The organism is Paenibacillus daejeonensis DSM 15491, from assembly GCF_000378385.1.
GTDB lineage: Bacteria > Bacillota > Bacilli > Paenibacillales > Paenibacillaceae > Paenibacillus_D > Paenibacillus_D daejeonensis.
Genome location: NZ_KB899679.1, coordinates 1 through 81,615, shown reverse-complemented (window position 1 = coordinate 81,615; position 81,615 = coordinate 1). Strand labels below are relative to the sequence as shown.

The following is an 81,615-nucleotide window of genomic DNA, read 5'->3' as shown; positions in this document are numbered from 1 at the left end:
TCAACTCCGCTCGACTTGCATGTATTAGGCACGCCGCCAGCGTTCGTCCTGAGCCAGGATCAAACTCTCCATGATAGAAAGCTGAATAGCTCATTTCTTGCTGGTATTGCTATCTGTAACTCCGAAGAGCTACAGGACATTTCGCTCGTTGTTCAGTTTTCAAAGAACACATTTTCTTTCGTTTGTCGCTACCGTTCAGCGGCGACTTGAATAATATAGCACGGATCGATCACCCAATGCAAGTCTTTTTTCAAAAAAGTTTTTAGCGGGCCGCTATACCCGTTTTCCGGGCTCCTGTCCGCTTAAAAAACGACGGTCCGGAACCGGCACCCCCATGCCGTTCCGGACCGTCGTGAGGCGACTAGTCCATCCTATAGAATACAGCTAGAATACCACATCTCTTCGTGTTACTCCTGCTCAGCTACAACACGCAGCTCAGCCCACAGTGCGACGCCTCTCTCCTTCTGACCAGGCAGCTCCAGATAGCGTGGACTAATAATCTGAATCAGATAATCGCCGCCCGCTTCCAGACTCACATCACCCGCGAACGAACCATCTGTCACTGGAACCACCAGATCCTGCACATGATCACTATAATCGTAGGCGTCCCGGTTGAAGCGGTAGACCGCCAACGTCACGTCACCCTCTGCCGGTTCTGTGTGTCGGATCCGACCCTCTATCGTTAGATTATCGCCTGCCTGGACCCGGCTATACCCGGTGAGCGGTGCCGTAATCTCTACGCGCTCTTCCCCTTCGGCATACAGCTTGACAGGAATGGCTGCTTCCTGGTTCGATGCTTCCCAGTAAACCTCCATCGTCTGCCCCCTTGTAGAGGCCGAGCGCAGCTCGATCGGATTGGGTCCCGGCTGGAGCTTTGTCCGAAACGCAATGCGGTTGAAAAGACGGTCACCCTGCACGATGCCGCGCTCTACGACTTGCCCCTCCAATCCACTCCATCGGCCGCCGCCGCCCGCCAGCAATAGCTGTGGTGTCATTAGCTCCTGCTGGTACAGCACCGTCAATGAATAATTCGGTCCCGACGCAACCACCGTGTCAGCAGCGAGTCTCACGCGTTTGTCACTCCAGCGCCAGGTTACTGCTCCATCTGCCCATTCTGCAGCAATGCCCTGTGCTGGCAGAACACTGACAGGGATATACATACGCCCTTGATAGAGAAAAGGAGGCGGCATCCGCAAATCTGTCAAAGCTGTACCGTCTTCACTATAGGGGTACGGCGTTCCCGCTTCATAATATAGCTGATCCAGCGCCCCGTGGATCGAATCCTTCATCTCAATGACCGCTTGGCGTCTGGTATTGTCCCAGAAGACCTGACCCGCCCCGGCACGTTCCACCATTTTAATAGCAACGTAGGATCGGCCCCGATTCACCAGCAGCGGCTCGCCTTCGATGACTGCTCCATCCAATACCGCTTTGTCTTCGCCAGGCCGCATGGTCAGCTCATGACGTTCCAGCCACATCACGGCCGCAGCGCCATTCTGTGTCTCTTCGCCAAATACTCCCGCTCCGACCCGCTCAAAAGCCGTTAATGCTATTAGAAGAACCAGCAACAGAACGACCACGATGCCGGTTTGTGCTTTGTTCATCAATCCCCCACCTCCGCCATCATAGACGCAAAAAGGGTTCGAATTGTTCCACTTGGAGGTGCTGGAATATAATCCTAAATATCACCGAAAACATATAAAATCTATAATAATATAAGGTGCTGTCCAAAAGTCAGCTCTAACGGCCATATATACGCTTATTTGTCCTGAAAAGGCAGCTAATCATTTCTAACGGCCATATATGCGCCTATTGTGGCCAAACAGACCACTGAGCCTCGAAAACCCTCCAATAAGTGCGCTGGTGGCCGTTAGAATTCAAAGTAACCCGTTTTGGGCGAAATAGCGGCTGTGGTGGCCGTTAGCACGTTTCCCCTTGGGGGCGGCTAATTAATCGACGCTCTCATGGTGTCCGTTAAAGCCCCAACAGCGCATTACGTTTCGTTGATTTTCAAACCAAAAAGGCTGGACGGCAAACCTAACGGTTTCTCGCCCAACCTTTTTGTTTGGGGGGACTTATAGGATAGCCCCTGAACGGCCCCTGAACGATCTAGTCTTGCGAACGGTCGCGCATATGCGGGAACAGCAGCACATCGCGGATGGACGGCGCATCGGTAAGCAGCATCACCAGACGGTCGATACCGATACCCAGACCGCCCGTCGGCGGCATGCCATATTCCAAGGCGCGAATGAAGTCCTCGTCCATCTCATGCGCCTCGTCATTGCCGTGCTCCTTCTCTACCAGCTGCGCCTCGAAGCGCTGGCGCTGGTCGATTGGATCGTTCAATTCCGTGAAGGCATTGGCATGCTCCCGGGCTACAATGAACAGCTCAAAACGGTCCGTAAAGCGCGGATCGCTCTCGCTCTTCTTCGCCAGAGGGGAGATGGCTACCGGATGTCCAGTAACAAACGTCGGCTGAATCAGCGTATGCTCCACAAACGTCTCAAAGAAGTTATTGAGGATGTGTCCTTGGGACATGTGTGCATCTACCGGTACTTTGTGCGTCTTGGCCAGCTCATGCGCCTCTTCGTCCGTCATCTGAGCGCCAAAGTCGACACCGGTCGCTTCTTTCACCAGCTCTACCATAGATACGCGCCGCCAAGGCTTGCCAAGCTCTACTTGTTGGCCTTGATAGTCAATGGTTGTCGTGCCCAAGACCTCTTGCGCGATATGCACAACCATCTGCTCTGTGAGCTCCATAATGTCCTGATAGTCGGCATATGCCTCATACAACTCAATCATGGTGAACTCCGGATTATGCCGGGTCGAGATCCCTTCGTTGCGATAGACGCGTCCGATCTCATAGACCTTCTCCAAACCGCCCACAATCAGACGCTTCAGATGAAGCTCAATGGCAATCCGCATATACAACTGCATGTCCAACGCATTGTGATGCGTAATGAACGGCCGGGCTGCCGCGCCACCGGCGATGGAATGCAGCGTCGGCGTCTCCACTTCCAGGTAACCGCGGGTATCGAGATAGCGGCGCATGGATTGAATGATGCGCGAGCGCGTAATGAACGTCTGCTGCACCTCAGGGTTCATGATCAAATCGACATAGCGCTGGCGGTAACGCAGCTCGACGTCCTTCAGGCCATGGTACTTCTCTGGCAGCGGCAGCAGGGACTTGGTCAGTACCTCCAGCTCCTGCACCTTGACGGAGGTCTCGCCCGTCTTAGTCTTGAAGACTACGCCGCGAACGCCCACCATATCACCGATATCAAGCAGGTCAAATGCTTTGTACACATTTTCCGGCAGGGCATCCTGACGGACGTACAGCTGGATTTTGCCGCTCAGATCCTGGATATGGGCGAAGCTGGCCTTGCCCATGCCCCGCTTTTGCATAATGCGTCCAGCCAGACTCACAGCGTTGGCTTGGGCTTCCAGGTCCTCCTTGCTAACGTCGCCGTATGCCTGCAAAATCTCATTCGCCTGATGTGTGCGCACGAACTTTTTGCCGAACGGGTCCACACCCAATCCCCGCAGCTCGTCCAGCTTGTCGCGACGGATTTGCAGCAGCTCACTTAATTCTTGTTCCTGCGTTGCCGTCTGATCTTGATTGTCTTGTGCCACTTCATTCATCTCCTTGTTCATCCTGACAGCTGCTCTGCTGCCAATACTCTGCCCTTTTTTTGCAAAAAAAAGCCTCCCTCAAGGAAGCTTTCCAGAACATGCCGCGCAAAACTTACTTTTTAATGTCCAAAATTTTATATTTAATCACGCCAGCCGGAACATTGACATCAACAATCGTGCCTTTATCTTTGCCTAGAATAGCCCGGCCTACGGGACTTTCATTGGAAATTTTGTTCTGCAGCGGATCCGCCTCTGCCGTACCAACAATGGTGTACTCCATCGTATCCTTGAACTCCAAGTCTTCTACGATGACGGTAGAACCAATGCTTACGGTATCGATATCAACCTCGTCGTTATTGATAATGCGTGCATTACGCAGCATTTTTTCCAGGGTAATAATACGGCCCTCGATAAATGCTTGCTCATTCTTCGCATCCTCATACTCGGAGTTTTCGCTAATATCACCATAGCCGATGGCTACCTTAATCCGCTCAGCGACTTCACGACGTTTGACTGACTTCAGCGTTTCCAATTCTTCTTCCAATTTCTTAAGTCCGTCTTGAGTAAGGATGATTTCTTTGTCGTTCATCTTACTGATTCTCCTGTCGTGTGACATATTTTCATACCGTGTATGAATTCACTGATATTTAATATATTACATTCAGAACCCGTAATGACACGAAACCTTGCTGTCGATCAATTCTTCCGTCCCAGACCAGCGACATCAGCCACTTGGGCCAAGGGCAGAATACTATTGGATGATTATATTGCAAGTGGGACCCAAATGTCAATCAAAGCCAGCAGGGCCAGTAACCAGGTCTAATATGCAACCTTGTGGTCCTCAATCGCGCCTGTGCTGACTGGGGTATTGGCTTCCTCCTCCAGGGAGTCGATATACCCACCCATGATAGCCACCATTTTGTCCCGCGTCGTCTCTTCCATGATCTGATCCTTGATACGTGCCGCGCCAGGCAGACCTTTGAGATACCAGGCCAGATGCTTGCGCATCTCTCGCACTGCAACCGACTCACCGCGCAAGGCGATCAGACGGTCCATATGCAGGATCGCAATATTCATCTTGTCGCTCGGCGTCGGATCCGGCGGCAGCTCTCCATTCGTCAGATACTGAATCGTGCGGTATAGCATCCACGGGTTGCCAAGTGCGCCACGGCCAATCATGACCCCATCACAGCCGGTTTGCTCCAGAATCCGCTTGGCATCCTCTGGCGAGAACACATCACCATTGCCGATGACTGGAATGGATACGGCTTCTTTGACTTGCCTGATAATGTCCCAATCCGCATGACCCGTATACTGCTGCTCGCGCGTCCGTCCGTGAACGCTGACCGCTTGGCCTCCTGCGCGTTCCACAGCCTGTGCGTTCTCCACCGCGAAGATATGCTCGCTGTCCCAGCCAATGCGCATCTTCACCGTCACCGGCTTCTCCACAACATCGACAACGGCGGATACCATCTCGTAGATTTTGGCCGGGTCCAGCAGCCAGCGTGCGCCGGCATCACACTTTGTCACTTTGGGTACCGGGCATCCCATATTGATATCAATAATATCCGCATTCGTCTGCTTGTCGACGACCTTGGCTGCCTCGACGAGCGTTTCCCGGTCGCCTCCGAAAATCTGAAGACTCAGCGGTTTTTCCCGCTCATCGACGTAGAGCATCTCAAGTGTGCGTTTGTTGCCGTGCAGGATCGCCTTGTCACTAACCATCTCCGCGCAGACCAGACCAGTACCAAATTCCTTGGCGATCAGCCGGAAAGCCGGATTGCATACCCCGGCCATTGGCGCCAATACAACGTTGTTCTTCATCTCGATATTACCAATCTTAAGCAAGTTCTCCCTCCTTCCCTCTTTGTTTGATTACGAAGATCTACTAGTTGCGCTGCTTACCGGCAGGATACGTGTCGCCAATCAGTTCGTCATAGCTGACCTCGAGTGCCGTAGCGATCTGATCAAGCAGTTTAATCTCGGGAACACGGGTTCCGCGTTCCAGCGAACCAAGTACTGCTACAGAGATCCCCAGCCGCTGGGCAAGTTCATGCTGCGTATAGCCTTTTAGTTTGCGGAAGGCTCGGAGCCGTCCGGCCAGTTGCTCGTATTCCATCGTGTCATGCCTTCCTTTCCCAGCTGGCCCAGTGTATCTAGCACTGCCTCCTGCAGCGGACCTTCGGCCAGCACCTCCGAGAGGGGCACCAGGACGAAGGCTCGTTCCATCATCCGGGGATGCGGGAGGATGAGCAGTTCAGTGTGCATCGCTGTTCCTTCATAGTGCAGCAGATCCAGGTCGATTGTGCGCGGACCCCAGCGTTCCTCGCGCACCCGGCCGAGCTGGCGCTCGATCTCCAGCATGACCTGCAGCAGCTCGGTCGGTGACAGCGTGGTCTCCAGCATAGCTGCCATATTCAGAAAAGCCGGCTGATCCGTATATCCGACCGGCTCTGTCTCATAAATCGCAGACGGCTTCAGTACCGCAATCTGCTCATGTGCGTCAAGGGCGCCAAGCGCCTGCCGCAGCAGACGTTCCCGGTCACCCAGATTGGAACCGAGGGCGATATACGCCACTCGGGAGAGTTGGTTATCTTTCATCAAGGCATCAGCTCCACGAAGCCACGATCCGTCCATCGGCATCGCGCTTTCTTGACAGTTCCACCACAACGCCGTCGAAGTGGATGTCAAACGGCGGATGCGGCTTCGTCAGGCGAACCGTCACTTCATTTATCATAGTATAAGTGTCCAGCACGCGAGATGCAATATGACCGGCCAGCGCCTCAATCAGTTTGAAGGGAGGGCCTTCCACTACGGTTTTGGTCAAAGCGTGCAGATCTGCGTAATTCACACTCGCTTCGATATCATCTGATGCTGCGGCCTCCCGCAAATCGAGCCGCAGGTCCAACTCGACCCGGAACCGCTGACCCAGCTTGTTCTCCTCGGGGAACACGCCATGATATCCAAAAAACTCCATGCCTTTCAGTGTCATTCGATCCATGCTGCTTCACCTGTCCTTTCTGTGTCTACCTCTGAACCCTGCCTCATCTATCTTGAGTGATACACAATCCGGTCCGTCATCCGCGCGGCTTGTCCTATGGCCGCTACATCATGCACTCTCACCAATTGGCAGCCTTGCATGATTCCCGCCACCACAGTAGCAGCCGTGCCCATGACCACTTCGCCCGCTGGCAGGTTCAACGTTTGCTGGATGAATCGCTTGCGGGAGGTGCCGAGCAGCACCGGATAGCCCAGAGCCGTCAACTGATCCAGAGAGCCCATCAGGTGCAGATTGTCATCCATATCCTTGGCAAATCCAATGCCCGGGTCCAGCCAGATGTTGTCTTCCGTGACTCCGGCTTCTCTGCCCAGAGCAATGCTCTCCTGCAGATCAGCGATGACATCCGGCACCAGCGACTCGTAGTCTCTCGCCTGACGATTATGGCTGATAATCACCGGACAGCCGTATTCTGCTGCTACCGCCGCCATCCCCCCATCATACTTAAGACCCCAGACATCGTTGATGATGTGAGCTCCAGCAGCCAGCGCCGCTCGGGCCGTCTCCGACTTATACGTATCGATGGATATCGGCAGCTCCGGAAGCGCCTCGCGAAGCGCAGCGATGACCGGGAGAATCCGACGCAGCTCCTCCTCCAGGGGGACGAACGTGCTCCCGGGCCGCGTCGATTCGCCGCCGATATCGATCAGATGTGCCCCTGCCTCTACCATGCTCCGTGCCTGTGCAATCGCATCCTCTATAGCTGTATACTTCCCGCCATCGGAGAAAGAGTCCGGCGTGATATTCAGGATACCCATAATCAGCGTCTCTTTGCCAATGGATAGCGTTACGCCATCCTGCCACTTGTATTGGCGGTAAACCCTATTAGTCTTCACCAGCGGTTCCTCCTGTCTCTGACCGGTAAGCCTGGAGCAGCAGCGATGTATAGGGACCGATTCCCTCGCTCACCACCCGGCGCCCGTCTGCGCTGGCCAGCGAGGTGACAGGTACCAGCTCCTGTATGGAGTTGGTCAGCCAGATCTCATCCGCCGCTGCAAGATCATCCCAGCTGTACAGCCCTTCCTCTACCGGATACCCCAGTGCTGCCGCCAGTGCCATGACCCGCTCCCGGGTAATGCCCGGCAGGATGCCGGTTGCCAGAGCAGGCGTATACAACCGTTCCCCGCGACTGAAAAACACGTTGCTGACAATGCCTTCGGCCAGATATCCCTCGCGTGTCAGCATCAGCCCCTCCGCTCCTGCCGCCGCCGGGCTTGCTGCAAGCTCACGCTTGGCCAGTATATTGTTCATATAGTGCAGCGACTTGAGACGCTGCCCACCCTCCGGGGTGTTGCGCGGCAGCGCCAGCCGCCACAGCTCCTTGCCGTGCTCATACAATGACGGCGGCATCGTCGGCAGCGGCTTGACCATCAACAGCGCGTGAGGCTCGTCATAGTCATCTGCAGGCAGACCAAGCCCGGCGTCTCCCGCGGTCACTGTCAGACGAACATAGCCCTCGGACAAGCCGTTGGCAGCCAGCACCTCCTGCAGCCACGGTTTAACGCGGTCGGCGGTCCATTCAAAACGAATACCCAGCTCGTGGCAGCCCGCCGCGAGGCGATTCAGGTGGCTTTGCAGCAGATAAGGCTGGCCGTTATAGGTCCGGAACGTCTCGAACAGCCCCATGCCGTACAAAAAACCGTGATCAAATACTGAGATCACGGCCTCTTTTGCGTCGACTACAAGACCATCGCGCCCGACTTTCATCGGGCTGCCTCAGCCTTGAGCGACAGGAAATTGCGCAGCATCACGAGACCGTGCTGCGTGATGATGGATTCCGGATGGAACTGTACACCTTCAATCGGATACGTCTTGTGGCGCAGCCCCATAATTTCACCCTGAGCCGTCTCTGCCGTAATCTCCAGACAGTCCGGCAGCGTCTCCCGCTTGACGATCAGCGAGTGATAGCGTGTGGCTGTAAACGGCGATGGCAGCCCTTCGAAGATGGACTTGCCATCATGAATAATCTCGGACGTCTTGCCGTGCATGAGCTGCTCTGCACGGATTACATCGCCGCCGAAGGCTTGGCCAATCGACTGATGACCCAGACAGACACCGAAGATCGGAATCTCGCCTTTGAAATGCTCGATCAGCGACAGGCTGATCCCCGCTTCGTTGGGCGTACAAGGGCCTGGCGAGATCAGAATATGATCGGGCGCCAATTCACGAATACCAGCCAAGTCGATCTCATCATTGCGCTTGACGACAATGTCGCCCCCCAGCTCGCCCAGATACTGCACGAGATTATAAGTAAATGAATCGTAATTGTCGATGACCAGGATCATCGTCTCCACCCCTTGTATCGTATTGGTTAGCCTCGCACGGCCTTGCCTCTTATGTGCTGATTACGTCGTTGCGCCAGCCTGCTCACGCATGATCCGTTCGCTATATTGAATCGCCTTCCACAGAGCCTTGGCCTTGTTCAGCGATTCACGGTATTCCCGCTCCGGTTCCGAATCAATAACGATACCGGCACCAGCCTGAATATGCACCTGACCATCCTTCACCACCATCGTCCGAATGATGATATTGAACTCCATATCCCCATTATAGCCGATATACCCCAGCGAACCGGTGTAGGGCCCGCGTCGTACAGGCTCCAGTTCCTCAATGATCTCCATCGTCCGAATCTTGGGAGCGCCGGTAATGGTGCCTCCAGGAAAGGTTGCGGCGATCACATCGTATGCGTCCTTGCCTTCCGCCAACTGCCCCTCCACTTGGGAGACCAGATGCATAACATGCGAGTATCGCTCAATGACCAGCAGCTCGCCCACGCGCACGGTGCCATACGCAGAGATCCGGCCCAGGTCATTACGCTCCAGATCAACCAGCATGATATGCTCTGCTCGCTCCTTCTCGCTCGTCAGCAGCTCCTCGGCCATCCGCAGATCCTCCGCCTCGTCGCGTCCGCGCCTACGCGTGCCCGCAATTGGACGTGCAGCCAGTCGCCCGGCTCTGGCCTTCACCAGCAGCTCTGGCGAAGCGCTGACGAGCTGAAAGTCCGGACATCGCAGCATCCCCATATAAGGCGAGGGATTGAACAGGCGCAGCCACTCGTACAGCTCTTCCGGTGAGGCCAGCGCCTGACGGCTCTGACGAACGGACAAGTTGACCTGGAACACATCCCCTGCGGCAATATAGGCCTGAATTCGCTGCACGGCCGCCACGAACTGCTCTCGCGAAAACGGTGTGTGAATGCCGGACATTGCTTCGACATCGACAGGATGCGGATCGCTCGCAATCAAGGCTTGCCGCCGCTCCCGCAAGCGAACATCTGCAGGCTCGATTACCGTCAGTTCTCGCCACAACTGTGCCATCCGCTCCGTCTGACGCTCTGCCTCCGAATACAGCGACGATAGCGCGGCGGCATCCATTTCTTCACGAACGGGGAGATGGACGGCACAATAGAGGGTGTCTTCCTCATGATCGATAATCCAGAGCTCGTCCAGGCGCAGCAGCAGATAATCTGGAATTTCCAGATCATCTGCGGTCTGCTGCGGCAGCGTCTCGATTGAGCGCACGATATCGTACGACCACAGCCCGGCACAACCGCCGGTAAAGGGCGGTGCCTCCTCCAGTGCAGGCGACACATACGGCGACATCCAGTTGCGGACCGCCTCTAGCGGTTCCCCGTTCCACACCTTGGGCTCCGTCAGGCCAGCCTCTTGAATCCAGGCGGTCCGGTCCTTCCCGCGAATGACCGATGCCGGACGCAGACCGAGGTACGTATACCGTCCGTCTTTGCCGCTCTCCAAGACAATTGCATACTCCGCTGCAGCTTGCCACGCCCGGGTCCAGGAATCTACCTTGGCGCCTCCTGAGCCCAGCGGGTGCTTGCTTATATAGGGAAGCATGGTATAGTGCCCGTCCTGCTGCCAGCTCTCCCACATCGAATACGGCGTGATGTTCATCCGCAAGCCCTCCAGCCTTTCTGCCGCTGCCCGCGGCTTGATTGCCGCTTCCGGTACAGTGCGTTTTATTGACACTTATAGTAGCTCATATTAAGCAAAAAGAAAAGAGCCCTCCCGGACGTAACCGGGAGGACGCTCCTCATACTAATAAATAAACTTCAAATATAAGTTCAAAAATTCCAGGTTGCTATAAAGAAGCCTACAGTCACGGATCGATCTTCCGATCGCTGTTGTCCCCAGATTTCTTGATTGTTAACCGCTCTAGCGGTTGAAATCCGGAGACAAAGGCGAACGCTACGCAGCGTATGCTTCCGAAGTCGCTTTCTTTCAGAAAGCGTTGACCAGATTCGATTCCGTGCCTCTCCGGCCGTTCTTCAACAGCCTGAAAAACTCGGTTTAGTTCTCGAAATTAAACAAAGGAGTACTGAGGTATCGCTCGCCATTACTTGGTACGATGGCGACGACGCGCTTGCCCGCGCCCAGCTCTTTGGCAACCTTGAGGGCTGCGAAGATCGCGGCACCCGAAGAGATTCCGCACAGGATACCCTCTTCTTTGGCTGCACGACGTGCATATTCAAAGGCTTCCTCGTTATCCACCGTAATCACGCCGTCATAGATCTCACGGTTCAGGATGTCTGGAACGAAGTTCGCGCCAATACCCTGGATTTTGTGAGGACCTGGCTTGCCGCCGGACAGAATCGGCGAAGCAGCTGGCTCAACCGCATAGATCTTGACGTCAGCGAAGTTCTGCTTAAGCACTTCACCTGCACCACTGATCGTACCGCCGGTACCGATACCGGCAATAAACGCATCCAGCTTGCCATCCAGCGAGTTGATCGCTTCTACGATCTCTGGTCCAGTCGTCTCACGGTGAATCTTGACGTTCGCCTGGTTCTTGAACTGTTGCGGCATGAAGTAGCCACTTTCCTGCTGAATTTCTTCAGCTTTCTTAACAGCACCGTTCATTCCCTCGGAACCCGGTGTCAGGACAATCTCTGCTCCATAAGCGCGCAACAGGTTACGACGCTCAATACTCATGGTCTCTGGCATAACCAGAATGGCTTTGTAGCCTTTGGCTGCAGCAACAAGCGCCAGACCAATACCGGTATTGCCACTGGTTGGTTCTACAATGGTGTCGCCTGGTTTAATCAGGCCTTCTTGCTCGGCAACTTCAATCATGCTGACCGCGATGCGGTCTTTTACGCTGGCACCAGGATTCTGGTACTCCAGCTTGACGTAGATCTCTGCACTGCCTTCAGGAACAAGACGGTTCAAGCGTACTAGTGGTGTATCACCGATCAGATCGGTTACATTTTGTACAATTCTCGCCATGATAAAAGAAGCCTCCCTATTTCCGACTATTTCAGTTGGTTTTTGCCTGTCTTCATATTAACAATGGCAACCAGTAGTTGTCAATAGGAACTTCACAGCGCTTACTGCCCCAGGGGTACAAATGCAGCCTCATACTTCTCCAATAACTGATCCTCCACCGCTGGCAGTGGCAAGGCATCCGACAACGCCAACTGTTTGCGCGCCATCTCGCGGATCGTGCGTTCATCCGGTTGGATATTCACACGTCGCTCTGCAAGCCGTATGATAGCAAAACCGGCATCCACTTGCAGCGGTCCTGTTATATCTCCAACCGCCAGCTCGTCCACTGCATCAAGCACAGCCTCTTCGATAAAAGGATCGTCCATTTCGATCATCCCCATATCGCCGCCCTGCGCAGATGTGAAGTCATCCGTAGAGTAATTATCTGCCAGCTTGGCAAAATCAGCGCCTTCGGCCAGCTCGTCCATGGCCTGCTCCGCAAGGCGACGCGATTCGGTGACAATCCAAGAGAGTCGAACCTGCACACGCGGCGCGTATTGGTCCTTATTCTCCTGCAAATAGGCATCGACCTCTTGATCGGAGACTTCGATATCTCGAATCGCGATCTTCTCCAGCTTGAGTCGGTACTGCAGATCGCGATGAACATCCTCTTTAGTCAGACCCAATTGATCCTCCATTGCCCGATAAAAGCTTTCCTTATCCTCATACCCCGCCGTCATCTGCTGCAGCTCCTGCTCCAGCTCGGCATCGGTAATCGTAATTCCTGACGCTTCCACCTCAAGGCGGATCGCCTGGCGGACCATCATCGTTCGCAGCAGGTCATGACCGTACTGCAGGGTCAGCTGCTGTTGCAGCTCGCCCAGTGTGATGGATTCCCCGCCGACCGTCGCGATGACTGTGCTTGGCGGCAGTTCGCCTTCCCCCGACTGTTCCGAATCGCCGCTGCCCGTCTGATTGGGGTCCGCAGCGGGATCAACCTTACCGTCCGCCGGCAGCACCTGGATGACGATTACGACTGCAAGCACGATCATGCAGATGGCCTGAAGCGCGACCAGACCTCTTACTACTTTAGGGTTAGTCATCGCTGGTTCCTCGCTTTATTGCATCGGCTTGGGCCTTGCTTGCTCAAGCAGCGCTTCCAGATGCGTGCGGTCAAACGTGTAGGTTTCATTACAAAAATGACACAGGACTTCACATTGACCGTCCTCGTCAATGACCTGCTGCAGCTCCGACTCGCCCATGCTGATCAGCGTGCGCTCGACCCGCTCCTTGGAGCAGTTACAGGAGAACGCCACAGGCAACGTCTCATGAATTTGCAGCTCATCGCCTACGGCATATTTCAATATTTCTTCCAGCGACTCCCCTTGATCCAGCAAGGCAGTGACCGGCGGCATCGTACCGATCGCACGCTCCAGCCGTTCCAGCTCGCTGTCTTCCAATCCAGGCATGACCTGGATAATAAATCCGCCCGCATGCAGGACAGAACCGTCCGTATCAACCAGGACTCCCAGTCCTACAGCAGATGGTGTCTGTTCGCTGGTAGCGAAATAGTACGTAAAATCCTCTCCCAACTCACCCGATACAATCGGAATACTCCCACGATATGGTTCTTTGAGACCCAGATCCTTAATAATGTGGATATAGCCGCTCCGTCCGACCGCTCCGGCGACATCCAGCTTGCCTTTGTCATTGCTGGCAAGGTGGACATCCGGATGATCCACATAGCCTCTTACCTTGCCGGCGGCATTGGCATCGACGACAATCTGCCCAATCGGGCCTACACCTTTGACCTGAATGGTCAGCTTCTCCTCGCCCTTGAGCATGGCACCCATCATTGCGCCGGCTGTTGCTGTTCTGCCCAATGCTGCTGTAGCTGTCGGAAGCGTATTGTGACGGCTGCGCAGCTCGTCAACCAACGCTGTCGTACGGGTAGCAAATACACGCAGCTTGCCGCCCCATGCGGTGCCTCTAAGAATTACATCTTGCAGTTGGTTCATCCTTATCCCTCCTCCACTTCGTTATCTGTATGGTGTCTTACTACGTTACTTAATCTCTATTGCGGTCATAGACCAGGCGCAGCCCTTCCAGGGTCAAGAGCGGGTCCACTTCGTGGATGGCTTCCGACTCTGCTGCGATCAGATCTGCCAGACCGCCTGTAGCGATGACCTTCGGATGGACGCCGAATTCGCTGCGAATCCGCTTCACAATACCGTCTACTTGACCGGCATAGCCAAAGATAATCCCTGCCTGCATGGACGTCACGGGATTACGTCCAATGACACTGCGCGGCTTGACAAGCTCGATGCGCGGCAGCTTGGCAGCCCGCTGATACAAGGCCTCTGTAGAGATACCAATACCAGGCACAATAGCTCCGCCCAGATAATTGCCGGCTTCATCAATGTAATCAAAGGTCGTCGCTGTACCAAAATCAACCACAATCAGAGGCGATCCATACTTTTCTATGGCTGCAACCGCATTGACGATGCGATCTGCACCCACCTCTCTTGGATTTTCATAACGGATGTTGAGCCCCGTTTTGATTCCGGGACCGACCACAAGCGGTGCTTTGCCGATGTATTGCCGGCACAGCTGCTCCAGTGTCCTCATCAGCGGTGGAACGACAGAGGAAATAATGACCCCCTCCACTTGCTGGAGGCTAATCTTCGCATATTGAAACAAATTATAAATCGACATCCCGTACTCATCGACGGTTGCCGACCGGTTGGTGCTGAGCCGCCAATGGTGCAGCAGCTCCTTGTCCCGGTAAATGCCGAGCACAATGTTGGTATTGCCTACATCCATAACCAGTATCACTTACCCGGCCGCTCCTTTCTTGCTTCCCAGGTCCAGACTGATGTCGAGCGCATGGAAGGAATAGGTCAGGGCGCCGACTGAAATAATATCGACCCCGGTTTCGGCTATCGCACGAACCGTATCCAGAGATACGCCGCCCGAGGCCTCAATTATAACATGCGGCGCTTGGCCGCGAATATGACGCACAGCATTTTCCATGTCTGCATTTACCATGTTATCCAACATGATAATATCCGCTCCTGCACCCAGCGCTTCTTCAATCTGTGCAAAGGATTCGGTCTCCACTTCGATTTTCATGGTATGCGGGATACGCTTGCGGGCTGCCGATACGGCCGCTTTAATGCCGCCTGCGCCTTTGATATGGTTGTCCTTGATCATAACCGCATCATACAGTCCGAACCGGTGGTTGGCACCGCCTCCCACCCGGACGGCATACTTCTCCAGCATCCGGTGGCCAGGTGTTGTCTTGCGGGTATCCACCAGCCGCACGGGCAGCTCGCCTACACGGTCCACGAAGCTCCGCGTTTTGGTTGCGATGCCAGAGAGACGTTGCATCAGGTTGAGCGCCAGCCGCTCACCCGTCAACAGACTGTGAGTGCTGCCCTCAACCTCTGCAATAACTGTACCGCGCGTCACCCGTTCGCCTTCCTGAATACGAGCATGGAAGGCAAGTGTCGGATCCACGACCTGGAAGACCAGCTCGGCTACCGGCAGCCCGGCAATAATGCCGTCTTCTTTGGCATGAATGACTGCTACACTGCGGCTTCCCGCAGGTATGGTTGACTCGGTGCTAATATCGCCCGACCCCACATCCTCAGCCAGCCAGGCACGGATCTGCGCGATCAGCGATTCGTTATATGTAGTACTCCACTCAGACATTAACAATACGCTCCTCTGTCAGTCCGTTTTTACGGTGCAGCACCGTATGCTTGCGCCATAACAGATCGTCCCGCTCCGGGAAATCATCGCGCGAATGTGCGCCCCGACTCTCTTCGCGTGCCAGTGCGGCTTCCGTCGTCAGCATGGCGCATGTCAGAAGATTGGCAAATTCAAATTCCTCGCGCTTGGTCAGTACCGTTTGGAAGATTGGCAGCTGCCGCTTCAGCTCTTCCAGTCCCTTCATCAGACCTTGGGCATCGCGCTTCAACCCGGCATACCGCACCATAATCTTCTGCAGCTTCAATCGTTTCTCCACAACCGCCTGAATGGGCTGGATGCTTCGCAGCTCAGCAACATATTGCTCCGGCTCAAGTGTTGGCGTCTCCAGATTCTGAATGCGCTCGACAATCCGGCGACCGAAGACGATCGCCTCGGACAATGAATTGCTGGCCAGACGATTGGCACCGTGCACACCGGTTGAAGAGCATTCACCGCATGCGAACAAGCGCTTCACGCTCGTTTCGCCATGAAGATCCGTCTTGACGCCACCCATCATGTAATGGGCAGCAGGGGCTACCGGTATCCAGTCAGTCGTCAAATCCAGGCCGTATTGCAGACAGAATTGATAAATGTTCGGGAAGCGATGCTTGACCAGATCCACCGACTCGTGTGTGATATCAATAAAGACGAAGGTCGACTTGGTCGCCTCCATCTCACTAACAATAGCGCGCGCGACTACATCCCGCGGTGCCAGCTCAAGTTGTTCATGATACTTCTCCATGAAGCGCTCGCCCCGGATATTGCGCAGAACGGCGCCTTCCCCACGCAGTGCCTCCGAGATCAGAAACCGCGGCGCACCAGGGTAACAGAGCGATGTCGGATGGAACTGGATGAATTCGACATCCTGAATATGAGCACCAGCGCGATAAGCCATGGCAATACCATCGCCGGTCGCTACATCGGGATTTGTCGTATAACGATACAATTGGCCGGCACCGCCGCTGCAGAGCACGGTTGCTTTGCCCTTGACGATCAGGCGGCTGCCGTCAGGGCGCTGGACCAGAGCCCCTAGACACTCTCCAGCTTGGGTAATCAAATCGATGACAAAACAATCGTCCCACACTTCAATATTGGGATAATCTTTGGTTTTCTCAGACAGAGCCCGGACAATTTCAAAGCCGGTCGCATCCCCATTGGCATGCAAAATACGACGCTGGCTGTGGGCGCCTTCCTTCGTGAGCGCGAACTCGCCATTCTCCTGGTCGAAGCGCGTGCCCATTTTCACAAGGTCTTCCACGCCTTTGGTGCCCTCATGAACGAGGACATCAACCGCTTCCGATTTACATAAGCCTGCACCAGCCAGCAGCGTGTCCTGCCGGTGATAAGCAGGCGAATCATCCTCCGAAATGACCGCAGCAATGCCGCCCTGGGCATAACGCGTATTGCTGTCGAGCAGCGACTTCTTGGTTAACATTAGCACCTTATCGTGCTCACTAGCCTTGATCGCGGTAAAAAGACCGGCGATGCCGGCCCCGATGACGATAACATCCTTCTCCACGACAGGCAGTTCATCTAATGTAAAATCAACGAGATATCTCGGTATCATCATCGCGTATCCTCCCCATATATTGGCGGCGCAGCGCTCTCCATCTTCAAAGAGAGCAGCGCATGCTACTTAACTTGCAGCATGCGCTCCAGGGACAAACGTGCACGATCCGCTACGTGAGGCGGAACATAAATCTGTGGCTGCATCGTCTCCAAACATTTAACCAGCTTCTTCAGGTTGTTGACCTTCATGTTCGGGCAGACGAGGTACTTGGTTGCAAAGTGGAACGACTTGTCCGGGCTGTCCAGACGCAGCTGGTAGCCGGTGCCGTCCTCTGTTCCAACGATGAACTCTTTATGCTCGGATTCCCGGCAATATTTGATAATGGCCGTCGTACTGCCGACAAAGTCGCCCAGAGCTACGACCTCAGGACGGCATTCCGGATGGACAACAAATTGCGCATTCGGATATTTCGCCCGCATCTCCTCGACATCTTTGACGGTCAGCATGTCATGCGTGTTGCAGTAGCCTTCCCAGATAATCATCTTTTTATCGGTTTTTTGCTGGACGTAGTGTCCCAGGTTCTTGTCGGGTACCCAAATAATCTCATCGGCGTCCACGGAATTAACAACCTTGACCGCATTGGCAGAAGTACAACAAATGTCGGTTTCCGCTTTTACGTCGGCAGAGGAGTTAATATAGGTGACTACCTTTGCATTGGGATGCTCTGCCTTCAGCTTGCGAAGACCGTCTACATTGACCATATCGGCCATCGGGCAGCCGGCACGCTCATCTGGAATAATGACCGTTTTGTTCGGGGCCAGAATCTTGGCGCTCTCCCCCATAAAGTGAACGCCGCAGAACACGATCGTATCTGCATCCGTCTCGGCAGCCTTCTGGGCAAGAAGAAATGAATCTCCGCGAAAATCGGCAACCTCTTGAATTTCATCCCGCTGATAATAGTGAGCCAGAATAATGGCGTTGCGTTCCTTCTTCAATTGCTCCAGACGCTCACGAAGTTCCTTGTTCTGTTGCTGCTTGCGCTCGAGAGCTAAAGCTTCCATCTCGGATCCTCTCCTCGTGTATGTCGATCGGCTGAAACCGTTGTGCAGGTGCATGTCTGCACTTCACTAGTGTTGGCTTTAGCCGGACAATTCATTAGTTAACATTTAATGTACACAACCCTGGAGGGACTGTCAATAAACGGCCGGACATTCCTCCCGGCGTGCCGTCACGCTGCAGCAAGCATACCCCGGCTCCAGAGCCGAAGGCGGTCTACTATCGGCCAAAACGGGAATTTGACTCTCCAGCACCTTCAGTGCATGCAAAAAACGCTGCCCGCGAGGGCAGCGTTGGTTGTTACTTCTTGTCAGGGTCGTCATTGCCGCCCTGTACATCATCCGGAGGTGTCGGGATGTCTTCGCCAGGCTCGCGCTTCTGAATCCGAACCTTGACATTGCCAAGGGTATCTACGGAAGGCTCGCCTTTCGTTTCTTCTCCTTCATCACCGGCAGGAGGCTCTGTGCCTGGTGGCAAGTCGAGCGTACCGGTCTCGATCAGACGCTTGATCTGATCCATCTCCAACGTCTCAACTTCCAGCAAGGTCTGTGCGATCAGATGCATTTCTTTGCTCTTCTCCGTCAGCACCTGCTTGGCACGGGCATAACATGCGCCAATGAATTGCTGCATTTCTTGGTCGATCTCATAAGCGATGGCATCGGAGTAGTTCTGTTCGTGACCAATGTCACGGCCCAGGAACACTTGCCCCTGCTGCGAACTGCCGAACTGCATCGGACCGAGCTTGTCACTCATGCCGTACTCCATAATCATGCTGCGGACAATGCCCGTCGCATGCTTGAAGTCACTATAGGCACCTGTACCGATCTCACCGATGAACAGCTCCTCCGCCACACGCCCGCCGAGCAAGCCTGTAACTTTATCCAGCAATTCGTTCTTGGTCACCAGCATCCGATCTTCCTTCGGCAGCATGATGACGTATCCGCCAGCCTTGCCCCTCGGAATAATCGTTACTTTGTGAACCGTATCCGCATGCTCCAGGAAGTAGCCAAGAATCGTGTGACCAGCTTCGTGATAAGCGACAATACGCTTCTCCCGGTCGCTGATAACACGGCTCTTCTTCTCTGTACCGACGATGACGCGGTCAATCGCGTCGTCAATTTCGAGCATGCCGATTTCTTTCTTGTTGCGCCGTGCGGCCAAGAGCGCCGCTTCGTTAAGCAAGTTCTCCAGATCTGCACCGGAGAAGCCTGTTGTCCGCTTCGCAACGACATCCATTCGGGCTTCCTTGGAAATCGGCTTATTGCGCGCATGAACCTTCAGTACCGCTTCGCGACCCTTCACGTCTGGACGATCAACCGTGATCTGACGGTCAAACCGGCCTGGACGGAGCAATGCCGGGTCAAGAATATCGGCACGGTTGGTAGCAGCAATCATGATGATGCCTTCGTTGGCGCCGAAGCCATCCATCTCGACGAGCAACTGATTGAGCGTCTGCTCGCGCTCGTCATGCCCACCGCCGAGACCGGCTCCGCGCTGACGACCGACAGCATCGATCTCATCGATAAATATGATACAAGGTGCGTTCTTCTTGGCATTTTCGAAGAGATCTCTGACGCGGGAAGCGCCGACCCCGACGAACATTTCCACGAAGTCCGAACCCGAAATGGTAAAGAACGGTACGCCTGCCTCGCCAGCAACGGCACGGGCAAGCAAGGTTTTACCGGTACCTGGAGGACCTACCAACAGGACACCTTTTGGTATACGAGCGCCGACAGCGGCGAACTTGCGTGGATCCTTCAGGAATTCCACGACCTCTACAAGCTCTTGCTTCTCTTCATCAGCACCAGCCACATCTTCAAATGTGACGCGCTTCTTCTCTTCATTGTACAGCTTGGCGCGACTCTTGCCGAAGTTCATCACTTTGCCGCCGCCGCCCTGTGCCTGATTAATCAGGAAGAAGAACAGGATGAAAATAATCACAAAAGGTATGATTGAGGTAAGGAACGTCAGCCAGAAGCTTGGCGTATCCATTGGATCGAAGGTTATCTCCAGCCCGTTGGCTTCCGCGGTTTCGGTTAGTTCCTGGACCGCATACTCTTCCACATTGATGCGCGAGTAGAACTTGTTAGACTCGGCATCATCGGCTTGGTTCTTGAATTCCCCCGTGATGTAATACGTGTAATCATCGAATTTCATGGTCAACTTGTCGACATTATCGTTTCGGAGCTCTTGACGAAGCTGGTCATATCGAAGCTCGACAGCCGAATCGCCGGAGTTGCTCAGAACTTGGACAATCCCCACTGTGACCAAAAAGATGAGCAAATAAAATCCCGTGTTGCGGATGATCCGATTCATCCCCTACCTCCTCTCAAGACGCTTTAAATATTTTACCATAGCAGGTCTTTCCACCACAATAGAACCACCCAGACGGGGAAGGACAGGTATGGGGACAACCCGATCGGGCTTATTATTCCTTGGCGTAGATCTCAGAGCGCAGCACACCGATAAAAGGAAGATTGCGGTATTTCTCGGCATAGTCCAGTCCATACCCAACGATGAATTCGTCCGGCAGCTTGAACCCCGTGTAGTCCGCTTCCAGCCCCACCGTACGGCGCGCAGGCTTGTCAAATAGCGTCACGACATGGACAGACTTGGCATTGCGGCGTTCCAGTACATCGATCAAATAGCTGAGCGTCAAGCCGCTGTCGATGATATCCTCAACGATCAATACATCACGGCCTTCAACCGGTACGTCGAGATCCTTGATGATCTTCACGACGCCCGACGACTTGGTGGACTGGCCATAGCTGGATACCGCCATGAAGTCGAGCTCCAGCGGGATATGGATATTCTTCACCAGATCCGCCATAAAGATAAACGCGCCTTTCAAAACACAGATGACGAGGGGATTGCGCCCTTCGAAATCACGGTTGACCTCTTCAGCCAGCTCTCGTACGCGCTGCTGAATCTGGTCGGCATCAAACAGAATTTCTTGAATGTCATTAAGCAAAACGGGACCTCCCACTTGTTAGCTATACTTATGATTATATAAGTGCTCCCATGCTCGATCAAGCGAACTGCACTCGGATGCGCAATTCAGCCCCTCCGGGGAGCCCGGCAAGGGCATGCGAGGATCGCCGAATTCCCGGAATCCATAGCAGCTTCCCGTCCGCATCGCAGACAATCGGCAGCGTGCCGCGCTGAGAGGGCGGGATTTTGTCATCAACGAACATATCTTGCACTTTTTTGGTCCCTTCTAGTCCCAGGACCGCCATACGATCGCCCGGACGCCTGTTACGGATCGTCAGGGGAAAGTGCAGCGCCTGCACGTCGAATACCGCTTCGTATCGGTTCGCCGGCTTGCTGCTGCCCGCATCCGCAGAATGGAACGAGAACACCATCGGCGGATCCGTCTCGCGAATGATGAGCTCGCGCGCGTGCGCGGACACTTCGTATTGGTACTTCGGTACTTCGCTTGCCATATGTAAGTTGCTGCGCAGCCAATGCAGCCGTTCATATTCGCGCGCAAAGCGAATGCCATCGCCTGCATCCGTGCGCCAGGTCGTCTGTGATTCATCGGCTACAGCCATTCGCATGGCTTCCACTCGTTCATAAGAGGTGGAATCCCGTTCGGGGGACAGATAGTATAATATTAGTTTAATCAATCTCCTTTGTAAAGCGACATGCAGACCCAGCAAGTCCTGCCTATCCATGGACAAACCGTCTTTCTCGGGACGCACGAGGCGCTTGTAACATTGCTCTGTCTGGCTCTGGAGCAGATCATCTTCCTGCGATGCCATCTCTCCCAGCCGGCATAGCGCCTCTCGCAGCTCCGGATTATAAGTCTGAAGCTGAGGCATCACATCCAGACGCAACGCATTGCGCAGATAATGCCTGTCTGTGTTGCTGGCGTCCTCGCTGTATATCAGTCCCTGAACTTCGCAATATTCGATGAGCTTGGACTTGGGCATCGCCAGCAATGGCCGGATCAACTCGACGCCATGATCACTGCGCCGCATTTTCATACCCGCCAGTCCACTAAGACCCGTTCCCCGCAGCACGCGCATCAGTACGGTCTCCGCCTGATCGTCGGCATGATGACCCAATGCGATCCGGCTGGCGCCGATTCGCTCCGCTGTTTCATGCAGGAAGCGGTACCTGAGCTCGCGGGCGGCGAGCTGTGTGCTGAGGCCGGAGCGTTGCTTGTGAGCAGGTACATCCAGGCGTTCATACTCGCAGGCTATCGAGAGCGATTGACAGAGCTGTTGAACTGCCTCCGCCTCCTGATCCGAAGCCTGTCGCAAGCCGTGATGGATGTGGGCAGCCGTCAGCAGGAACCGCTCACGCTCCGCCAACTGAGAGAGAATATGCAGCAAGGCGACCGAGTCCGGGCCGCCAGATACGGCAACCAGAATGCGCTCGCCGGCGCGCCATAGCCCCTCCCGGGCGGCGGTAGCTGAAATCTCATTGAGTAATTGGTTCATCTGCCTATCCCCCACTGCTACTTCGTAGTTAATACCCGATTACAAGCCCGTCCGAATCAGCCAAATCATCGATGCGGCAAAAAGCAACGCTGATCCCAGCAGCAACCGTCGCATCCACCGCGGCGTACGGGTACGGCGGCGTTTTCCAGGCCGGTGGGCGAGGCGCTGCCAGGCAGCGGCCGCCTCTCTACTGTCTGTATGACTGCCTTGGAGCGCCTTGCGGAGCCAACCCGCAAAGGGCTTTAGAGCAGGATTCCCTTGGATCAGCTTCATTAATTCCTCCGGCACCCGGTTCTGCGGCAGCAGCGTCCGCGTCAGCTCGGCTAGCCTTTTGCCTTCAAACAGCTGCACACACAGCACCGCATACGAGAACAGGTCGTATTGTGGATCAGCCGATCGCGACCCTGCCGACCAATAGCCACGGTCATAGATTTCGGTAAACTGCCGCACGCTTTTGCCGATTTCACTAACTCCGCCGTAGTCCACCAGTTGGGCACGCCCATAATCCCCCACCAGTACATTCTCCAGCTTGAGATCGCCGAATACCCAGCCGGACCCGTGCAAGCCGGCCAGCTTGTTCAACAAATGAAAGCCCACAAGGGGAAACCAGTCCGCCCCCTCGCGGTTCAGATAGTCCGAGAGCGAGGACCCGCGCACGTAGCGCATGACATAGAAGGGGTGCTCGCGGCCGTCTGTCCCCTTGTAGTCGTCCACATCGACGAGGAAGGCCTCCTCGCCGCGCTGCCGCTGTGCCAGAGACTTCAGGACATTCACCTCGGATTGAAGATCAACAGCATCCGCCCCTACCTTAAAGGCGTACAAGACCCGCTCCCGTTCCACCAAGTAGACCCGCCCGTTGGCCCCTTCGCCCAGCAGCCGTTCGATGCGATAGCGGTTTTGATTCCATTTGCCTGCAATGACCGTGCCCGGGGCCAGCCTCGGCTCAACCGACGTTGCCACTCCTCATCCCATCCGTTTCCTCTCTATTGTCTCTACCATACTTGTCCTGGCGGTAAAAATCAATCACATGCATAAGCGCAGGCCCTGTCGGCGTCGTCCCCTGCATGGTAATCTTGGCGAACAGGCTGGGCAAACCTGCTGCGCTGTCGGTCCACTCCAGGACCTGAGCGCACTCCGCGCCGTGGCGGGAGCCGGGGAACCGGAACACGCTAATCCGGCTCTTGCCCTGCCTGGCTTGCAAGCTGAGCATGAGATCATGGATCGCTTCCTCCACCGCTTTCATCTTTGGTTTCATGCTCGCGCTGGTGTCAATGAGCAATGCCACCTCCAGAGGCGATGTTTCACCGAGTTCATCAATGACACGCACGACTTCACCTCGCTTGTCGGGTGAGAGCTCCTCCAGGGAGGTCGCGCCGAACACCTGCTGCAGTTCTTTGTGGACCGCGCTCTGAATGGTATGCATCACCGTTTTGCGGGTCATCATCTGCACGGTTCTCGCCAGCTCACGCATCGCCACCATCCGACTTAATCCGCCACCGGCACGCGCGATCTCGTGTATCTCCGGTGCTCCGTAATCGACTGCCTCCTCCTGGTCCAGCACGCCAACCACATTGACCGTAATCCCTTCGGATTGGGCATGCGCAGCTGCCACGACCGGACTGACCCCAACATTGGAGCAGCCATCCGTTATCAACAGGATTTGTCTCATCGCTTCCGCCTCCATTGCTTGAATTCACCTTATATAACTCTATCTATCAGCATGCCCGTTTTTGAAAGGCTTTAATCGCATTTGAGAGACGGGAGGGAACGATGGCCAACGATGTTAAGTTTTGTTTAAGGTTCGTTGCCTACCATGGAGTTGAACAACAAATCACGAGGAGGCGACAACAATTATGAAGACTAGTTTGGCCAAGACATTCGCAACCGGCGCCCTCGCGGTGGTGCTGGCTGTCACACCGCTGGGAACGGTCGGCATCGCTCCACAAGCCTATGCTGCAGATGCTGGCGTCCCGCAGGCCTATGAAACGTTATTCACTGGCGACCGCATCATCGATGTGAACGTAACGATTGCGGATGAAGATTGGGAGAGCATCCTGGCCAGTCCGCTGGAGAAGGACTACAAATCCGTAACCGTCGAGGTGGACGGTCATGTGCTGGACAATGTCGGCTTCTCCACCAAGGGCAATTCTACCCTTCGTGCAGTGGCTAGCATGGACGATTCAGACCGCTACAGCTTTCGGCTAAAATTCGACAAGTTCGACAAGTCGCAAACTCTGCTAGGCTTGGACAAAATGGTGCTTAACAACAACTATTCGGACCCCTCTTACCTGCGCGAATACCTGCATTATGAAGCACTCCGCCTGCTGGGTATGGATGCGCCGCAAACCGTTTTTGCCAACCTGTACATAAACGGTGAGCTATTCGGATTCTACACCGGTGTCGAGTCGGTCGATGATAGTTACTTGCTGCGCAATTACGGTGAAGATTACAAGGAGGGTGTGCTGTACGAGGCAGAGCAGGGAACGACATTGTTATATGAAGAGGATGGCGCGTACGAGACGCTCACCGAGGACCTCGGCTCCGATCCGGACAAGGCGCTGCTCCGTCAATTCATCGAGACGTTGAATTCCATGCCGGACGGAGAACAGGGCGATATTGAATCCGTGTTACATGTAGACTCCGCACTGCAATACATTGCAGCCAACATGGTGCTCGGCAACTACGACAGCTACAACGGCTCGATGGGGCATAACTTCATGCTGTACAGTGATGCCGACGGCCTCTTCTCGGTCGTGCCCTGGGACTTTAATATGTCCTTTAACGGCTTTATGGGGGGAGGCGGCCGTGCAGGCGGCGGCACTTCACAGACGAGTGTGACAGCTGTAACTGTACCTGTCGATGAGCCCGTATTGGGTATTGATATGGCGCGGGTGCCGTTGATCAACAACCTGCTGCAGGTGCCGGAATACAAAACAAAGTACCTGTCATATGTGAGTGAGCTGGTCTCGTACCTCGCCGGTATCGAAGATCGCGTGGCGGAGCTGGCGGACTTGATTCGGCCTTCCGTGACAGCGGACCCTACAGCCTTCTATACGGTGGAGCAGTTCGAATCGAACCTTGTCTATGATCCAGATGAGCAAGTGAGCGGAATGGGAATGTTCGGCGGTGGACTCGGCATGACGCCGCCCGAAGGCATGGAAAATTGGACGCCTCCCGGTGATTTTGAGGGGATGACACCCCCTGAAGGCTGGGAAGGCGGGCTCCCGCAAGGCTTCGGTTCGGCGGAGGGCTCTGGCTCACGTCCTGGTGAACGTCCATGGGACGGGATGGCTCCAGGTGAAGGCGGCGCCGAGGACAATGGATGGCCGGGGGGCGGCATGGGTGGCGGTGGTCTGATGACAGCAGGCTCGCTGGTGACCTTTGCGCTGAATCGTCTGGCCAATCTGCAAGAACAGCTCGGACTGGAGGTCATTGACCTGCCGCAGGGCAGCGAATCCTCCGGTGCACCGGTTGAAGCGACCGAGGAATCTGGATCCGAAGGAGACTCCTCCAGTTCGGCCGGTGACGGCATTCAAGTGACACTGGATGGGCAGCGCCTGTCCTTCGCAGAGCAGCAGCCATTAATCAGGGAGGGCCAGCTCTACGTCCCATTGCGGACCGTGGTTACTGCCCTGGGTGGCAGTCTTGCCTGGGATAGCGCCTCGAGAACAACGACCGCAACATTTGACGACACGGCGGTGATTGTCGCAATTGACCAACTGTCGGCGACTGTGGCGGGGCAGGCCTTCACGCTGCAAGCAACTCCGATTATCATCAATGGGCGCACAATGGTGCCAGTCCGGTTCCTCGCTGAAGCGCTCGGTCGCACGGTTAGCTGGAATCCGACAACACAGCACCTGGTACTCAGTAAGATGGAGGAAGACGCAGCCTGAATGCTACTTGATGGATGACATGCAGCACAAAAGAGACGGTTTCCGCGTGAGGGAAACCGTCTCTTTTTACATCCTGATGAATCATCCGCTGTAGACTGCCTTCCAGACCCCATCTGCCTGTTTTAAACCACTTTGTACTTCGCCGCTGCAGACTGCTTTCCGGCCCATCTACCTGTTCTCGTGTCTTTCTTCCGCTGCGATCGCCCATTAGCGTATCGCCATTTCCCCCATCTCTCTACATCACATTTTATATTAGGCTGTCCTAAATAAGGCCGAAGAGGCACGGAATCGAATCTGGAGAAGCGGAGCGTTCGCCTTTGTCCCCGGATTTCAACCGCTAAAGCGGTTAACAAATCAAGAAATCTGGGGACAACAGCGATCGGAAGATCGATCCGTGACCGTAGGTTCCCTTTGAGTTCAGCCTCTTATAACCCCCCACCTAGCTCACTGTACGTGGGCGCTCCATGCGTGAGACGCCGGGCCAGCGGAAGGTTGCCCACTCCGGCTGATGCTTGGCGACGCGGGCCACCACAACGGTCATATCGTCGATTATATCGCCTTCGTGGTAACGGACCACGGTCTCCAGCAGACTGTCGGCAATCTCCTGCGGCTCCTCCACCTTGATCTCCTGGATGATTCGCTTCATCCACATCTCCTTATTGACCGCATGACCCGGCGCATCATAGATGCCATCCGTCATCATAATGAGCGTATCGCCCGGCTGCAGCTGAACACGAATCAGATCGACCTCAATATCCTGCAGAATGCCCACCGGCAGGTTGTTAGCCGAGACGACGATTACATCCTGTCCACGTTTAATAAAGGTTGGCGTCGAACCAATTTTCATAAAAGTGGTCCTCGCTGTATACATATCTATTAAGGCTACATCCACCGTCGCGAACACTTCATCCGATGACCTCAGCAGCAGTACGGAATTGACCGATTTGATGGCCAGCTTCTCATCCATACCCGACTGCAGCAGCTGCTGCAGAATCGTTAGCGCCGTGCTGCTCTCCATGCGCGCCCGTTCGCCGTTGCCCATCCCGTCGCTAATCGCCACGGCGAATTTGCCGTTGCCCAGCTCGACTGTGCTGAAGCTGTCACCGGAGAGCAGGTCGCCGCCCTTGGCTGCGCCTGCCACGCCCGTCTCGATCTCGAATTCCTTCGCCGAGCCGAACAGGACGGATACCGGCTTGCCAGGCTGCTCCGATGGAATCTCCGCCTTCACCGCGATGTGTTCGCCCAGAATATCGCTGAGCAGCGGGGCAATAATTTTGCGGCACTCGTCATAACCTTTACCGAAGGTGTGTCCAATTTCAATCTCCACATTGCCCTCCTCCAGACTGATAATATCTACACTATGAATAGACAAGCCTAGCCCTTCCAGCGCTTCGCGGATCTGCTCTTCCTGCAAATGTAGCTCCTGCCCTTCGCGCCGGATTTCCTTGGCCAAATCCTCCATCACCTGCGAGACACCGGAAAGCTGCTCTGCGACCAGCTGGCGGGACTCCTGAATCTGCTGCTTGTAATGCTGATCATGCTGATACAGCTCATACTGCTGGTTCATGACCGTGAGCACCTGTTGCGGACGTACACAATGCACCGACCATTCACGAGGGATATCCTTGTTGCCGGGACGTCTATTTTCCTCAATCGTCTGCATCATGTCAGTCATGACCTTATAGGTCTGATAGAACTTGCTGTCCCAGCACATGCCCCGCCGATGGCAGCTCGCACATGTTTTCTCCGCTACAGCATTCATGAAGTGTCCGACCTTCTCCTCGCGCTTGTTCTCCGTCGTCTCTGCCTGCGGACCGAATTGGCCAAAGCTGCGCGCCAGCTGCCGGAAGACATCAGAGAACTGTGTAACACGCTGGGCCGTGACCTCCCGGACACGCTTGGCATACTCATGCTGCGACTTGGCGTGCTCCTGCGTACCCGGTACATAGCGGGCGATCGTTCGCGTAATACTTTTTGGCGTAAGCATGAAGAGAATCGCCGCAGTGACGGAGGCCCAGGTGGAGGCCATCACATCGCCCTGCGTCCCGATATAGATGGAGAGAATCGAGGTGCCCAGCAGCATGCCAAAAGCCACCGCCGCCTTGCCTCCTTCTCGCAACAGACCAGCCAGCAATCCCGCAAAAGCCAGAATACTCATCTGGGCGACCGATTGCAGACTCGCCAGACTGAGGATCAGACCCACCACGACGCCCACCGAGGCCCCGAGCGGCGCACCGCCAGCCAGAGCAAACAGCAGCAGCAGATACCGTGACATCACTTGCTCAATAGACATGCCGCTAACGGACCATCCGACCAGCCCCGTCATAATGGCGGCCAGCATAATCATGAGACATATGATCTCCTCATGCTTAAGCGATGCGGTTTTCTTGGTCATGGTGAACACCGGGATGGCCTGGACGAAGACCAGTGTCAGGACAAAGCCAAGGCCTGCCTCCACACCGACCATGGTGAGCTCATACCAGCCCAGCGTCTCCGCAATGACAACATGGAAGAGCCGCACGACCAATGTCGAGACGAACACCAGTAAGGGCGCATAGGATAGCTCCGCCTTCTCATACGCTTCCAGCCCTTTGACCAAGAGGAAGAAGACAACCAGCTCCAGCGCGATCCAGACGGGGGCGGGGGTGATGGCGAAGAAGCTGCCGGCGACCAGCGATACGGCAACGGCCCGGTACATATCCCTGCGCATAAAGTAAATGACCGCGAAGTAAGCAACCGCAAAGGGAGTCAGCGTCTCCAGAATCATCGCCCGCCCGAGCAGGAAGCCGACAGCCATCAGGAGGAAGGTCCACTTCTTGGCCGCGAGCAGCTGCAGCAGGCGTCTCCCGCCAGCCCATTCCTTTGCCCGCCCCAGCATCAATTTGAGACGGCCTGTCCGCTTCATTGTTCCGGGAAACATCACCAGATTATGCTTGTCCATCATTCAGGCACCACCATTTCCGAATTTGTCGTGCCTCTTATTATAGGAGCTTGTCCGTATGAAGTTTGTCAGAACCCGCCCCGATGACCAAAGTTTTTTCCGACAAAAACAATGGCCCTGCCGCGCACGTGACGCGTCGCCGCGAGCCCTTGCGTGGTGGGCGACGCCACGGCAAGATCCGTGATGCGCGCACGGGGAGGTTCTACAAAAACTGTCCATGCCCGTGCGTACGCCGCTGTAAATGATCGTCCTAACCTGTCGGAGCAACGGAACCTACCATGAAAAATAATTCCTAAGCAACAAAAAAAGCAGAACCGTTAGGTTCTGCTTGATTAGATATACGATTAAACTCGTTTGGCACCGCGGCCTCCGCGCTTGGAGTCGGTGTTCTTCTTCAGGGACGAAATACGCTCTTCGCTGTCTTTTAGGAAGCGAGATACTTTATCCTCGAAAGTAGGTTTGCCAAAAGACGGTTTGCCGTATGGCGGCTTGCCGGAATTGGATTTGTACGGACGGCCTCCGCCTCCGCCGCCTCCACCTGGACGAGGGAAACGATCTCCGCCTCCTCCTCCGGGACGCGGTCCACGATCTCCGCTTCCGAAGCGTTCACGCTGCGGTGGCGCTTGGCCTTCTGGCCGGTCAATCGCCTGTTTAATGGAAAGTCCGATCTTTCCGTCTTTGTCCACGTTGATCACTTTGACTTTGACAACATCGTCAATCTTCAGATGATCCTTCACGTCCTTGACGTAATTATCGGCAATTTCCGAAATGTGAACTAGCCCCGTGACACCTCCCGACAAATCGACGAATGCCCCGAAATGCGTAATGCCTGTCACTTTGCCCTCTAGTTTGGCTCCCACTTCAATTGCCATAGAATAAAATGTTCCTCCCTAAAATTTTTGCGAAGCAATGCCTGCTTCGAAAGCGAGGCCTGATTCATCAAAGATGCACAGTTTGCTTAGCCTTTACCGTGATTATACCCGATGCCCGGAAGCAAGGTCAACAGACGTTCACCCGTTCTTCATTCCTCCGGTACAGTCACTTGAATCGGCGTTTCACCAGGCTTGATGAGCCCGTATTGCTTGCGTGCGATCTCTTGAATATATTCAGCGTCGTTCAGCCGTTCCATCTTCTGCTGAAGCTCGGCACTCTTCTGTTCACTAGCTTGCAACTGCTGTTCAATAGCCATAAGCTTGGATTCGGTCTCGGCTTGGCGATCCGTCTGACCTATCATGGTGTAGACAGCCCAGCCCATAAAAAGACAGACAGCCAACAGCCATAGCTTGAGCCTCCGCTTCGTGCCTGTATATGATGCGGTTTGCTTGTTACCCGCTGTTCCCATCGTCTCCCGACCTCCTCACCCATTTTTTCCATCGTGCCCCTAAAGCTGCAGTCATTCCCTTCCAACGACCCGCAAGGTTAAGTCTGCCAGCAACTGGACCCAGCTTGCGAACTACGGGGCGCCATATCGGCCCGAGTAGCCATTTGAGGACCAGCCAAAAGGGTTTTACCAATTGTATCACAATTCGAAAGAGCAGAATAGCGAAGGCCAAGATGAAGCCCGCTATCACCCGAAGCAGCTTATAAAGCAGCATCACCGGCTTCAATACTGCCCAATCCAGACAAGCAAGGAACAGTAACCAGATGCGATGCAGGGTGTCCATTAACCATACCACAAAAGCAATCACGGCTGAACTGAAGAGCCAAAAATAGCACCCGATACCTAATAGTAGGCCTACAAACACATACATTCGCAGTTCGCCCTCATTGCTCGCCGCAAGAACGCGAAAAACGATGACTGTTGCTGCCAGCCAGTAGAGAAGGTCGAACACAGGGATCCATAGCCGGCCGAGCCGAAGCCGATTCGACACGACTCGGTAGCCGTCGAACGCCGCTCCCATCCCCACGCCTGACAACAGCATCATGGCCAGTGTAAAGAACTGGATGTTCAGGCTCACTTGAACAGCTTCCCTAGCAGCCCTTTGGTTTTTGGTGTGGCTTGCCCGTCCAGATAGGCGAGAGAATGGACGAGTCCTTCGATCGCCACCAGCCCTTGCTCCAGGCTAAGGTGCTTGATATGCAAATCCTGCCCTTTGATCGCCAGAAATCCACAGTCGGTCTCCAGCAGGAATTCCTCGCTGTCGAAGCTTTCCACATTACTGACCCCCGAGATTTCGAGGACCTTGCGGTTCAACATTTTAACTTCCTGACGTTTGGTTTTCCCTGGTTCTGCCATAGCTTGGCCCCTCCCTTCACATCCATAGCTTATGAGAGGGGGACAAGAATTAGAACCGGGCGAAGGACAAGATGTTCTGCCTGTCTAACCGTTGAAATTTAATATCTTGATTCATTACCCGAACGAAATTGATTTGAAACAGCTGGGCAGAAAAACATACCGCCACGAGTACATATGAGTTGAATCGCTCCTAGGGTCTGGAAGATGCCTCAACACTATACGCCTGCAAGTGAACCTCTGCACCTCTGCACACCTGCATCTTAAAGACAAAAGTACAATTAATAGCTTGAAATTCTAGTGATATTGGGAAACTAACGTCAAAAGTACAACTAATACGCTGGTTTATAGAAATATATGGATATACTCGGCATATTAACTGCACTTTTGCTCTTACGAGACGGATAATCTATCCTAATGCGATTATTAGTTGTAGTTTTGTCCTTAGCGATAGCCTACCTCCATCCATCCGTTCCCCCGTCGCATGACCCTCCCTATCCTTTCTTGTACCGTCGCACATAGGCGTATGCATGCAAAAAGGCCAACCAGCATCATGGCTGGTTGACCTCAATCGCAGCTCCTAAAAAAGAGGCGCTCGATTATTGCTTATTAAGCCAGTCATTGGTGCTGCTGGCATTCGATTCTTCTTTCAACAAGGTATACAGCTCCCCAGCCTCATCCTTGCGTGTCGATTCGGCAATCCGCTCGACGCGCACCGTTATCGTCTTCTGACCGAATTGAATCTTAAGCTCGTCACCAGGCTTAACGGTGCTGCTTGGTTTGGCGTCCCTGCCATTGATCCAGACGCGTCCTTGATCGGACACGTCCTTGGCGACTGTACGCCGCTTGATCAATCGCGATACCTTGAGAAACTTGTCCAGTCGCATGGACTACTTTACAGCTTCTTTCAGTTTGTTGCCGGCTTTAAAAGCGGGAACCTGGGACTCGGGGATCGAGATTTCCTTGCCGGTTTGCGGGTTGCGGCCTACGCGACCGGAACGCTTGCGGGTTTCAAAGGTGCCAAAGCCGATAAGTTGAACTTTGTCGCCACCTGCCAGGGCATCAGTTACTTCACCCAGGAAACCATTCAGTACGGATTCGACGTCACGTTTAGTAAGTCCGCTTTTGGCGGCGATGTTGTTGATCAGGTCTGTTTTGTTCATTATTGCATCCTCCTGCTTCTAAACTGGATTGGCCGGTTCTGCTACCGGCGATAAGGTGTTGCTGTGGGCGTACCACGAAGAATAGTATTCTGCCCGTTCCCTTATAAATCCTGCTTGCGGCGGGCATTTTTTTAAAACTGGCTGGTGGCGAGGTCCGGATGTCGAGTCGATAACGATTACGAATGCTGCTTGGCTTCTTCCCACCAACGATCCATTTCTGTTAAATCAGTCTGGTCAAAAGTTCGGCCAGCTATACGCAGTTTCTCCTCAATGTAGCGAAACCGCTGCAAAAATTTGCGGTTGGTCCGCGCCAGCGATTCTTCCGGATCCGCATCAATGAATCGTGAGGCGTTGACCGTTGCGAACAGCAGGTCTCCCAGCTCGGCTGCTTGCTCGTCGGCTGTCCCCTCTGCAATTGCAGCTCGCAGCTCACCGAGCTCCTCCTCGATTTTGTCGAGGACGGGTCCCAACGTGTCCCAATCGAAGCCGACCTTGGACGCCTTCTTCTGCAGCTTGTAGGCCTTCATCAGAGCCGGCAGGTCCGGCGGGATGCCATCCAGCACGGACTGCTGCTCGGGATCGATCCCCTTGCGCCGCTTCTCCTCCGCCTTCATCTGCTCCCAGCTCTCCAGCGCCTGCTGGGCATTCTCGGCCCCCAGGTCGCCGAACACGTGCGGGTGACGGAACAGCAGCTTTTCGTTGAGCGATTCAATCACATCATAGACACTGAACGTGCCGACCTCTTCCTCCATCTGACTGTGCAGCATGATCTGGAGGAGCACGTCGCCGAATTCCTCACGCATGTGCACCGGATCATCATTGTCGAGCGCCTCGATGGCCTCGTAGGTTTCCTCGATGAAGTTTTTGCGGATCGATTGGTGCGTCTGCTCGCGGTCCCATGGACAGCCCTCCGGACTGCGCAGAATGGCCACAATTTCATGCAGCCGCTCAAAGGACCGGTTGCGCAGCTGCTCCTCTTGGGCACGCGGAATCCACACCAGCGACAAATTGCCGAAGCCCGGCGTCCGGTCCAGCTCATACAATGGCACCGTGAGGATCTGCTCCTCCCCGGCCACGCCAAGCGCATGACCGATTACAACCGGATGCTCGTCAGGATAGCGCTCCATCAAGGTCAATTTGACATCGGAGGCCGTGTACTCGTCATACACCTGGCCAATGACCGTGTGCAGCTGGGGCCGCAGCAGCCCTGCCGTCAGCTCGCCGGCATCCAGCAGCTGGAATCCCTCAATTGGATCAAAACCAAGCCGCACGAACGCCTGATCCAGAAAGCTCTCGCCGCCCTTCACCGTCAGCTTCACGCCCTCCTGAGGCGCGCGCTCACGCAGGATCTGCACGGTGCGCTCCGCTACCATGGGATGGCCAGGCACCGCATACACCACAGGTTGCCCGGACGCTTGTGCCTCGGTTAGGAGACGCTCTGCAATGGCCTCATAGACCTCCGGGAAGGCGTCGAATTGTTCATACAGCTCGTCATACGACTGATAGGCCAGTCCATGCTCGGTGAACAGACGCATCATCGGATGCTGGTCTGTCCGCACACGGATGAGCTGAGCTTCCTGGAGTGTTCGCCAGACGCCCAGCGTCAATTGATCGGCATCGCCGGAGCCGAGTCCGACGACAATAATGGCAGGTTGCATGGCCTGTCCCTCCTCTTCGTTATCCATTCATCGCTGCTTAGTCAGCGCTGTACGTTGTCTCTGATGTCCTGCGCGGCAGCAGCCGCCACCGCCGAAGCTTGGCGGCGAGCTTCGTCCCGCCCGGCAGCGCCCGCAGCTCATCCGCGCCGAATGCGCCGCCGCGCAGCAGCGCCGCGCCGTAGACTGCAGCGCCGACGGCAACGCCCGTCAGCGCGAACACCGCAGCCAGCATCCGCGATGGCTGCGGACCACCCCAGCCGGGCAGCGCCGCGAAGCCGCGCCCGAGCAGCCACAGCGCCGCGGCCATGCACGCGAGCGCGAGCCCAGCGGCCGCCGCGTGCCGCCAGGCGGGCCGCCCGAGGCCCCGGCCGGGGCCGCCTGCCCGGCGGACGGCGGCCAGGCCCAGCAGTGCCGGCAGCGCAAGGGCTGCGATGCCGGACCAGGCGGCGCCCGCCAGGCCATAGGCTGGCACGAGCGCGAGGCTGAGCGCCACCTTGAGCAGGGCGGCCGCCAGCAGGAAGACCGCCGGGCCCCGCACGGAGCCGAAGCCCTGCAGGACAGCAGCTGTCACCGCCCCAAGCGTGCCGGCGGCAGCAGTACTGCCGACCAGCGCAAAGATGTCCGTCTGCGCATTGTCTGCATACAGCATAACATTAATTGGCTCGGCAAGCAGCATCAGTCCGAGTGCCGCTGGCAACCCGATATACCAGGCCAGACGCAGGGCCAGCCCGGCTTGCAGCCTCGCCTGCACCAGATCGCCGCGGGCCCGGGCAGCAGCCAACGCCGGGACAAGCGCCCCCGCGCCAGCGCCCGCCACCATCACGACCAGCTGAACGAGCGGTTGGGCCCGGCTATACTGCCCGAATCGCTCCATCGCTTGTGCTGCTTCCAGGCCGCCCTGCTGCAAGAGCCGCGGAACCGTGAAGGCATCGACAATGCCGAAGATCGGCAGAGCAATGGATCCGAGCGCAACCGGAACCGCCAGCGCTACCAAGCGGCGAATGACGGGCAAGCCAGCGGCGGTCGAACGGCCCGCAGCCTCTGCCAAGTCCCCTTTAGCAACTCCAACTTTGCGTTTCACATGCCCGCGCCCACGACGCTCCGCCTGCCACCAGAACACCAGCATCGTCACCAGCCCGGCGGCGCCACCGGCAGCGGACCCGGCTAATGCGCCGGAAGCGAGCCCTCTGTCTGACCACCCCCAGGTTAATCCCGCATACAGCAACAGCAGCATGACAACCACCCGTACCGATTGCTCGATAACCTGAGAGAACGCAGAGGGCTGCATTCGCTCCATCCCCTGAAAATAGCCTCTGAGCGCAGCCATTGCCGGGACAAACCACAACGCCAGCGAAGCCATCCGGATTGCTGCCGCTGCCTCATCATCGCCGATCCAGCCCGCCACAGTGCCTGCGCTCGCCCACATGACAGCGAACCCGATGGCCCCGCACAGTCCCAGCAGAGCAACGGCAGTGCGCAGCACCCTGTGCATTCCCTCGTCATCGCCAGACTCCCGACGTTCGGCGACCAGCAGCGACACCGCCACAGGGATACCTGCAGTTGCCAGGAATAACAACAGCTGATAGAAGGGATACACGGCGTTGTAGATGCCAAATACCCGGTCACCGGCAAGATTTTGCAGCGGTATCTTCTGCAGGGTCCCGATCACCTTGCTGATTAGTGCAGCGGCTCCCAGCCATACCGCCCCGCGCAGCCAGCTTCCCGCCCGATCTTTGCGTTTTATTGCAGGCGAGGCCGGATGCCTCGGGCGCTCTGTTCCTTCATCATTGATCCTACTCATGCCCGGTCTGTCCTCCCCATGTCTCATCTGGCGACCGGCCCGACTATCCTGCGAACCTTCTCATCGAATCATTATCCAGTCTGTTCAACTTACTATAATTAACGCATTCATTCAATATCACATTACTAGGCAACACTTTATTTTACTTAGTAATACCAGGTAATATAATTCTCAAAAAACCTTGCTGCATCAACAAAAAACCCTCGCCATTCCTTGGAATGTGGCTGAGGGTTCTTGTTCCGCTTGTGAGAAATCGCGTTTATTGCTCCATTTGTTTGGCCAAAAATCCGGCTGCCGTCTCCGTCATTTTGGTCTCCATCGTGCCCATCTTCACTTGCTCATCCTTGCTGACCAACACGACGGTTCCAATCGGGTCGCCGCTCGAAATAATCGGTGCGACCACAATTGAGCTGTATTGCTCGCTCACGTCCTTGATTAGCTCGAAGCTTCCGCCTTCGGCTTCCACAATCGTTTTACGGTTCTCCATGCAGTTCTCCAGCAATTGGCCTACCTGCTTGTCCAGATACTCTTTCTTGGATGCGCCGGCCAGCGCGATGATGGTGTCGCGGTCGGTAATCATCGTAATATGATTGGTGCTCTCATACAACGAATCGGCGTACTCCTTGGCAAAGTCGCCAAGCTCACCAATCGGTGAATACTTCTTCAAAATAACCTCGCCATCGCGGTCTACGAAAATTTCCAATGGATCGCCTTCGCGGATGCGGAGCGTGCGGCGGATTTCCTTCGGAATAACCACCCGGCCTAAATCATCAATACGGCGAACAATTCCGGTAGCTTTCATGATTCATGTTGCCCCACTTTCTGTGACAGATTAGAGTTAGCGACGAAGTCGTGGCTCATTCATTCGGCAATGCTGTATGCGGGGAATTACACTTAGATTCATATAGGGGGAAACGAGTCGTGCAACGCGGTTTGGGCTCGATTTCGTTTCACAGCGACAGCTCTTTCGAATCTGACCATAGTATTCATCCCTTCCCAATATCTTATACATGCTTGTTCCACCTGGCTTTTTGTCCTCCTTGCGCAAGGCATGCAGCACAAAGAGCCGGAGCGATCCGCTCCGGCCATGCCGATTCCCTTGGTATCCTGAGCTACACCGTCAGATACGTGCGGATGACCTCATCAGAGAGCTGCTCCAGCCCGCCTTCCCAGGCGATCGCACCTTTCTCCAAAATGTAGAAGTAATCACCAACGCTCTGCACGAATTCCAGACTCTGCTCAACCAGCAGCACTGCTGTTGTGCCTTCCGCCTTGATGGAACGGATGACATCCCGAATATCCTCCACAATAGAGGGCTGAATGCCCTCGCACGGTTCGTCTAACAGCAACACTTCCGGCTTCGACGCCAAGGCCCGGGCAAAGGCCAACTGCTGCTGCTGTCCGCCGCTGAGATCGCCGCCGCGCCGCTCATACATCGTAGGCAGCACGGGGAACTTCTCGATCGCAGAAGCAGGAATCTCCCTGGTCTTCTCCTTGCTGGCCTCGAGCCCGAGCAGGACGTTCTCATACACGGTAAGCTGGGCAAAAATTTCCCGCCCCTGCGGCACGTACCCAATGCCGCTCTTGGCCCGTACGCCCGGAGCCGCCTTGGTGAGGTTGGCCTCATTGTAGGAGACCACACCCTTGCGGGCCTTCAGCAATCCCATAATGCTCTTCATAAGCGTCGTCTTGCCGACGCCATTACGGCCTAGCAGGCATACAACCTGCCCCTTCTTCACTCTAAGCGATACATCCCGCAGGATGACGCTCTCGCCATACCCTGCCTCAAGCTGTTGAACGGCTAACATCGACATCCCGCCTCTTCTTGCCAAGATACACTTCTGCCACCCGATCATCGCCCTGCACTTCGTCCATGGTGCCTTCCTTGAGTAGCTTGCCCTCGTGCATGACCGTCACCTTGCTGGCGAAATTCCGTACGAATTCCATGTCATGCTCGACGACGACGATCGACTGCTGACGGGCAATCTCGTGGAGCAGTTCGCCGGTCTTGTCGGTTTCCTTGTCTGTCATGCCGGCTACTGGCTCGTCGAGCAGCAGAATCTCCGGTTCCTGCAACAGCATCATGCCGATCTCTAGCCACTGCTTCTCGCCATGCGAGAGGCCGCCTGCCCGCCACTGGGCCTTATCCTCCAGACCAATCATCACCAATTGGTTGTGAATGCGATCCTCATCCTCGGTCCGCATCTTGGCCCATAGTGTCGAGAACACGCTGCGGTTCTGCTTCATGGCGATCTCCAGGTTTTCGAACACCGTAAGCGTAGGGAAGATGGATGGTGTCTGGAACTTGCGTCCGATGCCCAGCTCGGCGATCTGATGCTCCTTCTTGCGGGTAATGTCGACATCCCCGGAGAACAGCACCTTCCCTGAAGATGGCTTCACCTTGCCACAGATGACATCCAGAATCGTTGTCTTCCCCGCTCCATTGGGACCGATCAGAAACCGGAGTTCACCTTTTTCCAGTGCCAGATGCATCCCCTGTACCGCCTTGAACCCATCAAACTCCACCGTCACAGCCTCACACTGTAGAATGACCGACTTGTTGCTCATGTTCGGTTCGCCTCCTCTTTGGTAGCTTCCATTTACGGAACAGACCTACTGCGCCTTTCGGCAGGAACACGACGACAATAACAAACAATGCGCCTAGGAAGAACAGCCAGGCATCGGGATACGATTCACTGAATGCGCTCTTGGCGTAGTTGAGCAATACTGCCCCAAGCGCTGCACCAATGAGCGTACCGCGGCCGCCGATGGCGACCCATAAGACCATTTCAATCGAGGGCACGATGGCCATCGTCGAAGGAGAAATAATGCCAACATGGAGCACGAACAGCATACCTGCCACACCAGCCAGACCAGCGGAGATCGCGAAGGCAATCATCTGATAGACCGCCGGGTTGTAACCAATGAACCGGGCCCGGTTCTCACCATCGCGAATGGCCCGCAACACCTTGCCGAAGCGGCTCTTCACGAGGAACCGGCAGAGGACGAAGGCCGCAATCAACACAATCGCTGTAACCCAATAGAGCATGCGCTTCGTATCTGGCGAGCCGATGGAATGCCCGAGAACTGTCGTGAAGCCGGTCAGGCCGTTGGTGCCGCCCGTGAATTTCTGTTGCCCAATAAACAAAGTCACCGTAATAATGACGAGCGCTTGCGTCAGAATGGTAAAATACACGCCGCGGATCCGGTTGCGGAAGGTGAAGAAGCCAAGAATCAGTGCCAGCAGCGCCGGAATGAGTATTCCCATGGCGATGGCAAAGGGAAAGCTCTCAAATGGCTTCCAGAACCATGGCAGTGCAGATAGGCCGCTCCAATCCATGAAATCCGGCAGCCTGCCGCCGCTCGCCTCCAGCTTCAGATACATGCCCATGGCATAGGCACCGAGACCGAAGAAGACGCCATGGCCCAGACTGAGGATGCCGGTGTACCCCCAGATCAAATCCAGTCCCAGGGCTACGATGGCGAAGGCAAGAAATTTGGCCAGCAGGTTGAGACGGAAGTCGCTCAGCACCATCGGTGCGCAGAACAGCGCGGTGGCAGCGACAGCATAGCCAATCAAGATATATATTTTTTGGGGCGTGAGTGTGCGCAATTGCATGTGGATTCACCTCCTGGGTAGCGGAATTAATCGAGCGATCGGGTCTTCATGGCAACAAGCCCTTTGGGCTTCCACTGCAGGAACGCAACAATACAGAGGAAGACGAGCACTTTGCCGAGTGAAGCGTTGGTCCAATATTCAAACATCGTACCCGTGACGCCAATGCCGACAGCTCCGACGATCGTACCGACCAGCTTGCCGACACCGCCAAGGACGACAACCATAAAGGCATCCACAATATAATACGTGCCGAGCGACGGACCAATAGGTCCCATCAGGGTAAGAGCACAACCAGCAATCCCTGCAACCCCTGATCCAATGGCGAACGTCATCGAGTCCACGCGGCGGGTCGAGATGCCCAGACAAGCGGCCATGTCCCGGTTCTGCATGACGGCACGCATCCGGCGTCCGGCATGACTACGATAAATGTAGAGGAACATCGCTACCAGAGTCACAATGACCAGCAAGATGATGAACAGCCGCTTGTATGGGAGTACGACACCGTCCATCAGGCGAAATCCGCCATCGAGCCAAGTGGGACTTTTCACCGCCACATTCGGTGCACCGAAGATCGTCCGAGCCAACTGCTGCAGCATAAGTGCGATTCCCCAAGTGGCCAGCAAGCTATCGAGCGGACGTCCGTACAGGAAGCGGATGAGGCTCACTTCCAGCAGCCAGCCGATAAGGAACGCGACCATGAAGCTCACAGGGATCGACAGGACAAAATACCAATTGAACAGAGAGGCCGGCAAATAGTCATTGAACAGGTTCTGCGTGATGTACGTAGCGTACGCCCCAATCATGATGAGCTCGCCATGCGCCATATTGATAACATTCATCAGTCCGAAAGTAACCGCCAAGCCCAGCGCAATCAGCAGCAGGATCGAGCCCATGCTCAGCCCGTTAAACAATTGAATAATCGTGATCTCCATCATTTCACCTCTCACGCGGTCACTTACGATGCAAGAAGGGAAGCATTCGATAATGAGCGCCGAATACTTCCCCTGAACTGATCTGTATCGTTTGCGTCGTCTATGTTATTTGGAAGAGCTCAGGCTGGATGCCCATTCATAGGTTTCCAGATACGGGTCTGGCTTGACAGGCTCTCCGGAGTTCCAGAGCTCTTGGAATTGCCCATCCGATTGCACTTCACCGATTCGTACAGTTTTGTAGATGTGCTGATTGTCACCGTCGATTGTAATCTTGCCGCCTGGCGCATCCCACTCGAGGCCTTTGGCTGCTTCCTTGACCGCATCGACGTCGGTGGTGCCTGCCTTCTCGACAGCGGCTGCCCACAGGTATACCGCGTCGTAGCCAGCTTCGATCGGGTCAGCAGTCACGCGGTCATCGCCGTAAGCCGCTTTGTAGTTCTCCACGAACGTTTTGTTCTCCGGTGTATCGGTCGTCTGATAGTAGTTCCAGGCTGCCAGATGACCCTCGAGCACATCCACCCCGATACCGCGGATTTCTTCTTCGGCTACCGATACGGACAGCACCGTGATATCATCTGCACTGATCCCTGCATCCTTCAACTGCTTGAAGAAGGCTACGTTACTGTCACCGTTGAGCGTATTGAAGATGACTTCCGGCTTCGCCTGCTGGATCTTGGCGATCAGCGTGCTGTAATCGGTATGGCCCAGTGGTGTGTACTCTTCGCCTACCAGCTCGCCGCCTTCTGCATTCAGCTGCTCCTTGATGATTTTATTGGCCGTCTGCGGGAAGACATAGTCCGAGCCGAGCAGGAAGAACTTCGTGCCGCGGTTCTCGAGCAGCCAGCTCACAGCCGGTACGATTTGCTGATTCGTTGTTGCACCTGTATAGAAAATATTAGGGGAGGATTCCAGGCCTTCATATTGAACCGGGTACCACAGCAGTCCATTCAGCTCTTCGAATACGGGCAGCATGGCTTTACGGCTTGATGAGGTCCAACCGCCGAACACTGTCGCTACCTGGTCCTCGGAGATCAGCTTGCGAGCTTTCTCTGCAAAGGTTGGCCAATCGGATGCGCCATCCTCGACCACCGGCACGAGCTGCTTGCCGAGCACACCACCGTTGGCATTGATCTCTTCAATGGCCATCATCTCTGCATCTTTAACGGACACCTCACTGATCGCCATCGTACCACTCAGAGAATGAAGAATACCGACCTTGATTTCATCGCCATCCGTTGCGCCTCCAGAGCCCGTCGTCGTGTTCGTTCCCGTGTTGGACGGCGCCGGTGCCGGATCCCCGCTCGTTGTGTTGTTCGCACCGCAACCTGCCAGAACTACACTCAATGCCACTGTCAAAAACGCCAGATTCTTTACGATTTTCCGCTTCATTCTCCCACTCCCCAATTTTTAAAATGTTCGCCTATATCCGAACGAACCTGATTTGTTTTGTATGTATCGTTCGTGATTTTTATTATAGTTCGCACTTTGAATCATGTCAACATAATTTACATATATATTTTTCCAAAACTATATTATGAATTGAAATTGACTATTAATGAAGTTTTAGGTCATTATATTGATTTTTAAGATCAAATTTTGGATGATTCAACAACAAAACTCACACATTAGGTAAAGTATTTACGTAGAGAATGTGACATGCTATCTTCCGATCCCCGGGAAAGCATCCTCACAGCATGGCAAGAAGGCCCGACTCATGAAAGAGTCGGGCCTTCGCGGCGAACTATGTGTTCAATATACTAATCGATCCTGCCGCTCCTACCCGTCCATCGCAGCGTAATGACTGGTCAACTGGGCAGCGGTTAGCTCATAATCGTAGACGGCAATCTTGCCGATCGCTCCTTTGAAAAATGAATTCAAATCCCGCGTTCCTACCCGCATCGGCGCCGTGCCGTTGCCGGGAACAATACTGTACCCGATCAGGCTGTCCTGGTCCCGCAACACGCCATTTTTATACAGCTTGGTATAACCTGTCGGGTAAGTGGGGCTTGTGTTCACCGTGTTGATGACCAGCGTGTAATGGATCCACTCGCCGACTGTGACCGCATCCTGCACGTACGATCCGGCGCCGAGTCCGCCGCTCAGATTGAACGCATAGCCGCTAATCCGGTTCGGCCTGTTCTCGTTGTTCGTGTAGTTGTACATCCTCGCCACCCAGGAGTGCTGACCGGCGGTCCCTTTACCCATCCAATGGACATATCCGCTGCCCTCGGCATGATCAAATTGCAGCGTATCCGGCCGCATCCACGCCTCGATTGTCAGGATGCCGGACCTAGTCACCTCCAGCAGGTTGTGATCTGGAATCGTAAAGTATTGGCTAGAACCGTTGAACACTGTGGCAGCATCACCGTTAGGCATTGTTTTTCCGCCCGGGCTGCCGTTAAAGCTGCCGTTCATGCCGCTGCCGCTCTGGTCGTCGCCGCCTCCTGGCCCCAGCTTCCAGTAACCGACCGGATTATCGGCCAAGACGGCATCATCATAGGCGGAGGCAGCAAGCACCGCAGGCAGAGATCCTGCTGTTCCCGAGACTAGCCCCAGGCACAGTGCCGCAATGAAACTTACCGTCCAAAGCTTGCGTCCTTTGATTCTCATGACCAATCGCATTCGTCATCTCTCCTTATCTATCGTTTCGTTAAACGGAGAAGCTGGAAGCGTGGTGAAGCGAGTTTGCCAGTCTCTACACAGAGCGAGATGGCGTGCTACTGCGCCCCGGCCATGCGTTCATAAGCGGCTCTATAGATATCCTTGATCTGCTCCAGCCCCAGGTCGCCCGCTTCGGTAACATAGCTGTCCCACTCGGACAATGGACGGCTGCCCATGATGAATTTGGAGATGCTCTCTTCACGGTGCTTGTCGACAGCCTCGCCTACTGTAGACAGAACATCCTGCTCCTCCTCAGTGAAGGACGGGATCGGACGGAACGGTCCGTCATACTGTCCGGCCTGCTCGTAAGCTGCTTTCATCTCGTTGGAGGACAGCGCCAGGTGGGCGTTATAGTCGATCCAAGTGTAGGTGCCGTGGGTGGCCAGACCCGTCTTTTTGCGGAATTCGGTCAGATCGGTAAAGTCGCCCGTCATCTTCTTCTCGCCGTTTTCTGTAATGTAGGTTTCGCCTTCCTTGCCCCAGCTCGCCAGCGTTCGTCCTTCCTCTGTATAAAAATAGTCGAGGTACTGGACGACTTTGTCGATCTGGTTCGATTGTGATGAGACCGCCATGCCGGACTGCAGGAAGGCAGTAAACGGGTTCTTCTGCTCCCCGCCGGGTCCTGCGGGCGGCGGCATGAACGCCAGGTTGAAGTCTGGGTTATCAGCGCGCAGCGGGATGTTGAAGAAGTCGATCCGGCCCATATAATCGAACGTCACGAACGATTTGTTGGCAGAGATCATATCCTGCCACTGCTTCGTGTCCACCGTCAGCCAATTGGGCGGGATCAGCCCTTCGGCCGTAAATTTGTGCAGATATTCCACCATTGTACGGTAACCGTCCTCGGTCGGACCGTAGCCGACTTCGCCGGTGCCTTCATCGTAATAATACATATCGCTAGTACCGAAGTTCGGACCCATAATGCGAGTCAGCTGAGAGTTGAGCGTCTTGCCCATCCGGAAGCTCAGCGGGTAGCTGTCGGGATACCGCTGTTTCAACTGTTTGAGCACTTCATACAACTCGTCGTATGTTGCCGGTACCTCCAGTCCTTCGGCCGCAAACACATCTTCGCGGTACAGCCAGCTCATCCGATTCGTCTCGCCAAAGCCTTCGTTGGGCAGCATATATAAGTTGCCGTCCGGCGCCAGATTGGAGCGCACGATGTCCGGATATTGCTCCATCCATTGGGTGAAGTTAGGCATCTGGTCGGTATAGTCAAGAATATTGACGAAAGCGCCCTGTTGGCCGAACTTGTTGGCGTCGCTCAGACTGAGCATCATCGTGATGTCAGTCAGGGAGCCAGCCGCGACATTGAGCTGCACGGTCTCATCGAGTTTGCCCGAGGGTACGGTGATGTTTAAAGAAGCGCCAGTCGCTTCATTAAGCCACTTCCAGACTGGCCATTCCTTGTCGTACGGCCAGCTTGGGTTGGACTCGACGAGCATCGTGAACGTACTGCCCTCCAGCGACGGAGGCCTATGCTCCTGCGAGTTGCCGCCCTCCTTGCCAGGTGCTCCCGGCTCCTCAGGCGTGTTGTTGCCTCCTCCAGAACAAGCGGATACCACAGCGACGAGCATCGTCAGGACGAGCCACAAGATCATTTTGTTCCTCATGATAACCATCCCTCTCTTCTATAACTGTATATTTTTATTGGCATAAATCCTTATAGGTCTCGCCCTCTATCCTTTTACCGCGCCAATCATAACGCCTTTTACAAAATACTTCTGCAGCATCGGATACAGGAGCAGAATCGGAATGGTCGACACCATGATCGTGGCATACTTGAGCGACTCCTCCACAACCATCGCATCGCTGCCTACGCCCATCGACTCACTGCCTGCATTGGATCCTGCCAGGACGATGTTGCGCAGCACCACCTGCAGCGGGAATAGCTCTGGATCGCGCAGATACAAGAGCGGGAACATGAAATTGTTCCACATCGCCACGGCGTAGAAGAGACCAATTGTAGCAAAAACAGCCTGTGACAACGGGGCAACGATGCGCGTGAAGATGCCAAAATCACTCAGTCCGTCCATCCGTCCGGCCTCCTCCAGCTCGGTCGGGAAGTTCGCGAAAAAGGTGCGCATGACCAGCAGATTCCAGGTGCTGACCGCGCCGGGCAGCACCATCGCCCATACGCTGTCCATGATGCCCATCGATTTCACTGCCAGGAAGGTGGGGATCATCCCGCCCTGGAAAAACATTGTGAAGATGATTAGCAGGGTGAAGCCCCGATGGAAGAGCATATCCCTGCGTGCCAGCGAATAGGCGCCAAATGCGGTAACGACGAGCGAGATCAGAGTCCCCAGACTTACGTAGATGATGGTGTTGAGATATGACTGGGAGATGCGTGCATCGTTCAGAACAAGCTGATAAGTGCTGAAGTCCAGCCCTTTGGGAAACCAGGTGACCTCGCCGCGCATGACATAGATGCTGTCGCTGAGCGAAACCGAGATCATGTACAGAAACGGATAGACCATGACGAGGACGAGCAAGATGAGCACGATTGTGATCAGGATCGACGGGAGCGACCATTTCTCGACTTTCATATGACGGAACGCCTCCTCACCATAAACTGTTATCGCTGACCTTGCGGCTGATAGAGTTGGCCATGACGATGAAGACCAGGCTGACAACGCCGGTAAACATATCGATAGCCGCCGCATAGCTGAAATTGCCGTTCGTCATGCCGACCCGGTACACATAAGTGCTGAAGATGTCCGCCGTCTCATATGTCGTCGGATTGGCCAGCAGATAGACCTTTTCGAAGCCGATCTCCAGGACTTTGCCGACATTGAGCAGCAGCAGGATGACGATCGCCGATGTGATGCCCGGCAGCGTCACGCTCCACACCTTCCGCAATCTCCCGGCACCATCCATCTCAGCCGCTTCATAGAGCGAAGGATCGATGGCCGAGAGCGCCGCCAGGTAGATGATTGTCTCCCAGCCGAGATGCTGCCAGATCTCCGAGAGCACGTAGATCGTTCGGAACCATTCTGGGCGGGTCAGGAAATGGACCGTCTCCAGCCCAAGCGAATTCATCAGTTGATTAATGAGGCCGCCGGTAGGCGACAGGAACATGACGACCATACTGGCAACGATGACGTTGGAGATAAAATGAGGCATATAGGTGGCTGTCTGGACGAATCGTTTGAACAGCCGGTTTCGCACTTCATGGAGCATCAGCGCCAGCAGAATCGGAGCCGGGAAACCAAAGACCAGTTTGTACAGCCCGAGCAAAAACGTATTGCGGAAAAGCAACCAGAAATCCGGGTTTTGAAAAAACATGGCATAATATTTGAAGCCGACCCAATCGCTTTCCCAGACGCCTTTGTACAGGTTGTAGTTCTTGAAAGAAATGACGATGCCGAACATCGGGTAGTACTTGAACAATACATAATAGAGGAGACAGGGGACAAACATCACCAGCAGAAGCTTGCCTCTCGACCAGCGACGCCTGAATCTGCCATAGGGCACCGACGCCGGAGCGCGGGCCTGTAATTCCGATTGTTGCATAGCCATGGGATCACCTTTCCTAAAGGTTAGTTCAACGGGAATTATGTTAGATTACCTGACCTCCCGCCACTTCACTATAGCCCAGGCTCCCTCCTCTGAGAATAGAGATTATATCAACTTATCCCTATGATTACGGTTACATCGACCAAATCGTTAATAATCAGGACTGGTGTAAAAAATGCGTATTGGCGAAAGAAGTCGTTTACGATAAAATTACTCGTGTTAAAGCGAGCCTCATCCATCTCTTTCCCACTTTGGCGTCAGGTTTTCTGACTTTTTTATCTCATCTTCGGAGGGATGCATGATGAAGAGATTTGCCACCGATTCGATGTTCTATCGCCTGTTCGGCAGCTTCCTGATCGTCATCCTGTTGCTTTGTGTCTTTATCGGGGTAGCATTCACCGTATTCCTGAATACGATCCGGGCAGAGATCACCAAGAGCAGCAGCCTCAATCTGGACACGGCGGTTCGCAATTATGAGGAGCACTTCGAACAGATCCGCAGCATTGGCCTCTCTCTTCAATTCGACGAACAGATCTCTTTACTGTCCCGGCAGCAGCAGCTCCCCAGCGAGACCGTGGCAGCGGTACGCGATCAGCTGCGCGCCAGTGTGGCAAGTCCCTATCTGTATCTGGACAATCTGCTGATCTATATGAAGCGAAGTCAATATGTCATTGAGAAGGACAGCAGCGCCGATGCGGAGCTGTTTTTTAATAAACTGTTCTACAGCGAGCAGTATCCCTTGCAATTCTGGCAAGAGCAATTGGAGCTTCCGGTCAGCTTTGCGATCTATCCTGCCTATCCTTATTGGGAGAATTCCCTGGGCACGCCTGTGAGCAAAGGACAGTCTATTCCGATTTTAATCAAGCGGGTATACGATGACCAGTCTGCCGTCCTCGCCTTTATGGATAGCAGACGGGCGTATCTTGATTTCTTCCGGCCCACGCAAGGCGACGCCTTTACAATTCTAGATAGCGGTGGCCGTACGCTCTTTGCCTCGACGGCAACCGCCCTGCCGCACAGCGTCCTGCAAGCGGGCAGCGGCACAGGGTATGTCAAGGCGGACGATCACTACTACTTCTATCAGCATGGCGGCAAGTCCGGCTTTACTTATGTCAGTGTGATTCCTTTCAAGCATATCAATGCGCAGGTCGTCCGGCTGACGCTCGTCCTGGCTGTCCTGCTGGCCGCGGCCGTGCTGATCAGCATCACAGTATCCGCCTGGATCAGCCGTAAGCTCAACGCTCCGGTGCGTCATCTCGTCGAATGGATCGGCCAGCTCCAGCCGGGCCGGCCACAGAGCAATATCCGCGAATTCCGGCTGATTGGCGACCGGATCAATCATATCGCCGAGGATATCCATCAGAAGAATTCGATGCTCAATCTGTATGGCTATGCCGATCAACTGAAACGGATCGGCCAGCTATCGGACCACTTTCAGCCGCTGGATAAACCGTTTCGGCTGCTGCTCTTCCATTTGACGCCTGAGAGGCCAGCCTTGCTGGAGAGCAGCCAGTTGCAACAGGATACGGCATTCGTCCGCGAGCATGCCCGGGATTGGTATGCGACGCATGTTGAGCATGCCATCACGCTTCAATTAGAGCCTTGCGAGATCCTGACCGTGCTGCATTTTGATGAAGGCGAGGAGCCTGAGCTGGAAGAGGTGACGAGCGGATTGATGCAACTGCTCAGTCCCGAGCTCCAGGCTTGCCTGATGACGGTAGCCATCAGCGGGTCGTACAGCCACGTCAAGGATTTTGCCCAGGCTTATGCCGATGTGTCAGCCTTGGTCAAGCAGAGGAAACTCGGCCGGGAACCCCAATTGGTAACCCGCTTCGAACCCCCGCCTACACTGCCTTTCTTTACCGGACAGGAGGAGCAGGACTTCTACGCCAATCTGACCGGGGGCAATCGCGAGGTCGTGCTGCCGCTAATCAGGCGTGTGCTGGGCCGGCTGGAGCGCAAGCAGGCATATGCCTGTCAGTATGACGAGGTAGCCAATGAAATCGTTAATCGCGTCATGAAGACGCTGTACACCCATCACATCGAGCTAAGCAAACTGCCCGGTACGGAGTCGCCCTATGAAGAGATGAAGGCTTGTCATACACAGCAAGAGTACGTGGATCGGCTCGAGTCGCTGCTGAGTGCTGTGTGCGAGCTGGTACAGGAGAAGAAATCGGCCAATGATCCCATTACGAGCTTCGTCACGACCTATATTGAGCAGCATTATGCAGAGGACATCTCGCTCGACATGCTGGCTGACCGGCTTCACATTACCCGCGGCTACCTTTCCAGCTACTTCAAGGAGAAGACCGGGATCAATTTTGTCGACTACCTCACCACATATCGGATGAATAAGGCCAAAGAAATCCTGAGCCGCACCGATCTAAAAATCCAGGAGGTTGCCCAATTGGTTGGCTATGTTAATGTAAGTACATTTATCCGAGTGTTCAAGAAACAAACCGGCACGACGCCGGGAGACTACAAGAAGCTCAAAACAGGCTGAGCTTCAAAGGAGACGGTGAATCGTGAAAGCGGACGTGGGATGGACAGGCATACGAATCATGGCAAATGCCGGGAGCTTCGGCTCGATACGGGAAGCGGCGGGAGCGGAACGCCGAATCGACTGGTGGGACGAGGCCACAAGTGCGGAGGCGGCAGCCTGTACAACCTGCTACGGTGCAGTAGAGCTGGCGGAGCATCTCCGTCTGGTATACGGAGAGACACCAATCTGGATGGACAGCAGGGATGAGAAACTAGCAGAGGATGTGCCGTTGCAGGAAAGCGGGAATCTGACGATTTGGGTGGGAACACCTGCTGCGGGTACGACGGGAGAGGAGGCTTGGCATGCTTGGTTGGCCGGGCGTGCCGACGAGTGGGAGCTGCTGCCGGACGAAGGTTATGTGGTGGTGTCTCGCTTGATGGAAGACGGTACGCACTGGATCATCACGGGCCGAGAACGGCGAGGCACACTCTACGGCGTATACGCCTTTCTGGAAAATCTTGGGTTCCGGTGGTACGGACTGGGTAATCGCGGCACGCATATTCCGCAGGATGCAAAGCGGATGGACGGACCCTTCGAGCTCATCGATTATCCGCGGTTCCTTACCCGGGGCGTGTACAGCGAGCACATCGGTGATGACAATCCCGAGCTGATCGACTGGCTCGGACGCAACCGAATCAATTTTGCTTCGCTGGACCGGGTCGCCGATCCCCATGCTCTCCAGAAACGGGGGATCCGTCTCTGTATGGGCGGCCATCACATCCTCTACCGCTTCCTCAACCCTCACGCCGTATACCCTTACCGGCCAGCAGGCTCGCCGGCGGGCGACGATCCGGAGGATCCTTACGAGCCGGGCGATGAGGAACGACCCTTCCCGTCGCGCGAAGACGGCAGGCTGACGTATGCGGAGGCTCATCCGGAGTGGTTCGGACTGGTAGACGGCAAGCGCAGCTTCGATGTCGGCGAGGGCAACCGGGAAGGGTTCGGCGACAACTTCTGCACGACTCACCCTGATGCCGTCCACGAGCTCTGTCTGCGGGTCACGGAAGATCTGATCGACGGGCAGTGGCGGTATGCGGATGACCTCAATTTCTGGATGCTGGACAACGGCACCTGGTGCCAGTGCCACAGATGCGAGCAAAGCGGCAACTATGCTTACAAAATGATTCTGCTCGTCCATGCGCTCAGCAGCTATCTAGAGCAGGCCCGGACGGTGGGCCGGCTGAAACGACGCATCCGTATCCTGTTCCCCATCTATCATGAGACGCTGCCCGCTCCGGACCGGCCGCTGCCCGCCGATTTTGATTACAACCGCTGCTTCCCGACCTACTTCCCGATTGAACGCTGCTACGTCCATACGCTGGCTGACCCGGGCTGCACCGAGTCAAATCAGGAGCTGATGGCTACCTTCGTCCCGTGGACGACCGATCCCGACCGCCATTACCTCGGCGACCTGTTTGTGGGCGAGTATTACAACGTCAGCTCTTTTGCAGCCTGCCCGGTCCCGCTGATGACGATGATGGCGGCGGATATCCCATTTTACTACCGCTCCGGCGTCCGTCACTTTCACTATATGCATTTGACCGATCGAAGCTGGGGGCCGCTTACCCTGACCAACTATCAATTGTACCGAATGCTCTGGCATCCCGAGATGGATTCGGAGGAGCTGCTGGCCGATTATTACCGTGCGTACTATGGAGAGTCGGCCTCGAAGGCTCGGCAGTTCTACGAGAAGCTGGAAGAAGCGATGCGGAACAGCAAGTATCTCAAGCATTATCAATATTCGCGGGGGATTCGTCATTCACTGACGGGCTATCTGCGGGAAGATGCGGACGAGCTGTTCCCGCTGCTGCATATGCAATACGATACGCAGGCGGACAGCCCCAATAGCGGGATCAGCCTGACGGAGACCGTGGCGCAGCTCTATGTGTGCCGTGCCCTGCTCGATGCAGCGATCGACGTGGCGCGAGATGAGAGGGTGATGGAGCGCCTGCTGGAGGATGAGCGACGGTTCCGCTACCTTGAGGATATGATTCTGACGATCTATGGCCTGGTGCGGACCCACCGCTTTACGCGCAGCGGACGTCCCGCCCTGGCCCGCCGGACCTTCCAGCGGCTCCGCAGTCATTCAGAAGCGCTGGAGCGGGAGACGGAGTTGCTCATTCCGACGACCCGTTTTCCACTCTACGACAACGGTCTGAAGGCGACATGGTGCGAGACCGCCTACGATCGCTACCTGAGCATGTACGGCGGGGATGACCGTTAATCCTCCTGCTGGGTCGCGATCCACCATTCGTTACCTGCGAAATCCCGGAAGCCGCCACGTTTGTCCAGATCTCCCTCGGAACGTTTGGGCTCCTGGAGGGGCTCGCAGCCCTGGGCCAGCGCACGCCCAAAGGTCAGATCCGCATCCTCCACATAGACATGGAGCATCTGCTGTCGAGAAGAGTAGCCTGCAGTCGCGTCAGCGAGCATAACCACCGTATCGTCGATACGTACCTCAACATGCATGATCCTGCCTTCGTCCGTCTCATAACGGCGCAGCTCCCGGGCACCGAAGATCGACTGCAGGAGCTCCACCAGCTTCCCTGCATTCTCTACCACCAGATACGGAGATAGCGCATTGTACCCTTCAGGTTTGTAGAATGACATATGTATTCCTCCTTCTTATATTCTATCCGCGGCCCCCGCAGAGACTCCAATGGCTTGCCCTCATCAAAAAAGGCAGCTCCACAGATCATCTGCGGAGGCTGCCCTCTCTACGTTGCCTTATTATTGTGCGGGTGTCTCTTCTTCTGTAGCTGGTGCCTCTTCATTAGCTGGTGTCTCGTCCGCAGGCGCATTGCCTTCGGCACCATCCTCAGTGGCTCCGTCTGTGCCAGCATCTCCGTTCTCCGTGCCTTCAGTAGCCGGAGGCTCCGTGCCCTCTGGTGCTTCAGGTTGCGGCAGATCGATGCTTTGAATCAGCTCAGGCAGTTCCGTTTGCATGAATTCATTGAGCACTTCACTAGCAGCGGTCTGACGCAGCGCGTTCTTCTGCTCGTCTGTCAGCGACTCATACGTCAGCTCATCGCGTTTCTCAACCAGAACAACATGGTAACCAAAGTCGGTCTTGACCGGGTCGCCGATAACGCCTACTTCCTGCGTCAGTGCAGCGTCCTTGAACTCAGGGACCCATTGGCTAACATTAACGTCCTCGTACAGGCCGCCGTTCTCCTTGGAGCCTGGGTCGTCGGAATACTCAGCAGCCAGTGCCTGCCAGTCTCCGCCAGCTTCAAGTTGGGCTTTTACATCTTCCGCGCGCTCCAGTGCTTCTTCTTCTGTACGGAGCTCCTCCTGGGTCTGCGAATCCGTAGTCGCCACAAGAACATGACGTACGCTCGCAGTCTGGAGTGCAGATGGATCCTCATTGAAGATAGCTTGTACATCTTCATCGGTCACTTTGGACTCGGCGTCCTTCATAACCGCCATAATCAGATGGAAGAAATCGACGGCTTCATCGACGGTCAGACCGCCTTCATCCAGCCGGGTTTGCAGCTCTTCTTGATCGTTAACCGCTGTCTCGAATTGCGTACGGAACTCTTCCGTGTCCGCATCCGCTGCAGCCTTGCTCTCGTCGGACATCCGATCAAACAAAATCTTGTATCCGATATACTCCTGCAGGAACTGTTCTTCGTACTGTGGAATGCTAAGGAACATCTCCGCCTGTGGATTCATCAGAATAAAGAACGTCTTGTATTTAGTGAACTCATCATCTGTTACCGTGCCATCTGTATACGTCGCGATCGTAGCGCCCGTATTCGGCGTCCCGCCTTCCGTGCCGCCATTACCGCCGTTGTTGTCGTTCTTCGATCCGCAAGCTGCCGCGATCGTCATGACGAGCATCGCCGCAATGATAAGCAGCAGCGGGCGGCGCCATGCCGATTTGCGTTTATTGTGCAACATCCTGAAGTTCCCCTTTCGATTTGACTGCCTCTTTACATTGTATCAGAAAACGCTCCAGCAAAGCCAATTTTTCCTCGTCCGACAGCCCTTGGCCGCGCAGCTGCACGATCAAATGGTTCTCCTGCGGGGTTGCTCGTTTGAACCGGTTTTCGAACTGCAGGCACAGCATATCGATGATTTTGCGGTCGATTCCCTTACTCGCCTGCTCATCGAAGCGCAGGGTAATTTCCTCGCCACGCTTGCTGATCAGCTCGATGCCGTACTCGCCGCCGTACACCTTGAGTCTCGCTACTGCAAGCAGGTTGTGAACCGCATCCGGAAGGTCTCCGAACCGGTCAACGAGCTCGTCACGCAGATCCTCGGTCTCCTCCACGGAGCGGGCGGTCGCTACCTTCTTGTAAATCTCGATCTTCTGAATGCTGTCGTAGATATAATCGGAAGGCAGGTACGCATCCATGCTAAGATCGATCTGTGTCGTAATCTCTTTCTCCTGCTTGGCCTCGTCACCGTACATTTCAGCCTTGCGCTTGGCGATTTCATCTGCGAGCATCTGGGAGTACAGATCAAAACCTACTGAAGCGATAAATCCGTGCTGCTCTGCGCCCAGCAAATTACCCGCTCCCCGGATGGACAAGTCCCGCATGGCAATCTTGAACCCGGAGCCGAGCTCTGTGAATTCCTTGATGGACTGCAGACGCTTCTCCGCTACCTCAGTCAGCACTTTATCCCGCTGATAGGTGAAATAAGCGTAAGCGATCCGGTTCGAGCGTCCAACACGGCCCCGCAGCTGATACAACTGGGACAGTCCCATCTTGTCGGCATCATGAACGATCAGCGTATTCACGTTTGGAATATCAACGCCCGTTTCAATAATGCTCGTACTGACGAGAACATCGGATTCACCATCCAGGAAATCCAGAATTGTCTTCTCCAGCTCCTGCTCCGACATCTGGCCATGACCCACCGCTACTCGGGCATTTGGAACTAACTCTGAGATCAGTTCCGCCATTTGGTAGATGCCCTGCACCCGATTGTACAGGTAGTAAATCTGTCCGCCGCGTGCAAGCTCACGTTCGATCGCTTCGCGGACGAGCGACATATTGTACTCAACGACATAGGTCTGCACCGGGAACCGGTTTTCCGGCGGCGTCTCGATGACAGAGAGATCCCGTACACCGAGCATCGACATATGTAACGTACGCGGGATTGGCGTTGCAGTCAGCGTCAGTACATCCACATTGGTCTTCAGACGCTTCAGTTTTTCCTTATGGGAGACGCCAAAGCGCTGCTCTTCATCGACAATCAGCAGTCCCAGGTCCTTGAAGATGATGTCCTGCGACAGTAACCGGTGCGTACCGATAACTACATCCACCGTACCGCTCTTTAGCCCTTTCATCGTCTCATTCTGCTCCTTGCGGGAGCGGAAACGGCTGAGCACCTGAATATTGAAAGGGTAGCCCGAGAAGCGCTCGCGGAACGTCTCGTAGTGCTGCTGGGCAAGAATCGTAGTGGGTACTAGAACCGCGACTTGCTTGCCTTCAATAGCTGCCTTGAACGCCGCACGGATGGCGACCTCTGTCTTGCCATAGCCAACATCGCCGCAGAGCAGACGGTCCATCGGCCGTTTGGTCTGCATGTCCTTCTTGATCTCCTCGATGGCGCGCAGCTGATCCCGCGTCTCATCGTAAGGGAACATGGCTTCGAATTCCTGCTGATACGGCGTATCGTCACCGAACCCGAATCCGTCCGCTGCCTGCCGATCGGCGTACAGCTTGACCAAGTCGTCTGCGATATCCTTCACGGACGCCTTGACCTTGTTCTTGACCCGTGTCCACTCGCTGCCGCCGAGCTTGTAGACCTTGGGCTCCTTGTCCTCCGAACCCACATACTTCTGAATCAGATCTATCTGGTCAATCGGTACCGACAGCTTGTCGCCTGCCGCATACATAATGTGCAGGTAATCCTTATGAATACCGCCAATCTCCAGCGTGCCGATACCCAGGTATTTGCCGATCCCGTGGTTTTGGTGCACGACATAGTCTCCGACCTTCAGTTCGGTGTAACTCTTGATCCGTTCGGCATTATCGATTTTCTTGTCCAGTCGGCGCACCTTGCGCTGCTTCTGCGAGAACATCTCGCCTTCCGTAATAATGACCAGATGCACCGAAGGCAGCTCAAAACCGGTCTGCAGGTTGCCCTCGACCATCACGGGTGGCTCAATACTGTAATCTTGCAGCACTCGCCGCATCCGCTCCATGCGCTCGGCGTTGCCGGCCAGCATGATAACGTTTGCACCCGCTTTCTTCCAGCGGTCCATCTCCGCCTTGAGCACGTTCATTTGCCCGTGGAAATTCTGCATGGCGCGGCAGACAAAGTTCAGGATGTTCTGCGGCTGGGTATGGGGAATCTGACGCAGGAAGAGCGACAGGAACAACGTCTGGAACGGACGGTGATACAGAATCTCGTCGCTATCTCTGGCCAGAACGAATCCAGGCAGGGATTTGCCATTCTGCAGCAGGTGCGTCGCCCATTCGGCTTCGTCTCTCTCGAGCTGCTTGGCCGTCTCGACCAGTCGGGTTGGTTCGTCCATGAGGAGTAGCGTATCCTCCGGCATATAATCGATAATCGTCTGCCGCTCCGGATACAGCAAGGAGATATATTTATAGATTTCCGAGAAATACACTTGTTCGCGCAGCTTCTCGATCTCTGAGCCGAGCTCGCTACGCAGGCGGTCCTTGGCCGTGCGGTCAGTCATCTTCTCCAACTGCCGCTCCATCAGATCATACGCGTGTTGAGCAGCTACATGCTGGCGTTTGCTGCTGGCCAGTACCTCTTTGCAGAGTGGTACGACATAGGTCTCAAGCTTGTCGATGGAACGCTGGTCGACCGGGTCAAAGGTACGAATCGAATCAATCTCATCATCAAACCATTCAATTCGATAGGCATGCGGCTCGGTCAAGGGGAAGAAATCGACGATCCCGCCGCGCACGCTCATCTCACCCTTGGACTCGACGCGATCCACCCGTTCATAACCCAGCTCCACCATCCGGGACAGGAACGTGTCCATCGGCAGGGAAGTCCCTACAGTCAGTGGAATACGCGCCTCTGCAATTGCCTCCTGAGTCGGGAGATAACGCCGAACCCCGGAAAATGGCACGACAACAATGCCCCGGAAGCCAGCGGACAGTCGGACCAGCACATCAATCCGTTGGGCCAGCGTCTCGGGACTGGAAATCGCGGCCTCCGCAGCGACCAATTCATTGGCCGGATAGAGCAGTACCTGCTCGGGCGAGAGGCACTCTTGCAAGTCCTCTGCAATCTTCTGCGCAGCAAACATATTGTGGGTCACGATGAGCATCGGACGCTGCAGCTCCTGCATCAGGGCGGCCGCCAGGATCTGTCGGGACGAGCCGGCCAGTCCAGAGATCATCTGCTCCCGCATGCCCTTGGCGATGCCGGAAAGCACCGTCTGAAAATCCTCATCCTTGGAAAAGGCTTCGATTACTGTTCTCATATGGTTGCAACACCTCATTTCTTCAGCACAAAGAAAAAGTATTCCTGACACAACAAAAAAGAAGCCTCGGCTATGCGCTAAGGCTACGCACCCGGTCTCCGATGAGCCGCACTATTGCAGCGGACTCGTCACCAGGAGCAGCTCGGGATTCGCATCGATCGCTTCACTGCAATAATCACAGACGACCGTTACTGTGACATCTCCATTAGGGTTATACGCTATTATATCGCTGCGCTCCTCGGGGGTCAAGGAATGAAAGCCAAGTCGGGCCTCTGAGATCACTTCGGTTGTTGCCAAAGAACCAATCGATGTCTTGCAATGTCGACAAATGTAATGTACCGCCATTGTATGCCTCCTGAAGAACCGTTATGTCTTCAGTATGCCCAATTAACGGCAAAGTTATCGGTTAAACTTGCCCATTGTTGATTCGAAAGGATGATCCAGCGCATGTTCGATGGCGTCGCAGGCATAGCTGATCATTTCCGATAAGAGTTCACGTTCACTCTTGGCAAAGTCGGAGAGCACATAATCTGCAATATTTCTACCCGGCTCCGGTCGCGAGATTCCCATCCGCACCCGATTGAAGATCTGTGTCCCGGTATGCGAGATGATGGATTTAATCCCATTGTGTCCACCTGCGCTGCCTTGATACCGCAGACGAATTCGTCCAATCGCGGTATCGAGGTCGTCGTAAACGACGATGCAGTCCTCGAGATCGGCTTTGTAATAATCCATGAAGGATCGCAGAGATTCGCCAGACAGATTCATATACGTCATAGGTTTGAGCAATGCTACCTTCTGCCCACCGGCATGACCGTCTCCGAGCAGCCCCCGGCACTTGCTCTGCGTAACAGGGATGCTCCAACGACGAGCCAGCTCGTCAACGACCATAAACCCGACATTATGCCGAGTATCTTCATATTTTGCGCCCGGATTGCCTAGTCCAACGATCCACTTCACTTGCTCTACCTCCTGCAAATATCATTCAATTGATACGTTTTATTTTCTATGATTGAAAATTTTATCTTTGGGTAAGTAATATTTTTGTAGGATGCAACGATTTGCGCCCGATAATTGTCTACGTATATGAGGTGATCTTTTATGAGTAATGCTCTGATCGACAAGGTTGTAGACAATGTCTACATCAACGGACAACAATTGTACGACAATCATCACTTTGAAGACCACATTCGCCATGCCGTGCCTGTCCAAATTTACCTGGACCGCGAACATAGCGACATTGGCTTCATTGAACACTACTGCCCGGATTATGTCAAGGTCAACAGCGTATTCTACAGACGCTCGCAATTTACCTTCATTTCGCGCCCTGGATACTAGAGGCTAGATGTGGCTTGGCACCGCCATGCAAAAAGAGGATTACCTCGAAGGTAGACGAATCTACAATCGAGATAATCCTCTTTGGTTGTGTGCAGCGACTATTCCTGTTCGCCCTCAGCCGCAGGAGCGTCTTCCGCCTCATCGGCCTCCGCACTCTCCTCAGCTGTCTCTTCGGCTTCCTCATCCAGCTCTTCCTTCTGAGGCGCCAGAATCGACACGATGACCATCTCTGGATCCACAGAAGTGGATACACCCTTCGGCAGCTTCACTTCACTTACCGCTAGGCTCTCTCCAATCTGCAGCTCCGACACATCGATGCTCACCGATTCCGGGATGCTGCTAGGCAGACAGGTGATCTCGAGTTCATGCAGAACTGTCTGCATCACGCCGCCTTCCTTCACGCCCGCCGCTTCGCCAGTCACCTCGATCCGAACCGAAGTCGTGACCTCACTGTTCATATCAATCTGATGCAGATCGATATGCAGCAGCTTTCTGGACAGCGAATCCCGCTGGATATCTGTTATCATAACCGGCTGCTTGCCAGCCGTCGGCACTTCAATTTCCAATACAGCATTAGGGTTGGATTTCAGTAGTGCTTGCAGCTCTCTCTCATCCACGGCAATCGGGGATGCTTGCTTGATGTTCTGGCCGTAGACGACGCCTGGCACTTTACCGTCCTGGCGCAGCTGATTCAGTTTGCCCTTGGACTGTGCTTCTCTCTTCTCTACTTTTAGGGATACACTCATCTAGGAAACCTCCTTGGTTCACACCTGATCTCCTACTATGATTACCCAGTCAAGCCCACCTTTAATCATCAGGTTCGGTTTTGATCACGAAGTAACTCTGAGAAGCTTACTCGGCGTCGAATCTTGAACGCAGTCGGATCTTCCGGTGCTCACGTAGCTTACAGCTACGCTCCGCTCCTCATATCCTCCTGCGTCCAACCTTCTCGGTGCTGAAAACCGAATTTTTTAATTTTATGAAGAGGAATCCTTTTTTTCTTTTTTGAGCTTGGCGCGGTTGCGGATTTTGGCGGCGTAGCCTGGTTTGTTGACTTGGCGCTCGCGTGCGATCGCCAGATCGTTCTCGGGAACGTCTTGGGTGATCGTCGAGCCCGCTACCACATAGGCACCGTCCCCGATACGGACCGGAGCGATAAGGTTGACATTGCTGCCGACAAACGCGCCATCCCCAATCTCGGTGACTGCCTTGTTATAGCCGTCATAATTAACCGTAATCGCGCCGCAGCCAATGTTGACATCCTTGCCGACCTTGGCGTCGCCCACATAGCTCAGGTGGGACACCTTGCTGCCGTCATCCAGCACAGCATTCTTAAGTTCCACAAAATCACCGACCTTGCACTTACGACCCAGCTTGGTGCCAGGACGCAGGTTCGCGTAAGGTCCAACGGTCGTCTCATCGCCGACCTCCGAACGGTCAGTAACAGAGTGCTTGATGCAGACGCCATTCCCAGTCACTGTATCCGTCAGATCCGACTGGGGCCCGATGATGTTATCTTCGCCAATCACGGTATTCCCGCGCAGCAGCGTGCCAGGATAGATAACCGTATCTGCACCGATGGTTACACCAGCCTCGATATAGGTGGAGGAAGGATCGATTACCGTGACGCCGTTTACCAAATGCCCGCGAATGATTCGCTCCTTCATGAAACGCTCTGCTTCCGAGAGTGCAATCCGGTCGTTGACGCCAATGGCCTCCGCCTCATCGCCTGTGCAATGTGCCAATACCCGCTCGCCGCCTCGTTGCAGTATACCGATGACGTCAGTCAGGTAGTACTCTCCCTGCGCATTCTCGTTGGTTACTTGAGCAAGCGCCTGAAACAATTTTTTATTATCAAAGCAATACGTACCCGTATTGATCTCCTTGACCGCTCCCTCAGCCGGCGTGCAATCCTTCTGTTCGACGATACGCTGTACGCCGTCATCGCTGCCGCGAATCACGCGGCCGTATCCTGTGGGATCGCCCAATTCAGCAGTCAACACCGTCGCTGCCGCTCCGCTCGTCTCGTGAATGGTCAGCATTGCCTGTACGGTCGCCGCGGTGACAAGCGGCGTGTCGCCACAGATGACAATTGTCGTGCCTTCCTCTGCACCGAGCAGCGGCTCCGCCTGCAGTACCGCGTGGCCGGTACCCTGCTGCTGTGCTTGCAAGGCATACTCCGCTCGCTCTCCGAGATAGCTCTGAACCGCCTCTGCTCCGTGACCGACGATGACGACCGTCCGCTCACAGGCGGAAGCCTCGACGACATCCATGACATGACCAACCATCGGCTTGCCACATACCGGGTGCAGTACTTTATACAGCTTGGATTTCATACGTTTGCCTTGCCCTGCAGCAAGTACGATCGCCATTTTCTTCAAAGGATAAGCCCTCCTAGTAGTCCATTATGCATAATGTATCTCAGGATGATGAATAAAGGCCGGAGAGGCACGGAATCGAATCTGGAGAAGCGTAGCGTTCGCCTTTGTCCCCGGATTTCAACCGCTAGAGCGGTTAACAATTCAAGAAATCTGGGGACAACAGCGATCGTAAGATCGATCCGTGACTGTAGGCTCTCTTTATCAATAACCTGATTATATAATCTTGATCTTGAAATCTATGAATAAAGTTAAGTATCAATATATCGTATTCCGCAACAAAAGAAAAGAGAGCCCATATCAGGCTCTCCCTCGTAACCCCTAACCCATTATGCACCTTCTTCGATCGCAACTTCTTCTTCTGTAGCCGCTCGCTCATACTCAGCAAGGACGGCTGCCTGAATCTTCTCCCGGGTGGTTGAAGAGATGGGATGGGCAATATCGCGGAACTCACCATCCGGTGTTCGCTTGCTAGGCATTGCTACGAACATGCCATTGTTGCCGTCAATGACGCGAATGTCATGAACAACAAATTCATTGTCAATGGTGATCGAAGCGATGGCCTTCATTCTCCCTTCGGAATTAACGCGGCGGAGTCTAACATCGGTAATCTGCACTTGTGTTCACCACCTTTGCCTGTTAGAAGACTTGGTGTAATATTCCACACGCCAGTGCAAAATCCTTCTTTTATTTGGGAAAATAATCCCCTATTTCACAACATTTTTTCCATTTGAGGAACTTTCGAGTTTATTCGACATTGATCGATACGATCAACTCAATTTCGACAAGCACATCCTTGGGCAACCGCGCCACTTCTACGGTGGAACGAGCTGGTTTGTGGTCGCCAAAATAGCTGGCATAGATTGCATTGATCGCTGCAAACTGTCCCATGTCCTTAATGAACACGGTTGCCTTCACCACGTCGGAAAACTCGGCACCCGCTTCGGCCAGTACCGCTTTGAGGTTGGCGAACACCTGATGGGTCTGCTCCTCTACACCGCCGGCCACGACCTCTCCATCCAGTCCCAATGGAATCTGGCCAGAGGTGAATAGCAGATTGCCCAGCTTCACCGCTTGCGCATACGGACCGATAGCGGCTGGCGCCTGATCCGTTGCAATCGGGGTAGGGATCGCTTTCTTTGTCATGATGAAACCTCCTCGGATTTGGTGAAGTAATTACCTGGAGCTACGCTGGTCTGCTTCGTCTTCAGATCGACAGCCGTTAGCTTGGCCAGGGATACATAATCTTCAAGCAATCGTTCGTCACGGTCCACTTCTCCGGATTCGACGAAGACGCCCACGCCAGCAACCGTCGCATTGAACTCATACAGCAAGTCCATCATGCCCTGCACGGTTCCGCCTGCTTTCATGAAGTCATCGATAATAAGCACACGGGATTGCTCCTTGAGCGCCCGCCGTGCCAGCGACATCGTCTGGATGCGCTTGTTGGAGCCAGATACATAGTTGATACTCACTGCTGAGCCTTCGGTCACCTTGTTGTCCCGACGAACGATAACAACCGGCAGGTTCAGAAAAGTAGCCGTGGCATACGCCAAGGGAATGCCCTTGGTCTCCACTGTCATAATGACATCCAGATCCCGATGGGCAAAAGCCGTAGCGAACATCCGGCCCACCTCGTTCATGAGGTTGGGCTGTCCCAGCATATCCGTCATGTAGAGGTAGCCGCCCGGAAGCACCCGCTCCGGCTGCTCCAGTTCCCGGCAAATATTTTTTATAATGGCCAGCGATACGTTCTTGCTCATCATAGGCATATATTTGACACCGCCCGCCGCACCGGCGAGCGTGCTCAACTGACCGAGTCCGTCTTCTTCGAATACCTCTTTAATAATAGCTAAATCTTCGCTTATCGATGATTTGGCAGACTGATAGCGGTCGGCAAATGCAGTAAGCGATATGAGCGTATGGGGGCGCGACAACAGATACTGCGTCATCTCAACCAACCTGGCACTCCGTTTCAACTTTTTCACGATGTCTCCCCCCGCTAAAATCCGAATGTTATATAGGTAATATAACATTTTTATACGGGTTTCTACAAGGAGAACGTGAATTTCATGTGAGCATTCTTACCACATAGACCTCTTTACAGAAGCCACGCAGCCCATTATAGATTCTAGCCACCTTGGACTCCCTGGAAACAAGACCAAAAACCGTGGGTCCGCTGCCTGACATCAGCACACCATCTGCACCAAGCTTGCGCATACTCTCTTTCAGTTGCTCTACCTCAGGATGCAGCTTCAATGTTACGCTTTCTAACACATTACCCAACTGTTGGCACATGCCTGTGAATGAACCGGCAGCAAGCTCGGCCGCCATCCCCTCCGTGGAAGGATGCTGCTCCACCTGGGATAAGCGGAACCGCCCATACACATCAGCCGTCGATACATTGATCGGGGGCTTGGCCAGAATGACCCAACATTGCGGCGGGCGAGCAATCTGCTCCAGCTGCTCTCCCCGGCCTCTGGCGATAGCTGTACCGCCAGTCACACAGAACGGCACGTCCGATCCCAGTTCAGCTCCTAACCGGCTTAGCTCGTCCAGCGGAATGCCCAACCCCCAGAGCCGATTGAGCCCTCGAAGCGCTGCCGCTGCATCGCTGCTGCCGCCGGCCAGGCCTGCCGCTACCGGGATTTTCTTGTCGAGATGGATGTATACGCCCTTGTCTACCTTGTACCTCTCTTTGATCAGCTTGGCAGCCTGGAACGCCAGGTTCTTCTCATCCAGAGGGATGTACCCCGCCTGACTGGAGATTACAATCGTGTTTCGGGACAGCTCTTCCATCTCCAGCCGATCGGCCAGATCCACCATGGTCATAATCATCTCAACCTCATGGAACCCATCCTCCCGCTTGCGGAGGACGTCGAGCATGAGATTAATTTTGGCTGGCGCTTTCTCGTATACTTTCATCTTGTCACCCGCTCATCGTCGTTTACAGCTTCATAGGATAGCAGAAGCCAAATGGAGATGTAAATCTTCTTCTTTCTTACTATATTAACAAATGGGCACAAGAAAAGCTAAGCTGTTCCGATCTCCCTCCGGAGAACAGTCCAGCTTAGCTTTAAAAATCTACTTATAGAGGTTGTTGAACGCACGTATACAGTTATGCGTATCAGGGCTTCTTGGCAGCCGCCTGCTCGGCGAGCTGGATCGCACGTTTGACCATGTTGCCTGCGTCCTTGGCGGTAATGCCGCCCCAGCCATCCTTCTGGACCGTATCATAGAAGCCCAGATCCTTGGCCAGCTCATTCTTGAGGCCCTCGGACATCGTACTTCGTCTTCTTCTGCTCATGGTTCGGGTCGCCTCCTCTATCCGCTGTAGGGTCACCCCGTTGTTAGTATGGGCAGGTGAGCGCCATTTATTCCATTCGTCATTCCGTACAAAAAAAATCAGCCCGGAGCAGCTCCGGACTGAGGGTGAAACCTTGTTCTATTGAATGTGGTTAATCCGAACCTCACCGTCGTCATTGCGAACAGTAACTTCCACCGATTCGGTCAATATATCTGCATAGCTGTAAGAGACGCGCTTGAACGCATGTTGATCTTGGTCCAGCTTAACAATGAAAACAGAGGGGTAGATTTCTTCCAGAACACCGGTACGTTCAATGGTCTTTCGACGACCACCGTTTGCTCGAAGACTAATCTTGGAGCCAACATGGGCTTCCAAACTACGTTTGATCTCCAACAGCGAATTTTTAGCCATTGTCCACAACCACCTCTTTCCTTATACATTATAACCAAAAAGAGGAGGCTTGTCAAACAAGGCAAAATATTATAACAGTGAAGCAAAGTTTTTGTCAATGAGGGATTTGTGTATTTGTGGAGAATTGCCGCTTACAGCAACGCTGTTGATTGCGGTTTACTCGACTTGGGCATCCCTACACGGTGACGACCCAATGTCTCAATACCACCCACGCCGTCTACCCCGCTGATAGTACCCTGAATGACCTCCGCCAGATTGATCGTCTCCCGCATTGGCGTGAAGCTCGACTTGATGGCGATATAAACGGGATCAAGCGCATGAATCAGAATACGCCCTGGCGAACTGGCAAAATTGGCCCCGGCCTGCAACAGCGCTTCAAAATGCGACTGGCAGGCACCAGCGACGACAATCAGCCCATCACGACTCTTCTCATAATCTCGGGCCACCCGTACGGCATTGACGAAGTTCTGAGAGTTCTTGTAGCTGGATAGATGATATAGCTCTTCCTTGGGCCGGTGCTTTAATACCCCGTCATGCCCAGTAATGACGACAATATCCGGTCGTACTTGAGGAAGCAGACGTTGGAGAATCTCGGCCATCTGGGCCTCGTTGGCATGTAAACCATGCGCCGGTACCCGCATTTGCTGGTACAGCTGCATGCTTTTTTTCATATAATTGCCGTCACCGTCCAGATGCAATACACGCCCGGGCATCTCAAAATAACCTTGGTCCCGTTGAAGGCCGTGCTGCTGCACTACATTGTCCCGCTGCACCTGCTGTTGGCGCAGCTGCTCCTGGACCATGCGCTGCATCGTCGCAGACACCTTGACCCTCACTTGCTGCGTCGCACGTGCGGTCTCTGGATGAGGTACGACCGCCAGGTCCCCTATTGGGGCGTCCGCAAGCAGACGATAATCCGTTCCCTTGAGGACGGCAGTTGTCTGGCGGAGATCCTCGACCCGAAACAGCACATCGCCGCCATACGAATTGCGGACCACCAGATCGCCTAACTTCATGATAGAATCACCTCTTCGTCTATCCTATGGGCGAACAGCAAGTTTGGTGAGCAATCCGTCTAACGCGATTAGCAGTCATTACAAAAAAACCGCACCTTAACGGTACGGCTTCTATACGACCCATTTTGCAGCCAGGATCGCTTCACTGACGGCTGCGAATTCAGTTAACGACAAGGTCTCTCCCCGACGTCCAGGTTCCACGCCTACACCCTCCAGCAGAGCAACCAACGCCTCGCGGTGCTCTTTGCCTACAAAGGCCGTCAGATTGTTAGCCAGCGTCTTGCGCCGCTGCGCAAAGCTCGCTTGCACCACACGGAAGAAAAACGACTCATCGCTCACCGCTACCGGAGGTTCACTTCGCAGCTTCAACTTGATAACAGCAGAATCTACATTGGGCTGTGGGATGAATACGGTATGCGGCACCGTGCAGACTAGCTCCGGCTCGCTATAGTACTGTACCGCTACGCTGAGGCTGCCATACACCTTGCCTCCCGGACTGGCTGCCATGCGTTCAGCCACTTCCTTCTGAATCATGACAACGATGTTCTCCAGCGGCAGCCGTTCCTCCAGGAGTTTCATCAGAATCGGTGTCGTCACATAATAGGGCAGATTGGCGACGACGCTCACGCCGCTGCAGCCCTCGAATTGACGCGCTAGAAGCGCAGGAAGGTCTACCTCGAGCACATCACCTTGAATAACCTCGACATTCGGCGTATCCGCCAATATATCTCTTAAGATAGGAATGAGGCGTTTGTCGATTTCAATGGCCGTCACTTTACCTGCGGATTCAGCCAATTGCTGAGTCAACGCTCCGATCCCCGGTCCAATCTCCAAGGCGCCTTTGGTTTCGTCCAGGCCCGCACTGTCTACGATGTTGCGTAGGATATTGGGGTCAATCAGGAAATTCTGCCCCAGGCTTTTCTTGAACGAAAAGCCGTAACGCTTAATAATCTCCTGCGTTCGTCTGGGCGTTCCAATCCCGGCTGTATCACTTCGCTGCTGCTTGTCCATTCTTGTCACTCCCCCTCTGGCTGCATACGCTCCAATTGCGAGAGCGCTTCGGCAAACTCTGCTCTGGAGATCCTGAACATGGTGCAGCGTTTGTAGAATTGCTTGCCGTTGGCATACCCGATACCTAGCAGGTTGCCCATGATCAGCCTGCGTGATGCAGCCTCCGGGTGGACAATCAAGCCCGCATGAATGAGATCCTCCCATTCAATTTCCGGCTCGCCTTCTGCCGTTTCGGTACGGACTTGGCTCAGCGCACGTCGGATCGCTTCCGGCTTCGCATTCTCCACACCGATGTCTCCCTTATAGAGCGCATCCTCCTGCGGCAGGAAGGCATGCTTGCAGCCCGGCACACGGGCAGCAACAATCTTGCGTATCCGCTCGCCGGCATGGTCGGGATCGGTAAAGATAATGACCCCGCGGCGGGCCTGGGCCAATTCCACCCGCTTCAGTACCGCTTCGCCAATGGCAGAGCCACCCGTTTCAATCGTTTCAGCCTCAACGGCCCGCTTGATTGCTACGGTATCGTCCTTGCCTTCGACGACAATAATTTCCTTAATCATAAGCCTATCCCTTTCAAAAAAATCTAAGTTCCCCTAACAGGGGACAAACATGCAAAAAGAAGAGGCGTCACCTCTTCTCATGATGGCATATTATCAGCTAAAAAGCGATATGATAAAATCAAATCCACGTTTTATGATGCACTGCTTTATAATTAACTGGCCTTGGGCTTGTTAGGACCGATCACATGAACGGTATATCCCTTCTTGCGGCCAAATTTCTTGGCATAGGATTCACTCTCATAATACACATCAATCTTGTTGCCCTTGATTGCGCCGCCGGTATCCTCAGCGCGTCTCAAACCGATACCCTCGATATACACCCACCAGCCAATCGGAATCACCTTGGGATCCACGGCGATCGTCCGACCTTCCTGGACCTTGGTACCCGAAGCGGTAATACCGTAAGCCGGATGGCCCTCGCTCTTGCCGGTCGATGCCACATGTGCTGTATAGGCAGTTAGCGTCACATTCTTCAGCGTCTTTTTCGCTTGGAACGAATAGTCGTTCTTGCTAATCGTCGGTTCGGCTTGTGGAGTCGGCGAAGAGAGCACACTAACTTTTGGCTCCGGCTTCTTGGTGCCTACCGCAACGATTTGTTCAACGGCCGAGGTTTCCATTGATTTCAATACCATTTCCTCGGATATGAGCTGGCCGTCTTCGTATACTTTTTTGAACTGCTTCACGAGCAACCCATCTGCCCCCGTCTGGATGACCTTTTGCTTGCCTTCGGCGAGCTCTGGATCTTCCTTCTTGACGACTTTGAAAGGCATTTTGTGCTGAGTCGTTTCGACTTCCGTGTCTACCCGTACCACCGACACCGTCACATCCGAATCAATCGGCGAGGATAGCGCGGGGTGAACTCTATCTTGTTCGCGGACGGGAATGCCTACTGCCGCCATCGCGTCTTTTACCGTTTTTTCCGTTGTGTAATACGTATTGGACTTGCCGTCTGCATGAATAGTGACCGCTCTCGCGTGGTCGATGACGACCCGGTCTCCATCTTTGATCGATGCATTCGTTGGCAACGATACCTGATCGTAAGCCCCGATCTCGATCGACTGCTCTGCCAGCAAGCGGTCCAATGTCCACTGTTTCGTGGATACGATCTGCTCCTGCCCATTCACTACTACCGATACGTTCTTCTCAGCCGTACCGTACAGCAACACCAACAACATGAAAGTCATAGCGATTGAAATGATCGCACTCAGAAGAATCAAACGCAGGTTTTCATGCTTCCATCGCAACGCGAAAGACATGCTGGATGATCGTTTACCATGGGTATCCTTGATTTGGAACATGCCCACTTCCTCGGTCCTCCTTCATAGCCACCGCCTGTGAACTTACGCATGATACTTGGCGTGACTATCTTAGAATAGCGTGCAAGCACGCACTTCCAGTATCCTCGTATACCCCACCCCCATGTAACACCCTATGTCGGGGCTTTACGCAATATTCAAATCTTAGATGACTCTAATCTTCGAAATGGGTTCTGCACGAGTGATCTCTCTTGGACGCTGACGAGGTTAGCTGACGGGTTCGGACATGAGAGATGCCCTATCAGAAGGAGCCGGGTTCGTCGATTCGGCTCTTCACGAATTCACCCCAAGGAAGAAAATCAGACAGCCGCAAGTGGGAGAGCGGACTGGTGATTTTGGTTCCCCCGTTCTTCATAGTCGAAGATTAAGCGAAACTGGAAATTGGATACAATAGTGAAGCTCTGAGAAGAATCATACCTTCTTTGCACCCTCATTGTAAAGATCGCTTAAAAGACGATTTTAACGAATTTTTAGGAAAATCGGGGTCTTATCCCGGGATTTTTCGGTCGAAAGAGAGTTTTTTCATACGATTCGTTCAAAATCCTAACGATTTTGGCGTTTTTCAACGCAATCGAAAACATTTCTCAGCGTTCTCGGTCGTAATTCTTGAAATTTCTTCCAAAGATTTTCCTTTCATTTCCGCTGCAGCCTCTGCTACATAACGTACATAAGAGGGCTCGTTCCGCTTCCCTCGGTTCGGATGAGGGGCCAAATAAGGACAGTCTGTTTCGATCAAAAGACGGTCCAGTGGGACATGCTTGAGCACCTCTTTTGGCACCCTTGCATTTTTGAATGTGACGGGTCCGCCAAGTGAAATATAGAAGCCCAAATCGAGACATTGACGTGCGGTTTCCCAGCTTCCGGAGAAGCAGTGCATGACGCCCCCGACTTCCTCTGCCCGCTCCTCTTTCAGAATGTTCACGATATCCTCATGTGCATCCCGATTATGGATGACAATCGGCTTTCCGACCTCGCGCGCGAGGCCGATTTGCTGGCGGAACACGCGCTGTTGCACGTCCTTGGGCGACGTATCCCAGTGATAATCCAGGCCGATTTCGCCGATGGCCACAACTTTCTCATGCGTGCAGAGCGAAGCGATCCACTCCAGATCCTCCGGCTTCATATGGATGCTGTCCACCGGGTGCCAGCCGACTGCAGCATAGATAAAATCATAGGTTTCTGCCAGCTCGATTGTGGTTGGAATCGTCTCCCGATTAAAGCCGATGTTGATCATCCGATCGACTCCTGCCTCTCTTGCCCGGCGGATGATTGCCTCCCGATCTTCGTCAAATGCATGCGCATCCAAATGGGTATGTGTGTCAATAATCATGTCTGTTTTGAACCCCTTTCTTCTATTATTACAGTTTTTTAATCAAGTCCGAATAACGCCCTCGTTTCATTCGATAACATCTGCGCTTTTTCGCGCAGCAGCTCCTCCGGAAAATACAGGTGATATTTGCCTTTATGAAGGCCGGTGATGGAGGTGACGATGTCGGATTTTGCCGAGATCTCTGCGATTTGCTCCTGTCCATCAAGCATCAGAATGGGTGGCCTTTCTTCCCCGTCGCCTGTCCCCGGTCGGTATACATCATAGGAAAGATCGTAAGGGAAATCAATCTCCAGATGATAGTCCGGATGGAGCCCGGCAGCTTCTAATTCTTTTCGAATTGTGGACCAGCGAGCTTCATCTGCTTCTGTCTCGGTTATATATTTGTATAAACGGCGATGTAGGAAACGATGGCACAGATCGGACAAGATCGTATCCTCCTCTGAAACCCACTCCATGAAGATCGTCTGTACCATAGCTTCATCTAACCGAAAATAATCCTCGATCTCCAGGGTCCCTCGTAGGAGGCTCTCGAAAGGCCTCATCATCGTTTGGAATGGGTACCCACCCACATAAAGCTCTTTCGCTCTGCGAAAAATCTGTCTAAGGATTATCTCCGAGCTCCGTGTCACTGGATGGAAGTAAACCTGCCAGTACATCTGATATCGGGACATCAGGTAATCCTCCACCGCATGCATTCCGCTTTCTTTGATCACGATTCGTCCGCGATAAGGCCGGAGCACTCTGAGAATCCGGTCAAGATCAAAGGTGCCATAATTCACGCCTGTGTAGTAAGCATCCCGGAGCAGATAGTCCATCCGGTCGGCATCCATCTGACTGGATACTAAACTGACCACAATGGGTTTGGCGTACGTTTTGCAGATGACTGAGGCCACTTGTTCGGGAAAATCGTCCGAAATGGTGCGCAGCACCCGGTTTACCTCGGTATCTTCCAGCAAAAAGCGGCATGTCCATTGCTCGTGGTCGGTCTCAAATACTTGTTCAATGGAATGGGAAAATGGACCATGTCCCAGATCGTGCAGCAAGGCGGCGCAGAGTGAGACAAGCTTTTCTTCCTTTGGCCAATCTGGATAGTGACTCCGTTCAAATTGAGAAATGATTTTTCGAGTAATCTCGTACACGCCTAGGGAATGTGAGAAACGGCTATGCTCGGCTCCATGGAAGGTAAGGTATGATGTGCCTAATTGTCTGATCCGACGAAGACGTTGGAATTCCTTGGTATTAATCAGATCCCAGATTAGCTTATCCTGCACATAAATGTATTTATGAACAGGATCTTTAAAGACTTTCTCTTCGTCCATTATCCTAGACATCGCAATCACCTCGGTAGATTTTGTCGATTAACGTTCATTATTTCGACACAGAATGTCGGTAGTTTGTCGAATGATGTCGAGTTGTCGTTTCCAAGCAAAGCGCCTTGTAGTATGCTTGTTAGGGTCCCACTCCCCTTACCAGGCCGACGAAGTCACATTTTAGGCGCAAAAATTTAGGTTGACTATTCTGGTAATGGTTGGTATTATAGATTACAGAAAACGTAGTATTTTGTCGAAAACTGACGAATATAACTTGAGAGGGGAAACAATAGATTATGATGAAATCCACTGGTATTGTACGTAAAGTCGACGAGCTCGGCCGTGTCGTTATTCCAATCGAGCTGCGCCGCACACTGGGTATCGGAGAGAAGGACGCCCTCGAGATTTATGTAGACGGCGAGCGCATCATGCTCAAGAAATATGAGCCTGCTTGTATCTTCTGTGGAAACGCTGAGAACGTCACGTACTTCAAAGGCAAAATTGTTTGCAACGAATGCATCTCCGAGTTGCCAGAACCTGTGACAAAATAAGCAAAATCGGTTATAATAGAACCACACTTAACTTGGTAATTCTAACCTTTTTCATACTCCTTGATGCCTCCCTGGGCGAATGGCCGGGGAGGTCTTTTTTTGTGCGATGAAGGAGCACAAAATCGTAGTCTTTGGGGGCGTCGAGTAAGATCAAACCTCCGGTCGCTGTTGTTCATGAATCTCTGGATTGTATAACCCCTTAATAGGGGGACATTCATGAACAAAGGCGAACGCTAAACGCTTTCTGCAAGAAAGCGACCTCGGAAGCATACGCTACGCTCCTGCGGTTTCGACCTTACTCTAGCCCTGAAGACAAATATTATTGATCCTCTTCATCGTGTTTCTTCATTAGAGTGTTATATACCTCGCGGCGGGGGAGGCCGCGGTCTTGGGCGGTGCGACGCATCGCTTCCTTGCGGTCGCCCGTCAGCTCCTCATAATGGCGGACATGCGCCTCCAGCGAGAGCGGGGACCACCAGGTGACATCTCCGGCACGCGGCGATTCTGCCCCATCCGGCAGCTGATGTTCGGCGCCCGCCAGGACAAGCACGTACTCGCCCTGCGGCGGATGCTCGTCCAGCCGCTCCAGACATTCCTGCACCGTGCCGCGAACGACCTCTTCATATCGCTTGGTCAGCTCCCGGACCATCGCCATTTGCCGGTTGCCCCAGGCTACAGCAATCGCTTGGAGCGTCTTTTGCAGCCGGTGAGGCGACTCATAGAGGAGGAGCGTCCCCTCTTGGACGGCTAGCTCCTCCAGCCAGGGCTGCAGACGCTTCTTCTCCCGAGGCGGGAAACCGGCAAAGGTGAAGCGCTCTGTTGGCAGGGCAGAAACGATCAGAGCCGAGAGAGCTGCATTTGCACCTGGGACGGGCACAACTGGAATCCCTGCTTCTGCTGCTGCGACTACGAGATCGGAACCAGGATCAGATATCGCAGGCAATCCTGCATCACTCACCAGAGCAATATGCTGCCCGTCCAACAGCAATCGAACCAATTCGCTGCCGCTGGCTTGCTTGTTATGCTCATGGTAGCTCACCAGACGCGTTTGAATTTCATAATGCGTCAAGAGCTTGCGGGTCTGTCGTGTGTCCTCTGCAGCAATCAGATCTACCTCCTGCAACACGCGAACGGCACGGAAGGTCATATCCTCCAAGTTGCCAATCGGCGTCCCCACCAAATACAAGGTCCCTGTTGTACCCGCGCCAAAGCTTCGTTGAACGTTCATTGTCCACCTCCAGTTCCTTCGGTCCGTTCGCTCTGCTGTCCGTAGTAGATGGCCTTCAGCTCGTCCGCATACTCCCGATTTTCATCATATACAATTAATGGAGGCAACAGCCTCAGTTCTGGCTTGGCATCGCGCATCGCTTCAATGAGTACCATATTGGCTTCTCCGCCTGCATGTGGATGCACAAACCGCAGTCGTTTGGGTTCCAGTCTCACCTCACGAAACGCTTCAATAATTTCAACTAGCCGCGATGGCCGGTGTACCATCGATACTCTTCCACCCGTCCGCACCAATTTGGCACAAGCTGCCGCTACGTCTTTCAGCGTACAGTGAATTTCGTGTCTGGCAATCGCATAATGCTCGTTCCTGTTGGACTCTCCTGACGTAGGCGGCATATAGGGCGGGTTAACTGTGATAGCGTCATACGTGCCATATCCACCGGTTTGGTGATATTCCCGCAGATCTCCTTCTATTATATGTACCCTTTCTTCGAGCCCATTGGATTGCACACTGCGGCGGGCCATATCTGCCAGGCGAGGCTGCAATTCAACGGCATCGATTTGAGCTTGGGTACGGGTGGTCAGCAGCAAAGGAATGACTCCATTGCCACTGCACAGATCAAGGATTCGGCCATGCTTCGGAACACCGGCAAACCGGGCCAGCAGCACCGCATCCATCGAGAAGCTGAATACCTCGCGACTCTGAATAATTCCTAATTCATCGGTTACCAAATAGTCATACCGTTCATTATCATATAATACGGGCTTCATCCTTGCTTCCATTTACGTACATACCCTCCTGCCGTGAGTAAAACGCAGAACAGCCCTAAATTCAAGAAAAGACCCGCACGGGGTCTTATCTGATAGGCTATTCTACTTGCTAAGAAACGACAAACAAAACAGACAGTCGCCTTCCGTACGAAGATGACCATAGTACACATTGCAAATATGAAATCCTTCATGATACAGCCGGGCCAGGTTATCATAGCCCTCGCCCACAGCGGACGCTGCAGGATCAACAGCCAGGGGCTGATCTTCCTCCTGCATGACAGCGGCAGAGCCAGTAAGCAGAGCCCCCTGCGTCACCGCCTGGGGATGCTCCGTCTTTTCTTTCAGCACTTTGCGCAGCCGCTGATTCTCCATACTGAGCCGTTGGTTTTCTTCGAGCAGCGCCTTGATGGTCTGCTTCATGTCCCCCAGCTCCGTATGGAGTCCGCCTACATGGGTTTCCAGCTGATCCATTCGTTTAAAAATCTCACTTTTTCCCATGGTCCCACCCCAGAGCACGCTATCATTCTATTTATTTGACGACGACCTCATCGAAAGGCAGTTCTTTCGACTTGCCAGAATCGAACAGCTGAACGTACACGGTCCGCTTGGACGCATTCAGCCCTGATACTTTGCCTTCACCCAGCGAAGTGACAACCAGCTTGCCGACGGCAGGCATCTCTTCCCGGGCACTTTCATAATTGTCATGCTCGTATTTCAGACAGCACATCAGACGTCCGCACAGACCTGAAATCTTGGTCGGATTGAGGGAAAGATTCTGATCCTTGGCCATCTTGATCGATACCGGTTCAAAATCGCCCAGCCACGTCGAGCAGCATAGCAATCGTCCACACGGACCGATACCTCCCAGCATCTTGGCTTCGTCACGAACCCCGATCTGACGCAGCTCGATCCGGGTACGGAAGACGCTTGCCAGATCCTTGACCAGCTCACGGAAATCCACTCGACCTTCAGCTGTAAAGTAGAAGATAATCTTGTTGCGATCGAAGGTAAACTCTACATCGACCAGCTTCATCTTCAGCTTGTGATCTCTTATCTTGTCCATACAGGTGGCGAAAGCATTCTTCGCCGCTGTCTTGTTCTCTTCCACAACCCGTGCATCGGCATCCCCGGCAATACGAATGACCTTCTTGAGGGGCAGGACTACATCCGACTCGCCAACCTGCTTCTGTCCGACCACCACTCTGCCGTACTCGATACCCCTGGCCGTCTCCACGATCACATGGTGATCTTGGGCGACCTGATGCTCGACAGGATCAAAGTAATAGATCTTGCCCGCTTTCTTGAAGCGAACACCGACTACATTATACAAGGGATTAAACCTCCTGTAGGTGTACTAAAAACTGCTCAAATGCAAGCTGCGGCGCCACGTGAGCGCGCAGGCGCCTTCCCGTCTCCAGCGCATGCTCCATACAGGCGACCCAGCCTGCGGGGGAACGCTGAAAGGCGTGCTTGCTGATCCATTCCAGCTGATCTATAAAAACGATGCTCTCTTGCCTGCCGGCCTGAAAGTGTATCATATCCTTGAACCACAGAATCATCAGTGACAACAACAACTCGGAATGCTCCGCCCGGTCCGTCTTGAAAACCTGCTGCTGCGCGGTAATCATCGCGGAGGCCAACCGGGTCGTGCTCTCCTTGCCTAATTGTATCACTACATTTCTGATTTCTGCAAACCCCTCTTGCTGGATGAGGGCCCGGCAAGCCGGCAGACCGGCAGCCAGGTGCACCGCAGCCCGGCATAAGAGTGCTGGATGGCCTTCACCAAGGAGAGCCTCGAGCATCGCTTGCGGGGACATCGGCAGAAAGGGGACGTACTGTGTACGTGAGCGGATCGTGGGCAGCACAGCTTGTCCATTGTCCGTAATAAGGAGGGCGACAATCGGAGATTGCGGCTCCTCCAGAAACTTCAGCAGGCTATTGCCCGCCTGCATCGTCATTTTCTCCGCTTGCTCGACAATATACACCTTACGCTGAGAGCCGCTATTGCGATAAGCCAGCTCCCGCTGCAACTCCCGAATCTGATCGATCTTGATTGAAGCGCCATCAGGCCCGATCTGATACAGATCGGGCTGGTTGCCATTATCGAACTTGCGGCAGGCTAGACAGGTCCCGCAAGCATCATCGCCCCCAGCCTCGCAGAACAGGGCCTTGGCAAAGGCAAGCGCCGCTTGCTTGCGGCCTGTCCCTACAGGTCCGCTGAACAGGTATGCGTGCGCTACCGCTCCACGCTGCAATGCGTGCTGCATCAGACGCACAGCCTTCGGCTGCCCGACTATGGTCTTAAACGACATGGTTTTCCCTACTCTCTGTTGCTGAGCTAAAAGAACAGGTTGATCAGCATTCCGCGAATCTCGCCGATTCGCTGCAGCAGCTGAATTCGGCCGTCCTCCGACTCAAGCAGTTCTTCGGCCATGAGAACAAGTGCCGCGTCTACCTCTTCCAATAGCTTATATCGTTTTGTGCGTCCGCGGCGGTCCCAGCCCTTTGTATCCTTGAGGCCGATGCCGCGTCGCACCGTATCTTCCAAAAACTGCTTGACCATCTGGCGATAGAGCTTCAGCTCGCGCACCGTCATCGAGCGCGCGAGCCGCTCCCCCTGGAGATGGATATCCTGCAGCCTGCGCTGCAGTTGCTCCTGCGTTCGCTGTTGATCCTGTTGGCCCATCACATCGGCGAAGCTCTTGGCTTCGACCGGGCGCGGGCCGAGATCGGCGCGGGCCCGGTCTTGACCGAGTGGACGGAAGCCTGGATTAATTTTCATCTCATTTCACATCCATTTAGAAGTGCTCGAAGCGTTCGACAGGTACGACGAACACCGCGGCCCCACCGACCTGGACCTCAACCGGGAACGGAATGTAGGAATCCGTAGTTCCGCCCATCGGTGTAACCGGGGATACCATCTGGTCCCGGATCTTACAATTGGATCGGATGACCGTCATTACGTCATGGACGCGCTCGTCCTCGATCCCGATCATAAATGTCGTATTCCCCGCTTTGAGGAAGCCGCCTGTACTGGCGAGCTTGGTCGCACGGAAGCCCTCCTTGACAAGTGCATTCGACAATCGGTTGCTATCTTTATCCTGTACGATCGCAATGACGAGTTTCATCACTAATCCCTCCCGAATGAATCCTTAGTTATAGATAAGATATGAGTACTCTTATCATTTGACACGAGGTGCCAAAAATCCTCCCAAACGCTCCTCGACAAGTGCAATAACTTGTATCATGACCTGATCTGGTGTCTGTTCGGCATCAATCTCCACCATTCGGTCAGGGTAGCGGTCCAACAGCATCCTGTACCCTTCTCTTACCCGATTGTGGAAAGCGATACTCTCCAAGTCCAGTCGGTTGATCTCCCGGCTGTCCCCGTTGTTAATCCGCTGCAATCCAATCTCGGGCCGCACATCCATGTAGATCGTCAAATCTGGCATGGTACCTTCTACGGCAAACCGGTTGATCTCGCCTACTTCGTCCATGCCAAGTCCGCGGGCGTGTCCCTGGTAAGCCAGACTGCTGTCGATGAACCGGTCGCAAATGACTACTTCGCCGCGTTCCAACGCCGGAATTACCTTCTCAACCAGATGCTGTCTACGGGCTGCTGCGTAGAGCAGCGCCTCTGTTCGGGCATCCATCGCGGTATGAGCCTGATCCAGAATCACATGACGAATGCGTTCGGCAATTGGAATGCCTCCTGGCTCCCGCGTGGTCAGAACTGTCCGGCCTGCAGCCGCCCAATGTTCTTGCAAGGCCTCAATCAGTGTTGTTTTGCCAGCGCCTTCGCCGCCCTCGATTGTAATAAACGTCCCTTGTCTCACTTGCATTGTCTCCTCAATCGAACCCTTAGTTGTCCTTTAAGTGTACCATGAAAAGCAGGGCTGCGACTAAACAGTTTTTACCCATACACGAACCGTCGTCAAAGTAGAATCGCTAGCCCCCTGACATTTGGCCCCGAGCGCTGCCAGTCGCTGCAGTCGTGTTATCGTTGCTTGCGTAAACCGTTCTCCCACATAAACGAGAGGAATTCCTGGGGGATAGGGTGTAATCATCTCTCCCGAGATGCGACCTTCCGCCTCCTGAAGCGATATGATCTCCGTAGCTTGCTCACGGACCAGGTGAATACCAAACGGTATAGGGTCGCTGATCCTGTCTGAGTGGACCTCACGATCATTCGTTACTTCAAGAGGCGTCCCCAACCCACTTTTATTAGGGCGGTCCCTGCCTGGTTCCAGCGTCTCGCTTATCTTCTTAAAAGCCCCAAGCAGCGTTTCCACATCTTTATCTCGGGTTCCAGGACCAAAGATTAACACCACATAGGCCTCATTCGCCATTTCTGCCCAGCAACCGTACGCTTCCAGTTTCGACTGAATCGCATACCCGGACAACGTGCCGGTGCGGTCTTGGACGGCAGCTCGTAGTGGATCTATATAACAAGCTTCTAGCCCCTCTTGACCTTGGACTATAGGCAGGTTGGCAGCTTCAAACTGGGTTTCATTCGCCAATCGTTTTCGAAAACTGCTCACGCATGCAAGCGCGGGCTCGAACAATATCGGTCCTGCCGAGTCAATCATTGCCCGGGCAATATCCAACGATGCCATAATAGGATACGAGGGACTGGAGCTTTGCACGAGCTGCAGCATTTGTCGAACAGCGGGTCTGTCTATACGATTGCCCTGCATGTGGAGCATGGCACCCATCGTCATCGCCGTTAACGTTTTGTGGGTGGACTGCACCACCCCATCTGCTCCTGCAGCAAGCGCACTGCCCGGCAGCTCCGGATGCAAGCCGTAATGGGCACCATGCGCTTCATCTACCAGTAAGGGGAGCCCATAGCTGTGAATGAGCTCGACATAGGGTTCCAGACCTACGCCGAAGCCATAATAATTCGGATTGCTGAGCAGCACGGCCTTGGCTTGCGGATACTGCTGCAGTGCCGTTGCGAGATCGGATAGGGATGGGATGAGGGCTAAGCCCGAAGCTTCTTCATAGCTAGGAGAGAGAAAGACAGCAGTAGCTTGTGCCAGCTGCAAACCGTGAATGACTGATTTATGGACGTTACGTTGAACCAGGAGTATATCCCCGGGGCGGCAGTGGGCCAGAATCAGTGCGAGATTGCCTGCGGTACTGCCCCCAACAAGAAAGCAGGTCTCTTCGGCTCCAAAAGTAGCTGCTGCCAAATGCTGAGCTTCCAGAATGACACCCTCGGGCTGATGCAGATCGTCCGTGTCGGACAGCTCAGTCACATCGAGCTGCAGCATGGCTGCATAGTCTGGAGCCGCCGGTGTCTCCTTCAAGGCTTGACCCAGCGCATGACCGGGGACATGAAAACTATGTGGGCGGGCGCTCCGGTGGCGCAGCAGCGCCTCATAGAGCGGGGCCCGCCATGTATCGGACAATGGCATGGATGATTTCATTCCTAACTTTCATTTAGTAGACCTCAAGGTGAAACGGCTTACGCCGTCCTTTGGCGGTGTAGCTAGTTTCATTCCGGAGAATTCTAAGCTGATCTGTGTGTGAAACATATAAATTCTTAGAATTTGAAAAAAAGAGAAGATACTCTTTGAAAAGAGCTCCTCTCTATTAGACATTATTTTGTATCCACAGCTGTTTGAGTTGATGAATATAAAAAGGGTATTTTTCATCTTTTACATCCGTGCGAACCATTTCCCGTTCGCAGGTATCGCAAATGAACTGAGTAACGATATGGATACCTTCCGTTTTGTCCAATCCACAGACGATACAGGTGTGACGATGCTCCTCATGCATGTGCATCCCGCCTTTAACCGTATGATACGTTTTCTCCCTACTAGTATGCCTCAGTCTCTACTATAATATACTTGTTTCATAGCCTTTAGGAAATCTTTTTTTATATTGTATGCATAGAGAAAGCGGTTGGTGCCCAGTTCAGCATAAACATCTGACGTCATTCTTCCGATAGTATCATTGGGAAATGGATATTACGATCGATGAAGTCGATCATAGGGGATGACTTGTCATGATTCAACGAGCATCGGTAATCCATCAAAATGCGACCATCTACCACTACCAACTAGTCCGTAAAATCCCGATACACCAGGAATCAATGCTTAGCTACGGGATCATCGCACTCTTGCTGCTCGGGTTTCAGTTCGCGTTTTATGGTCAAATGGGTGCGATACATTGGGCACTAGGTCTGCCTGCCATTGCCTTGATGCAATGGGTGATTCTGCGGCTCACGATGTACCGAGTCGATGAAGGAGATGACCGGCGCTGGGGCTGGCGGTTTCGACTGCCTTGGACAGGCTATCTGCCGACCCAAATGGTCGAACTGGCGCAGTTTCGCAGATTGCACCGTCATCTCATCTGGCTGGGCATATGCACCATCGCGCTCTTGTACCCCTGGGTGCCGGAGTCGCTACTATTAAGCTTCATCTGCTGGCATGCCTGGCTGCTGGCGCCACGCTTGCTAATCCTACGGATGCTGCGCAAAGCCAAACGCAACGGAGTGCTGCGGCTGGAAGATCACGAAGTGCTCTACTACCACCGCTAATACTCCCCGCGCCCCATCAGCGCCTGGTGGGATCTGCTGCCTCCTCTATCTGAGGCAGCAGATCCCACTCGATGCAGTCAACACTGATTGTAATGCGTTTAACCCTTATTGATAGACAACCCCCGCTAGTTGAGGAGATACTTCATTCTCGGCAGAGTGTAGCTTAACCAACACAAACATTTTACGTCTTCACACCTCTCCTACCGCCTCTCTCGCATATGCCTCTCCAACCGCCTGCCCTCATGATCTACAACCCCATGCATTGACTGCATACCGACAAAAGTACACCTAAATCCTCGTATCTGGCTCAATATGGAGTCGATACCGACAAATGTACACTTAAATCCACCACATCATCCTAGAACCTTCCAAATTCCAACGAACTAGCTGTATTTTTGTCCTTAAGGGCCTACTTCTCCAGTTTACAGGAGGCATTAGAGGTACTATTGTCGTTGTGGCTGCTGTACAGTGGCAGGCGTGCGAGGCTGCTGTCTTTGTGATGGTAAGGGGTATGGGGAACTTGAACTTGAATTTGAAGCTGCTCTGGCGGTGAGGTGCAGTTTTTTGTTGATGCGGGAGGGAGGGGAGGGGTTGCGTTGCAGTAGTTTGTTGGAGAGATTTATTGATGCTGAAAGCTGGTGAGAGGCGGTGTATTGGGATAGTTGGTGCTGGAGGAGGCTGTTTTATGGCTAAACACGATTTTTCGCATTTATTTCGGCCTTTTAGCGGATTTCCCCCGAATAGATATGATTTTTCGAGCTTATTTGAGACTTTTGGCCAAAATCGTTCCAATATGTATGAAATATCGTGTTTATTGGCTGTGGACGTAGGTGGGGTGGTCATCGTTTGATGCTCATGGCCCGGCTAAACTTCGTAACTCCTTCCTCAGCTATAAACAACCGAGGGGCCTAACCACTCCTCTAGTTAGTTAACCTCGCCACCCGCCCTATCCTTCTTCTCCAAACGTGCACCCGTCCCCTCTTCCCACCTCCAATCCACGCACTAACTGCAAAAATACCACTATTTCAAACTAATCGGCTATATTCTCTTCTCCTAGTTGCAAAAATACACTTAGCAGCACCGTTTTCTCCTAGTAATTCCCAATTTAGGATGAGTTAATTGTATTTTTGCACTTAAGGATGGATCGCTCTGCTTTGTAGACGATGCTAATTGTATTTTCGCACTTAGGGTAAAAACGCAGGTTAGTTGAGGGAATCTGGAGCGACCTGCAGCTTCAGGGCGAGTTGACTGGGGTGCAGCGGGTGTGGAAGTGGCGTGGTTTCATGGATGTTATCGAACATCCTTAACCCCAATTACAGCAACAAAAAACCCACAATCATCAGATCGTGGGTTCATCGTGCTTGGCGACGTCCTACTCTTCCAGGACCCTGCGGTCCAAGTACCATCGGCGCTGAAGGGCTTAACGGTCGTGTTCGGGATGGGAACGCGTGGTTCCCCTTCGCCATCATCACCAAACGTGGCTGTG

General features: G+C 54.1%; 77 protein-coding genes, 2 rRNA genes and 1 riboswitch. Of the genes, 6 read left to right on the top strand and 73 right to left on the bottom strand.

Translation table 11 applies throughout. The annotated features are described in order from the left end of the window. From F556_RS0130855 to F556_RS0130740, 24 genes are all read right to left on the bottom strand, one after another. A 16S ribosomal RNA gene (locus tag F556_RS0130855) occupies nucleotides 1–75 on the bottom strand; the annotation flags it as partial. Between the two features lie 332 nt (nucleotides 76–407). After that, a complete protein-coding gene (locus F556_RS0130850) occupies nucleotides 408–1,604 on the bottom strand; it encodes a stalk domain-containing protein (RefSeq protein WP_020620877.1) in 1,197 nt (398 codons plus the stop codon). A gap of 505 nt (nucleotides 1,605–2,109) precedes the next feature. Continuing rightward, complete coding sequence (lysS, locus tag F556_RS0130845; protein WP_245583168.1) at nucleotides 2,110–3,654, bottom strand: lysine--tRNA ligase; 1,545 nt, start codon at nucleotides 3,652–3,654, stop codon at nucleotides 2,110–2,112. A gap of 91 nt (nucleotides 3,655–3,745) precedes the next feature. Beyond that, nucleotides 3,746–4,222, bottom strand: a complete 477-nt coding sequence (gene greA / locus F556_RS0130840) for a transcription elongation factor GreA (RefSeq protein WP_020620875.1) — start codon at nucleotides 4,220–4,222, stop codon at nucleotides 3,746–3,748. Nucleotides 4,223–4,452: 230 nt separating this feature from the next. After that, entirely contained in the window at nucleotides 4,453–5,481 is a 1,029-nt protein-coding gene (gene dusB, locus F556_RS0130835) for a tRNA dihydrouridine synthase DusB (protein WP_020620874.1), read from the bottom strand. 40 nt (nucleotides 5,482–5,521) lie between these two features. After that, nucleotides 5,522–5,752 (bottom strand): helix-turn-helix domain-containing protein, encoded by a 231-nt coding sequence (locus F556_RS0130830; protein WP_020620873.1) that lies wholly within the window; start codon nucleotides 5,750–5,752, stop codon nucleotides 5,522–5,524. Then, on the bottom strand, nucleotides 5,704–6,234 hold the full coding sequence (gene folK, locus F556_RS0130825; protein ID WP_020620872.1) for a 2-amino-4-hydroxy-6-hydroxymethyldihydropteridine diphosphokinase: 531 nt from the start codon (nucleotides 6,232–6,234) through the stop codon (nucleotides 5,704–5,706). The genes F556_RS0130830 and folK overlap by 49 nt, the downstream gene beginning before the upstream one ends. A 7-nt stretch (nucleotides 6,235–6,241) precedes the next feature. Further along, nucleotides 6,242–6,634, bottom strand: coding sequence for a dihydroneopterin aldolase (folB, locus tag F556_RS0130820; protein WP_020620871.1), 393 nt, complete (start codon nucleotides 6,632–6,634; stop codon nucleotides 6,242–6,244). A 47-nt stretch (nucleotides 6,635–6,681) separates the two neighbouring features. Beyond that, nucleotides 6,682–7,527: a dihydropteroate synthase gene (folP, locus tag F556_RS0130815; protein ID WP_020620870.1), complete on the bottom strand. Its 846-nt coding sequence runs from the start codon at nucleotides 7,525–7,527 to the stop codon at nucleotides 6,682–6,684. After that, entirely contained in the window at nucleotides 7,517–8,398 is an 882-nt protein-coding gene (locus tag F556_RS0130810) for an aminotransferase class IV (protein WP_020620869.1), read from the bottom strand. Before F556_RS0130810 ends, folP begins: the two co-directional genes overlap by 11 nt. Then, nucleotides 8,395–8,976: an aminodeoxychorismate/anthranilate synthase component II gene (gene pabA / locus F556_RS0130805; protein WP_020620868.1), complete on the bottom strand. Its 582-nt coding sequence runs from the start codon at nucleotides 8,974–8,976 to the stop codon at nucleotides 8,395–8,397. Before pabA ends, F556_RS0130810 begins: the two co-directional genes overlap by 4 nt. Before the next feature lie 60 nt (nucleotides 8,977–9,036). Continuing rightward, on the bottom strand, nucleotides 9,037–10,602 hold the full coding sequence (locus tag F556_RS0130800; RefSeq protein WP_020620867.1) for an anthranilate synthase component I family protein: 1,566 nt from the start codon (nucleotides 10,600–10,602) through the stop codon (nucleotides 9,037–9,039). Between the two features lie 396 nt (nucleotides 10,603–10,998). Then, nucleotides 10,999–11,934 (bottom strand): cysteine synthase A, encoded by a 936-nt coding sequence (gene cysK / locus F556_RS0130795; RefSeq protein WP_020620866.1) that lies wholly within the window; start codon nucleotides 11,932–11,934, stop codon nucleotides 10,999–11,001. 101 nt (nucleotides 11,935–12,035) lie between these two features. Beyond that, the gene (locus F556_RS35745; protein ID WP_083938225.1) at nucleotides 12,036–13,016 is read right to left on the bottom strand and encodes a peptidylprolyl isomerase; all 981 of its coding nucleotides are present in this window, start codon (nucleotides 13,014–13,016) and stop codon (nucleotides 12,036–12,038) included. A gap of 15 nt (nucleotides 13,017–13,031) precedes the next feature. After that, entirely contained in the window at nucleotides 13,032–13,931 is a 900-nt protein-coding gene (gene hslO, locus F556_RS0130785; RefSeq protein ID WP_020620864.1) for an Hsp33 family molecular chaperone HslO, read from the bottom strand. A gap of 49 nt (nucleotides 13,932–13,980) precedes the next feature. Next, nucleotides 13,981–14,748, bottom strand: coding sequence for a type III pantothenate kinase (locus F556_RS0130780; RefSeq protein WP_020620863.1), 768 nt, complete (start codon nucleotides 14,746–14,748; stop codon nucleotides 13,981–13,983). Next, the gene (nadC, locus tag F556_RS0130775; RefSeq protein ID WP_020620862.1) at nucleotides 14,749–15,627 is read right to left on the bottom strand and encodes a carboxylating nicotinate-nucleotide diphosphorylase; all 879 of its coding nucleotides are present in this window, start codon (nucleotides 15,625–15,627) and stop codon (nucleotides 14,749–14,751) included. It abuts the gene before it with no gap. Then, nucleotides 15,620–17,233, bottom strand: coding sequence for an L-aspartate oxidase (nadB, locus tag F556_RS0130770; RefSeq protein ID WP_026297598.1), 1,614 nt, complete (start codon nucleotides 17,231–17,233; stop codon nucleotides 15,620–15,622). The genes nadC and nadB overlap by 8 nt, the downstream gene beginning before the upstream one ends. A 65-nt stretch (nucleotides 17,234–17,298) precedes the next feature. Beyond that, complete coding sequence (gene nadA / locus F556_RS0130765; RefSeq protein WP_020620860.1) at nucleotides 17,299–18,237, bottom strand: quinolinate synthase NadA; 939 nt, start codon at nucleotides 18,235–18,237, stop codon at nucleotides 17,299–17,301. Nucleotides 18,238–18,532: 295 nt separating this feature from the next. Beyond that, on the bottom strand, nucleotides 18,533–20,548 hold the full coding sequence (ftsH, locus tag F556_RS0130760; protein ID WP_020620859.1) for an ATP-dependent zinc metalloprotease FtsH: 2,016 nt from the start codon (nucleotides 20,546–20,548) through the stop codon (nucleotides 18,533–18,535). 112 nt (nucleotides 20,549–20,660) lie between these two features. Next, nucleotides 20,661–21,203 (bottom strand): hypoxanthine phosphoribosyltransferase, encoded by a 543-nt coding sequence (hpt, locus tag F556_RS0130755; protein ID WP_020620858.1) that lies wholly within the window; start codon nucleotides 21,201–21,203, stop codon nucleotides 20,661–20,663. Nucleotides 21,204–21,261: 58 nt separating this feature from the next. Then, nucleotides 21,262–22,677 (bottom strand): tRNA lysidine(34) synthetase TilS, encoded by a 1,416-nt coding sequence (tilS, locus tag F556_RS35740; protein ID WP_020620857.1) that lies wholly within the window; start codon nucleotides 22,675–22,677, stop codon nucleotides 21,262–21,264. Nucleotides 22,678–22,716: 39 nt separating this feature from the next. After that, nucleotides 22,717–23,637, bottom strand: a complete 921-nt coding sequence (locus F556_RS0130745) for a serine/threonine protein kinase (protein ID WP_020620856.1) — start codon at nucleotides 23,635–23,637, stop codon at nucleotides 22,717–22,719. Then, nucleotides 23,621–24,346 carry a vWA domain-containing protein gene (locus F556_RS0130740; protein ID WP_020620855.1) on the bottom strand — a complete coding sequence of 242 codons (726 nt, stop codon included), beginning with the start codon at nucleotides 24,344–24,346 and terminating at the stop codon, nucleotides 23,621–23,623. The genes F556_RS0130745 and F556_RS0130740 overlap by 17 nt, the downstream gene beginning before the upstream one ends. A 184-nt stretch (nucleotides 24,347–24,530) precedes the next feature. On the opposite strand from F556_RS0130740, the gene F556_RS0130735 reads away from it, so the two are divergent. Continuing rightward, complete coding sequence (locus F556_RS0130735; protein ID WP_020620854.1) at nucleotides 24,531–26,570, top strand: CotH kinase family protein; 2,040 nt, start codon at nucleotides 24,531–24,533, stop codon at nucleotides 26,568–26,570. A gap of 439 nt (nucleotides 26,571–27,009) precedes the next feature. Here F556_RS0130735 and spoIIE read toward each other — a convergent pair whose 3' ends face one another. The 19 genes from spoIIE to F556_RS0130640 all read right to left on the bottom strand — a co-directional run bounded on the left by spoIIE (nucleotide 27,010) and on the right by F556_RS0130640 (nucleotide 47,100). Further along, nucleotides 27,010–29,514, bottom strand: a complete 2,505-nt coding sequence (gene spoIIE, locus F556_RS0130730; protein WP_020620853.1) for a stage II sporulation protein E — start codon at nucleotides 29,512–29,514, stop codon at nucleotides 27,010–27,012. Between the two features lie 341 nt (nucleotides 29,515–29,855). After that, on the bottom strand, nucleotides 29,856–30,383 hold the full coding sequence (locus F556_RS0130725) for a S1 domain-containing RNA-binding protein (protein ID WP_020620852.1): 528 nt from the start codon (nucleotides 30,381–30,383) through the stop codon (nucleotides 29,856–29,858). 149 nt (nucleotides 30,384–30,532) lie between these two features. Further along, entirely contained in the window at nucleotides 30,533–30,853 is a 321-nt protein-coding gene (locus tag F556_RS0130720; RefSeq protein ID WP_020620851.1) for an FtsB family cell division protein, read from the bottom strand. Next, nucleotides 30,837–31,469 carry a spore cortex biosynthesis protein YabQ gene (gene yabQ / locus F556_RS35735; RefSeq protein WP_020620850.1) on the bottom strand — a complete coding sequence of 211 codons (633 nt, stop codon included), beginning with the start codon at nucleotides 31,467–31,469 and terminating at the stop codon, nucleotides 30,837–30,839. The genes F556_RS0130720 and yabQ overlap by 17 nt, the downstream gene beginning before the upstream one ends. After that, nucleotides 31,466–31,747, bottom strand: coding sequence for a sporulation protein YabP (gene yabP / locus F556_RS0130710; RefSeq protein ID WP_020620849.1), 282 nt, complete (start codon nucleotides 31,745–31,747; stop codon nucleotides 31,466–31,468). The genes yabQ and yabP overlap by 4 nt, the downstream gene beginning before the upstream one ends. Before the next feature lie 596 nt (nucleotides 31,748–32,343). Beyond that, on the bottom strand, nucleotides 32,344–32,631 hold the full coding sequence (locus F556_RS0130705) for an RNA-binding S4 domain-containing protein (RefSeq protein WP_020620848.1): 288 nt from the start codon (nucleotides 32,629–32,631) through the stop codon (nucleotides 32,344–32,346). Nucleotides 32,632–32,634: 3 nt separating this feature from the next. Then, nucleotides 32,635–32,907: an HU family DNA-binding protein gene (locus F556_RS0130700; RefSeq protein ID WP_020620847.1), complete on the bottom strand. Its 273-nt coding sequence runs from the start codon at nucleotides 32,905–32,907 to the stop codon at nucleotides 32,635–32,637. A gap of 176 nt (nucleotides 32,908–33,083) precedes the next feature. Further along, on the bottom strand, nucleotides 33,084–34,565 hold the full coding sequence (gene yabN, locus F556_RS0130695) for a bifunctional methyltransferase/pyrophosphohydrolase YabN (RefSeq protein WP_020620846.1): 1,482 nt from the start codon (nucleotides 34,563–34,565) through the stop codon (nucleotides 33,084–33,086). A 37-nt stretch (nucleotides 34,566–34,602) separates the two neighbouring features. Continuing rightward, a complete protein-coding gene (locus F556_RS35730; RefSeq protein ID WP_020620845.1) occupies nucleotides 34,603–36,366 on the bottom strand; it encodes a putative polysaccharide biosynthesis protein in 1,764 nt (587 codons plus the stop codon). Nucleotides 36,367–36,625: 259 nt separating this feature from the next. Then, on the bottom strand, nucleotides 36,626–37,168 hold the full coding sequence (spoVT, locus tag F556_RS0130685) for a stage V sporulation protein T (RefSeq protein ID WP_020620844.1): 543 nt from the start codon (nucleotides 37,166–37,168) through the stop codon (nucleotides 36,626–36,628). Between the two features lie 310 nt (nucleotides 37,169–37,478). Further along, a complete protein-coding gene (gene urtE, locus F556_RS0130680) occupies nucleotides 37,479–38,174 on the bottom strand; it encodes an urea ABC transporter ATP-binding subunit UrtE (protein ID WP_020620843.1) in 696 nt (231 codons plus the stop codon). Beyond that, a complete protein-coding gene (gene urtD / locus F556_RS0130675; RefSeq protein ID WP_020620842.1) occupies nucleotides 38,152–38,934 on the bottom strand; it encodes an urea ABC transporter ATP-binding protein UrtD in 783 nt (260 codons plus the stop codon). Before urtD ends, urtE begins: the two co-directional genes overlap by 23 nt. Then, complete coding sequence (gene urtC, locus F556_RS35725) at nucleotides 38,903–39,985, bottom strand: urea ABC transporter permease subunit UrtC (RefSeq protein ID WP_020620841.1); 1,083 nt, start codon at nucleotides 39,983–39,985, stop codon at nucleotides 38,903–38,905. The genes urtD and urtC overlap by 32 nt, the downstream gene beginning before the upstream one ends. Before the next feature lie 26 nt (nucleotides 39,986–40,011). Further along, nucleotides 40,012–40,917 carry an urea ABC transporter permease subunit UrtB gene (urtB, locus tag F556_RS0130665; RefSeq protein WP_020620840.1) on the bottom strand — a complete coding sequence of 302 codons (906 nt, stop codon included), beginning with the start codon at nucleotides 40,915–40,917 and terminating at the stop codon, nucleotides 40,012–40,014. Between the two features lie 105 nt (nucleotides 40,918–41,022). Further along, the gene (urtA, locus tag F556_RS0130660) at nucleotides 41,023–42,306 is read right to left on the bottom strand and encodes an urea ABC transporter substrate-binding protein (protein WP_020620839.1); all 1,284 of its coding nucleotides are present in this window, start codon (nucleotides 42,304–42,306) and stop codon (nucleotides 41,023–41,025) included. A 387-nt stretch (nucleotides 42,307–42,693) separates the two neighbouring features. Next, nucleotides 42,694–43,527: a LamG domain-containing protein gene (locus F556_RS0130655; protein WP_157273027.1), complete on the bottom strand. Its 834-nt coding sequence runs from the start codon at nucleotides 43,525–43,527 to the stop codon at nucleotides 42,694–42,696. 107 nt (nucleotides 43,528–43,634) lie between these two features. Beyond that, nucleotides 43,635–45,191 (bottom strand): extracellular solute-binding protein, encoded by a 1,557-nt coding sequence (locus F556_RS0130650; protein WP_026297597.1) that lies wholly within the window; start codon nucleotides 45,189–45,191, stop codon nucleotides 43,635–43,637. Nucleotides 45,192–45,257: 66 nt separating this feature from the next. Beyond that, on the bottom strand, nucleotides 45,258–46,127 hold the full coding sequence (locus F556_RS0130645) for a carbohydrate ABC transporter permease (RefSeq protein WP_020620836.1): 870 nt from the start codon (nucleotides 46,125–46,127) through the stop codon (nucleotides 45,258–45,260). A gap of 16 nt (nucleotides 46,128–46,143) precedes the next feature. Then, nucleotides 46,144–47,100, bottom strand: a complete 957-nt coding sequence (locus F556_RS0130640) for an ABC transporter permease (RefSeq protein ID WP_020620835.1) — start codon at nucleotides 47,098–47,100, stop codon at nucleotides 46,144–46,146. A 295-nt stretch (nucleotides 47,101–47,395) separates the two neighbouring features. On the opposite strand from F556_RS0130640, the gene F556_RS0130630 reads away from it, so the two are divergent. Both F556_RS0130630 and F556_RS0130625 read left to right on the top strand, forming a co-directional pair. Continuing rightward, nucleotides 47,396–49,600, top strand: coding sequence for a helix-turn-helix domain-containing protein (locus F556_RS0130630; protein ID WP_083938223.1), 2,205 nt, complete (start codon nucleotides 47,396–47,398; stop codon nucleotides 49,598–49,600). Nucleotides 49,601–49,622: 22 nt separating this feature from the next. Beyond that, nucleotides 49,623–51,863, top strand: coding sequence for a DUF4838 domain-containing protein (locus F556_RS0130625; RefSeq protein WP_020620833.1), 2,241 nt, complete (start codon nucleotides 49,623–49,625; stop codon nucleotides 51,861–51,863). Here F556_RS0130625 and F556_RS0130620 read toward each other — a convergent pair. The 5 genes from F556_RS0130620 to pth all read right to left on the bottom strand — a co-directional run bounded on the left by F556_RS0130620 (nucleotide 51,860) and on the right by pth (nucleotide 58,016). Then, complete coding sequence (locus tag F556_RS0130620) at nucleotides 51,860–52,249, bottom strand: VOC family protein (protein WP_020620832.1); 390 nt, start codon at nucleotides 52,247–52,249, stop codon at nucleotides 51,860–51,862. The genes F556_RS0130625 and F556_RS0130620 overlap by 4 nt on opposite strands. A 120-nt stretch (nucleotides 52,250–52,369) precedes the next feature. Further along, nucleotides 52,370–53,542, bottom strand: a complete 1,173-nt coding sequence (locus F556_RS35720; protein WP_020620831.1) for a peptidylprolyl isomerase — start codon at nucleotides 53,540–53,542, stop codon at nucleotides 52,370–52,372. Continuing rightward, on the bottom strand, nucleotides 53,529–57,056 hold the full coding sequence (gene mfd / locus F556_RS0130610) for a transcription-repair coupling factor (protein WP_020620830.1): 3,528 nt from the start codon (nucleotides 57,054–57,056) through the stop codon (nucleotides 53,529–53,531). The genes F556_RS35720 and mfd overlap by 14 nt, the downstream gene beginning before the upstream one ends. A gap of 111 nt (nucleotides 57,057–57,167) precedes the next feature. After that, nucleotides 57,168–57,401: an anti-sigma-F factor Fin gene (gene fin, locus F556_RS0130605; protein WP_020620829.1), complete on the bottom strand. Its 234-nt coding sequence runs from the start codon at nucleotides 57,399–57,401 to the stop codon at nucleotides 57,168–57,170. Between the two features lie 54 nt (nucleotides 57,402–57,455). Then, nucleotides 57,456–58,016 (bottom strand): aminoacyl-tRNA hydrolase, encoded by a 561-nt coding sequence (pth, locus tag F556_RS0130600; RefSeq protein ID WP_020620828.1) that lies wholly within the window; start codon nucleotides 58,014–58,016, stop codon nucleotides 57,456–57,458. 141 nt (nucleotides 58,017–58,157) lie between these two features. Here pth and F556_RS0130595 point away from each other — a divergent pair, with 141 nt between their 5' ends. Beyond that, a complete protein-coding gene (locus F556_RS0130595; protein ID WP_020620827.1) occupies nucleotides 58,158–58,394 on the top strand; it encodes a hypothetical protein in 237 nt (78 codons plus the stop codon). A 98-nt stretch (nucleotides 58,395–58,492) separates the two neighbouring features. Here the strand turns inward: F556_RS0130595 and F556_RS0130590 are convergent, their stop codons facing one another. From F556_RS0130590 to F556_RS0130525, 14 genes are all read right to left on the bottom strand, one after another. Then, the gene (locus tag F556_RS0130590) at nucleotides 58,493–59,140 is read right to left on the bottom strand and encodes a 50S ribosomal protein L25/general stress protein Ctc (protein ID WP_020620826.1); all 648 of its coding nucleotides are present in this window, start codon (nucleotides 59,138–59,140) and stop codon (nucleotides 58,493–58,495) included. Nucleotides 59,141–59,371: 231 nt separating this feature from the next. Then, nucleotides 59,372–60,775: a bifunctional UDP-N-acetylglucosamine diphosphorylase/glucosamine-1-phosphate N-acetyltransferase GlmU gene (gene glmU / locus F556_RS0130585; RefSeq protein ID WP_020620825.1), complete on the bottom strand. Its 1,404-nt coding sequence runs from the start codon at nucleotides 60,773–60,775 to the stop codon at nucleotides 59,372–59,374. 326 nt (nucleotides 60,776–61,101) lie between these two features. Continuing rightward, complete coding sequence (gene spoVG, locus F556_RS0130580) at nucleotides 61,102–61,389, bottom strand: septation regulator SpoVG (RefSeq protein ID WP_020620824.1); 288 nt, start codon at nucleotides 61,387–61,389, stop codon at nucleotides 61,102–61,104. A gap of 130 nt (nucleotides 61,390–61,519) precedes the next feature. Continuing rightward, entirely contained in the window at nucleotides 61,520–61,918 is a 399-nt protein-coding gene (locus tag F556_RS0130575) for a RidA family protein (RefSeq protein WP_020620823.1), read from the bottom strand. After that, the gene (gene purR, locus F556_RS0130570) at nucleotides 61,915–62,760 is read right to left on the bottom strand and encodes a pur operon repressor (RefSeq protein ID WP_020620822.1); all 846 of its coding nucleotides are present in this window, start codon (nucleotides 62,758–62,760) and stop codon (nucleotides 61,915–61,917) included. The genes F556_RS0130575 and purR overlap by 4 nt, the downstream gene beginning before the upstream one ends. A gap of 82 nt (nucleotides 62,761–62,842) precedes the next feature. Next, on the bottom strand, nucleotides 62,843–63,697 hold the full coding sequence (gene ispE / locus F556_RS0130565; RefSeq protein ID WP_020620821.1) for a 4-(cytidine 5'-diphospho)-2-C-methyl-D-erythritol kinase: 855 nt from the start codon (nucleotides 63,695–63,697) through the stop codon (nucleotides 62,843–62,845). 202 nt (nucleotides 63,698–63,899) lie between these two features. Continuing rightward, nucleotides 63,900–64,079 (bottom strand): small, acid-soluble spore protein, alpha/beta type, encoded by a 180-nt coding sequence (locus F556_RS0130560; protein WP_020620820.1) that lies wholly within the window; start codon nucleotides 64,077–64,079, stop codon nucleotides 63,900–63,902. Nucleotides 64,080–64,217: 138 nt separating this feature from the next. Next, a complete protein-coding gene (gene veg / locus F556_RS0130555) occupies nucleotides 64,218–64,490 on the bottom strand; it encodes a biofilm formation stimulator Veg (RefSeq protein ID WP_020620819.1) in 273 nt (90 codons plus the stop codon). Nucleotides 64,491–64,621: 131 nt separating this feature from the next. Then, complete coding sequence (yabG, locus tag F556_RS0130550; protein WP_020620818.1) at nucleotides 64,622–65,506, bottom strand: sporulation peptidase YabG; 885 nt, start codon at nucleotides 65,504–65,506, stop codon at nucleotides 64,622–64,624. Nucleotides 65,507–65,617: 111 nt separating this feature from the next. After that, complete coding sequence (gene rsmA, locus F556_RS0130545) at nucleotides 65,618–66,517, bottom strand: 16S rRNA (adenine(1518)-N(6)/adenine(1519)-N(6))-dimethyltransferase RsmA (protein WP_020620817.1); 900 nt, start codon at nucleotides 66,515–66,517, stop codon at nucleotides 65,618–65,620. 5 nt (nucleotides 66,518–66,522) lie between these two features. After that, complete coding sequence (gene rnmV / locus F556_RS0130540; protein ID WP_020620816.1) at nucleotides 66,523–67,077, bottom strand: ribonuclease M5; 555 nt, start codon at nucleotides 67,075–67,077, stop codon at nucleotides 66,523–66,525. Nucleotides 67,078–67,229: 152 nt separating this feature from the next. Further along, nucleotides 67,230–68,381 carry a resuscitation-promoting factor gene (locus F556_RS0130535; protein WP_020620815.1) on the bottom strand — a complete coding sequence of 384 codons (1,152 nt, stop codon included), beginning with the start codon at nucleotides 68,379–68,381 and terminating at the stop codon, nucleotides 67,230–67,232. Nucleotides 68,382–68,574: 193 nt separating this feature from the next. Next, nucleotides 68,575–68,774: riboswitch (cyclic di-AMP (ydaO/yuaA leader) on the bottom strand. Between the two features lie 181 nt (nucleotides 68,775–68,955). Then, nucleotides 68,956–69,723 carry a TatD family hydrolase gene (locus tag F556_RS0130530; protein WP_020620814.1) on the bottom strand — a complete coding sequence of 256 codons (768 nt, stop codon included), beginning with the start codon at nucleotides 69,721–69,723 and terminating at the stop codon, nucleotides 68,956–68,958. Nucleotides 69,724–69,761: 38 nt separating this feature from the next. Beyond that, nucleotides 69,762–71,054, bottom strand: a complete 1,293-nt coding sequence (locus F556_RS0130525) for an HD domain-containing protein (protein ID WP_040718947.1) — start codon at nucleotides 71,052–71,054, stop codon at nucleotides 69,762–69,764. Between the two features lie 275 nt (nucleotides 71,055–71,329). Here F556_RS0130525 and F556_RS0130520 point away from each other — a divergent pair, with 275 nt between their 5' ends. Beyond that, on the top strand, nucleotides 71,330–71,584 hold the full coding sequence (locus tag F556_RS0130520; protein ID WP_020620812.1) for an AbrB/MazE/SpoVT family DNA-binding domain-containing protein: 255 nt from the start codon (nucleotides 71,330–71,332) through the stop codon (nucleotides 71,582–71,584). A 319-nt stretch (nucleotides 71,585–71,903) separates the two neighbouring features. On the opposite strand, the gene rsmI is transcribed toward F556_RS0130520, so the two are convergent. The 10 genes from rsmI to F556_RS0130470 all read right to left on the bottom strand — a co-directional run bounded on the left by rsmI (nucleotide 71,904) and on the right by F556_RS0130470 (nucleotide 79,366). Continuing rightward, on the bottom strand, nucleotides 71,904–72,812 hold the full coding sequence (rsmI, locus tag F556_RS0130515; protein WP_020620811.1) for a 16S rRNA (cytidine(1402)-2'-O)-methyltransferase: 909 nt from the start codon (nucleotides 72,810–72,812) through the stop codon (nucleotides 71,904–71,906). Beyond that, nucleotides 72,809–73,594: a tRNA1(Val) (adenine(37)-N6)-methyltransferase gene (locus F556_RS0130510; protein ID WP_020620810.1), complete on the bottom strand. Its 786-nt coding sequence runs from the start codon at nucleotides 73,592–73,594 to the stop codon at nucleotides 72,809–72,811. Before F556_RS0130510 ends, rsmI begins: the two co-directional genes overlap by 4 nt. Before the next feature lie 90 nt (nucleotides 73,595–73,684). Then, nucleotides 73,685–74,080: an initiation-control protein YabA gene (locus tag F556_RS0130505; protein ID WP_020620809.1), complete on the bottom strand. Its 396-nt coding sequence runs from the start codon at nucleotides 74,078–74,080 to the stop codon at nucleotides 73,685–73,687. 31 nt (nucleotides 74,081–74,111) lie between these two features. After that, nucleotides 74,112–74,912, bottom strand: a complete 801-nt coding sequence (locus F556_RS0130500; RefSeq protein ID WP_020620808.1) for a PSP1 domain-containing protein — start codon at nucleotides 74,910–74,912, stop codon at nucleotides 74,112–74,114. Between the two features lie 4 nt (nucleotides 74,913–74,916). Beyond that, nucleotides 74,917–75,894 carry a DNA polymerase III subunit delta' gene (holB, locus tag F556_RS0130495; protein WP_020620807.1) on the bottom strand — a complete coding sequence of 326 codons (978 nt, stop codon included), beginning with the start codon at nucleotides 75,892–75,894 and terminating at the stop codon, nucleotides 74,917–74,919. Nucleotides 75,895–75,920: 26 nt separating this feature from the next. After that, nucleotides 75,921–76,364, bottom strand: coding sequence for a YaaR family protein (locus F556_RS0130490; protein WP_020620806.1), 444 nt, complete (start codon nucleotides 76,362–76,364; stop codon nucleotides 75,921–75,923). A 16-nt stretch (nucleotides 76,365–76,380) separates the two neighbouring features. Further along, nucleotides 76,381–76,710 (bottom strand): cyclic-di-AMP receptor, encoded by a 330-nt coding sequence (locus F556_RS0130485; RefSeq protein WP_020620805.1) that lies wholly within the window; start codon nucleotides 76,708–76,710, stop codon nucleotides 76,381–76,383. A 54-nt stretch (nucleotides 76,711–76,764) separates the two neighbouring features. Next, on the bottom strand, nucleotides 76,765–77,418 hold the full coding sequence (gene tmk, locus F556_RS0130480) for a dTMP kinase (RefSeq protein WP_020620804.1): 654 nt from the start codon (nucleotides 77,416–77,418) through the stop codon (nucleotides 76,765–76,767). A gap of 66 nt (nucleotides 77,419–77,484) precedes the next feature. After that, nucleotides 77,485–79,014 carry an aminotransferase class I/II-fold pyridoxal phosphate-dependent enzyme gene (locus tag F556_RS0130475; RefSeq protein ID WP_211222656.1) on the bottom strand — a complete coding sequence of 510 codons (1,530 nt, stop codon included), beginning with the start codon at nucleotides 79,012–79,014 and terminating at the stop codon, nucleotides 77,485–77,487. Nucleotides 79,015–79,180: 166 nt separating this feature from the next. Then, complete coding sequence (locus tag F556_RS0130470) at nucleotides 79,181–79,366, bottom strand: sigma factor G inhibitor Gin (protein WP_020620802.1); 186 nt, start codon at nucleotides 79,364–79,366, stop codon at nucleotides 79,181–79,183. A 229-nt stretch (nucleotides 79,367–79,595) separates the two neighbouring features. On the opposite strand from F556_RS0130470, the gene F556_RS0130465 reads away from it, so the two are divergent. Further along, nucleotides 79,596–80,129 carry a hypothetical protein gene (locus tag F556_RS0130465; RefSeq protein WP_020620801.1) on the top strand — a complete coding sequence of 178 codons (534 nt, stop codon included), beginning with the start codon at nucleotides 79,596–79,598 and terminating at the stop codon, nucleotides 80,127–80,129. 1,359 nt (nucleotides 80,130–81,488) lie between these two features. On the opposite strand, the gene rrf is transcribed toward F556_RS0130465, so the two are convergent. Then, nucleotides 81,489–81,605 (bottom strand): 5S ribosomal RNA (gene rrf, locus F556_RS0130455). Between the last annotated feature and the right edge of the window lie 10 nt (nucleotides 81,606–81,615).

Excerpts from the sequence above, each read along its gene's own strand:
- lysS (WP_245583168.1), bottom strand. The coding sequence starts at position 3,654 with ATGAACAAGGAGATGAATGAAGTGGCACAAGACAATCAAGATCAGACG.
- rsmI (WP_020620811.1), bottom strand. The coding sequence starts at position 72,812 with ATGAACGTTCAACGAAGCTTTGGCGCGGGTACAACAGGGACCTTGTAT.
- cysK (WP_020620866.1), bottom strand. The coding sequence starts at position 11,934 with ATGGCGAGAATTGTACAAAATGTAACCGATCTGATCGGTGATACACCA.
- F556_RS0130850 (WP_020620877.1), bottom strand. The coding sequence starts at position 1,604 with ATGAACAAAGCACAAACCGGCATCGTGGTCGTTCTGTTGCTGGTTCTT.
- rsmA (WP_020620817.1), bottom strand. The coding sequence starts at position 66,517 with ATGGACAAGCAGCAGCGAAGTGATACAGCCGGGATTGGAACGCCCAGA.
- fin (WP_020620829.1), bottom strand. The coding sequence starts at position 57,401 with ATGGCGGTACATTACATTTGTCGACATTGCAAGACATCGATTGGTTCT.
- urtD (WP_020620842.1), bottom strand. The coding sequence starts at position 38,934 with ATGAGCAACAAGTCGGTCATTCTACAGTGTGAGGCTGTGACGGTGGAG.
- veg (WP_020620819.1), bottom strand. The coding sequence starts at position 64,490 with ATGGCTAAAAATTCGCTGTTGGAGATCAAACGTAGTTTGGAAGCCCAT.
- F556_RS0130725 (WP_020620852.1), bottom strand. The coding sequence starts at position 30,383 with ATGGCAATTGAAGTGGGAGCCAAACTAGAGGGCAAAGTGACAGGCATT.
- ispE (WP_020620821.1), bottom strand. The coding sequence starts at position 63,697 with ATGAAAGTATACGAGAAAGCGCCAGCCAAAATTAATCTCATGCTCGAC.
- F556_RS0130700 (WP_020620847.1), bottom strand. The coding sequence starts at position 32,907 with ATGAACAAAACAGACCTGATCAACAACATCGCCGCCAAAAGCGGACTT.
- F556_RS35730 (WP_020620845.1), bottom strand. The coding sequence starts at position 36,366 with ATGAGTAGGATCAATGATGAAGGAACAGAGCGCCCGAGGCATCCGGCC.
- spoVT (WP_020620844.1), bottom strand. The coding sequence starts at position 37,168 with ATGAAAGCTACCGGAATTGTTCGCCGTATTGATGATTTAGGCCGGGTG.
- F556_RS0130505 (WP_020620809.1), bottom strand. The coding sequence starts at position 74,080 with ATGGGAAAAAGTGAGATTTTTAAACGAATGGATCAGCTGGAAACCCAT.
- F556_RS0130810 (WP_020620869.1), bottom strand. The coding sequence starts at position 8,398 with ATGAAAGTCGGGCGCGATGGTCTTGTAGTCGACGCAAAAGAGGCCGTG.
- F556_RS35745 (WP_083938225.1), bottom strand. The coding sequence starts at position 13,016 with ATGACTAACCCTAAAGTAGTAAGAGGTCTGGTCGCGCTTCAGGCCATC.
- F556_RS0130740 (WP_020620855.1), bottom strand. The coding sequence starts at position 24,346 with ATGAGACAAATCCTGTTGATAACGGATGGCTGCTCCAATGTTGGGGTC.
- hslO (WP_020620864.1), bottom strand. The coding sequence starts at position 13,931 with ATGAACCAACTGCAAGATGTAATTCTTAGAGGCACCGCATGGGGCGGC.
- F556_RS0130620 (WP_020620832.1), bottom strand. The coding sequence starts at position 52,249 with ATGTCATTCTACAAACCTGAAGGGTACAATGCGCTATCTCCGTATCTG.
- F556_RS0130525 (WP_040718947.1), bottom strand. The coding sequence starts at position 71,054 with ATGTCTAGGATAATGGACGAAGAGAAAGTCTTTAAAGATCCTGTTCAT.
- F556_RS0130735 (WP_020620854.1), top strand. The coding sequence starts at position 24,531 with ATGAAGACTAGTTTGGCCAAGACATTCGCAACCGGCGCCCTCGCGGTG.
- F556_RS0130720 (WP_020620851.1), bottom strand. The coding sequence starts at position 30,853 with ATGGGAACAGCGGGTAACAAGCAAACCGCATCATATACAGGCACGAAG.
- F556_RS0130705 (WP_020620848.1), bottom strand. The coding sequence starts at position 32,631 with ATGCGACTGGACAAGTTTCTCAAGGTATCGCGATTGATCAAGCGGCGT.
- F556_RS0130490 (WP_020620806.1), bottom strand. The coding sequence starts at position 76,364 with ATGAAAATTAATCCAGGCTTCCGTCCACTCGGTCAAGACCGGGCCCGC.
- folB (WP_020620871.1), bottom strand. The coding sequence starts at position 6,634 with ATGGATCGAATGACACTGAAAGGCATGGAGTTTTTTGGATATCATGGC.
- yabN (WP_020620846.1), bottom strand. The coding sequence starts at position 34,565 with ATGCAACCTGCCATTATTGTCGTCGGACTCGGCTCCGGCGATGCCGAT.
- nadC (WP_020620862.1), bottom strand. The coding sequence starts at position 15,627 with ATGTCTGAGTGGAGTACTACATATAACGAATCGCTGATCGCGCAGATC.
- nadA (WP_020620860.1), bottom strand. The coding sequence starts at position 18,237 with ATGGAAGCTTTAGCTCTCGAGCGCAAGCAGCAACAGAACAAGGAACTT.
- urtB (WP_020620840.1), bottom strand. The coding sequence starts at position 40,917 with ATGGAGATCACGATTATTCAATTGTTTAACGGGCTGAGCATGGGCTCG.
- F556_RS0130645 (WP_020620836.1), bottom strand. The coding sequence starts at position 46,127 with ATGAAAGTCGAGAAATGGTCGCTCCCGTCGATCCTGATCACAATCGTG.
- ftsH (WP_020620859.1), bottom strand. The coding sequence starts at position 20,548 with ATGAATCGGATCATCCGCAACACGGGATTTTATTTGCTCATCTTTTTG.
- holB (WP_020620807.1), bottom strand. The coding sequence starts at position 75,894 with ATGTCGTTTAAGACCATAGTCGGGCAGCCGAAGGCTGTGCGTCTGATG.
- greA (WP_020620875.1), bottom strand. The coding sequence starts at position 4,222 with ATGAACGACAAAGAAATCATCCTTACTCAAGACGGACTTAAGAAATTG.
- F556_RS0130485 (WP_020620805.1), bottom strand. The coding sequence starts at position 76,710 with ATGAAACTCGTCATTGCGATCGTACAGGATAAAGATAGCAACCGATTG.
- pabA (WP_020620868.1), bottom strand. The coding sequence starts at position 8,976 with ATGATCCTGGTCATCGACAATTACGATTCATTTACTTATAATCTCGTG.
- F556_RS0130595 (WP_020620827.1), top strand. The coding sequence starts at position 58,158 with ATGAGTAATGCTCTGATCGACAAGGTTGTAGACAATGTCTACATCAAC.
- F556_RS0130575 (WP_020620823.1), bottom strand. The coding sequence starts at position 61,918 with ATGACAAAGAAAGCGATCCCTACCCCGATTGCAACGGATCAGGCGCCA.
- F556_RS0130640 (WP_020620835.1), bottom strand. The coding sequence starts at position 47,100 with ATGGCTATGCAACAATCGGAATTACAGGCCCGCGCTCCGGCGTCGGTG.
- F556_RS0130630 (WP_083938223.1), top strand. The coding sequence starts at position 47,396 with ATGATGAAGAGATTTGCCACCGATTCGATGTTCTATCGCCTGTTCGGC.
- urtA (WP_020620839.1), bottom strand. The coding sequence starts at position 42,306 with ATGAAGCGGAAAATCGTAAAGAATCTGGCGTTTTTGACAGTGGCATTG.
- F556_RS0130465 (WP_020620801.1), top strand. The coding sequence starts at position 79,596 with ATGATTCAACGAGCATCGGTAATCCATCAAAATGCGACCATCTACCAC.
- rnmV (WP_020620816.1), bottom strand. The coding sequence starts at position 67,077 with ATGATTAAGGAAATTATTGTCGTCGAAGGCAAGGACGATACCGTAGCA.
- F556_RS35720 (WP_020620831.1), bottom strand. The coding sequence starts at position 53,542 with ATGTTGCACAATAAACGCAAATCGGCATGGCGCCGCCCGCTGCTGCTT.
- F556_RS0130470 (WP_020620802.1), bottom strand. The coding sequence starts at position 79,366 with ATGCATGAGGAGCATCGTCACACCTGTATCGTCTGTGGATTGGACAAA.
- yabG (WP_020620818.1), bottom strand. The coding sequence starts at position 65,506 with ATGAAGTTAGGCGATCTGGTGGTCCGCAATTCGTATGGCGGCGATGTG.
- tilS (WP_020620857.1), bottom strand. The coding sequence starts at position 22,677 with ATGAACCAATTACTCAATGAGATTTCAGCTACCGCCGCCCGGGAGGGG.
- F556_RS0130520 (WP_020620812.1), top strand. The coding sequence starts at position 71,330 with ATGATGAAATCCACTGGTATTGTACGTAAAGTCGACGAGCTCGGCCGT.
- F556_RS0130475 (WP_211222656.1), bottom strand. The coding sequence starts at position 79,014 with ATGAAATCATCCATGCCATTGTCCGATACATGGCGGGCCCCGCTCTAT.
- spoIIE (WP_020620853.1), bottom strand. The coding sequence starts at position 29,514 with ATGATGGACAAGCATAATCTGGTGATGTTTCCCGGAACAATGAAGCGG.
- F556_RS0130590 (WP_020620826.1), bottom strand. The coding sequence starts at position 59,140 with ATGAGTGTATCCCTAAAAGTAGAGAAGAGAGAAGCACAGTCCAAGGGC.
- F556_RS0130800 (WP_020620867.1), bottom strand. The coding sequence starts at position 10,602 with ATGAACATCACGCCGTATTCGATGTGGGAGAGCTGGCAGCAGGACGGG.
- nadB (WP_026297598.1), bottom strand. The coding sequence starts at position 17,233 with ATGATACCGAGATATCTCGTTGATTTTACATTAGATGAACTGCCTGTC.
- yabP (WP_020620849.1), bottom strand. The coding sequence starts at position 31,747 with ATGGCAGAACCAGGGAAAACCAAACGTCAGGAAGTTAAAATGTTGAAC.
- mfd (WP_020620830.1), bottom strand. The coding sequence starts at position 57,056 with ATGAGAACAGTAATCGAAGCCTTTTCCAAGGATGAGGATTTTCAGACG.
- F556_RS0130830 (WP_020620873.1), bottom strand. The coding sequence starts at position 5,752 with ATGGAATACGAGCAACTGGCCGGACGGCTCCGAGCCTTCCGCAAACTA.
- F556_RS0130530 (WP_020620814.1), bottom strand. The coding sequence starts at position 69,723 with ATGATTATTGACACACATACCCATTTGGATGCGCATGCATTTGACGAA.
- F556_RS0130650 (WP_026297597.1), bottom strand. The coding sequence starts at position 45,191 with ATGAGGAACAAAATGATCTTGTGGCTCGTCCTGACGATGCTCGTCGCT.
- urtC (WP_020620841.1), bottom strand. The coding sequence starts at position 39,985 with ATGCAATTGCGCACACTCACGCCCCAAAAAATATATATCTTGATTGGC.
- folK (WP_020620872.1), bottom strand. The coding sequence starts at position 6,234 with ATGAAAGATAACCAACTCTCCCGAGTGGCGTATATCGCCCTCGGTTCC.
- urtE (WP_020620843.1), bottom strand. The coding sequence starts at position 38,174 with ATGTTAGCCGTTCAACAGCTTGAGGCAGGGTATGGCGAGAGCGTCATC.
- F556_RS0130655 (WP_157273027.1), bottom strand. The coding sequence starts at position 43,527 with ATGAGAATCAAAGGACGCAAGCTTTGGACGGTAAGTTTCATTGCGGCA.
- F556_RS0130510 (WP_020620810.1), bottom strand. The coding sequence starts at position 73,594 with ATGGAAGCAAGGATGAAGCCCGTATTATATGATAATGAACGGTATGAC.
- F556_RS0130560 (WP_020620820.1), bottom strand. The coding sequence starts at position 64,079 with ATGAGCAGAAGAAGACGAAGTACGATGTCCGAGGGCCTCAAGAATGAG.